Raw genomic sequence first — 115343 nt, 5'->3', positions numbered from 1 at the left:
ATTGGGGATGCTCAGGTCGGCATTGGTGAAACCGCTGACCGCCTCGCTGAACGTAATGGTCACCGCCGAGGTTTCGCCGGCGCTCAAGCTCGCGTCGGAGACCACGATGGTTGCCGTCGGGCGCTGGGTGTCGATGGCGTAGTTGCTCGAATCCGTGGTGCCGCTGCCAGCGTTGCCCGCCAGGTCATTGACGCCGGTGTTGTCCAGGCTGATCACGTTGCTGGTGTCGGTGATGCTGGCGAGCGGGGTCAAGGTCGCGGTCCAGGTGATACCGCCGTCGCTGCTGCTCACCGAGCTCAAGGTGCCATTGGCAATGCTCAGGTCGGCGTTGGTAAACCCGGTGACCGCCTCGCTGAAGGTGATGGTCACCAGCGAAGTTTGACCGATGTTCAGCGTCGTTTCCGAGACCACGATGGTGGCCGTCGGACGCGCGGTATCCATCGCGTAATTATTCGAGTCGGTGGTGCCGCTGCCGGCGTTGCCGGAGGCGTTGGCGACACCGGTATTGTCCAGGGTGATCAGGTTGGTGGCGTCGGTGATGTTGGTGGTCGGCGTGAAGGTCGCGGTCCAGGTGATGCCGCCATCGAAGCTGGCCACGTTGCTCAAGGTGCCGTTGGCGATGGTCAGGTCGGCGTTGGTAAAGCCGGTGACCGCTTCGCTGAAGGTGATGGTGACCAGCGAGGTATCGCCGATTTTCAGGCTGCTGTCGGCCACGACGATCGTTGCGGTTGGGCGCACGGTGTCGATGGTGAAGTTACCCGAGTTGGTGGTGCCCGTGCCGGCGTTGCCGGCCAGGTCGCTCACGCCCGTATTGTTCAGGCTGATCAGGTTGGTGGTGTCGTGGACACCTGCGGTCGGTGTAAAGGTGGCGGTCCAGGTGATACCGCCGTCGCTGCTGCTCACGGCGCTCAGGGTGCCATTGGGCACGCTCAAGTCAGCATTGGTGAAACCGGTAACCGCCTCGCTGAAGGTGATGGTCACCAGCGAGGTTTCACCCGCGCTCAGGGCCGAATCGGCGACCACGATGATCGCGGTCGGGCGCTGGCTGTCGACCGCATAGGCGTTCGAGGTGGTGGTGCCGGAACCGGCGTTGCCGGCGGTGTCGACCACGCCGGTGTTGTCGACGACCACATGGTTGTTGCCCTGGGTGATGCCTGCCACCGCCGTCAGCGTCGCGGTCCAGGTGATGTTGTCGCTGGTCGACAGATTCGACAGCGCGCCGTTGTCGACCGTCATGTCAGCCAAACTGAAGCCAGTGACGGCCTCGCTGAACGTGATCGTGACCAACGACGTGCCGCCAATCCCCAGCGCGTTGTCGTTGACCACCACCGTGGCGGTGGGCCGCTGGGTATCGACGGCGTAGTTGTTGGAATCCGAACTGCCGCTGCCGACGTTCCCCGAAGTCGCCGCCTGCACCCCCGTGTTGTCCAGGGTGATCAGGTTGGTGGCGTCCGTCACATTGCTCGAAGGGGTGAACGTCGCGGTCCAGGTAATGCCGCCGTCGACGCTGTTCACGGCGCTCAGGGTGCCGTTGGCGACGGTCAGGTCGGCGTTGGTAAACCCGGTGACCGCTTCACTGAAGGTGATGGTCACCAGTGAGCTGGCGCCAACGTTCAAGGCCGGATTCGCCACGACGATGGTCGCCGTAGGCGCCACGGTGTCGATGCTGTAGTTGGCCGAGTTGGTGACGCCCGAGCCCGAGTTACCGGCCAGATCGCTCACCCCCGTATTGTTCAGGCTGATCAGGTTGGTGGCGTCGTTGATACCCGCGGTCGGGGTGAAGGTGGCGGTCCAGGTGATACCGCCATCGCTGCTGCTCACCGCGCTCAAGGTGCCATTGGCAATGCTCAGGTCGGCGTTGTTAAACCCGGTGACCGCTTCGCTGAAGGTGATGGTCACCAGCGAGGTTTCACCGGCGTTCAGCACCGGGTCGGCCATGACGATGGTCGCGGTCGGGCGCTGGGTGTCGATGGCGTAATTGTTGGAGTCGGTGGTGCCGCTGCCAGCGTTGCCCGCCAGGTCGGCAATGCCGGTGTTATCCAGGGTGATCAGGTTGGTGGTGTCGGTGATGCTCGCGCTGGGTGTGAAGGTCGCGATCCAGGTGATACCGCCGTCGCTGCTGCTGACCGCGCTCAGGGTGCCGTTGGCGATGGTCAGGTCGGCGTTGGTGAAACCGGTGACGGCCTCGCTGAACGTGATGGTCACCTGCGAGGTTTCACCGATTTTCAACGCGCTGTCGGCCACCACCACCGTCGCCGTTGGCCGCACGGTATCAATGGCGTAGTTATTGGAATCAGTGGTGCCGCTGCCGGCGTTGCCGGCCTGGTCGGCAATGCCGGTGTTGTCCTGGGTGATCAGGTTGGTGGCGTCGGTGATGCTGCTGGTCGGCGTGAACGTCGCAGTCCAGGTGATGCCGCCATCAAGGCTGTTCACAGCGGTCAGGGTGCCGTTGGCGATCGTCAGGTCGGCGTTGCTGAAGCCGGTCACCGCTTCGCTGAAGGTGATGGTCACCAGTGAGGATTCGCCGATTTTCAGGCTGCTGTCCGCCACGACGATCGTCGCGGTTGGGCGCTGGGTGTCAATGACGTAGTTATTGGAATCAGTGGTGCCGCTGCCCGTGTTGCCTGCCAAGTCGCTGATGCCGGTGTTGTTCAAGGTGATCAGGTTGGTGGTGTCATTGACACCCGCGGTCGGCGTGAACGTCGCGGTCCAGGTGATGCCGCCATCGCTGCTGCTCACCGCGCTCAAGGTGCCATTGGCAATGCTCAGGTCGGCGTTGGTAAACCCGGTGACCGCCTCGCTGAAGGTGATGGTCACCGAGCTGGTTTGACCGATGCTCAGGGCAGTGTTCGCGACCACGATGGAAGCGGTCGGCCGCACCGTGTCGATGGCGTAGTTGTTGGAATCCGTGGTGCCACTGCCGGCGTTGCCCGCCAGGTCGGCGATGCCAGTGTTATCCAGGGTGATCAGGTTGGTGGTGTCGGTGATGCTCGCGCTGGGTGTGAAGTTCGCGAACCAGGTGACACCGCCGTCGCTGCTGCTGACCGCGCTCAGGGTGCCGTTGGCGATGGTCAGGTCGGCGTTGGTGAAACCGGTGACCGCCTCGCTGAACGTGATGGTGACCTGCGAGGTTTCACCGATTTTCAACGCGGTGTCGGCGACCACAATGGTTGCGGTTGGCCGCACGGTGTCGATCGTGTAATTGGCCGAGTTGGTGGTGCCCGCGCCAGCCAAGCCGTCGTTGATCGCGACCACCCCTGTGTTGTCGAGGGTGATCAGGTTGGTCGCATCGGTGATGTTGGTGGTCGGCGTGAACGTCGCGGTCCAGGTGATGCCGCCATCGAGGCTGTTCACAGCGGTCAAGGTGCCGTTGGCGATCGTCAGGTCGGCGTTGGTGAGACCGCTCACCGCACGGCTGAACGTGATGGTGACCAGCGAGGTATCGCCGATTTTCAACGCGGTATCCGCCATCACGATGGTCGCGGTTGGCCCCGGGGAATAAGCCGTGTTTACCGTGCCGCCGTCATTGAAGATGTTGTTCACGGCCGCTACGGAGGCGCCCGTGGAACCGCCGCCCGACGCAGGGCCACCGGAGCCGCTGCCACCGACGTTACCGCTCATGGCCGCAAAGTTGGCAGCCGTCATCAACAGCGTGCCTTTGTTCCAGATCGCGCCGACGCCTTTGCCGGCCGCGCCGCCCGAATCGGCGGAGCCACCCAGGCCACCACCGCCACCACCGCCGCCACCGGCAGCGATGTTGTTGGTAATCACCGACGTGCCGACAACGGTCAGTGTGCCGGTGCTGCCGTTGTAGATACCGCCGCTGGCCGAGGCGCCCGCCCGGCCAGGTTTGTCCCAACCGGAGCCGCCGCCACCGCCGCCAATGGAAATCGTGCCATTGTTTGCCGTACCACCGGCGCCGCCACTGCTGTAGTTGGCCGTGCCCACGCCGCCCGCGCCGCCGGTGCTGCTGCCGCCCCTGCCGCCCATGTAGTTGGGGTCATAGCCGCCGCCGTTGCCGCCGGTGTTGGCACTGCCGGAAGTGCCGGAATACACGCCTGTACCAAAGCCGGAAGTACCACCGTGACCACCGGCTTGCCCGCCGAGCGCGCCGCCACCGCCACCGCCGCCACCGACCGCGCCACCGACATAAGGCGCAGTAACCCCGCCACCGCCACCGCCGCCCGAGGCTGCGTTGCTGGTCACCGTGACATTGGTCAAGGTCAGGTTACCGTAGTTGACAATGCCGCCGCCCATGGCCGCCGTTCCGTCGGTCCCCGCCGCAGCGCCGTTGCCGGCGGCCAGGCCCTTGGTGATGATCAGCCCATCCAGGGTCGCGGTGACGCCGGAGTTGACCCTCAACACCTGGGTTTTGTACTCCCCGCTGATGGTCACGTCTGCCACGCCATCATTGTTGCGATCGCCGTCGATGGTGAGGTTCTTGGAGATGATCAGCTGGCTGTTGAGGTTGACCGTCATGTTGGCACCGAAGGCCACGGTATCCCCCGATACCGCGTCGCTCAGGGCCTGACGCAAGCTGCCGACACCACTGTCGCCGTTATTGAGCACCGTGATCGTCGCCAGGCTGTACTGATACCCCGACATGCTGCCGTAGGACAGCGCGGTGTGGCTCTCGATGGAGCCGGTGGCGATTTCCAGGGTCCAGTCGCTGCCCGCGCCGGTGCGGTTGGTGGACGCGGCAATATCGCGCCCGGTCAGCTGCGCCAGGGAGTCGACAAAGTTGATGCCCTTGTCGCCCGCCGCCGTGTTGCAGGCGTAGATCAGGATGTCGCCGCCAACGTTCATGTCCTGGCCGATCTGCGCCAGCACGTCGCTGCGGGCCGCGACGTTGTCTGCCGACAAATAGGTGTTGCCCAGCCACAGGTCCCCCGCGTTGCCGTGGGCGATGATCTGCACCGAGCTGACGCCCTGGTGGCTGCCCAGGTAATCGGCGATCTGTTGCAGGCCGTCCTTGCTCGCGTCCAGTTGCACCACCTGGGTGCCGGGGGCGACGCCTTTGAGCAGCTCGGCAGAGTCCTTGACCCGCGCGTCGACGAACACCACGGTTTCACCCGGTACGGCGACCGGGGCCGGGGTCACGGGCGCATCGGTTTGCGCATGGGTTTCGCTGCCGGTACCGGCGTGCTCGGTGGTCGGCGCCTTGGCGGCCGCGTCGGCAGCCGTGGCGTGACTGTCAGCCTGCGCCACGTCAGCCACTGTGGCGGCGACCGCGCCGTCGAACAGCATGCGTGGTTCCAGGGACATGATCATCGGCGTCGCCTGAGTAAGGGCGCCTGTTGTCGTTTGCCGTGCCTTAGCTTTGCTCCACCACATGCTGCTCACCCGCTTGTCGAATGCTGATACCCGCAAATAAAAAAGCCGTGATCAACTGATCGCGGCGTCGGCTTTGGTGCGAATCACATTGGCGGCGCTCAGGCTGCCGTCACGCCAGAAATCCATATGGGCGAACTGCTCGAACAGATCCGGCGGCAACAGGCTGCGGCGCGCTTGCAGCGCCACCCGTGGCTTGACCCGATGCAGGCCGGCTACGCCCAGGTCCTGGTCGAAATCCGGGGCGTCGTAGCTGAGGTTGTCGAAGTCGTGCTCGAACCAGGGCTCGCCGATAAATTCATAGACCAGCCGCATGACCCGCTCGGGGGCCTGGGCCAGCAGGTCGTAGTCGACGATCAGCATCGAGTCGGCGTGTTCGCCGTAGTACGCCTCTTTGAGCGCCGACCACGCATACCCGACCATGCGGTTGCGCTGGGCCAGGGTCTCGACGCGGCTGTACACGGTATTGCGCTCGACATCGTCGTTGAACAGCTTGGTGTTTTCGAAGGGATTGGCGCGGTACAGGCGCTCCAGGCTGTCCATGATCCACGCGACATTGCGCACGCAGGCGATGACTTTGGCTTGGGGAAACAGGTCATGCAGCGCCGGCATGCGCGCGCACCACTGGCGATTGGTGTCGAACACCACCGGCGTGGAGGTTTTGTCGGCGTAATAGGAATCAAACAGGCCGCGCAGCAAGCGGCGGCGGGTGTCGGCGTCGATCACCGAGCCAAACTCGCTGCCGGCGCTGCACTGCCCCAGCACACCCTTGAACAGGGTGCCTACCGGGCTGCTCATGCCCGCATGAAAGCGCGGGTTCTGCAGCAGGATGGCAGAGAGTAGGGTCGAGCCGGAGCGCGGCAATCCGGAAATAAAGTGATACGGCAATCCATTCACCACTTTTTGTCAGACAATTCCTTTTGTCACCGCAGAGTAGCTCAGGATTGATACAACCACTAGTGGGTAAATGCCACTATTTGCAGCCGATTTAATACCGATTCGAAATTAACGACATGCCTCAGGCTGCAAAGAAACAGGCCCCGTACACAGCACAAATAGCCGCGCCCTCGCCCCGCCGCCATCTTGCTGCAATACCTGGCGCCAACCGTCGGGGATCGGCGCGAAATCGTCGGGCATTTCATTGCTGCTGATCAGCCAGACGCGGCGGGTTTCGGCGGGCAAAGCAGACAGACGGTCGAGGTAAATGCGGCCACCGTCCTGATCCACCAGCGTCCCGAAACCATAGGCATTCGGCCGGGTCGGGGTGCCGTCGGGCTTGGGCGGGGTGTAGAGCTGCAACTGGGCGTCGGTCTGGTCGTAATACACGTAACTCAAGTACCACATCATGTCGCTGAGTACGATGCGGTCGTCGTCCTGGTAATTGCGATTGACGAACTCCACCGGCACGTTGAACTGGTCATGCACATCCACCGTGGCGTTGTTCTTCAACCCCAGCAGTTCAACGCCGACAAACACCACGAACAACGCCGCCCCCAGCCACGACAGACGGCTCGGCAGACGATCGATGGCCAAAGCCATGAGCAGCGGCAAGCCGATGGCATACACCGTCAGGTAACGTTCGATAAACACAGGCGATACAAACGACACGCCATACACCAACAGCACCGGCAGCAGCAGAAACAGCGCCAGCAGGCGCGCCGGCCGCAGGTTTTCGCGGTCTTTCCAGGCAGTCACCGCAACCACCGCCATCAGCGCTAGCGGGAACAGCCAGAACAGCGGCGCCCAGAAGTCGAGGCCTTCATCCTGCAGTACGAACTGCCAGATCATCGAGGGCACGGAGATCAGCGTAACCGGGTCTTCCCAGCCAATATCGCCGCCGACCTTGAGCTGCTCGACATGCTGGACCAGATCCAGCAGGTTCGGCAGCCAAGGCAGGTACAACGCGACAATCGCCACATTGGCCCACCACCATGCCGGACGCGCGAGCAAGCGCTGGCCCGGCGCCTGGGAACGGTACAACAGGCCCAGCCAGGCCCAGTGCACCAGCACACACAACGCCGTGAAGTAATGGGTATAAAAAGCGGCCGCCATCAGCAGCACATAGGCCACCAGGCAGCGCGCGCGCGCGGGCTGGCGCACCCAGTACACCAGCGCCAGCGTGGCCCCCAGCAGCCACACCGCCAACAGCGAATACATGCGCACTTCCTGGCTATAGCGCACGGCGCTGGGGAACAGCGCCAGCAGCACGCCCGCCAGCAAGGCAGCGCGACGCGTGGACAGCAGCCGCATCAGCCACATTCCCAGGCCCACGGCGAGTACGCCGGGGATCGCACTCATGCCGCGAATCGACCAGATGCCGTCGCCAAACACCTCGATCCAGCCACGCAGCATGAAAAAGTACAGCGGCGGGTGCACATCATGGGCCGCGTGAAACCACAGGTCGTCAACGGCGTATTCGCTGAGCAGCAGGCTTGAGCCTTCGTCGCCCCAGATCGCCGCCGCCGTCAGACCATAGAACCGCACGGCCATGGCCAGCGCCAGGATCGGCACCCACCATAGCCGGCTCAGCCAGCCGCTGCCTTCCCAGGCCTGCGCCACGGCAAATGTACCCACTTTTTCGTCTTGCTCGACCACAGACCGTCGCACCTCAAATCCCCTGACACTGCCGGTTTCCCCGGCAAAAATTGCGCATGCGCCAACAGGCGCAACTCTAGGGCATAAGCCTGGGTTTCGCTCGCGGTTTCGCATTGGCCAGGCGCCGCGCAAAAGTGCGTCTACGCTCTGCGATGACGCCGGATCGATTGGCGCCACTCCATACCTAAGAGCTCACACAAGGATTCGCGACTCATGGAAGTATTTATCGGCACCATCCAGTCTTTTGCCTTTAACTACGCCCCCAATGGCTGGGCGTTATGCAACGGCCAGGTCTTGGCTGTGCAACAGAACGCCGCACTGTTTGCGTTGATCGGCACCTTCTACGGCGGCAACGGCCAGTCCACCTTCCAACTGCCGAACCTGCAAAGCCGCTTGCCGATGGGCATGGGCCAAGGCACAGGCTTGTCGGCGCGGGTTATCGGCGATTTTGCGGGCACCGAGTCCGTCACGCTGCTGGCCGGCAACCTGCCCGCCCACACCCATGGCGCGGGCACGCTCGCCGGCAGCACTACGGTGCAGCTGACCAGCGTCGTCAGCAACTCGGTGACGGTACCTACGCCGACCAATGCCTATATCGGTGCTTCCGGCCCAGGCCCTGGCAGCGCGACGATCTATTCCGATCAACAAGGCGCCAACCCGGTGCCGCTCAAGGGCGTCAGCACCACGGTGGTCGGCGACACGGCGGTTGCCGGCCAGAGCCAGGCCTTTGCCACCCTGAACCCTTACCTGGCGATCAACTTCAGCATTGCCCTGGTCGGGCTCTACCCTTCACGCTCTTGACCCGCCCCCAATCAACCCCGCATCGGTAGTGAGCGGGCTCGCCCCGCGCTGGGCGGCGAAGCCGCCCCAAAACCAGGCGCCTCGGTTCTTCTGAAACACCGCGGCGGACCGATTTGGGGCGGCTTCGCCACCCAGCGCGGGCAAGCCCGCTCACTACGAGGAGCCAAAGCATGTTGAATCTAGTCACTCTGGAACATTTTCGTCCTCTGCTGGCTCAGCCCAGTGTGCTGTACCTGCCAGATGGCTCGGCGTTGCAAATCCAGGTGCAGGGGCTGCGCCCGGCGCCGGAGGCCAGATTGCCGGGCACTGCACGGGAGGGCTTCAGTGTGTCGCTCAATAGCCTCGGGCCGACGGATTTCGTCGACGGCTTGTGCCGCCTGCCCTTGCCGGATGTATGCCTGGAACACGTGTTCGTGTCCCGCGAGCCGGCCATGGGGCGCGACGGCGAGCGCGGTTACTTCTGCATCGTGTTCAACTGAGACGGGTACCACACCAGCCGTTGCGCGGCCGGTGTCTGTTCTTCCACGCGAAACCCCAGCGCCAGGTAATGCTGGCGCGCATGGGGGTTGCTCGCCCACACCACCGTCGCCACCGGGCAACACACTTGGGTGGCGGCCTGCTGCACGCTGTGCAGCACCGCCCGGCCGAAACCCTGGCCACGTGCGGCAGGGATGAACGCCAGGTACAGCACGCGGATTTCATTGGCGCCGAAGTCGGCACTCAAGGCACCGATAGGCGTGCCGAGCTTTTCCACCACGTAATGCAGGGCGCCTGGAAACTGCTGATCCATGCCCCGCTCCTGCACCTGGAACTGCTGGGCGATGACCTCTTCAACGACCTCTTGCTCGCCGTCGATCCACTGCAAATCCGCCCGCGCCGAATGGTAGAGCTTGTGCAAAAACGGCCCATCGCTGGCCCGTGACGGGCGCATCGCCAAGCCCTGCGCCAATCCGCCATTGTTGTTCATCATCGCCTGCCACTCCTTGTCAGAACCCGCTTTCCCTAACCCCCAACGCCGCCGCCCGCCGCCAGGCCGTGCCCAGCACCGACTCACTGCGCCCTTGCAACAGCACCACGCCGCGCAACGGTTGCCGGGGTGTCTCGATCGCCTCCAGGCTTTTGAGGCGCGCACCATATTGCGCCTGCACCGGCGCCGGGCGCTGGTTTTCGTCGCGGCGCACGGCAATCGGCCCGTGATGGTCGGAGGTCAGCGCCTCCTGATCCAGATATGCCACGCCGTTGGCGTCGATGTCGGTCAGTTGCACCGGGATCGCGGCGTGCATCGGGTCATCGGCGATAAACCGCCCGGTCGCCCCAGGCCCGACTCGCCAAAGCTCCGCTTCGGCCAGGTAGCCGCGCAGGCGTGCGCCCTCTTCCACCACCCGCACCAGCGCATCCTTGGGCGACAGCCAGCGACCCACGCTCAATTGCGGCAGCACATCGCGTACCGTGCCCCCATGGGGCGCACGCAACAGCAGGCGTTCGCGCTGGGCAGCGAGGCCACGGTATTCGGCCAGGGCCTGGGACAGGCGCTGATCGTTGATCCCGGCGTCGGCCGCCGTTTCGCTGCGCCCGGCCTGGCGGCGCATCTGCAACTGCAGGATCTCGACTTCGCGGCGCACGATGCTTTGGCGCGCGTCGAGGTCCGGCGACTCCAGTTCGATCAGCACCTGGCCCTGGGTCACCGCCTGCCCGTCCACCACCCGCAGCGCCTTGACCCGCGCCGCTACCGGCGCATGAGATGCGCTGACGCGACCGGCCTCAAGCATGCTCGGCAGCTCCACCGCGCTGCGCCACGGCACCACCAGCGCCAGCACGATCAACCCCAGTCCGAGGCTGCTGAGCAACACCCGAGGTGTATGGGCCTGGCTGCGGCGGCTCCACCACTCACGCCACTCCTTGTAGATCGGCAGGCAGATAAACCACGCCAATTCCACCAGCATCAGGAAGATCCCGAGCAGCTTGAAAAACAGGTGATACACCGCCAACGCGATCCCGAGGAACAGCGCCGCGCGCCACAGCCACGCCAGGTAGCCCCACCACAACAGGCGGCGCCGCATCGTCGGCGACCACGGTTCCGGCGCCGGTTCGCCATAGCCGAACAGCAGCTCCCGCAGACGCCAGCGGCACAGTGCGAAAGCGCGGCCTTGCAGGTTGTCGACGCCCCATAAATCGCTGATCAGAAAGTAACCATCGAAGCGCATGAACGGGTTGAGGTTGATCGCCAGGGTGGTCAGCCAGGTGGCGCTGGCCAGCATGAACGCCGCCGTGCGCGCCGGTCCGTCCGGCAGCAGCGACCAGGCCAGCAAGGCGATGCACGCCAGCAGCAGCTCGGCCATCACCCCGCCGGCGCCGATCATCAGGCGCGCGCGGCGATCATTGACGCGCCAGGCGTCGCTGACATCGGTGTAGAACATCGGCAACAGCACCATGAAGGCCACGCCCATGCTCTGCACCCGACAGCCGGCGCGCTTGGCCATGAACGCATGGCCGAATTCATGGCACAGCTTGGCGAAGAACAGCGCCACGCCAAACGCCAGGGCGCCGCCGAGGCTGAACAGGTGCGGGAAGGTCGCCAGGAAGCGCTGCCAATCGCGCGCCACCAAAAAGACCCCGAGGCCGAGGATCATCGGCAAACCGTAACGCAACAGGCCCGGGCCAAAGCGTGCCAGCCACGGCCAGGCGCGGTTGAGAAACGCGTCCGGGCGCCACAGCGGGATGCGGAAAAACAGGTATTGATGCAGCAGCACCTGCCACAGGCCCTGCTTTTGGGCGGCGGCTTTATACAGGTAGCTGGCGCGTTGCTCCGGGTCGAGGGCAGCGATCAGGTCGTGGGCGCGCAGAAAGCTCAGCAGCTCGCTGACCTCGCTGTCCCCCAAGGGCAAGCCCGGCTCGCGGTTGGCCGCTTGCAGGACTTTTTCCGCATCGCCCAGGGACCAATGCCGCAGCAGGCGGATAGCCGTGGCGCCCAACTTGAAATAGCGCCCACGCACCGGGTCGGCGAGGGTCCAGCGCGGCGAACCGTCCAATGCTGCGCCGGCGCTGGACAGTTGCAGGTCGTCACGCAGCTTGGGCAGGCTCATCACAGGCCCACGCTTTGACGCAGGCCCGCCAGCGGTCGACGCAGCAAGTACAGCGCCAGCGGCGCGCGGTCGCCATACAGCTTCGCGGTGCCACGCAGGCCGATGCGCGGCGGCGCGTCGTCGAACTGCGCATCCAGGCGATAGGCCAATTGCCCGCCCGGCGTAGGCTGCGCCTCGTACGCGGCACGTTGCAGGGTGGCGAGGTGGCGTTGCAGCGGGTCACTGTCGAGGAACAGCGCGACCTGCGCGTTGGGCGCCAGGGCAATCGCATCGCCCACCGCCAGTTCGATGCGCAACTCGGCCTGGCCGGGGTCGGCGATCTGCAACAGGCGCTCGCCGGTTTGCACGGGTTTGCCGGTCCAGCGCTCGGCGTCGGCGAACACCGCGATGCCGTCGCGCTCGGCACGCACCTCGCTGCGCTTGAGCAGCTCGCGGGCGTAATCGCGTTCGGCGCGTTTTTGCTCGACGCGCGCGGCCAGCAGGTCGATGCGCGAGCTGGATTCGGCATCGGCAAAGGCACGTTGGGAATTGGCCTTCAACTCCGCTTCCGCCACGCCCAGGGCCCGCGCCGCCACGTCCGCCTGGGCGGTCAGGGTGGTGCTTTCGAAGCGCAGCAGCAGGTCGCCGGTTTTCACGCTTTGGTTGGGTTTGACCAGGAACTCGGCAATCACCCCGTCCAAGGGCGCCGCGACGACTTGCCCGGCCAATGGCACCACTTCGGCAGGCGCCAGCACCGATTGGCGCACCGGGATCAGCAGCATCAGCAACAACCCGAGCACCACCGCCACCTGACGTTTGCGGGTCAGGCGCAGGCGCCACGGCTGGCGCGGTTGCAACGCATGCCAGGCATGGCTGTAGGTGTCGCCCAACTGCGCCAGCAAGACTTGCTCGGCCGGGTTCCACGGCGTATCCCGCGCCAGCCACAGGCCACCAAACACCTGGCCTTGGGGGTTGATCAGCGGCAACCAGAACACATGTTCGGCCGACAGGCTCTGCCAGTCGGCGCGTACCGCGTCGCTCAATGGCTCGGCGGGCACCACGCGCGCGGTCTGGTCGAGATCCAGCTTGTGCAACTGCGCCACCGCCTGCTCGACAAACGCCACGAACGGCGCGTTCGGGTCGACGCTGCTCACCGCTGTGACCGCCTGCACCTTGCCCGCGATCAACAGCGCAGCGTGGCGATAGCCGAACAGCGCTTGCCCATCGTTGACCAGGCTGTAGGCCAACTGCTCGGTGGTGCGGGCGGCGCGGGTCTGGCGTTCGAGGTCGAGAAACTGCGCGAACACCCGCTCGGTGTTCCCCGCCATCGGTGCGTTCATTGCAGTTGCGCGAAGTGGGCGGTACCGCTCATACCCGCCATCAAACCGGCGGCATTGGGCAGGGTAGCGACCAGCAGCAGCGTCTGGCTGCCCTCATCGATGCGCGCGCCGAGGCGTTTGACCGTGGCACTGAACGCCTGGCCGGTTTCGTCGGGGGTGAAATTGAAGGTCTGCCCGGGCTTGAGTTTGCCCATCCAGCGCGACGGCACCAGCAGGTGGATTTCCAGGCTGCGGTTGTCGACGATTTCCAGCAATGGCGCGCCCGCCGACACGCTTTCATAACGCTGGACCTTGCGCTGCACCACCTGGCCGTCATACGGCGCCAGCACGCTGCAACGCTTGATCTGCACCTGATAGACCTGGGACTGGGCCTGGGTCTCGGTGAGCTTGGCCTCGGCCCGCGCCACTTCGAAACGCCCGACGGAATTGAGCGAGGCCAGTTGTTTGTTGTGCGCCAGTTCTTCACCGGCGCCACGGCTGGCGGCCTGGGCGGCGTTCAGTTGGGCCTGGTAGGCCGAACAATCGAAGCGCGCCAGGGTGTCACCCTTCTTGAACGACTCGCCTTCGCTGAACGGCAGTTCGACGATGCGCCCCGACAACTCACTGGCCAGCATCGCCTGGTCGCGGGCCCGCAGCACACCGCGCGCTTCGCTGGTGGCACTGGCGGCAGTCGCCGGCGGCTGATCCAGCAAGGGATCTTCAGCCATGGCCAGCGGCGCGGCGCCCAACAGGCAGGTAAAACCCAACATCAGTGCATTCAATTGCTTCATACGGTCAACTCCCTGACATACAGCGCAGTCTATGTCAGAGAAATTAAATTGCCACTACCCTCAATCGGACAAATCTACGATTTGTGTAGGGCTTCACCGAAGCGATTGTCGGATCAAGCTATGATTGCCGCCCTCCAAGGACTCAGGATCAAGGACACGTCATGCGCATCGGTTTTCTGTCACCCCTGGCACTGGCTCTGCTGGCCAGTGTTTCCCTGCCCGCAGCGGCCAGTTCCGACAACTTTTGCTTCCCTGACTGGCGCGTCGCCCGCAGCAGCCTCGACCGCTGCAACAACCTGCCGTTCCTGAGCCCGGGCAATGACAGCCGGGCCAACCTGCGCCTGATGCTTGCCGACAAAAAAGGCGCGCCGCTGACGCCGAATGCCTTGGACGAAGATGACCTGGCCCAAGGTTTCGGCGCGGTGCCGTTTCCACAGTACCGCCTGGCCCTGGCCTCCAACGGCGAGACCGAACCTGACTCCGACGATTCCCCTACCGCCGAACTCGACACCCTGCTCGAACCCCTGGGCATCAAGCGCGAAGACTACAAAACCGCCGGTGAAGGCTTCGTCAGTGGCGAAGGCAGCCGCTGCCGCAGCAACGACGACAGCAGCGCCACTGCGTTTATCCGCCAGGTCGCCAAGGCCGACATGCCCCAGGCCGAGCGCGAACTGCTGGCCAAGGCGCGCCTGCAACTGCTCACCACCTGCGACTGGGACGGCCCGGTGGTCGCGGACCCGCAGCAGATCCAGTCCACCGACGGCCAACTGTTTCGCACCTACCTGCAAGCCGCCGCCGACTTCTACAGCGGCCGCTTCGCCGAGGCCGAGCGCGGCTTCAGCGCGGCTGGCAGCGCCACTTCGCCCTGGCTGAAAGAAACCGCGCGCTACATGGTTGCGCGCAACGCGCTCAACCAGGCCCAGGCCAACACCTATGACGAATACGGTGTGCCCGACCTCGAACGTGTGGATAAAACTGCGCTGGCCACTGCCGAGCAAGGCTTCGACGGCTACCTGAAGACTTATCCACAGGGCGAATACAGCGTTTCTGCACGCGGCCTGCTGCGTCGCGTGTACTGGCTGGGCTTTGACAGCGAGAAGCTGGCCGCCGCGTTTACCTGGGCGCTGACTGAAGCCAGCGACGCGCAGCGCAACGTATCGGTGGATGAACTGGTGGAAGAGGCCGACCTCAAGCTGCTGATGTCCAGCGGCGAAACCGTCAACACGCCGATGATCCAACTGGTCAGCGACCTGATGGTGATGCGTGGCGGCGAGCAACCGGCGCTGACCCGCGCCGACCTGGAAAAACAAAAGTCGGCCTTTGCCAGCGACCCGGCGCTCTACGACTACTTGCTGGCCGTGTGCGCGCTGTTCGTCGAGCAGCAACCGGACGCCGCCTTGAAGCAATTGCCGCAAAGTGTGCCAGCAAGCCTCAACTACTTCGCCTTCAGCCAACAGACCCTGCGCGCCCTGGCCATGGAAGCCAAACAGGACTGGAAAGGCGCCGAAGCGCTGTGGCTGCAACTGCTGCCGCTGGCGAAACTGCCACTGCAACGCGACCAGTTGGAGTTGGCCCTGGCCATGAATTACGAGCGCAGCGGCCAGCTGGCCAAGGTGTTTGCCGCCGACTCGCCGATCAGCGCCAACCAGGTGCGCTACATCCTGCTGCGCAACGTCGCCGGGCCTGAACTGCTGCGCCAGCAGATCGCCCAGGCCCGCGACCCGCTGGAACGCGAAACCGCGCAATTCGTGCTGCTCTACAAAAACCTGCTGCGCGGCCAGTTCGAAAGCTTCGCCGACGACCTCAAGCAACTGCCTGTGCCTGCGTCCGAAGACAAACTCGGCACCAGCCTGGGTTATGTCTACGGCGGCAACCAGACCCTGCGGCTGTTCCAGTGGAACGGCGACAAGGCCGAATCCGGCTACGTCTGCCCGAGCATCGCGCAAACCGCCGAGACCTTGCAGGCCGACGCCAAGAATCCACAGGGCCTGAACTGCATCGGTGAATTCATCCTGCGCAACAGCCTCGACAGCATGCCGCTCGAACAAGCCCGCGCCGCCGGTAGCCTGGGCAGCACCGCATCGGACTTCAAGGGTGAAACCTTCTCGCGCCTCGACGGCTACCGGCAGGTGATCGGCGACGCCAAGGCGCCAAAGAATGACAAGGCCTACGCCTTGTTCCGCGCCATCAACTGCTACGCACCGGCCGGCTACAACAGCTGCGGCGGCAAGGATGTTGAGCCGGCGGTGCGCAAAGCCTGGTTCCGCCAGCTCAAAAGCGGCTTTGCCGACACCCAGTGGGGCAAATCGGCGCAGTACTACTGGTGAAGCCGCTGTGGCTCGCCTGGCTGCTGCTGGCAAGCCCGGCGTTCGGCGCCGTCGACGCCCGCGACTACGACGCCTTCTGGCTGTGGAGCGGCGTCGCACCGCAGCCGGTGCTTAAACAGGCCAACACCCTGTACATCCTCCAGGGCCAGATCAACGCCAACCGCCGCGCCCCCGAACGCGGCGCGCAACTGATCGCCCAAGGCATCGGTGTGCCGCGCCTGACCCGTGGCGACATCTGGGTGGTGTACCGCGCCCACACCCTGCGCTGGCCGGAGGCGGTCTACAGCCAACTGCTCGGCCAAGTGCAACGCTGGCGCGACGCGGGCAACCCGGTGGTCGGCATCCAGATCGACTTCGACGCCCGCACCCAATACCTGCACGAGTACGCCAGCTTCCTGCGCGACCTGCGCCAACGCCTGCCGGCCGAGCTGAAACTGAGCATCACCGGCCTGCTGGACTGGAGCAGCAACGCCGACCCGGCTGCCATCGCCCAGCTCAAGGGCGTGGTGGATGAGGTGGTGGTGCAGACATACCAGGGGCGACACAGCATCCCGGATTACGCGGCGTATCTGCCACGGATGAATCGCATGGGGCTGCCGTTCAAGGTCGGCTTGATTCAGGGTGGAGCGTGGGAGGAACCGGGGTATTTGAAGGGGAGCGAGTGGTTTCGGGGGTATGTGGTGTTTTTGCAGAATCGTTGACATCGATGTCAACTCTGTGCAAGAAAGCGTCCACAGTCCATGGACAGTGGACACCTTGGTTCTATAGAAAATGAAAAGTCAAGACATTGTAATACTGTTCAAATTGATCAGCCTGGACCTGCTTGCAAGAGGCGAGCGGGTAAAAAAGCGCGAGTTCCGCGTCATGCGTGACTTTGACGACACCATGCTCCTGGCGCTAAGTGGGTCCTCAATCTCGATGGAGAGCTTTCTCGATCATTCCCCTGAAGACAACTTCGAGAAGATTCAGCTCTCTTCTGCTCAAGAATGGGAAGGATGGGAGGACATCGAGGACAAAGAGCTCACGCCCAACATCGAAAGCTATTCCGTCCGAGCCCTTTCGGCCGCCCTCGCATTGAGCAAAAGCGAGGTATCCAATTCGATCAATCGCTGCCGGGAAATTGGCCTCATCTACACCGACTTGCTGAGCGGGAAACCCAACGTAAGACGCGAGGCTTTGCTGGACTTCGTAAAGTATGCAATTCGATACGTATTCCCAGCCAAGCCCGGCCCGATTGTGCGGGGCATTCCAACAGCCTTTGCCGCACCGATAATGGCAGGCAAGGTCATGAGCGGCGGGGATTTAATTCCCGTCTGGCCCGACGCCTACGGAAAAAGCAAAGGTCAGGAAATCACACCTTTATACAAAACTGTGCCTGGCGCGGTGAAAAAGGATGAGCTTCTCTATCACTTCCTGGCCCTCGTCGACGCCATCCGTATCGGCGGGCCACGCGAAGCCAAAGTCGCCGACGCGATGCTGAGGGAGTGGATCTTGTGACGTCCAACAGAACCATGATGTTGCACATGCTTGAGGAGGTTGCCGATGCGCTGGGTGAAGCGTTGCGCGCGCAAGTAGCCTTTGTCGGCGGATGCACCACGGTTTTGCTGATCACTGACGAATACACCCTGGAGTCGGTTCGCGGTACGGATGATGTGGATCTGGTTATTCATCTGGCGGGGACTGCTGACTGGTATCGCCTGGAAGAGCACCTGAAACCCCGAGGTTTCAAAAATACCGGTCAGGATTCTGTCACCTGTCGTCTGCGACTGGGCGCTCTGAAAGTCGACTTCATGCCCACTGATGAAAAGGTACTCGGCTTTTCCAACACCTGGTTCGTCGGTGGTCTGCAAAACGCGGTCGACTACACGCTGCCCCACGGAACCTCTATCAAAGTATTCGCCGCACCGTGGTTTCTCGCCGCAAAGCTTCAGGCCTATCAAGGCCGAGGCCATGGCGACGTGCTGATGTCCAACGACATCGAAGACATCATCGCGTTGCTGGACGGTCGCGAAGAACTCATCGAGGAAATGAAGCAGGCGCCCATCGAACTGCGGCGCTTTGCCAGTGAACAATTGGCTGCATTGTTGAAGCTGTCGGTGTTTCAGGACGTCATCCAAAGCACCGCCCAGGACTCTGATCGTGAAGCACTGATCCACGAGCGTTTGAGAGCACTGATTGGCTTCGGTGCGCCTGCTTGATCGTGCACTTGAGTCTCAGCCGGCAAGGAACCGACAGAACAGAAAACCGCGATGTCAGCGGCTCGGCGCACAACGCAGGCGCGTGTCTCTATGTGATCGCCGACGGAACCTCAAAACCGGGCAGTGGCGAATTGGCGCAAGCCCTGACCAGTCATTTGCTTGATTGCTTTTCCAGTGCGGCGCCGTCTGCTGTGTCCTGCCTGGATAACGCCCTGGAACTGACACTTGCCGCACTCAAACACGCGCATTCAAACCTTTGCCCCGACCTCCCCTTGGCCTCCACCAGCTACCTCGCCCTGCTGATGCATGACCAAAGCGTCGTCGCGATTCACGCCGGTGACTGCTGCCTGGGATACGTCGGTAGCGATCAGCGTGTGGTGTGGCTAAGTCCGCCCCACTGCGGGCCCAACTGGAAGGGCGACCTGAGCCACTCATTCATCGCCAGTAGCCCGGCCCGCAAGCGGCTGCTCAACTGCATGAGCTACCGACGACCTCATGAGCCCGCCCTGCAATTCATCAACAGCGTTCCAGACACAACCTGGGTTATGGCAACGGACGGGTTTTGGGCCGGTCTTTCCGCTGAAGAGCAGCGAGAGGCCATTGCAGGACAAACCCTGGACACTTGCTCAACGGAAGATGACGCCACCTTCATGCTATTGCGAACGAGGGAGCTGTCCTGCGAGAAATAACCTACCCGTCGTAGGTCACGCTCGACACCGCCGTACTCCATGCAACAACCGGCGTCCACGGTTCATTTGAACCGTGGACACTGGGTTCTACAGAAAAGGGAAATACAGCGCTTCGATTACTGCAAACGCCCAGAAAATCATGCCGATGAGAATCCAGATGCCATTGGCCCACGTCAAACGGCTGTTGGCCTGGCCCTGGGGATCATTTTCCAGATGGTTCACCGCCTGCTGAATTTGCACGGACAATGCAGCCTGCACGATGAGCAGGCAGAGGCTGATCTTCAATCCGTTGAAGGGCGAAACATACCAGAGGAAGGTTAAAGGCAAGAACGTGCAGGTGATCCAACCTAAGGCAAAACACCGCGGCCACCATCGATAAGGTCGCTCTTTCAAATCAAGCACACGCTTGATGTTCATCGCCAACGCGTAAATGAAAAAAACCGAGAAAAAAGCCCGCACCAACGGCAGCACTCGAGCCCCCGTTGCGGCGCGATAAAGGCTCCAATGTTTGTAGGACCAGTAAAAGCTATAGAAACCCTGGGACAACAACACCATCAGTAATAGTTTGCGCGGCGCTACCACGAAAAACGTAGGTTGCAGCGCGGCAGGCGGGCTTAGATTGGCTTGCGGAGGGGCATAGGGGTTATCGAATGGCATGGACTCTTTTCCTTGATAAGTCGGCGCCAGAGGCTAATGCGTAACCCCGCCCAATCCGTCAGCGTGAGCAAAATCAGGAGCGCTCCTACACGCCACTTCCTGTGGCGCCAGACTCGTCCTACGCACCAGCCCGCATCCGCAGAGCCTGCCTACCAGTCGTAGGTCACGCTCGACACCGCCGTACGCCCTTCCCCGTAATAACAATCCAGGTCACTGGTGCACTGCGACAGGTAGGTCTTGTTGGTGAGGTTCTGCACGTTCAGCGCCAGTTTCACGCCCTTGAGTTTCAGCGGCGAGCGGCTCAGGTCGTAGCTCAGGCTGGCGTCGTAGACGCTGTAGGACGGCACGCTGAAGGCACCTTCGTAGTAGTCGCCCAGGCTTTGGCGGGCGTAACGCACGCCCAGGCCTGCGCCGAGGCCGGCCAGTGGGGTGTCGCCGAGCACGTTGTAGTTGACCCACATCGAGGCGGTAAGCGGTGAGATGCCGGCCGGGTGGCGGCCCTGGCGGCCTTCTTCGTCCTTGGTGTATTTGATGTCGTTGCGTGCAGCCGAGGCGATGATGTCCCAGGCATCGTTGAGCACGGCCTTGGCTTCCAGTTCCACACCGCGTGAGCGCATGGCGCCGCTCTGGGTGCTGAACGTGTCATTGGGGTTGGTGGTGATGACGTTTTCCTGGTCGAGTTGGTAGACCGAGGCCTGCACAAAACTCTTCTGGCCAGGTGGTTGGTATTTCACGCCGACTTCGTATTGCTTGCCGGTAGACGGATCGAACGGCTTGCGGTCGACGTTGGTGCCGGTCAGCGGCAGGAAGGATTCGGAGTAGCTGATAAACGGCGCCAAGCCGTTATCGAACAGGTACACCAGGCCCGCACGGCCGGTGAAGGCTTCGTCCTTGCTGGCGAAGCGCGTGTTTTGCATCGGTTCTTTGTTGACCACGCTGGCCCAGTCGTAACGGCCACCGAGCACCAGCGCCCATTTGTCCCATTTGATCTGGTCCTGCACGTACAGGCCGGTCTGGCTCAGGGTGCGGTCCCAGCGGTACGGCTGGCGGTAGTCGATGTGCTGGCCGTAGACCGGCTTGAACAGGTCGATCGCCGCGGCGGTACGGTCGTAGAGGCCGTGGAACAGCGAGCCGGAGTGGTAGTAATCGAGGCCAAAAATCATCGTATGGGACAGCGCGCCGGTGTCGAATTCGGCCTGGGCGATGCTGTCGACGCCAAACACTTTGTTGTTCTGCGCCCAGTCCACTGCGTAACGTTGAAGGTAGCGTTGGTCCTGCACCCCGGTGGCGGGGTTGGCGACGAAGGCGTAGCCGTGCAATGGCGCGGTGTAGCGGTCGTCGACCTCGGCGTAGCGGGCGTTTTGCTTGAGGGTCCAGGTGTCGTTGAGGCGATGGGCAATCTCGTAGCCCAGCACATACTGCTCGCGGTTGTACTGGTTGACGCCCGGCTCGCCGAGAAACAGGTCGCGCTTGATCTTGCCGTTGGGGTTGGCCCACAGGGTGCCGGACGCCGGCAGGCCTTGGGCTTCGGGCACGCCTTTGTCTTTCTGGTACTGGGCGAACAGGGTCACGCTGGTGTCGTCGTTGGGCCGCCAGGTGAGGCTGGGGGCGATGAACTGGCGTTTGTTTTCGACGTAGTTGATTTCGTCCTGGCCATCGCTGAACAGGCCGGTCAGGCGATAGAGAAACTGCCCTTGTTCATCCAGCGGGCCGCCGAGGTCGATGGCCGCGCTTTTGTGCTCGTAGGTACCGGCCTCCAGCACCACTTGGTGCACCGGGGTTTCGCTGGGGCGCTTGCTGACCATGTTGACGATGCCGCCCGGTTGGTTCTGACCGTACAACACCGAGGCCGGGCCCTTGAGCACTTCGATGCGTTCCAGGGAGTACGGTTCGATCTGCAACGCGCCGCCGGTGCTGCCGCCGCCGTAGGGCAGGTGCAGGCCGTCGAGGTACAGCGGGGTCGGCGAGAAGCCGCGCGAGGTCGGCTCATCGAACAATTTGACCCGGTCCGCAAAGCCGCCCGCCGCCATGCCCGGCGTGTAGAGCAACGCCTGGGTCACGCTCTGGGCACCGCGCGCCTTGATCTCGGCGGCGCTGATCACGTTGATGGTCTGGGGGATTTCCACCAGCGCCGAGTCGGTCTTGCTGCCCGAGGCGCTGCGCGTGGCGACGATGCCGTCCACCGGGCCCCAGGCGCTTTCCCGGGCTTGCTCGCCGCTGATCTGGGTGGCGCCCAGTTGCAACGGACCGCCGCCGGAAATCGCCTGCAACGACCAACCGCCTTGGGACTGCATCGCCACCAAGCCGCTGCCCGCCAGTAACTGCTCCAAACCGGCGCCCACCGCGTAACGCCCTTGCAGGCCGGCGCTGCGCTTGCCTTCGGTGAGTGAGGCGTCCACCGAGAGCAAAATCCCCGAGGCGCTGGCGAAGCGGTTCAATGCCTGGTCGAGGCTGCCCGCCGGAATGTTGTAGGCGCGCTGTGTTTCGGCGCTTTCAGCGGCTTGAACCAGGCTCGGCAGCAGGGGCACGGCGGCCAGCAGGCCGACAAACACGCCACGGCGCAGGGCGCGGGCCAGGGGTTGGATCTGGTGATGCGGCATTGCAGGACTCCCCGTGAGATCGCTTCTTGATTGGCTTTCAAGAGGTATCCCGAGCGGGATGCAAAAACCGACAAGTGCTTGGCAAACTTTTTTCAGACCCGTGCCTTGATCGTCACCCAGTAGCGCGTCACTGCCTGCACCTGTACCGGCAACGAGCGCTCCAGCGCGGCGAGGATCGCGTCGGTGTCGTCCAGCGGAAACACCCCGGTCAGCAACAGGCCGGACACCGCCTGATCACAGCGCAACAGCCCCGGACGATAGCGGCTCAACTGCGCGACAAACGCGCCCAGGGGCTGGCGTTCGGCGATCAGGCGGTGCTCGGTCCAACTGCTGGCATTGGCGTCCACCGCCGCCAACGCCGTGCTCTGCCGAGGGTTGAACCACAGGCTGTCGCCAGCCTTCATCTGCACCGCCGCGCCGTGCAGCGGGGTCACGCGCAGGCGGCCTTCGTAGAGGTCGACGCGGCTGCCATCGGACAGTTCGCGCACGCCAAAACGGGTGCCCAGGGCTTGCACATCACCGGCCGGGGTTTCGACGATCAACGGGCGCAGCGGGTCGTGGCCGCTGGTCAGTAGCACCTCGCCACGGATCAAGCGAATGCGGCGTTCGCTGGCGCTGAAACGCAGGTCCACCGCGCTGTCGCTGTTGAGGTCCAGGCGTGTGCCGTCGCTGAGGGTGACGTGGCGGATCTCGCCGGTGGCGGTGCGGTGTTCGGCGAACGCGGCCTGCCAGGGTTCGCTGCGCTGCACCAGGTAGCCGCTGCCGCCGGCCACCAGCAACAGGCCGAGCAGCTTGAGGGCGGCGCGGCGTTGGGTGTCCGGGGTGTCACGCAACACGGCGCGGGCGCTGTCGACGGGCACGCCACCGAGGGTTTGCTGCAAGTGCTGCAAACGTTGCCAGGCGCGGCGGTGTTCCGGGTCGGCGGCCTGCCACTGGGCGAAGGCCTGGCGTTGTTCGCCGTGCAGGTCGCCACCCCATTGCAGCATCAGCCATTCGCTGGCTTGCTCGACAATGGCCGGGGCGATGGGCGCGTCGTGTCTCATTCGGCGTAGGCCACTTGGTAGCAGGCGACGATGGCGCGGGTCATGTACTTCTGCACCGAGCTGAGGCTGACGCCCAGGCGCTCGGCGATCTGTGCGTAGCTCAGGCCTTCGAACTGCGACAGCAGGAAGGCACGGCGCACGTTGTCGGGCATGCGGTCGAGCATCGCGTCGATCTGCATCAGGGTTTCGAGGATCAGCGCGCGGGTCTCCAGGCTCGGCGACTCGGGCTCCGGCAGGTGCGCGATGCTGTCCAGGTAAGCGCGCTCGATGCGCAGGCGCCGCCACTGGTCGATCACCAGGTTGCGGGCGATCTGTGCCAGGTAGCTGCGGCTTTCCTTGTCGCCGGGAAAGCGCCCGGACACCAGCAGGCGCAGGAAAGTGTCCTGGGCCACGTCGGCGGCATGCTCGCGGTCGCCCAGGCGTTTACGCAACCAGCCTTGCAACCAGCCGTGATGGTCGCGGTACAGGAGGTGAAGCTGTTGCTGGCCGTCAGTCGCGGTGTCCATGAAAAAGCTCAGATACACTATTGAGAGCAATTATCATTACAGTTTATTTCGCGACTGACAAAAACTCTTTGTCCTCACCCCCCGGCGGTGTGCAGCGGATACACCGATTCCCAACCGCCGCCCAACGCTTTGTACAGCCCGACCATGGCCAGGGAGACGCTGGTCGAACTCTCCACCCACTGCTCCTGCGTGGCCAGCAATGCGCCTTGCACGGTGAGCACGTTGACGAAATCCACCACGCCTTCGACGTACTGGTGTTGCGCCGTTGCCAGGGCAATCTGGTTCTGGCGCACCGCTTCGGCGAGGCTGTCGCGGCGCAGTTGGCTGGCGTTGTAGCGGGTCAATTGATCGTCGATCTCATGCCAGGCGCGCAGCACGGTTTGCTGGTACGCCAGCGCCGCTTCCTGTTGCTGGGCTTCGCGCAGGTTCAACATGCCTTCGAGGCGCCCACCATTGAACAGCGGCAGGCTGAACTGCGGGCCGAAGGCAAAGGCGCGTGAACCCCACGAGCCGAAATCCGACAGTTGCATGGCCTGGGAACCGAGGTTGCCGGACAGGGTGATGCGTGGGTAGAAATCGCCCTTGGCCACGCCGATGTTGGCGGTGGCGGCGTGCAATCGGGCTTCGGCCTGGCGGATGTCGGGGCGACGTTCGGCAAGTTCCGAGGGCAGGCCAATGGCGGCCTGGCGCTGGGTCTGCGGCACGGCGGCATCGGCTGACAATTGCGCATGCAGCGCTTGCGGCGCCTCGCCCATCAGCAGGCTCAGGGCGTTGATCAACTGGTCCTGGCGCTGTTGCAGATCCGGCAGGCGCGCTTCGATGGTCGCGACCTGGGCGGCGGCTTCGGCCACGTCCAGGTCGGTGGCCACGCCGTCGGCCAGGCGCAGTTGCGAGAGCTTGAGACTGTGGCGTGCCACGTCGAGGTTTTGCTCAGTGACGGCGCGGGTATTTTGCACGCCGCGCAGCTGGATATAGTCCTGGGCGGTTTCAGCGAGCACCGCGAGCAGCACGGCGCGACGGTCGTTTTCGGCGACTTGCAGGGTGGCGTCGGCGGCTTCGGTATCGCGTCTGACGCGGCCCCAGAGATCCAGCTCCCAGGACGCCGAGAACCCCGCATCCCACTGGCTGAACGCGGCGCGGCCGTTCTCGCCGGACGGGTCGTTCAAGCCTTTGCCACTGTTGCGTTTGCGCTGGTAGGCGCCGCTGGCATCGACGTTGGGGTAACGCTCGGCGGTGGTGACCTGGCGCACGGCGCGGCTTTGTTGCAGGCGGCTGCTGGCGAGTTTCAGGTCGAGGTTGTCGCTGAGCGCGCGGCGGGTCAGGGCCGAAAGTTGCGCGTCGTGGAACACATCCCACCAACGCTCCTGCAACGGATCGCTGACCGCACGGCTGGCGGCTTGACGGCCTTGGGGCTCGCTCCATTGCGTGACTTGAGGGGCCTGGGGCCGTTGGAAGTCCGGGCCGACGCTGCAGGCACTCAGGCTGATAAGGCTCAGGGCGAGCCAGGCAACACGCTTCATTGCTGGGCCACCTCATGCTGCTTCGCGACCGGCTGCGTATCGACGATGGCTTCCACCGACATGCCCACACGCAGGCGTGCGGTCAGGGCCTGGCCCGGCTCCAGTACGATCTTCACCGGGATACGCTGTACCACCTTGGTGAAGTTGCCGGTGGCGTTGTCCGGCTTGACCGCCGCGAACGTCACCCCCGTGGCGGGCGCGAGGCTTTCCAGATGGCCGTTGAGAGCCTCGCCGTCGAGGCTGTCGACGCGCACCTGCACGGCTTGGCCGGCGTGCATGTGGGAGAGTTGGGTCTCCTGGAAGTTGGCGACCACGTAGGCTTCGGCCAACGGCACCACGGCGAGGATCTTGCTGCCTGGCGTCACATAGGCGCCCACCCGCACCGCACGCTCGCCGACCACGCCATCCACCGGCGCGACGATACGCGTGTACGACAGTTGATAACTGGCCATTTCCAACGCGGCCTGGGCGCGCTTGAGCCCGCCTTCGGCGGCGTCGCGCTGGGCGCTGAGGATTTCCACCTGCTTGCGTTCGGCCGCCAGCACCGCCGTGGCATTGGCCAGGCGCGCGGTGGCCTGGTCGATACGGGTCTTGGCCTGCTGGGCGTTCTGCACGGTGCCGGCGCCAACCCCGGCGAGGTGGTTGTAGCGGTTCAGTTCGTGTTCGGCGAAGGCCATTTCGGCGCGGTCTGCCGCGACGGTGGCCTGGGCCTGGGCGATCACCGAGCTTTGGCGCTCCAGGGTCGCGCTGGCGTTTTTCAGTTGGGCCTGGGCGACCAGGGTGTCGGCGTCGGCAGCCTGGGCGGCGGCGCGAAAATCGCGGTCGTCGATCAGCGCCAGCAGTTGCCCGGTCTTGACCCGCTGGTTGTCTTCCACCAGCACTTCCTTGATGAAGCCGGCCACACGGGGCGCGACCAGGGTGAAGTCGGCGGCGACGAAGGCGTCGTTGGTGCTCTGGCGCTTGCTGCCGAGCACACCCGGCGCAACCAGGTAGACCAGCACGCCCACGGCAAACACGGCGATAACGGCGACGGCAATTTTGTCTTTGCGTTTCATGAACAGTCCTTTAATCAAGTCGGTGCACGGGGCGGGAAGATCCGCGTGGGCATCCAGAAAATCAGCAGAATCAACGCCACCGCGACCGCGGCCATGACGACATACAGATCCGAAGAGGTCAGCACCACGGCCTGCTCGTGCAGGCGGTGCGCCAGGCCCGGTGCGTCGCCGTCGACCAGGGGCGAGTTGCCCAGGCGGTCGACCAGCATGGTCGAGTGCAAGTGCAGGCGCTGGGTGGTCAGCGTGTCGAGCACACCCATGGCAATCACGGCGGCCAGGCCTTTGACCGTGTTGAACCAGGCCGAGGCGAACGGCCCGTCCATCGGCTGGATACTGCCGGTGGACAGCATCAGCAGCGGCAGCACGGCCATCGGTTGCCCGAAGATTTGCAGCAGGTACAGCCCGTAGAAATCATCGCGAATCCATTGCGAAGTCAGCTGCGAACTGCCCAGGCAACACAGCACCAGCATGCCCAGGCCGATGCCCAGTACCCAGCGGCAATCAACCCAGCGCAGGTTGCACAACGCCGCCACCAGCGGCAGCGCGATCAGTTGCGGCAGCGCCATCAGCAGCATCACCGGCGCGGTCTGCAGCGGGCGATAACCCTGGACCTGGGCGAGGAAACTCGACGGGATGATGATCACCGAGGTCAGCACCATCAGCACGCCGGCCAACACGATCAGGGCAAACGCCAGGTTGCGCAGGCCGAGCATCTGCAGCTTGAAGAACGGCATCGGGTGCGACCATTCATTGAGCATGAACAGCACCAGCAAGAGTGTGCCGCCGCTCAGCAGGAAGGTGATCAGGCCTGACTCGAACCAGTTCAGGCGATTGCCCTGGAGAATGCCGATCACCAGCATGCAGATCGCCGGAAAACCCAGCAGCAGGCCGCGCCAGTTGAATTGCTTGAAGCGCTCCAGGCGCAGCGGGTCCTGCGGCAAACCGTAGGCCACGGCGGCCATTGCCAGCAGACACGGCGCGACGATCTGCCAGAACGCCCATTGCCAGCCGACGTATTCGGTCCACAACGCCGCCAACGGCGTGCCCAGGCTTGGGCCGAAAGTGGCGGTAAGCGCGTAGCCGGCCAGGCCGTAGAGCTTGACGTTGGCCGGCAGGAAGCGCAGCGCGACGGTCATCAGCATGGGCGGCAATGCTCCACCGGCCAGGCCTTGCACGGTGCGCAGCACCAACAGGCTTTCGTAGTTCGGCGCGAACGGGCACAGGATGCCCAGCACGGTGAACAGGCCGATGGCGCACAGAGTGAAACGGCGCAGGGAAAACGTCACCGAACACCAGGGTGCGAAGGCCATGGCCGCGACTGACGTGGCGGTGTAGGCGGCAACCAGCCAGGTGCCTTCGTCAAAGCCGATGTACAGCGCACCGCGGATGTCGGCGAGGGCGACCTTGGTGACCATCTCGTTGAGACCGGACACCAGCACGGCCAGCAACACGCCGACCAGGCCGAGGATGATGCGCGGGCCGAACACGGGCGGGCTGATGCTGGCGGGTTTGGCTGCAGCCGCGAGGGTGGGGGCAGCGAGGGAAGTCATGAACAGAAAACTCGGAATGATCAATACCCGAGCAGTTTAATCAGGCACACACATGACAAAAAGTTACATGTCGGCAGCTTATAAGTGCACCAGACGCAACTCTAAATCCCAACACGAATTCCTGTGGGAGCTGGCTTGTGTGGGAGCGGGCTTGCTCGCGAAGGCGGCGTGTCAGTCAGCACATATATGACTGATCCACCGCCTTCGCGAGCAAGCCCGCTCCCACATTTTGAACCGAGTTCACTTTAGGTGGGTTGGGCTTCGAGCCATGTGGCGTGACAGCTTTCGCGCAGGGTCTCGCGCAGCCATTTGTGCGCCGGGTCCTTGTCGAAGCGAGGGTGCCAGGATTGCGCTAACACCAGGGTCGGCAGAGAGATCGGCAACGCAAACGCGCGCAGCGGCAACTTCAGGCGATTGGCGCTGTAGAGGGCTTCCTTGGGCACCGGCAGGATCAGGTCGGAGTCGGGCAGCATGAACATCGCACCGTGAAAACCCGGCGCGATCATCGCCACGCGGCGCTCCAGGCCCTGGGCGTTCAGCGCGGTATCAATCGGCCCACGGGCGATGCCGCGTCGCGAAATGCTGATGTGGGAGTAGCTGGCAAAACGCGCGGCGGTGATTTCTTCATCGAACAGCGGGTGGTCTTGTCGTGCCAGGCCGACGAAGGTGGTGGAGAACAGGTTCTGCACCTTCACTTCGGGGCTGGAGGGCATGGTGTTGCTGACGCGCAGGTCCAGGCGCCCTTCGCGCAGCGCTTCGTCGTCGGTGTCGCCCTCGGGCACGAAGCACAGCTCGCACAGCGGCGCCACGCGTTCCATGGTGTCGAACAGGCGACCGCCATACACGCCGATAAAAAAGTCGTTGGCCCGCACACTGAAGCGGCGGCGCAAGGTACTCAAGTCGACCTGGTCCGCCGAACGAAACAGCAGCGCCGCCTGTTCCACCACGTTGCGCACCTGGGCTTGCAACTGCAACGCCTTGGGCGTCGGCACCAGGCCGCGCCCGGCGCGCACCAGCACCGGATCGCCGACCGCTTCGCGAATGCGCGTAAGGGTGCGGCTCATGGCCGCCGGGCTGAGGTTCATGCGGCGCGCGGCGCCGACCACGCTGCCCTCGTCGAGCAAGGCGTCGAGGGCGACCAGCAGGTTCATGTCCGGTAGTTGCATGCCAAGCACTCGTGATGACTAAGGCGTGAATGGGCTGCAATCGTAACAGGTGATCAGCGTTGCATGCCCCAACGCTTCACGGTGAGCCGCTCGAAGGTGTCGAACACCAGGTTCTCCACAAGCAGGCCGATCAGGATCACCACCGCCAGCCCGGCAAACACCTTGTCGGTGTAGAGCTCGTTGCGGTTCTGGAAGATGTACCAGCCCAACCCGCCCTTGCCGCTGGTTGCACCGAACACCAGCTCGGCAGCGATCAGCGTGCGCCAGGCAAATGCCCAGCCGATCTTGAGGCCGGCGAGGATCGACGGCAGCGCCGCCGGAATCAGGATGAACAATACGAAGCGCATGCCCTTGAGGCCGTAGTTGCGCCCCGCCATGCGCAGGGTTTCGGACACGCCGAGAAACCCCGAATAGGTGTTCAGCGCCAACGCCCACAACACCGAATGCACCAGCACAAAGATCAGGCTGTTCTGCCCCAGGCCGAACCACAGCAGCGCCAGCGGCAACAGGGCAATCGCCGGCAACGGGTTGAACATCGAGGTCAGGGTGCTGAGCAAGTCGCGGCCCAGTTGGGTCGAGACCGCCAATGTGGTCAGGGCAAATGCCAGCACGATGCCGATCAGGTAGCCCTTGATCAGCACCACCAGCGAGATGCTCACCTTGCTCAACAATTCGCCGCTGAGCAGGCCGTCGTAGAGCGCGTGGAAGGTCTGCAGGAAGCTCGGCAGCAGCAGGTCGTTGTTCTGGTAGCGTGCGACGCCTTCCCAGAGGATCGCCAGCACGATCAGGATCAGGCCCTTGCGCAACCAGCCTTGTTGCCACAGGCGTTGGCGCAGAGGCAGCTCGCGCTCCACCGGGACGCTGAGCAAGGGTTCGAGGTGTATTTCGTATTCCTGGCGCATGAGAAATGCCCCCTTAGTAGGCGATGCGGATGTCAGCAAAACCCAGCTCGGGCTCGGCCTCGGTGGCTTCATCGAACAACAGGCGATGAATCCGCCGCGCCGAGTGCTGGAATTCCACGCCGCCAAGGCTGTGCAGGTCGTATTGATGGCTGTGGATTTCGGCACGCACGCGCCCCGGATGCGGCGACAGCAACAGGATGCGATTGCCCACCACCAGCGCTTCTTCGATGGAGTGGGTGACGAACAGCAGGGTGAAGCGCACCTCTTCCCAGAGCAGCAGCAATTCTTCCTGCATCTTGCGCCGGGTCAGGGCGTCGAGGGCGGCGAAGGGCTCGTCCATCAACAGGATTTTCGGCTGCATGGCCAGCGCACGGGCGATGGCCACGCGGGCTTTCATGCCGCCGGACAGGGTGTGGGGATACGCGTCGGCAAAGGCGGTGAGGCCGACTTTATCGAGGTAGTGCAGCGCACGGTCTTCGGCTTCGGCGCGCTTCAAGGTCTTGGACGCCAGCAGCGGGAACATTACGTTCTGCTTGACGGTTTTCCACGGCGGCAACTGGTCGAACTCCTGGAACACCACGATGCGGTCCGGGCCCGGTTGTTCGACCTTTTGCCCGAGCAGGCGGATCTCGCCTTCGCAGGGTTTGATAAACCCGCCAATGGACTTGAGCAATGTGGACTTGCCGCAACCCGACGGGCCGAGCAGCACATAGCGGTCGGCCGGATCGATCTCGAAACTGACCTGGTGAGTGGCGCGCACCACGCGCTCGGGCGTGCGGTATTCCAGGCTGACGTTATCCACCGCCAGCAACGGCAAGGGGGTGTGCAGGTTGCTGGCCGTGTGGCCTTGCAAGAGCGCGTTCATCTCAACTTCCTTGCAACGGCTTGGCGTCCTGGAAGAAGTAGTCCTTCCACGATTCAGGCTTGTTCTTGATGGCGCCGACGCGGTAGAGGAACTCCGCCAGCGGGTAGGTGTTTTTCGGCGTGATGCTGAATTCGAACTGTGGGTTGTCGATGATTTTCAGCAACTCGGCGCGGTCGATCTTGGCCTTGGTCACGCGGATGTAGGTGTCGGCCGCTGCGCCTTTGTCGTTCTGGGCGAACTGCGCGGCTTCGGTCAGTGCGTCGATAAAGGCCTTGTAGGTTTTCGGGTTGTCGTTGCGGAATTTCTCGGTGGCGAACAGCACGGTCGGCGAGTTCGGGCCGAGCAGGTCGTAGGTGTTCAGCACCACGTGTACGTTGGGGTTGGTCAGGGCCTGGTCCTGGAACGGCGGGTTGGAAAAGTGCCCGGTCAGTTCGGTGCCGCCGGCGATCAATGCGGCGGTGGCGTCAGGGTGCGGAACGGCGACGGTGTATTTGTCGAGGCGGTTGAATTCCTTGTCGCCCCACTGCTTGGCGGCGGCGTATTGCAGGAAGCGTGATTGCACGGAAACGCCTACCGCCGGAACGGCGATGCGGTCTTTGTCGGTGAAGTCGGCGATGGTCTTGACCTTGGGATTGTTGCTCACCAGGTAGTAGGGGAAGTTGCCAAGGGAGGCGACAGCCTTGACGTTCTGCTTGCCGCGGGTGCGGTCCCAGATGGTCAGCAGCGGGCCGGTGCCGGCACCGGCAATATCGATGGAGCCGGACAGCAACGCGTCGTTGACCGCCGCGCCACCGGACAGTTGGGTCCAGTCGACCTTGATGTCGATGCCTTCCTACTTGCCGTATTTCTCGATCAGGTTCTGGTCGCGCACCACGTTGAGCAACAGGTAGACGATGCCGAACTGCTCGGCGATGCGGATCTCGCCTTCAGCCTGCGCTGCCGCCGGTGCAACGAGGCTGCCGGCCAACAGGCTGACACCCAGGCCGACGGTCGCGGCCAGGCGTGCAAATGGAATTTTCCTGGACATGGTCATACTCCGGATCAGAAAGGCGCGTCGCCCTGGATGGTGGTGCGAAAGAGTTTGCGGCGCAGGTGGCTCGGGCAACCGGCGGCCAGGTGGATCAGCGAGCGGTTGTCCCAGAACACCAGGTCGTGGGGCTGCCATTGATGCCGATAGATGTTCTGCGCCAGCACGCTGTGGGCGTAGAGCTGGGCCAGCAGGTCGCGGCTTTCGTCTTCCGGCAGGCCGACAATGCGGGTGGTGAAGCCTTCACTGACGAACAGCGCCTTGCGGCCGTTTTCCGGGTGGGTGCGCACGATCGGGTGGACCACTTCGGCAACCTGAGCGAGTTGCTCGGGGGTCAGGGTGGGACGCCAGTTGCCTTCGAATTTGCTCTCGCTGTAACGCGCCGTGTAGGAGTGCGCGGCACTGCGGCCTTCGACGGCTTGGCGCAGGTGCGCGGGCAGTTGGTCCCAGGCTTTGTGCATGTCGGCGAACAGCGTGTCGCCGCCTTCGGCGGGCAGTTCCTGGGCGTGCAGCATCGAGCCCAGGCTCGGCAGTTCTTTATAGGAAAGATCCGAATGCCAGAACTTGCCCGCGTCCCCCAGGCCGATGGATTGGCCGTTTTCGATGATGTTGGAGACGATCAGGATTTCCGGGTGGTTGGCCAGCAGGAACTGTTTGAGCACGTGGATCTGCAACACGCCGAAGCGGCGGCTGAAGGCGATCTGTTGTTCGGGGGTGATGCGTTGGTCACGGAACACCACGACGTGGTGGTCCAGGTGCGCGCGGTGGATGCGGGCGAAATCTTCGGCGCTGACAGGTCGGGCCAGGTCCAGGCCGATGATCTCGGCGCCGACGCTACCGGGCAGTGGGCGAATCTCGAAAGCTTGGGCGGTGGAGGTCGCTGTTGGAACAGTAGAGGTGGCGGACATGAGGTCACTCCCGGTCAGACAGGGAAATGACTTTATAGATATAAGAACTGCATTTTAAATACCGTTAGCGAATATGCATATGCGCAATCCAGCGGGACAACTCCTTGCCGTATGGCGGTCAAGGCATAAACGAGGGCGACGCCGCGTTCAGTTCATAGCACTATGACGCGGGCGTGTAAGACGCTGCAAATCCTTGATGTGGGCGCCTGGAACCGCATGTTTAGCCACTTACAAGCCGCAAATCTTGCCTGTTTGACAAGCCATTGGGCAGTCTCTAGTGTTCTTTGGATCCAATTGTTTCAACCCATTCTAATAAGGAGGACAGCGTAGTCGTGACGCAGAAGCCGAACCCTTTGAGCAGTATCAAAGTCAGCGGACCCATTCCCGCCCATCTTGCCCGCTCCGTGATAGAAGAAACCTTGCGTAATGCGATCCTTGATGGCCGATTGCCTTGTGGTACTGCCATGCGCCAGCAAGAGCTGGCCAGCCTGTTCGGGGTCAGCCGCATGCCGGTGCGCGAGGCCTTGCGTCAGCTCGAAGCCCAATCATTGCTGCATGTGGTGACGCACAAGGGTGCCGTGGTGGCGCCATTGATCGAAGACAATTCGGCGGAGACCTACGCCCTGCGCATGCTGCTGGAGTCTGAAGCGCTGCGCTTGTCGATCCCGTTGCTCACCGAGGCTGACATCGCCGAGGCAGACGCCTGCATCAGTGCCCTGGAGCGGGAAAAAGACTATTGCGAGATGGGCCGCCTCAATCGCCTGTTCCACATGGCGCTGTATGGCAAGGCCCCCAATCAGCGCCTGCTTACGTTGGTGGAACACGGTTTGAACGAGGAAGAGCGCTTCCTGCGTTTCAACCTTGAGGCGATGGGGCTGGGCGAGACGTCCCAGGAAGATCACCGTGAACTGCTGAGCCTGGTGACGCAGAAGAAAGTCGACGAAAGCGTGCTGACGCTGCGCAATCACCTGACCCGAGGCATGGAAGTGATCACCACTTACCTGGCCGGTCTTGATGCCGCCAGCAAGAAAGACCCACGCTAGTTGGGTCAACGCCGTGCGGGGCAACTTCCCAATTAAGGATGCCCCGCAACTAAACCCATAAACTTAATTAAGCCCGCAACCAACCAGGAAGTTTCCCACATTTAACCCTGCAAGTTACCCACGCCAAGTAATTTCCCGAAAAAACATCTCATACATTCATAAGCTCATCCAAGTGTTTAATCGGCTTATTATCTTTCGAATAAACCAAACACTCCAGCCGGCCGTGCCAGCGTGCGCATGAGCCGGTGCCGTATACGGTTTGTTTACGCGTTATCAACGCCACTCTCGTCTGTAAAAGAATAGCCACCACTGCTGTCACTGCAGTTGCAACAACTCATAGGCATCAACCATGCATCAAGTTTCGCTGGAACAAAAAAGGTTACGGCTGTGCAGTCATCCGTTATTTATCGAAATCAATTCACTCAGCAAGTTACAACTTTTCATGCAAAGCCATGTATTCGCGGTCTGGGACTTCATGACCCTCACCAAGCGCCTGCAACGGGACCTGACGTGCACCCGGCTACCCTGGCTCCCACCGACCGACCCCGAAGCGGCACGACTGATCAATGAGATCGTGTTGAGCGAGGAGTCGGACCAGCACCCCGAGCGCGGTCATTGCAGCCATTTTGAGCTGTACCGGGACGCCATGGTCGAAGTCGGCGCCAGCACCGTCGCGATCGATACCTTCATTACCCTGCAACGCCAGGGCGTGGACGCCGGTACCGCGCTGCAGCGGATCAACGTCCTGCCGGGGGTGGCGCGCTTTGTTGCAGCTACCTTGCACATCGCGCTGAACGCGCCGACCCATTGTGTGGCCGCGGCGTTCCTGCATGGCCGGGAGAGTGTCATCCCGGCCATGTTCGAACGCTTGCTGCGGGGCAGTGAAATCATCAGCCGCCAGGCGCCCACCCTGAGCCAGTATCTGCGCCGTCATATCGAGCTGGACTCCCAGGACCACGAACCGGGAGCCCTGCGTTTGCTGCAACGCCTGACCGGCGCAGACCCCCAGCGCCAGCAGCAAACCGAGGATACCGCCCTGGATGTGGTCAACAGCCGCATTGCGCTGTGGGACGACATACATGCTTCATTGCAGGAGGCACATCCATGAACTTCAGCGACTACCACAGCGCTGCCGAAGACTGGGAACGCCAAGCCACCATCCGCACCCGCCCGCGCCGCATGCTGGAAGACGACGACAAACTGATCTACCCGCTGGCGCGCCAGCCACTGGCGCTCAGTGCAACCTTTACCGAACAGTGCCCGCAGTGGCGCGATTTCGTGCTGACCCAGAGCTTCTACAAATACATCAACGACGTGGTGATTTTCGAGACCGAGATCGTCGACAAGACCGCACGCAGCATTGCCAAGAACCGCTTCTCGCTGCCCTTCCCGCCCGCCTGCCGCTACGACGCGATGACGGTGGTGGTGGATGAGGACTATCACGCCCTGGTCGCACTGGATTTCCTCCAGCAGGCCGTGACAATGACCGGCCTCCAGCCGCTCGAGCTGCCGTCACAGATCGAACTGAGCCGCGCCCTGCCCCTGGCGCAGGCCTTGGCCCCGGCTCACTTGCGCGATGCCGTGGAACTGATCGGCGTAGCCATCGCCGAAAATACCATCACCCATGATGTGGCGGCGTTCGCCAAGGACCACAGCATCAAGGCCTCCGTCCGTGGCTTGATGGCCGATCATCTGTGCGACGAAGGCCGCCACGCGCAGTTCTGGACACGCCTGGTGCGCCTCTACTGGCAGGCGGCAAGCGCAGCCGACCGTGACGCCATCGCCCACATCCTGCCCACGTTCCTGGCGCACTACCTGACCAACGACCTGCAGCAGCGCTTTGACCTGCAACTGATCGAACACCTGGACGTTGACGCGAGCGTGCGCCACGCCCTGCGCGATGAAATAAACGCGCTGGTGTTCCCGATTACCCGCCAACACCCGCTGGTCGGCAACATCATGGGGTTCCTGCACCGCAGTGGTTTGCTGCAGACGCCCAGCGTGGCCCAGGCGCTGGGCGACTACCTGCCGTGCGCCAGGAGCCCGCGATGAGACGCCTGATGATTGGCTGGGTCGGTGTGAGCAAAGCGCTGGAGGCCGTGAGGCAATGGGTCGAGCAGTACGGTCATGGGCCTGGGCATGAGTTGGCCGATCTGTTGATCGAAGACGGCAGCCAACCGCTGCCGACACACCTGGCGCACGCGCCGCGGCTAAGCCTGCGCGTGGGCGTTGGCCCGCTGAACGAATCCGGCCTGCCCGCCCTGCAACTGCGCAGCTATGACCGTGAACAGCGGTTGCTGGCGACCCAGGAAGTGCCCGAAGAGCCCAGTGGTAACGGCCAGCGCTTGCATCGACAGGCGACGGACACGCTGGCGCAATGGGTTGCCCTGCACGTCAGCGGTCTTGCCCGCGACCCTGGGTACCTTGCCCAGCCAACCTGCGCCAACCGTTGGCCGGAACAGGGCTTGCAAGGCCTGGACGCGCTGGCATTCATGCACAGGTTCAATCGCACCGCTGACCCAACGCTGCGCCAAGCCGCCCAGGTGCCGATGATCGAACGGTTGCAGGCCAGCCTGCGGACCTTCGCCGGGCGGCCGGCCCTGAATATCGCGGGCGAGGTGCTGACTTATCGGCAATTGCACCGTCAGGCATTGGCGATCCAGCAGCAGTTGAGGCCACTGCTGGCCGATCTCGAAGTACCGGCAGTGGTCGGCGTGTGCCTGGAGAAATCCGCAGCGCTCTATGGGAGCCTGCTTGCGCTGCTGGGCTGTGGCGCGGTGTACCTGCCGCTGGCACCGGAGCATCCGCCACAGCGCCAGCAGGCCCTGCTGGAAAGCGCTGGGGCCAGGGTGTTGCTCGACGACGGCCGGCACCCGCTGCGCGGGCAGTTGATTGCGCTGGATGTGAGCCGCGCCGGCGACGCGGGCATCGACACCACGCAATCGTTGCTGCTGCAGCGCCCCAATCTGGATGCGCCCTGCATGGTGCTGTTCACCTCAGGCACCAGCGGCCGCCCCAAGGGCGTATTGCTCAGCCAAGGCAACCTCGCACATTTCACAACATGGTTCACCACTCGCATGGCGCTGAGTGAAGAGAGTCGCGTGCTGCAGTTCGCCTCACTGGGGTTCGACGCTTCGCTGATGGATATTTTCCCCAGCCTGATCGCCGGCGCGCAGTTGATCGTGCCCAACGAGGCGCAACGGCTGGACCCCCATCAGTTGGTCGCACTGATCCGCGAGCAACGCGTCAGCCATGGGTTCCTACCGCCGGCGGTGCTCAGCCTCCTGCCGCCCGATCTGCCCCTGGGCCTGCAACACCTGCTGACCGGCGGTGAAGTCTGCGAGCCCCACGTGATCGAGCGGTTGGCTGGCCAGTGCCAATTGCACAACCTCTACGGCCCCACCGAAGCCACGGTGCTGGTCACCCATCGGCGGCTGCAAGCGGGGGACAGCAATTGCAACGTGGGCTGTCCCATTGCCAACAGCCAGGTACTGATCCTCGACGACGACCTGCAACCTGTGGACGAACAGGTGATGGGCGAGTTGTACATCGTCGGTCCTGGGGTAAGCCTGGGGTATGTGGATGCCGCGCAATCGAGCGATAACCCTTTCGTGACCCTGGCGCTGCCCGACGGCCAGGCTGTGCGGGCGTATCGCAGTGGAGACCTGGCGCAGTGGACCGCTGACGGTATCGTCCTCGGTGGCCGACGCGACGGGCAGGTGAAGATCCGCGGCTTCCGGGTCGAACCGCAGGAGGTGGAGCAATGCCTGCGCGACAGCCGGTTGTACCGCCAGGTGGCGGTGGTGGTGGATGCCGAACAGAGAATCCGTGGCGTTGTCGCCCGGCCGGAACCCGGTGCCACACTGTGCGCACTCAAACAGCACGCACGGCAGTGGCTGCCGGGTTATCTGCAACCGGACGTGTGGACGCAGTTGCCAAGCCTGCCGTACGCCAGCAACGGTAAGGTCGACCGCCAGGCGTTACTGGGCTTGCCGGTTCAAGCCACGTCGATCGGCTCGGACCAACCCGCGCAAACACCTCTACAAACGCAGCTGGCAGATCTGTGGAGCGAACTGTTGCAAGTGCCCGTGGCGCAGTTGTCGATCGACGACAGCTTCTTCAACCTCGGCGGCCATTCGATTCTGCTCTCGACGTTGTTGCTGCGCATCCGCGAGCGGTTTGGGCGCAGCCTGGCATTGAACCGTTTCTTCGAAGTGCCGACGATTCGCACGCTCGCGTTGCTGATGGCAGATGACGTGTTGCCCTGCGCACCATCCGGCCAGGCCGTGCGCGATGCGCAACGGAGCGTGTCGGTGCGGATGCTGGCCGAGGACCGTGCGGGCGACTGCCGCAAGATCATCGTTACCGGCGCCAACAGTTTTATCGGCGTGCATATCGTCGAAGCGTTGCTGGCCGGTGGTGCCACGCAGGTGGCGTGCCTGGTGCGCGAACTGCCGGGGCATTCGGCCCTGCAACGCTTCAACCAGGCCCTTAGCGAATACCGCTTGGAACACCTCGACCTGAGCCGGGTGCGGGTATACCCCGCCGACATCAGCCAGCCGCGATTAGGCCTGGACGACGTGGTGTACAACGAGCTCGCCAGGGGCTTTGGTGCACTGGTACACAACGCCGCGCAGGTCAACCATGTGCTGGACTACGGCGCACTGGCCGGGGATAACGTCGAACCCGTGCTGGAATGCCTGCGCCTGTGTGAAACCGGGAGCAAGAAGGTGTGCAATTTCATCTCGACGCTTTCGGCATGCAGCGCTATGGACGCCGCAGGACACATCCTCGAAGCGCCCGCCGCGAGCAGCCTGCCGCTGTACATCAAGAACGGTTACAACCTGTCCAAATGGGTTGCCGAGCGCCTGATCGGCCGCGCGGTGGCGCAAGGCGCCTGGGTGAATATTCATCGCCCGGGAAACATCAGTTTCAACAGTCGCAACGGGGTGTGCCAACCCCAGAAGAACCGCCTGATGTTGATGCTCAAGGGCTCGCTGCAATTGGGTTTGCTGCCGCGCCTGGCGGTGAACTATGACTTGATGCCGGTGGATTTTTTCGCGCGTTTTCTCGCGTTCCACTGCGGCCGATTTGAGTGCGGGCGAAACGTGTTCAACCTGCATAACCCGCAGCCCCTGAGCTGGGACCACTATCTCGATGCCTTCAGCCTCGCCGGCTTCCGGTTCGAGCGTGTCAGCGTGGCCTGCTGGCAGCACGCGCTGCACACCGTGAGCGCCGACAACGCGTTGTTCGGTGTGCTGGGTTTTTACCTGGAAGGCCTGGGGGAAGACATCGGCGACACCTCGATGATCCATCACGACAACGCGCGCCGGGGGGTGCAGGCCATGCACGCGCAGTACCCCGAAAAAAGCCCGGCGTTGTTGCGCAAGGGTTGCGACTACCTCAAGGCCACCGGCTTTCTCTGAACCCTACCAGGACATCCCCCATGAAACCGCTGCAACCCGATACATTGATCCGCAACCCCGACAGCACACCGCTGGTGGCCTCGGTGGTAGTCGCCTGCCAAGCCACCCGGCTGTGGGGCGTGGTAGGTCAGTTCGCAGGCTTCGATAAGTTCATTCCTGCCCTCTCGCACATTACGATGACCGGCGAGGGCATCGGCGCATTGCGTACGAAATTTTTCCGCGATGGGCACTGCGTCGTCGAGCAACTCAACAGCCGTGACGACGACGCCATGTACATGACCTGGACCGCCCTCTACAACACGTTGGGAATCGCCAGGCTGTGGGCGTCAATGCGTGTGGAAACACTGGGCGAGCGATGTGCCAGGGCGACCTGGACCATTGTTGCCGAGCCGGTAGATGCGGCGCAGGCGGGGTTTGAGCAGTTTGTGCAGACGTTTGCCGACAGCGCCCTGGAGAACGTACGGCGGATGCTCGACTGAGCGGCAGGAGCGAGAACACTCGCTCCTGCGCACATCGTCAGATCTTGAAGCTATCGACCAGTTGCTTCAAGCGACTGGCCTGCTGGGACAACGCGTCGCAATCCTTCAACGTTTCGTTGAGATTGCTCACGCCTTGCTGGTTCAGCAGGTTGATCTGGTTGATGTCGACGTTGAGGGTTTCCACTACGGCGGTCTGCTCTTCGGTGGCAGCTGCGACCGATTGGTTCATGCCGTCGATCTCGACAATCCGCTGCGTCACGCTGACCAGGCGCTCACCGGCCTGGTTGGCCACTTCGACGCTTTCTTCGCTGGAAATCTGGCTGGCGTTCATGGTGGTCACCGCTTCACGCGAGCCCACTTGCAGCGAGGTGATCATCTTGTGGATCTCTTCGGCCGACTCCTGGGTACGGTGCGCGAGGTTACGCACCTCGTCGGCAACCACGGCAAACCCACGCCCGGCTTCACCGGCACGGGCGGCTTCGATTGCGGCGTTGAGCGCGAGCAGGTTGGTCTGCTGGGAGATGCCTTTGATCACATCAAGAATGTGGCCGATGTTGTCGGTGCTCGCATTCAGGGTTTCGATCTGCGTGCAGGACAGGCTGATCTTTTGCGAGAGTTCCGACATCGCCAGGATGGTTTGCTCCACCACTTTGCGTCCATCGTCGGCCTGTTCACTGGCACCGCTGGCATGCTGCGAAGCATCGGCGGCGTTGCGCGCGATTTCCTGGGTGGCGGCCCCCAGTTCGTTGATCGCCGCCGCCACGCTGTTGGTGCGGGCGCTTTGCTCGTCGGAACCGATGATCGACGCGTTGGACGAGGCCATCACGCGCTGGGACAAGTCATGTACCTGGCGCGTCGCCGATGACACTTCGGAGATGGACGCGTGGATACGCTCGACGAACTGGTTGAACGCACTGCCGACCTCGCCAAACTCGTCTTTGCTGGTCACGGCCAGGCGGCGGGTCAGGTCGCCCTCGCCCTGCGCGATGTCCTGCATGGCAACGCCCATGGTGGTCAGAGGTCGCAGCAACACTTGGATCAACAGGCTCAAGAGCACGGCAATCGCCACTACGGCAATCAGCATCGCAATCAACGCGGAGGTGCGGAATTTGCCCAAAGGTGCGTAGGCCTTGTCTTTGTCGATCGACAGACCGATGTACCAGTCAGCACCAGGCAAGCCGCTGATCGGGGTGAACGACAGGATGCGATCCTGACCGTTGAGCACCACGTCCTGGTTGAGCTTCTCGATGCGCAGTTGGGCGCCCGGGTAGATGTCCTTGAGGTTTTTCATCACCTGGTCCTGGTCCGGGCTGACGATCACCTGACCGTCACCGCTGACCAGGAATGCGTGGCCGATGCCGCCGAAATCCACCGAGTTGATGATCTTCACCAGGGTTTGCAGGCTCAAGTCGCCGCCAACCACACCGAGCAATTCACCGTTCTTTTTCACCGGCATGGCGATGGTCACGATCTGCCCACCCACGGCGGCCATATATGGCGGCGTGAGCATGGGTTTACCGGCGGCTACAGCCTGCTTGTACCAAGGGCGCTGACGCGGGTCGTAGTCGTCGGGCATCTTGGCATCAGGGCGCTGGGTGAATACGCCGTTGGTTTGGCCGACGTAGGTGAACTGGAAGTTCGAGGTGAAGGCCGGTTGATCGACCAGGCCCGGAAGGTCAGCCCCCGCGCCTTGGTGTGCGATGTTTTGCGTAAGGTTTTCGAGCACCAGAATTCGCCCGCTGAGCCAGTTTTGCACGCTGCTGGCCGTGAGTTCACCGGATTGCTGGATAGACGACTCCAGGTTTTGCTTGATGGTGCTGCGCTGCAGGTAGTCGTTGTAGAGCGTGAATAACGCGAACGCTAAAACCACGACGCCTGACGCGGCCAACAGAATTTTATGACTGAACTTGAGATTCATTTCATCGACTTCTTTTTGCCAAAGGGGGGTTAGCGTGCCGAGTGGAGCATTCCATGTTGCGGCATAGATCGTCTTTGTAGCCGCTCTATTTCGGTGCACGCATGGCTCATCAGGCTTTCGGCCAAATCAGGGTAAAACTTAGGCCGCTGTAAGGTGTTTCCTCATTTTATGTAGGAAACCGACAGACGGTTGCCGTACAGGGATCAGAGTTGCAAATTTTTTCAGCCTCCCAAACAATGCGACTAATTATCATTTGTAACGTTTGGCCGAGCCCGTGTGAATGGCATCCTCCGAGTACATCCCGTGTGAAAGTGTCGTGCAGACGCTTTACCGCACCCACCACAACTGGCTGAACTCCTGGCTGCGCGGGTGTTTGGGCAATGCCGCGGATGCTGCCGACCTGGCGCAGGACACCTTTGTGCGTCTGCTGCAGAAGACCGAGCGTTTTGAACTCAAGACGCCGCGTGCGTTTTTACGCACCATCGCCCGCGGCCTGGTGATTGATCACTGGCGCCGCGAAGAAATCGAACGGGCTTACCTTGAGTCCATCGCCCATCTGCCCGAGGGATTGGCGCCCAGCGCTGAAGCCCGTGCGCTGGTGCTGGAGTTGTTGGAAGAAGTTGCTCGACTGCTTGAAGGACTGAAGCCAAAGGTACGCAAGGCATTTCTGCTGGCGCAGTGCGATGGGCTGACTTACAAACAGATCGCGCAGCAGATGGGCGTATCGCTGCGGTCCGTCGAGCGTTACGTTGCGCAGGCGCTGTACCACTGCTATGTGCTGCGGTATGAAACGTGCCGCCGATAAACAACGCGGTGCGCCCAAGCCCCAGTCCCGAGGCGGTCAAGCAAGCCATCCACTGGTCGCTGCGCTTGCGCAACAACCGCGCCAATCCAAAGCTGCGCGCGCAATGTGCAGACTGGCGTGAGGCCCACGGCGACCACGAGTTGGCCTGGCAGCGGGTGCAGGCGTTGCAGCAGGAATTGAGTGGCCAACTGGCGGCGATTCCAGGGGCGCATGCGGCGCTGGAAAACAGCGCACAGGGCTTGGGCCGACGACAGGCGCTGAAGGTGTTGTCTGGCGTGCTGCTGGTGGGTACGGCGGCGTGGGTAAGCCGGGATCTGACGGGTTGGCAACGCTGGACCTGCGACCTCGCGACTGCCACCGGCGAACGCCGTAGCATGCAATTGCCCGACGGAACTCGCTTGCAACTCAATACCGACAGCGCCGTGGACCTGCATTTCAACCCGCAGCAGCGATTGATCACGCTGGTACGTGGGGAGGCCCTGGTGACGTGCGGCGCAGTTCGGTCGACGCCTTTGCTGGTGCAAACGCGGCATGGCTTGTTCGAAGGCATCGACGGCCGCTTCGCCGTTCGACAGGACAGTGCCTGCACGCGGTTGAGCGTGGTCAGCGGCAATGTGGCCATTCATTCACCACATGGGGCAAAAGGGCTGTCGACCCAGGTGCACGCAGGAGAAAGCTACCTCGTGCGTCAGACCGAAGCTATCCCCGCCGCGCCTTTGGACATGGATATTGGCGCCTGGGCCGATGGACTGATCGTGACACGCGGCATGCGCCTCGACGCTTTCCTGGCAGAAGTCGGGCGTTATCGTCATGGCTACCTGGGTTGCTCGGCAGACATCGCCGATTTGCGGCTATCGGGCGTTTTCCGTTTAGAGGACACCGATAAATTGTTGGCGATCCTGCCGCAAACGCTGCCGGTTCAATTGCGCTACCGCACCCGCTGGTGGGTGAGCCTGGATCGATCAGCCTGAACTTCAAAGTTATTTTGGCGGCTTTTTTCCGTGAGTCCGGCTTAGACAGTAAGCCTTTCAATCTGCCCTCACCGGCCTCTACGGACCTTGACCATGACTGTGCGTTTTCCCTGTAATTCTTCCTATTCATTGCTGAGTAAAGCCGTACGTGTGGCGCTGCTATCGACAGCGATGGGCCTACACGTATTGCCCTTCACTGCCATGGCCGCAGACGCGAGTGCCGAACGCCCCCATCAACGCTATGAGATCTCCGCAGGCCCGCTGACCGAGGTGCTGAATCAGTTTGCCCGACAGGCCGGCATCATGCTTTCCAGCACACCTGCGCACACCCAGGGCCTGCATTCGGCAGGACTGCGCGGCGACTATTCGGCCAGAGACGGCCTGAATCTTTTGCTCCGTGGTTCTGGGTTGCAGGCGGTTTCCGAGGATGACGTCAGCTTCACAGTGCAAGTGACGCCGGAAGATAGCGCACTTACCCTGCCAACCACCGACATCAAGGGCTTTGCGCTGGGTAATGCCCTGGGCAGCATGGAAGGCTACAACGCGACTCACAGCCAGATTGCGACCAAAACCAGCGCCGCTTTGCTCGAGACCTCGCAAACCGTCTCGGTGGTCACGCGCGAGCAGATGGACGACCAGGGCTCCCAGACGGTAGCCCAGGCCATGCGTTACACACCGGGCGTATTGACCAACCCCTATGGGGCGACCCACCGGTACGACTACGTGGCAATGCGCGGCTTCAACGACGGCTCGGTAGACAACATTTACCTGGACGGGCTCAAGTCCATGGGCGACAGCGGCACCTACAGCACGATGCAGGTTGATCCGTATTTCCTCGAGCGAGTGGATATTCTCAAAGGCCCGTCTTCGGTGCTGTACGGGCGCAGTTCGCCGGGCGGGCTGGTGGCACTGACCAGTAAGAAGCCGTTGTTCGAGCCCTATCATCAAGTACAAGCGACTGTAGGAAGCAACGGGCAACGAGGCATGGGGTTTGACTTCAGTGGGCCTGTGGATGACGACAAGCGCATTGCCTACCGACTGACAGGTTTGACGGATAAGTCCGACACCCAGTTTGACCACGCCAAAGAAAAGCGCTTTGCACTGGCACCGACCGTGAGTATCGACTTCACCGATGATACGTCGCTTGTACTCCAAGCGTACCTACAGCACGACCCTGATGGGGGCTATCACGGGGGCATGCCGGCAGATGGTGCGTTGCATCAGCGTAACGGCCAGCGAATCTCCAGCCATTTCTTCGAAGGTGAACCTGGGCTCGACGGCTACAAGCGTGATCAGCAGTCGTTTGGGTATCAATTTGAACATCGCTTCAATGATGTCTTCACTGCGCGGCAGAACTTTCGCTATCTGGACTCCAAGGTGCGGCTGGATCAGGTGTACGCCTATGGTTGGAGCACGCCGACCGGCAACGAGCTGAACCGCTACTACTCCGGAGGGGACGAGAAGCTGCATGCGTTCATCATCGACAACATGCTACAGGCGGAGTTTTTTACCGGTGCAATCAAGCAGACCGTATTGATGGGGGCGGATTATCAGCGACGTAAAACCGTAGTGGACTGGACTAGCGGATCGCTGCAACCGATCGATGCGTTCAGCCCTGTTTATGGTAATTCGGCGATCAGCTATTACAGCCCGACCAGCTACCTACGACGGCTGGAGCAGACCGGTGTCTATCTGCAAGACTTGGTCGAAATGGATAAATGGCGGTTTTCCCTCGGGCTGCGCCAGGACTGGGTAGAGACTTCCGACGAGAACCGAGTCGCTGAGACCGGGCGGCCGGCAGGCACGCAAATCAGTGATAAACGGACCAAGCTGACTGGGCGTGCAGGTGCGTTGTATCTGTTTGATAACGGCCTGGCGCCCTACGTCAGCTATTCCGAATCCTTCAATCCCAACTCCTATTCCGATAGCGCAGGTAACCCGCTTGCGCCTACTGACGGGACGCAGTGGGAGGTGGGGCTCAAGTATCAGCCGCCGGGTACAGACAACCTGTTTACCGCGTCGTGGTTTCGCATCGATCAGGAGAATCTGGCGACCAAACTACCGCAGGAGAACTTCTATCGTGCTGTAGGTGCTGTTCGCTCCCAGGGGCTTGAGCTGGAAGCACACATGCAAGTGAGCGAAAACCTGAAGCTGTTGGGCAGTTATACCTTCACTGACATCAAATACACGAAGTCGATGGTGAGTACTTCGAGTACGGCTGACAATCTGATCGAGAACGAGGGTAACTCTCCGACCCAGGCACCTCGCCACATGGCATCGGTGTGGGCTGACTACGCATTCAATAGTGGAGCCCTGGACGGATTGCGACTCGGGGGCGGCGTGCGGTATGTGGGCTATAGCTGGGCGGATGCGGAAAACACGATGAAAGTCCCGTCCTATACCTTGCTTGATGCTTCGGTGGGGTATGACCTGGGCAAGATCGGATTGAAGGGCGTGGATGTACGGATCAATGCCAACAATCTGACCAATGAGACGTACGTGGCGTCGTGTGCCAGCCTGAACTTCTGTTACCTGGGGGAAGAGCGCAATGTGAGCGCGACAGTCAGCTATCAGTTCTGATCCGTTACGGTTCAAGGCCCTTAAACGACAAAACCCCTGTCTGCGTTAGCAGACAGGGGTTTCGGAATTCAATCTTGACGATGACCTACTCTCACATGGGGAAACCCCACACTACCATCGGCGATGCATCGTTTCACTGCTGAGTTCGGGATGGGATCAGGTGGTTCCAATGCTCTATGGTCGTCAAGAAATTCTGTGTACCGGACCGTTGCGTTAGCAACGTGCCAGTGAAATTCATGGACTTCTACATAAACAAAACCCCTGTTTGCGTTAGCAAACAGGGGCTTTGGAATTTAATCTTGACGATGACCTACTCTCACATGGGGAAACCCCACACTACCATCGGCGATGCATCGTTTCACTGCTGAGTTCGGGATGGGATCAGGTGGTTCCAATGCTCTATGGTCGTCAAGAAATTCGGGTACTGAGTCGTGGCTTGTGCCTCGCTTCAGCAAATTGGGTATGTGATAGCTTTCGGTGTTTTGTGAACGTCGAACTTTCGGTTCATTTCGTCTTCACACACCGCAATCTGGCCTTTCGACGCAAATTGCTTGGGTGTTATATGGTCAAGCCTCACGGGCAATTAGTATTGGTTAGCTCAACGCCTCACAGCGCTTACACACCCAACCTATCAACGTCGTAGTCTTCGACGGCCCTTCAGGGAACTCAAGGTTCCAGTGAGATCTCATCTTGAGGCTAGTTTCCCGCTTAGATGCTTTCAGCGGTTATCTATTCCGAACATAGCTACCCGGCAATGCCACTGGCGTGACAACCGGAACACCAGAGGTTCGTCCACTCCGGTCCTCTCGTACTAGGAGCAGCCCCTCTCAAATCTCAAACGTCCACGGCAGATAGGGACCGAACTGTCTCACGACGTTCTAAACCCAGCTCGCGTACCACTTTAAATGGCGAACAGCCATACCCTTGGGACCGGCTTCAGCCCCAGGATGTGATGAGCCGACATCGAGGTGCCAAACACCGCCGTCGATATGAACTCTTGGGCGGTATCAGCCTGTTATCCCCGGAGTACCTTTTATCCGTTGAGCGATGGCCCTTCCATACAGAACCACCGGATCACTAAGACCTACTTTCGTACCTGCTCGACGTGTCTGTCTCGCAGTCAAGCGCGCTTTTGCCTTTATACTCTACGACCGATTTCCGACCGGTCTGAGCGCACCTTCGTACTCCTCCGTTACTCTTTAGGAGGAGACCGCCCCAGTCAAACTACCCACCATACACTGTCCTCGATCCGGATAACGGACCTGAGTTAGAACCTCAAAGTTGCCAGGGTGGTATTTCAAGGATGGCTCCACGCGAACTGGCGTCCACGCTTCAAAGCCTCCCACCTATCCTACACAAGCAAATTCAAAGTCCAGTGCAAAGCTATAGTAAAGGTTCACGGGGTCTTTCCGTCTAGCCGCGGATACACTGCATCTTCACAGCGATTTCAATTTCACTGAGTCTCGGGTGGAGACAGCGCCGCCATCGTTACGCCATTCGTGCAGGTCGGAACTTACCCGACAAGGAATTTCGCTACCTTAGGACCGTTATAGTTACGGCCGCCGTTTACCGGGGCTTCGATCAAGAGCTTCGCGTTAGCTAACCCCATCAATTAACCTTCCGGCACCGGGCAGGCGTCACACCCTATACGTCCACTTTCGTGTTTGCAGAGTGCTGTGTTTTTAATAAACAGTCGCAGCGGCCTGGTATCTTCGACCGGCATGAGCTTACGGAGCAAGTCCTTCACCCTCACCGGCGCACCTTCTCCCGAAGTTACGGTGCCATTTTGCCTAGTTCCTTCACCCGAGTTCTCTCAAGCGCCTTGGTATTCTCTACCCAACCACCTGTGTCGGTTTGGGGTACGGTTCCTGGTTACCTGAAGCTTAGAAGCTTTTCTTGGAAGCATGGCATCAACCACTTCGTTAACTAAAAGTTAACTCGTCATCAGCTCTCGGCCTTAAGATCCCGGATTTACCTAAGATCTCAGCCTACCACCTTAAACTTGGACAACCAACGCCAAGCTGGCCTAGCCTTCTCCGTCCCTCCATCGCAATAACCAGAAGTACAGGAATATTAACCTGTTTTCCATCGACTACGCTTTTCAGCCTCGCCTTAGGGACCGACTAACCCTGCGTCGATTAACGTTGCGCAGGAAACCTTGGTCTTTCGGCGTGGGTGTTTTTCACACCCATTGTCGTTACTCATGTCAGCATTCGCACTTCTGATACCTCCAGCAAGCTTCTCAACTCACCTTCACAGGCTTACAGAACGCTCCTCTACCGCATCACTTACGTGATACCCGTAGCTTCGGTGTATGGTTTGAGCCCCGTTACATCTTCCGCGCAGGCCGACTCGACTAGTGAGCTATTACGCTTTCTTTAAAGGGTGGCTGCTTCTAAGCCAACCTCCTAGCTGTCTAAGCCTTCCCACATCGTTTCCCACTTAACCATAACTTTGGGACCTTAGCTGACGGTCTGGGTTGTTTCCCTTTTCACGACGGACGTTAGCACCCGCCGTGTGTCTCCCATGCTCGGCACTTGTAGGTATTCGGAGTTTGCATCGGTTTGGTAAGTCGGGATGACCCCCTAGCCGAAACAGTGCTCTACCCCCTACAGTGATACATGAGGCGCTACCTAAATAGCTTTCGAGGAGAACCAGCTATCTCCGAGCTTGATTAGCCTTTCACTCCGATCCACAGGTCATCCGCTAACTTTTCAACGGTAGTCGGTTCGGTCCTCCAGTTAGTGTTACCCAACCTTCAACCTGCCCATGGATAGATCGCCCGGTTTCGGGTCTATTCCCAGCGACTAGACGCCCTATTAAGACTCGCTTTCGCTACGCCTCCCCTATTCGGTTAAGCTCGCCACTGAAAATAAGTCGCTGACCCATTATACAAAAGGTACGCAGTCACAGAACAAAGTCTGCTCCCACTGCTTGTACGCATACGGTTTCAGGATCTATTTCACTCCCCTCTCCGGGGTTCTTTTCGCCTTTCCCTCACGGTACTAGTTCACTATCGGTCAGTCAGTAGTATTTAGCCTTGGAGGATGGTCCCCCCATATTCAGACAAAGTTTCTCGTGCTCCGTCCTACTCGATTTCATGACTAAGAGATTTTCGCGTACAGGGCTATCACCCACTATGGCCGCACTTTCCAGAGCGTTCCGCTAATCTCAAAGCCACTTAAGGGCTAGTCCCCGTTCGCTCGCCACTACTAAGGGAATCTCGGTTGATTTCTTTTCCTCAGGGTACTTAGATGTTTCAGTTCCCCTGGTTCGCTTCTTGCACCTATGTATTCAGTACAAGATAACCATCTTATGATGGCTGGGTTCCCCCATTCAGACATCTCCGGATCAAAGTCTGTTTGCCGACTCCCCGAAGCTTTTCGCAGGCTACCACGTCTTTCATCGCCTCTGACTGCCAAGGCATCCACCGTATGCGCTTCTTCACTTGACCATATAACCCCAAGCAATCTGGTTATACTGTGAAGACAACATTCGCCGAAAATTCGAATTTCTCAACTAAGAGAACTCACAAATTTTACCTTAGCCTGATCCGTTACCAGTGAAAGTAACGTTCAGTCTATCTTTCTATCACATACCCAAATTTTTAAAGAACGATCTAATCAAAGACTAGAAATCAACATTCACCATCGTCACGATGGAATGCTCATTTCTAAGCTTTCAACAAACAGAAGCAGTAGTGGTGGAGCCAAACGGGATCGAACCGTTGACCTCCTGCGTGCAAGGCAGGCGCTCTCCCAGCTGAGCTATGGCCCCGTATTTCTACAGGCGTTTCCCACACAAAATTGGTGGGTCTGGGCAGATTCGAACTGCCGACCTCACCCTTATCAGGGGTGCGCTCTAACCAACTGAGCTACAGACCCAATTTCGGGCTGCTTCTTTATCGTCTTCTTCAATGAATCAAGCAATTCGTGTGGGAACTTATGGAGCAGCTGATGTCGTCGATTAAGGAGGTGATCCAGCCGCAGGTTCCCCTACGGCTACCTTGTTACGACTTCACCCCAGTCATGAATCACACCGTGGTAACCGTCCTCCCGAAGGTTAGACTAGCTACTTCTGGTGCAACCCACTCCCATGGTGTGACGGGCGGTGTGTACAAGGCCCGGGAACGTATTCACCGCGACATTCTGATTCGCGATTACTAGCGATTCCGACTTCACGCAGTCGAGTTGCAGACTGCGATCCGGACTACGATCGGTTTTATGGGATTAGCTCCACCTCGCGGCTTGGCAACCCTCTGTACCGACCATTGTAGCACGTGTGTAGCCCAGGCCGTAAGGGCCATGATGACTTGACGTCATCCCCACCTTCCTCCGGTTTGTCACCGGCAGTCTCCTTAGAGTGCCCACCATTACGTGCTGGTAACTAAGGACAAGGGTTGCGCTCGTTACGGGACTTAACCCAACATCTCACGACACGAGCTGACGACAGCCATGCAGCACCTGTCTCAATGTTCCCGAAGGCACCAATCCATCTCTGGAAAGTTCATTGGATGTCAAGGCCTGGTAAGGTTCTTCGCGTTGCTTCGAATTAAACCACATGCTCCACCGCTTGTGCGGGCCCCCGTCAATTCATTTGAGTTTTAACCTTGCGGCCGTACTCCCCAGGCGGTCAACTTAATGCGTTAGCTGCGCCACTAAAAGCTCAAGGCTTCCAACGGCTAGTTGACATCGTTTACGGCGTGGACTACCAGGGTATCTAATCCTGTTTGCTCCCCACGCTTTCGCACCTCAGTGTCAGTATTAGTCCAGGTGGTCGCCTTCGCCACTGGTGTTCCTTCCTATATCTACGCATTTCACCGCTACACAGGAAATTCCACCACCCTCTACCATACTCTAGTCAGTCAGTTTTGAATGCAGTTCCCAGGTTGAGCCCGGGGATTTCACATCCAACTTAACAAACCACCTACGCGCGCTTTACGCCCAGTAATTCCGATTAACGCTTGCACCCTCTGTATTACCGCGGCTGCTGGCACAGAGTTAGCCGGTGCTTATTCTGTCGGTAACGTCAAAACAGATACGTATTAGGTAACTGCCCTTCCTCCCAACTTAAAGTGCTTTACAATCCGAAGACCTTCTTCACACACGCGGCATGGCTGGATCAGGCTTTCGCCCATTGTCCAATATTCCCCACTGCTGCCTCCCGTAGGAGTCTGGACCGTGTCTCAGTTCCAGTGTGACTGATCATCCTCTCAGACCAGTTACGGATCGTCGCCTTGGTGAGCCATTACCCCACCAACTAGCTAATCCGACCTAGGCTCATCTGATAGCGCAAGGCCCGAAGGTCCCCTGCTTTCTCCCGTAGGACGTATGCGGTATTAGCGTCCGTTTCCGAACGTTATCCCCCACTACCAGGCAGATTCCTAGGCATTACTCACCCGTCCGCCGCTCTCAAGAGAAGCAAGCTTCTCTCTACCGCTCGACTTGCATGTGTTAGGCCTGCCGCCAGCGTTCAATCTGAGCCATGATCAAACTCTTCAGTTCAAACATCTTTGGGTTTTTAAGAAACCCTAAACTTGGCTCAGCAATCGTTGGTTACATCTTTGATTTCTCGCGGAGTAACTTGTGATGCTGATAATCTTGTTGACTATCAGTCTGACTCCACAAGCACCCACACGAATTGCTTGATTCAGTTGTTAAAGAGCGGTTGGTTAAGATCTTTCGTCTCAACCGAGGCGCGCATTCTACAGCAGCCTCATTTGCTGTCAAGTGATTATTTTCAGAAGCTTTCGAAGATTTCTTCAACAACTTCAACCACTTGCGCTTACGATCTCTCGTTAGCGGGAGGCGAATTCTACAGCGTTACACGCTGCTGTCAACACCTCTTTTTCAACTTCCTCAGCGCTTCGATGAACTGAAGCAATCTGCTGTCGAAAACTGCGTAACTCATTGTTTACCAAGGAGTTTTCCGTTTCGACTGCGCCGGAAGTGGGGCGAATTATAGACATCCAGAATCTGCCGTCAACCAATAATTTGGTTTTTCTATCAATTAACCGAAACTGATTAAAAAACCACCAAGACAGCCTCCTGATCCCTTCTATATAGAAGAAGCGACCTAGATAACCCCTGCAGCCCTCAGAGCAGCCACATTGGCGTCCTCCAATCCAAGCACCTCACGCAATACCTGAACCGTATGCTCGCCAAGCAGAGGAGGCGCGCTGCGATACTCCACGGGAGTCTTTGACAATCGGATAGGGCTAGCCACCTGAGGCACCATTCCCGCCAGTGCATGGGGCAACGCCATCGCCAACCCACGCGCCTTGACCTGGGGATCGGCAAACACCTGCGCCAGGTCATTGATCGGCCCACACGGCACGCCAACCTGCTCCAACAGCGCCACCCATTCAGCTGTCGTCTTAAACACCGTCGCCTGCCGAATCAACGGAATCAACTGTGCACGGTTGGCCACCCGCATCTTGTTGGAAGAGAAGCGCGGATCATCCGCCCACTGCGGCTGCCCAGCGGCTTCAGCAAACTTTCGAAACTGCCCGTCATTACCCACTGTCAGGATAAAGTCGCCATCGGCAGTAGGAAAATCCTGATACGGCACGATATTCGGATGCGCATTGCCCAAACGCTTCGGCGACACCCCCGTCGTCAGGTAATTCATCGCCTGATTCGCCAGGCATGCCACCTGCACATCCAGCAGCGCCATATCGATATGCTGCCCGCCACCGTCATGATCCCGATGGGCCAACGCCGCCAGGATCGCCACGGTGGAGTAGAGCCCCGTGAGAATGTCAGTCAACGCCACGCCAACCTTGACAGGCCCGGCCCCGTCATCCCCCTCTGGCCGCCCGGTCAGACTCATGAGCCCGCCCAACCCCTGGATCATGAAGTCATAGCCCGCACGCGCCGCATAAGGCCCCGTCTGGCCAAAACCGGTGATCGAGCAATAGATCAACTCCGGATTGATCTCCTTGAGCGCCTCATAGTCCAATCCATACGCAGCCAGACCACCCACCTTGAAGTTCTCGATCAGAATGTCGGACTTGGCTGCGAGGTCACGCACCAGCTTCTGCCCCTCCGGTCGCGTGAAGTCGATCGTCACAGACTCCTTGTTACGATTGGCCGACAGGTAATACGCCGCTTCACTGGTGTTTTCGCCATAGGCATCCTTAAGGAAGGGCGGCCCCCACGCGCGAGTGTCATCCCCACTGCCTGGCCTTTCGACCTTGATGACCTCAGCCCCAAGGTCCGCAAGAATTTGCCCGGACCACGGCCCCGCCAGCACTCGCGACAGATCCAGTACCCGCAGATGCGAAAGCGCGCCCATACCGAACTCCTATTAATAGAACGCTTGAAGACCGGTTTGCGCACGCCCCAGGATCAACGCGTGCACGTCATGGGTGCCTTCATAGGTGTTGACCACCTCCAGGTTGACCAGATGACGCGCCACCCCGAACTCGTCGGAGATACCGTTACCGCCCAACATGTCCCGCGCCATGCGCGCGATGTCCAGGGACTTGCCACACGAATTGCGCTTCATGATCGACGTGATCTCCACCGCCGCCGTCCCTTCATCCTTCATCCGACCCAACCGCAGGCAGCCTTGCAGCGCCAGGGTGATCTCGGTCTGCATGTCGGCCAGCTTTTTCTGGATCAACTGGGTTGCCGCCAACGGTCGTCCAAACTGCTGACGATCCAGCGTGTATTGGCGTGCGGTGTGCCAGCAAAACTCGGCTGCACCCAACGCCCCCCAGGAGATGCCATAACGCGCCGAGTTAAGGCAGGTGAAAGGCCCCTTCAAACCCCGCACGTCCGGAAAGATGTTCTCTTCCGGCACAAACACGTTGTCCATGACAATTTCGCCAGTGATCGAGGCTCGCAGACCCACCTTGCCGTGAATCGCCGGAGCGCTCAGGCCTTTCCAGCCCTTCTCCAATACAAACCCACGAATGTCGCCTGCATCGTCCTTGCCCCACACCACAAACACATCCGCAATAGGGCTGTTGGTGATCCACATCTTCGCGCCCGTCAGGCTGTAGCCGCCTTCCACTTTGCGCGCACGAGTAATCATCGCGCCGGGGTCGGAACCATGATTCGGCTCGGTCAGACCGAAGCAACCAATCCACTCACCAGAAGCCAGCTTAGGCAAATACTTCTGCTTCTGTGCTTCGGTACCGAACTCATTGATAGGCACCATCACCAGGGACGACTGAACGCTCATCATCGACCGATAGCCGGAGTCGACACGCTCCACCTCACGGGCGATCAATCCATAGCTGACGTAGTTCAAGCCACTGCCACCGTACTGCTCGGGAATCATCGCCCCCAGCAGGCCGGTTTCGCCCATCTCGCGAAAAATGGCCGGGTCGGTCTTCTCATGGCGAAAGGCTTCGAGCACACGCGGCGCCAGCTTGTCCTGGGCGAATTGCTCAGCGCTGTCACGCACCATGCGCTCTTCTTCGGTGAGCTGTTGATCCAGCAGCAGTGGATCGATCCAGTTGAAGCTTGCCTTGCCAGCCATGAATAAGTCCTCGCGAAGATAAATCAGAAGTCGTGGATGGAGCCTAGGCCGGACAAGCGAGGAGGGCAAACGAGGTTTCTGCATAGGCTTGTGCTAATTTCTCACTTCGAAACACTAAATAGCGCCGCCTATGCGTTTTATATGTGAGGACAAGGTACATGCGCAGAAAAATTCCCAGCACCACCGCCCTGGTCAGCTTTGAAGCGGCGGCCCGCCACGAGAGCTTTACCAAGGCTGCGCAAGAGCTCTCCATCACCCAGGGCGCCATCTGCCGACAAATCGCCAGCCTTGAGGAGTTTTTAAGTGTCGAGCTGTTTCGGCGCTCGCGTCGCGGGGTCAAGTTGACGGAAGCGGGCCTGTCCTACAGCCGTCGCGTTGCCACCCAACTGGACGCGGTGGAGCGCGATACCTTGTCAGTCATGGGCCAGCAGGGTGCCAACGTGATCGAACTGGCCGTCGTCCCTACGTTCGGCACTCAGTGGCTGATACCTCGACTCAAGGACTTTCAGCGCCAACACCCGGAAGTCACGGTCAACCTCACCAACCGCACGCGTCCGTTCCTGTTTGCCGATACCGACTTCGATGCAGCGATCTACTTCGGTGATGCCGATTGGTCCGGTACAGAATCCCACCGATTGATGGGAGAAAACCCTGTCCCCGTGTGCAGCCCACGGCTGCTGGCCAGCCGTACACAATTTGCCCCGCAGGAGATCGCGGAACTGCCCCTGCTGCAGCAGACCACCCGGCCTTACGCCTGGCGCCAATGGTTCAACGCCCAGCAACTGAACGTACCCCGCGACATGACAGGCCCCCGATACGAGCTATTCTCAATGCTGTCCCAGGCAGCCATGCATGACATGGGGGTCGCGCTGATCCCGCCGTTCCTTATCCAGCGGGAGTTGGATGAACACCAACTCGTAATTGCAAGTCCCGAGGCGCTGACCAGTTCAAAGGCCTATTACTTGATGATTCCCGACAGAAAAGTCGAATCGGCCTCGCTGCACGCTTTCAGAGACTGGCTGATTGATCAATCACACCGTTATAGCCCCAGTATTTAAAGGACACGAGGCAATTACTGACTTTGTAGTCAGCAAAAATCAAATCCTACAGATGTACGTATATGTCGCATTTCAGCAGACTGTACCTGCTGACCAAAGATAAGGCCCAAAGCCATGATTTTCATGGCCTTCAGCGACTCTCACAAGCCAATGCCCGACTATTCACATCAGCGATGGCAAAAGACCCGATAAATGCCTGCAGCCCTTTAAGCCCCTGTATTTGAAGAGGTTATTTCAAAGCATTGCGACAATCAGTCACAGGGTGACTTGTAGTTAATTTTTCGTCACCCGTCATAATCCCTTGAAGGCCGTAAAGTTCGCCTGCAAAATGCCGCGCCCCGCTGTCATTTCAGCGGGATCGTGCTGATCGGCCGCCCCAGATGCGCCACTCACGGTGCACTGGCCTTTTTACAAAAAGATCAAAAGCAAAAAGATCATGCAGGAGATTTGACGTGCACATTGGTGTTCCTCTCGAAACCCAGACCGGTGAAACGCGGGTGGCTGCCACCCCGGAAACCATCAAGAAGCTGATCGGCCAGGGCCATAAGGTCACTGTACAAAGCGGTGCCGGCATTAAAGCCAGCATCACTGACAGTGCCTATGAAACGGCAGGCGCAACCATTGGCAGCGCCAACGATGCGTTTGGCGCCGAGCTGATTCTCAAGGTGGTGGCCCCCAGCGACAGCGAACTTGCGCTGATCAAAAGCGGCACCGTGTTGGTGGGCATGCTCAACCCGTTCAGCAACGAAACCATCGCCAAGCTCGCCGAGCGGGGCATCACTGCCTTTGCCCTCGAAGCTGCGCCGCGCACCTCGCGCGCCCAGAGTCTCGACGTGCTGTCCTCCCAGGCCAACATCGCCGGTTACAAAGCCGTGCTGCTCGCCGCTCATCACTATCCGCGCTTCATGCCGATGCTGATGACCGCTGCGGGCACCGTCAAAGCCGCTCGCGTGCTGATCCTCGGCGCCGGCGTGGCGGGCTTGCAGGCCATCGCCACGGCGAAACGCCTGGGTGCGGTGATCGAAGCGTCTGACGTACGCCCGGCCGTAAAAGAGCAGATCGAGTCCCTCGGCGCCAAGTTCGTCGATGTGCCCTACGAAACCGATGAAGAGCGCGAATGCGCCGTCGGCGTCGGCGGTTACGCGCGCCCAATGCCAACCAGCTGGATGCAGCGCCAGGCCCTGGCCGTGCACGAACGCGCCAAGCAGGCCGACATCGTCATCACCACCGCACTGATCCCCGGCCGCAAGGCACCAACCCTACTCAGCGCCGACACCGTCGCGCAGATGAAACCTGGCTCGGTGGTCATCGACCTCGCGGCCGCCCAGGGTGGCAACTGCCCGCTGACCGTCGCCGACCAAGTGGTAGTGGAGAACGGCGTGATCATCTGCGGCCCGACCAACCTCGCCGGCGCTGTCGCCGCCGATGCGTCAGCCTTGTATGCGCGCAACCTGCTGGACTTCCTGAAGCTGGTCTTCACCAAGGAAGGGCAGTTTGAAATCAACCTCGAAGACGACATCGTCGCCGCGTGCCTGATGTGCCGCGACGGCCAAGTCATCCGCAAAAACGCCTAAGCAGGGATTCAGACGATGGAAGAGCTTATCTCCCCCGGTATCTACAACCTGATCATCTTTGTGCTGGCGATTTATGTCGGTTACCACGTGGTCTGGAACGTCACCCCCGCGCTGCACACACCGTTGATGGCGGTGACCAACGCGATTTCCGCGATCGTGATCGTCGGCGCCATGCTGGCCGCCGCCCTCACCGTGACCCCGCTGGGCAAGACCATGGGCACCCTGGCCGTGGCCCTGGCAGCGGTCAACGTGTTCGGCGGCTTCCTGGTAACCCGCAGGATGCTTGAGATGTTCAAGAAGAAAGCCCCGAAAGTAAAAGAAGAGGCGCCTAAGTAATGAGCATGAATCTGGTAACGACGCTCTACTTGATCGCGTCGATCTGCTTCATCCAGGCCCTCAAAGGCCTGTCGCATCCGACCACGTCGCGTCGCGGCAACCTGTTCGGCATGCTCGGCATGGCGCTGGCGGTGCTTACTACCGTAGGCCTCATCTATAAGCTGGGCGCTGAACTCGCAACAGCCGGTATCGGTTACGTCATTGTTGGCCTGCTGATCGGCGGCACCGCCGGCTCGATCATGGCCAAGCGCGTAGAAATGACCAAGATGCCGGAGCTGGTGGCGTTCATGCACAGCATGATCGGCCTGGCAGCGGTATTCATCGCGATTGCTGCGGTGGTCGAGCCGCAGTCCCTGGGTATCGTCAAACACCTGGGCGACGCCATCCCTGCGGGCAACCGCCTGGAGCTGTTCCTCGGTGCAGCCATCGGTGCGATTACCTTCTCCGGTTCGGTGATCGCGTTCGGCAAGCTGTCGGGCAAGTACAAGTTCCGCCTGTTCCAGGGCGCACCTGTACAGTTCGGCGGTCAGCACAAGATCAACCTGGTGCTTGGCCTCGCCACCCTGGGCCTGGGCCTGGCGTTCATGTTCACCGGCAACCTCACTGCCTTTGCACTGATGCTGGCCCTGGCGTTCGTGCTGGGTGTGCTGATCATCATCCCGATTGGCGGCGCCGACATGCCGGTGGTGGTGTCGATGCTCAACAGCTACTCCGGCTGGGCAGCAGCAGGTATCGGCTTCTCGCTGAACAACTCGATGCTGATCATCGCCGGCTCCCTGGTGGGCTCCAGCGGTGCGATCCTGTCGTACATCATGTGCAAGGCGATGAACCGTTCCTTCTTTAATGTACTGCTCGGCGGTTTCGGCAATGCGCCGGATGCGGGTGCCGCAGCCGGCTCCAAAGAAGCACGCCCGGTCAAATCCGGCTCGGCCGACGATGCGACCTTCCTGCTGACCAACGCCGACACCGTGATCATCGTTCCAGGCTACGGCCTGGCAGTGGCACGGGCGCAACACGCGCTCAAGGAACTGACCGAGAAACTGACCCACCGCGGCGTGACCGTGAAGTATGCGATCCACCCGGTGGCGGGGCGCATGCCCGGCCATATGAACGTGCTGCTGGCCGAGGCCGAAGTGCCTTACGACCAGGTGTTCGAGATGGAGGACATCAACTCCGAGTTCGGCCAGGCCGACGTGGTGCTGGTGCTGGGCGCGAACGACGTGGTCAACCCGGCCGCCAAGAACGACCCGAACTCGCCGATTGCCGGCATGCCGATCCTGGAAGCGTTCAAGGCCAAGACCATCATCGTCAACAAGCGCTCGATGGCCAGCGGCTATGCCGGCCTGGATAACGAGCTGTTCTATCTGGACAAGACCATGATGGTCTTCGGTGATGCCAAGAAGGTCATCGAAGATATGGTCAAAGCCGTCGAGTAACACTGCTACAGCGCAATACTCAAAACCCCGGCCTCTTGTAGGCTGGGGTTTTTTATTACTGCATGAAACCCGACCAAAGGCTCTAAAACGCTGCCCGGCATTCGACCATGGTAGCGGGCCGAATTTTTTTGAAATCACTAAACTGCGCACCTTGCTTCCGTAGCCTGAGATAAGAATCCATGTACCGTGATCGCATCCGCTTGCCTTCGTTGTTAGACAAGGTCATGAGCGCGGCCGACGCCGCCGCACTGATCGAAGACGGCATGACCGTCGGCATGAGCGGCTTCACCCGCGCCGGTGAAGCCAAGGCCGTGCCCCACGCCCTGGCCGAACGCGCCAAGTCGTCGCCGCTGAAAATCACCCTGATGACCGGCGCCAGCCTGGGCAATGACCTGGACAAGCAACTGACCGAAGCCGGTGTGCTGTCCCGCCGCATGCCATTCCAGGTCGACAGTACGCTGCGCAAGGCGATCAACGCGGGGGAGGTGATGTTCATCGACCAGCACCTGTCGGAAACCGTTGAACAACTGCGCAACAACCAGCTCAAGCTGCCGGACATCGCGGTAATCGAAGCCGTCGCGATCACCGAGCAAGGCCACATCGTGCCGACCACCTCCGTGGGCAACTCCGCCAGCTTCGCGATTTTCGCCAAGCAGGTGATCGTCGAGATCAACCTGGCGCACAACCCCAACCTGGAAGGGCTGCACGACATCTATATCCCAACGTATCGGCCGACCCGCACGCCGATCCCGTTGGTGAAAGTCGACGACCGCATCGGCAGCACCGCAATCCCGATTCCGCCGGAGAAAATCGTCGGCATCGTGATCACCAATCAGGCCGACTCCGCCTCCACCGTAACGCCGCCTGACAGCGACACACAGGGCATCGCCAACCACCTGATCAACTTCCTCAAGCAGGAAGTGGACGCCGGGCGCATGACCAACAAACTCGGCCCGCTGCAGGCCGGGATCGGCAACATCGCCAACGCGGTGATGTGCGGCTTGATCGACTCGCCGTTCGAAGACCTGACCATGTATTCGGAAGTGTTGCAGGACTCCACGTTCGACCTGATCGACGCCGGCAAGCTGAGCTTCGCCTCGGGCAGCTCGATCACCTTGTCCGAGCGGCGCAATGCCGATGTGTTCGGCAACCTGGAACACTACAAGGACAAGCTGGTATTGCGCCCGCAGGAGATTTCCAACCACCCTGAAGTGGTGCGGCGCCTGGGCATCATCGGCATCAATACCGCACTGGAGTTCGACATCTACGGCAACGTCAACTCCACCCACGTCTGCGGCACGCGGATGATGAACGGCATTGGTGGCTCCGGCGATTTTGCGCGCAATGCGCACCTGGCGATCTTCGTCACCAAGTCGATTGCCAAGGGCGGTGCGATCTCCAGCGTGGTGCCGATGGTCAGCCATGTGGACCATACCGAACATGACGTCGACATCCTGGTGACCGAAGTGGGCCTGGCAGACTTGCGCGGCCTGGCGCCACGCGAGCGTGCGCGGGTGATCATCGACAACTGCGTGCACCCGGCGTACCGCGACGCGCTGAACACTTACTTCGATGCCGCCTGCGCCATCGGCGGGCATACCCCGCACATCCTGCGTGAAGCACTGAGCTGGCACATCAACCTGGAAGAAACCGGGCACATGCTCAAGGCGTGATTGATACAGATGCGGGCTGATGCAAACACAGTTTCATCAGCCCGACTCAATCACCCGCACTTCTGCAAAAAACTGTACTGCTGTACTGGTCATTTCCTACCGAAAAATCTCACATCCCTCGTTGAAAATGCCTATTTCGCACTGTTTCAGTGCAGACAGGTACAGTTGCCCCATTTCCGTACGGTACAGCACCCATAAACAGTTAACTGGCCCCTCACAATACAGGTGAACTGTATCTAGAGAGTCTTGCGCCGGAGGAGGATCATTGGCATCAGTTAAACCACTACCTAATCCCGCCACAAGCGGAAGGATGTCATCATGGAACGTACACTCAGTTCCGATCTGTTCTTCGAAGAAAAAGCTGTAAACACCCAGGCTTCCCTGCCTTTGCGCGTTCTCGCCAACCTGATGTTGTGGCAGCGCCGCATCTCCAGCCGCCACCAACTGGCTCGTCTGGATTCGCGTCTGCTGGCTGACGCCGGTATCAGCGAAGCTCAACGCTACGAAGAGCTGAGCAAGCCGTTCTGGCGCTGATTTAGCGCTCGCTGGCCCTGACCTGCCGGGTCCACTGCCAGCAACCTGATTTGTCAAAACAAAGCCCGCCCCGGGAGACCGGAGGCGGGCTTTGTTGTTTCTGGGATTGGGCTTTCTGGCGGCAAAAACAGTAGCCATACACACCAACAGGTACAGTTGAAAAAATCTAACAGTTAAGCAGTACAATTTGACATCGGTGTATCTGTATCGGTCAAGGCGACTCGCCCAACATGGTGTTCCAGGACCTCATGAAAGAAAGGCGCCCACCATGGATACCCAACCCCCCATCTACAAACGCTTGCTCTGCACCCTTGCCAAGTGGGCGCGCCAGGCCCACGAACGGCGCCAGTTGGCGCAACTCGATCCTCGTGAACTGTCGGATCTCGGCATCAGCCCCGCTGATCGAATGACCGAACTGTCCAAGCCGTTCTGGCGTGACTAGCCGGTCAAGATGCTTTCCGAACGGATAAGCGGCGGCTTAATATCCAACCACCGCGTGGCGAACTGTATAGAACAGGCGTCTGATCCCCAATGGCCGCCCTGCGCCACGTTATCCGTTCATCTAAAGGAGTCACCCCATGTCCCGTCTTCGCCTGCTGAGTGCTGCCGCCCTGTTGGCCGTAGCTGCCAACGCCAACGCGACCAGCCTGATCGTGACCACTGACTCGATCGTTGGCGCGCTCAAAGCCACCTCCGACGCCACTTCCGATGCCACCTCGTCCCTGCGTGACAACAAAGTCGTGCGCGCCGCCCGTGACGACGCCGCCAGTTTTGTCGCCAGCGAAGGCGCCATCCGTGGCGTGAAGCTGGAAAGCGCCCTGGCCCAGATCCGCCAACAAGCGCCGCAACTGAACACCGCGACTGACGCCCAACTGGCCCAAGCCATCCTGGCCATCTGACGACACGCCGCACGCCTCGGCGCTGGCTCTCGCCGGGGCATTACGCTAGCCTTGACGCTCGTTTTCAGTTGTCGAGTCCCATGGCTTTTTCATACCGCCTTTTAATTGTCCCTGTATTGTTTTCCTCCTGCTGGTCGCCCACGGCTTCGGCCTTTGACGTGACCACCCAGGGCACCGTCGCGAGCGCGTACGCCACCAGCAAGGTGACTTCCGCGCCCTTCGACCGCAAAATCGTGGCCGCCAGGGATGACGCTGCCGCGTTCATCGCCACTGACGGCCAATGGCGGGGAGCACGCCTGGAATCCGCACTGGATTACCTGCGCCGCACCCACCCAAAACTAAACGCCAGCGATCGTGAACTGGCGCAAGCAATTCTCGTCCAATAAACATCTTTGTATTTCGGAGTCACTCCATGCGTAGCCCGCTGATCGCCGCCACCCTAGGCCTACTGTTGTTGGCCGACGTTGCCCAGGCGCATACCTTGGTGGCCACCAGTAACATCATTGTGCGTGCCTCCGGTCGCACCATTGATTTCACCTCGGACACCACCACCTCCATCCGCGACTCCAAAATCGTGCGCGAAGCCCACGACGATGCAGCCAGTTTCGTCGCCAGCAACGGCGAGATTCGCGGCGCACAATTGGAAGCCGCCTTCGATACCCTGCGCACCCGCGTGCCAGAAGCCCGCGACGCCAGCGACCAGACCCTCGCCGAAGCTATCCTCGCGCTGTGAGGCGCCTCGCTGCCTGGCTCCTGGCCGGGACTGTGCTGCTCTGTGCCAGCGCAGCCCAGGCCAGCCTGCAACTGCGGCTCAAGACCGATGGCTTGAGCCCCGCGCAACAGCAGGCCAGCCAGGCATTGCTCGATGAAGCGCTGCGTTCACTGCCGCCGCGCTTCGTCGAACAGTTGGACCGGCAAATCGATGTCGGCTGGACCGACAAGATGCCCGAAAACGCCTACGGCCAGGCGTCGCTGGTGTCCGAACTGGACCTCAACAGCAACCTGCTCGACAGCCTGACCGACGGCAGCGCCGCCACCCAGAAGACCAATCGCCCCCACGGCACCGTGCGCCGGGAAATGCTCGCCACCGTGCTGCATGAACTGACCCACATCTATGACCGTGCACGCCTGTGGTCCAACGACGACCGCGCACTGATCAACCGCTGCAGCCGCCAGAACAAGCTCACCGGCCTGATCGGCCTGCCCGACCAATGCCGTGGCCAGAATGACCGCCGCTTCACCCTCAGCGACGACCCGCGCCTGCTGGACCTCGCCGGCTGGCCGCAATACGTCGGCCGTCGTGGCGAGCGCGAACAGCACAACCGCCAGGTCGCCCGCAGCCCGGACATCTACGAAACCACCAGCCCGCTGGAGTTCGTCGCGGTCAACATGGAGTACTTCCTGCTCGACCCGAGCTACGCCTGCCGTCGCCCCGCGCTGTTCCGTTATTACAAGGAGCACTTCGGCTGGGCGCCGCCGACACAGGACGCCTGCGCGAAGACCTACGCGTTTCTCAACGCCGGCAACGACTTCGCCAAGACCCCGCTGGGCCAGATCGACCCGGAACGCGTCTACGAGATCGACTACCTGCTCGCCGAAGCCAACCAGAACCTGGTCAGCCGCTGGGGCCACAGCATGTTGCGATTGGTGATCTGTGCGCCTGGCCGCCCGCGCGGTCCGGATTGTCGGCTGGATCTGGATCAGCATCTGGTTTTGTCCTACCGCGCTTTCGTCGGTGACGTACAGCTGTCGAGTTGGGACGGCCTGGTCGGCAAATACCCGTCGCGGCTGTTCGTGCTGCCCCTGGCCCAGGTGATCGACGAGTACACCAAGACCGAACTGCGTGGCCTGGCGTCGGTGCCACTGAAACTCACACGCCAGGAAATCAACGACACCGTCGAGCATGCCGCCGAAATGCACTGGAGCTACGACGGCAGCTACTTCTTCATCTCCAACAACTGTGCGGTCGAAAGCCTGAAACTGTTACGCAGTGGCAGCGCCAACCCCCAACTGACCGGCCTGGACAACATCACCCCCAACGGTTTGCTCGAGGTGTTGAGCGCCCGCGGCCTGGCCGACACCAGCGTGCTCGACGACAAACGCAACGCCTTGCGCCTGGGCTACCACTTCGACTCGTTCCGCGAGCGCTACCAGGCAATGTTCGACGTGCTGCGCAAACACCTGCCGATCAAGCAGACCCAGGTCGAAGACTGGCTATCCCTCAGCGCCGCCGAACGCCGCCCGTGGTTCGACAGCGCCGACCTGCGCACCAGCGCCGCGCTCTTGCTGCTGGAACAAGCGAGCTATCGCAAGCAACTGATGCTCGCCCAGGACGAAGTCAAACAACGCTACCTGGGTGCCCGCGAGCTGAAAAACGGCGGCATGGAAAAAGCCAACAACACCCTGCAACAGATCCTCGCCAACAGCGGCTTCCTCAGCCGCCCGGCGGAGCTGCTGGGCAGCACTGGCTACGGCCTGCCGCAACCGTCGGAAGCCAAGCGCCTGGAATCGGAAAGCGCCGAGCGCCAGAAACAGCTGCAATCCCTGACCGGCGACCTGGATAAAGAGGTGAGGGCACTGCTCGATCCGGCCCGGGCCGATGAGATTGCTGCGTGTGAGGCCAACCTCAAGCAGGTGGGTGAGCATCTAAGAGCCTTGCACAAAGCCGCTGGCGGCCTCGAACTCCCCTAAGAACTCCAGCCACATTTGGATCTGCATAAATCCCAAGATTGTGCCTCTTCCCTTCATCACCTGTTTTCCCGGCGAAAGCTGGCTGAAAGCTTTCCCGTCTAGGATCGCCCCCACTGCCGGCAACAGACCGGCTGTTAACAACAACAATGGTGATTCCCGATGTCCGCCCGTACCCGCCTGTTCGCCCCGACTCCACCCGTACGCCTCGTGCCTTTCGTTCTGCGCTGAGCCCCACCCGGTTCGCCATTCCCTAGCCGCGCTACGCCTGGAGTATTCCTATGCTGACTTTCCTTGGCTTTGCCATGGTCATCACGTTCATGTTCCTGATCATGACCAAGCGCCTGTCCGCGCTGATCGCCCTGATCATCGTGCCGATCCTGTTCGCCCTGTTCGGCGGTTTCGCACCCGAGATCGGCCCGATGATGCTTGCGGGCATCACCAAGCTGGCGCCGACCGGCGTGATGCTGATGTTCGCGATTCTCTACTTTGCCCTGATGATCGACTCCGGCCTGTTCGACCCGGCGGTGCGCAAGATCCTCAAAATGGTCAAGGGCGACCCACTCAAAGTCTCGGTCGGCACCGCCGTACTGGCCCTGGTCGTGTCCCTCGACGGTGACGGCGCCACCACCTACATGATCTGCGTGGCCGCCATGCTGCCGCTGTACCAGCGCATCGGCATGAGCCCGCGGATCATGGCCGGCCTGATCATCCTCGCCGGTGGCGTGATGAACATGACGCCTTGGGGCGGCCCGACCGCCCGTGCCGCCAGTGCACTGCATGTAGACCCGTCGGATATTTTCGTTCCCATGATCCCGGCGATGGCCGCCGGCGTGGTCGCGATCCTGGTGATTGCCTACATGTACGGCAAGCGCGAACGTGCCCGCCTGGGTGAACTGCACCTGCAAGGCGACGAAATCGACCACAGCGAGATCAGCGTGTCGCAATACCCGGACGCCCGCCGTCCGAAACTGATCTGGTTCAACGGCGCGCTGACCTTCGCCCTGATGTGCACCCTGATCGCGGGCCTGTTGCCGCTGCCGGTGCTGTTCATGGTGGCGTTCAGTATCGCGATGATCGTCAACTATCCGTGCCTGCAGCAGCAGAAAGACCGCGTCGCCGCTCATGCCGGTAGCGTTCTGGCAGTGGTCGGGCTGATCTTCGCAGCAGGCATCTTCACTGGCATCCTGTCGGGCACCGGCATGGTCGATGCCATGTCCAAGAGCTTGCTGGCAGTCATCCCTGACGCGCTGGGCCCTTACCTGGCGGTGATCACCGCGCTGGTGAGCATGCCGTTCACCTTCTTCATGTCCAACGATGCGTTCTACTACGGCGTACTGCCAGTGCTCGCCGAAGCCGCCAGCCACTACGGCATCACTGCCGTGGAAATGGCCCGCGCCTCGATCGTTGGCCAGCCGGTGCACTTGCTCAGCCCGTTGGTGCCATCGACTTACCTGCTGGTGGCCCTGGCCGGTATCGAGTTCGGCGATCACCAACGCTTCACCCTCAAGTGGGCAGTGCTGGTATGCCTGTGCATAATGTTCGCCGCATTGCTGATGGGGATTTTTCCGCTGTTCAGCACTCTATAATCGTTCAACCCAACTGCGCCGGCCCTAAGCCGGCGCGGTCTAACACACGCGCAAAGGAATACACATGGAATGGCTGACCAATCCGGAAATCTGGATTGCCTTCTTCACCCTGACGGCTCTCGAGATCGTCCTGGGCATCGATAACATCATCATGATTTCGATCCTGGTCAGCCGCATGCCCAAGCACATGCAGGCGCGCACCCGGATTTTCGGCCTGGCCCTGGCCATGGTCACCCGGATCCTGTTGCTGCTGTCGATCACCTGGGTCATGCGACTGACCGCCGATCTGTTTGTGGTCTTCGGCCAAGGCATTTCCGGTCGCGACCTGATCCTGTTCTTCGGTGGCCTGTTCCTGCTGTGGAAAAGCTCCCAGGAGATGTACCACGCGCTGGAAGGCGAAGACGAAACCCACGACGAGCCCAAGGGCGCCGGTGGCAAGTTCATCTACACCATCATCCAGATCGCCATCATCGACATCGTGTTCTCCCTGGACTCGGTGATCACTGCGGTCGGCATGGTCTCCCATGTACCGGTCATGGTCGCTGCGATCGTCGTTGCGGTACTGGTGATGATGCTGGCTGCCGGCACCATCAGCGACTTCATCGACAAGCATCCGTCGCTGAAAATGCTCGCACTGTCGTTCCTGCTGGTAGTGGGTACGGTACTGATCGCCGAAGCCTTCGATGTGCATGTGCCAAAAGGCTACGTCTACTTCGCCATGGCGTTCTCGCTGGCGGTGGAAGCGGTGAACATCAAGATGCGCACCGCCATCGCGAAAAAGAAGAAACAGCAGGACCCAGTGAAACTGCGCAAAGACATTCCGGGTCAATAAACCCGAGCCAGTCAAAAAAGGGGCTTTACGAGCCCCTTTTTTTTGTCTGCAAAAAGCTGATTTCATGACAGTTTTGTTTCAATCACCATTTCAGCTATGCGATGCTGGCGCGCACGCCATTCGCCAACTACAGCTTAACTACAAGACGTAGAGCGGCACGCGGCAACTTTCCTGCGCTTCTCTTGAAGCGAACCTACACGGGGGGCCGAGCATGCTGACCTTGCTCAATCTGCTTTCCGCCGTGACCCTGCTGATCTGGGGCACGCATATCGTCCGAACCGGCATCCTGCGGGTCTACGGTTCCAATCTGCGCCAAGTCATCGGGCAGAACATGTCCAAGCGCTGGCTGGCGTTTGTCGCCGGTATCCTGGTGACCGCCATGGTGCAGAGCAGCAACGCCACGGCAATGCTGGTGACCTCATTCGTCGGCCAAGGGTTGATGGGGCTGATGCCCGCCCTGGCCACCATGCTTGGCGCCGATGTCGGCACGGCGCTGATGGCGCGGGTGCTGACCTTTGACTTGTCCTGGCTCTCGCCGCTGCTGATTTTTCTCGGCGTGATTTTCTTCCTGTCGCGCAAACAGACGCGGGCAGGGCAGTTGGGTCGCGTTGGCATCGGCCTGGGCCTGATCGTGCTGGCGCTGCAATTGATCGTCGAAGCCGCCGGTCCGATTACCCACGCCCAGGGCGTCAAAGTCATCTTCGCCTCGCTGACCGGCGACATCCTGCTGGATGCCTTGGTCGGCGCCTTGTTCGCGATGATTTCCTACTCCAGCCTGGCCGCCGTCCTACTCACCGCGACCCTGGCCGGCGCCGGCGTGATCAGCCTGCACGTGGCCATCGGCCTGGTGATCGGCGCCAACATCGGCAGCGGCGTACTGGCCTTCCTCGGTACCAGCATGCAAAACGCCGCCGGGCGCCAGGTGGCGCTGGGCAGCCTGCTGTACAAATTGATCGGCCTGCTGCTGATCATCCCGGTACTCGACCCTCTCGTACGCTGGATGGATGGCCTGGACTACGGCGTCCAAGGCATGGTCATCACCTTCCACCTGCTCTACAACGTCAGCCGCTGCCTGATCCTGCTGCCAACCATCGGCCCGATGGCACGCCTGTGCGCCTGGTTGCTGCCCGAACGGGAAGAGCTCAACGGCAAGGCCAAGCCGCGCCACCTCGACCTTGCCGCCCTGGCCACGCCAAGCCTGGCCCTGGCCAACGCCGCCCGCGAGACCCTGCGCCTGGGCGACCTGATCGACAACATGCTGACCTCAATGCAGGAAGTACTGCGCGGCAAACAAACCGCCATCACCCAGGAGATGCGCAGCCTCAGCGATGACGTCGAAGCGCTGTACAGCGCGATCAAACTCTACCTGGCGCAAATGCCCCGCGAAGACCTCAGCGAGCAGGACAGCCGGCGCTGGGCCGAGATCATCGAGTTGTCGATCAACCTCAAGCTGGCGGGCGACCTGATCGAACGCATGCTGCGCAAAGTCCAGCAGCAGAAGACCTCCCAGCGTCGCCAGTTCTCCGAAGTCGGCCTGGAAGAACTGTCCGACCTGCACAGCCAACTGATCGCCAACCTGCGCCTGGGCCTGTCGGTGTTCCTCAGTGCCGATCCGGAAAGTGCTCGCCAATTGCTGCGCGAGAAACGCCGCTTTCGCGCCCAGGAACGGCGCCTGGCCCACGCCCATGTCAGCCGTTTGCAGCGCAAGATCGTACAGAGCCTGGAGACCAGTTCCCTGCACCTGGAGCTGATTGCCGACATGAAACGCCTCAACTCGTTGTTTTGCAGCAGCGCCTATGTCGTGTTGGAAACGTCCGAGACCGGCGCGCTCTCTGCCGAAGATATTGCCGACATCACACATTCGCCCTGAACGTACGATGGCCCGCGAAGTCAGTTAAAACTGACCTCACTCGCCAGGAAGCTTGTTATGCGTCGCCTGTTATTTATCTGCCTGCTCATGGGCTCTGCCCACGCCTACGCCTTTGACCGCCTGCAAGTGGAGGGCTACACCTTGCCCAACGGCCTGCAGTTGCTGCTCAAGCCGGGCACCGAGCGTGGGCATGTGGCGATCCGCCTGGTGGTCGGTGTAGGCCTGGATGACTTCCCCTGCGAGGAAAAGGAACTGCCGCACCTGCTCGAACACTTGCTGTTCAGCGGCATCGACGGCGGCGGCGAAGGCGACCTGGAAGACCGCATGCAAGCCCTCGGCGGCGAGTGGAACGCCTACACCAGCAACGCCGATACCACCTTCGTGATCGAAGCCCCGGCGCAAAACCAGCGCAAGGTCCTCGACCTGCTGCTGGCGATCATCACCCGCACCGAACTGACCGAGGCCAATATCAATGCGGCCAAGCAAGTGGTGGAGCGCGAAGACGGCGGCCATTACTCGCACCTGCAACGTCTGCTCGACCGCCAGGACCTCGGCCATACCGCCAGCAACCAACTGGCCGTCGAACTGGGGCTCAAATGCGCGGAACGCGCCGAAGTCGGCCAACTGACCCGCGATCAGTTGGAAACACTGCGTAAACACTGGTACGCACCCAACAACATGACCCTGATCATCGTCGGCGACCTCGACAAACTCCTACCCGCCTACCTGGAACGCACCTACGGCCAACTCGACCCGGTCGACCCCACCGAACACCCCGAGCTGCCGCAGATCCAGCACGCCGCCGCCAACCACCGCGAACTGATCCACGGCTGGATCGGCAACAGCGCCAAGCTGCACTGGCTGTTCCCCGAGCCGGTACTGGACGAGCAGCACGACGAGACCTACGACCTGCTCAAGGACTATCTCGACTGGGCGCTGTACCGCCAACTGCGCCTCAAACACACCTTGTCCTACGGCCCCTGGAGCGAACGCGAAGTGCTCGGCGGCGTCGGTTTCCTCAGCCTGAATGCCGACCTGGAGCGGGAAAACCTCCCCCAAGCCGAACAGGTGCTGAAAAACCTGCAGGCACAACTGCTAAAGGATGGCCTCGACCCCGCCGTATTCGCCCGCGTACAACACGCCGCCATTGCCCGACAGGCCTGGGCCGTGCAGGGCAACAGCGCCCTGGCCGATTACTACTGGAGCGCGGCGGGCGACTATAACAACGGCCACTTCAGCGACCCGGTCAAACGCATCAAGGCCGTGAGCCTGGACCAGGCCAACGGCGCCATGCGCCAAGTGTTCAAACAGCCGGGCTATTGGCGCATCGAAAAACCGCTGCTGAGCTACAACATGCTGAACTGGATCGGCGCCGGGTTGCTCGGGCTGATTGCCGTTGTATTGATCAGCGTGCGGGCTTATCGCAAACGGATCGCGTAATCGGGCACCGGACCCAGGACTAAGACGTTATTCTGTCTGGGATTTTTCCTACAAAGACTGCGAACCGCCGAATGCAAAACCTGACCCGCTTGATCACCCGCATCCTCGAACTGATGAAGCGCTACCCAGGGGTGATTGCACTCGGCGGCTTTATCTCGGGTGTGTGCAGCTTCATTCTGGTGGATCGCCAGCAGGGCATGGCCAGTTGGATCGCGGTGATCATGCTGGTGAGTTGGTTGTGGCTGATGCTGGAGAACAGCTTTACCCAGCTGTTCACCAAGGTCTTCAAACGGGAAATCCCCGAGCCGCTGCTGCGCTACGCGACCCAGATGATCCACCAGGAAAGTCTGTTCTTCGTATTGCCATTCTTTTTCGTCACCACTGCCTGGAACAGCGGCCAATCGGTGTTCACCGGCCTGCTCGGCGCGGCAGCACTGGTGTCGATCGTCGACCCGCTGTACTACAAGTGGCTGGCACCCAAGCGCTCGTTGTTCCTCGCGCTGCACACCCTGACCCTGTTTGCCGCGCTGCTCACCGCGTTGCCGATCATCCTGCACCTGACCACCGCCGAAAGTTACAAGCTCGCCCTGGGCGTCGCCATGGCGTTGTCGATCCCAAGCCTGGCGGTGAGCCTGCCGCTGCGCAGCCTCAAGGGCTGGGTGATGCTGCTGGGGGTCACTGCCACGATTGGTTGCGCGGGCTGGTTCCTACGCAGTTGGGTACCGCCGGCCACCCTGTGGATGACAGAAGTGGCCATCAGCACCCAACTGCAAGACCGCACGCCCGGCGATGACCTCAAGCAAGTCAGCCTCGCCCAACTGCGCAGCGACGGGCTCTACGCCTACACCGCGATCAACGCCCCGCGTGGCCTGGACGAGCGGATCTACCACGTGTGGAAATTCAATGGCAAAGAGGTCGACCGCATCGCCCTGGACATCCACGGCGGCCGCAAGGAAGGCTATCGCGCCTGGACCCACAAGCAGAATTTCCCCGGCGATGCCGTCGGCCGCTGGCAGGTGCAAGTGCTGACCGAAGACGGCCAAGTGATCGGCGTACTGCGCTTCAAAGTCGTCGACGCAGCACAAACGGACAACCCAAAGTAGGTAGGTTCGTGCTATTACGTAGGAATTGTGGATAGCCAAACAAGCTCGGAGCTTATGACCAGTAGTACCACGGCCGGCGCAGCCCATCTCGATACGTCCTCCACTCCGCCGTTACTCAAAATTACGGGGGACTGGACGCTTGCCCACTACGCAAACCTGAAAAAGCTGTCGGACAAGCTCGACGGCCAATACGACGCCGGCGCACGCATCGACCTTAACGGCCTCGGCGCCCTGGACACCGCCGGTGCGTCGTTGCTGGTGGAACTGCTGGGCCCCACCCGTATCGAGCAATCCGCCGAACAGACCGATTGCAGCCTGTCTGCCGCCGACCGCGCACTGCTCAAGACCGTCTACCGCTCCCTCAATGACTTCTGCGTACCCGATAAAGCCCCGGAAGAAGCCACCGGCATCCAGGTGCTGGCACGCATCGGCCGGGCGGTGGACAAGGTCTGGATCGACAGCAAGCAATTGCTCGGCTTTATCGGCCTGATCCTGGAGACCTTGGCCCGCGGCATTTTCCGGCCCAAGCGCTGGCGCATCACGCCGATGGTCGCGCATATCGAACAGACCGGCCTGGATGCCGCGCCCATCGTCGCCTTGCTCACCTTCCTGGTCGGCGCCGTGGTGGCGTTCCTCGGTGCGACGGTGCTCAAGAGCTTTGGCGCGACGATATTCACCGTGGACCTGGTGGCGTTTTCTTTCCTACGGGAATTCGGCGTATTGCTGACTGCAATCCTGATCGCCGGCCGCACCGCCAGTGCCTTTACCGCACAAATCGGCTCGATGAAGGCCAACGAAGAAATCGACGCGATCCGCACCCTCGGCCTGGACCCCATGGAGTTGCTGGTGCTGCCACGCGTGCTGGCACTGCTGGTGTCGCTGCCGATGCTGACGTTTCTGGCGATGCTGTCAGGAATAGTCGGCGGCGGCGTGGTGTGTGCCGTGGCGCTGGATATTTCCCCGGCGATGTTTCTCTCGCTGCTCAAATCCGACATTGGCGTACAGCATTTCCTGGTGGGCATGGTGAAAGCGCCGATCTTCGCGTTCCTGATCGCCGCCATCGGCTGCCTGGAAGGCTTCAAGGTCAGCGGCAGTGCCGAGTCGGTCGGCGCCCACACCACCTCCAGCGTGGTGCAATCGATCTTTGTGGTGATTGTGCTGGATGCGGTCGCCGCGCTGTTCTTCATGGAGATGAGCTGGTGAGTCGCCTGCACCGAGCGCCCAGTGAGGCGGTGATTGAAGTGCGCGGGCTGTGCAATCGCTTTGGCAGCCAGAGCGTGCACGAGAACCTCGACCTGGATTTGTACAAGGGCGAGATCCTCGCGGTGGTCGGCGGTTCCGGCAGCGGCAAGTCGGTGCTGTTGCGCAGCATCGTCGGCTTGCGGCGGCCCAGTGCAGGCGAAGTGCGGGTGTTCGGCAAGAACCTGCCGAGCCTGGCGGAGCATGAACGTTCGTTGGTGGAACGGCGCTTCGGCGTGCTGTTCCAGAAGGGCGCGCTGTTTTCCTCGTTGACCGTCACCGAGAACGTCGCCCTGCCGTTGATCGAACACGCCGGCCTCAGCCGCCGTGACGCCGAGCACTTGGCAGCGGTCAAGCTCGCGCTGGCCGGGCTGCCCCTGTCAGCGGCCGACAAATACCCGGCGTCGCTGTCCGGCGGCATGATCAAGCGCGCCGCCCTGGCCCGTGCGTTGGCCCTGGACCCGGACATCCTGTTCCTTGACGAACCCACCGCCGGCCTCGACCCGATTGGCGCGGCACAATTCGACCAACTGATCCTGACCCTGCGCGATGCGCTGGGCCTGAGCGTGTTCCTGGTCACCCACGACCTGGACACGCTGTACACCATCACCGACCGCGTGGCGGTGTTGGCGCAAAAGAAAGTGCTGGTGGCGGATGCCATCGATGTCGTCTCGGAAACCGATGACGCCTGGATTCACGAATATTTCCACGGCCCCCGGGGCCGTGCGGCATTGGATGCCGCTCAACCGCTCAACGAGGTATGACATGGAAACCCGCGCCCATCATGTGATGATCGGTCTGTTCAGCGTGATCGTAGTGGTCGGCGCGATGCTGTTTGGCCTGTGGCTGGCCAAGTCCAGCATCGACAGCGCCTTCCAGGATTACGAAGTGGTGTTCAACGAGGCCGTCAGCGGCCTGTCCCAGGGCAGTTCGGTGCAGTACAGCGGGATCAAGGTCGGCGACGTGATCAGCCTGCGCCTGGACCCCAAGGACCCACGCCGCGTCCTCGCGCGCATCCGCCTGGCCGGGCAGACGCCGATCAAGGAAGACACCCAGGCCAAACTGGCACTGACCGGCATCACCGGCACCTCGATCATCCAGCTCAGCGGCGGCACGCCACAAAGCCCGGTGCTCAAGGGCAAGAACGGCAACCTGCCGGAGATCATCGCCTCGCCATCGCCGATCGCGCGCTTGCTCAACAACAGCAACGACCTGATGAGCAGCATCAACCTGCTGCTGCATAACGCCAATGCGCTGTTCTCCCGGGAGAACGTCGAGCGCCTGACCACTACCCTGGACAACTTGCAGCAAACCACCGGCGCCATCGCCGACCAGCGCGGCGACATCAAAGTGGTGATGCAGCAACTGATGCAGGTGAGCAAGCAAGCCAGCGGCGCCCTGGAACAAACCACGGTGTTGATGCGCAACGCCAACGGCCTGCTCAATGATCAAGGCAAGCAGGCGTTCAGCAGTGCCGAGCAGGCGATGAAATCCCTGGAAAAAAGCACCGCCACCATCAACACCTTGCTGACCGACAACAAGGACTCGGTGAACAGCGGCATGCAGGGCCTCAACGAACTGGCGCCGGCCGTGCGCGAACTGCGTGAAACCCTCGGCTCGCTGCGCGCCATCTCCCGCCGCCTGGAAGCCAACCCCAGCGGCTACCTGCTGGGCAGCGACAAGAACAAGGAGTTCACGCCATGAAGCGTGCTTATCAACTGATCGCCCCTGTAGCCCTGGCCCTGGTGAGCGCGTGCTCGATCCTGCCCAAGCCTGACCCATCGGACGTGTATCGCTTGGCGGCAGCCCCAGCGGCGACACAAGGCACGCCAGTGGCCTGGTCATTGCGCGTGACCAAGCCCCAGACCAGCGAATTTCTCGACAGCCCACGTATTGCCGTGGTGCCCAATGGCGACCTGATCAGCAGCTATGCCAATTCGCGCTGGAGCGACCCGTCGCCGGTGCTGCTGCGCAATCGTCTGCTGGACGGGTTCCAGCGCGATGGGCGGGTAACGTTGCTGAGTACCGACGAGACCAATCTGCAAGCCGACTACGAGCTGGGCGGGCAACTGCAGGCGTTCCAGAGTGAATACCGCGGCAATGCCGTGGAGGTGGTGATCCGCCTCGACGCACGATTGGTGCGCGGCAGTGATCAGCGGATTATTGCCAGCCGGCGGTTTGAAGTAAGGCAGCCGGTGAATGACACCAAAGTGCCGGCGGTGGTGGCCGGGTTTGGGCTGGCGGGGGATCAGTTGAACAAGCAGGTGGTGGAGTGGGTGGTGCAGCAGGGCAATACAGCGCCGAAACGCTGAGGGCCTCTTCGCGGGCAAGCCCGCTCCCACATTTTTGATTTGTGAATACAGTCAAATGTGGGAGCTGGCTTGCCCGCAATAGCGATCTCAGCCTCAGCCAAAGAACCAGTAGCACACCGCGATAGCCGCGACGACACCCGCAAACTCCGCCAGCAACGCACAGCCCACGGCATGCCGCGCCCGCTGAATCCCCACCGAGCCAAAGTACACCGCCAACACGTAGAAGGTGGTCTCGGTACTGCCCTGGATCGTCGCCGCGACCAGCGCCGGGAAACTGTCCACGCCCTGGGTCTGCATGGTCTCGATCAGCATCGCCCGTGCAGCACTGCCGGAGAACGGCTTGACCATCGCGGTCGGCAAGGCATCCACGAAGCGCGTGTCCATGCCGGTCCAGGCCACCAGGTGGCGAATCCCTTCCAGGCCGAACTCCAGCGCCCCCGAGGCGCGCAACACACCGACCGCACACAACATCGCCACCAGGTACGGCAGCAGGTTCTTGGCCACGTCGAAGCCTTCTTTGGCGCCTTCGACAAACGCTTCGTACACCTTGACCTTACGCAGCGCACCGATGATCAGGAACAGCATGATCAAGCCAAACAAGGTGAGGTTGCCAAGGATCGACGACAGGCTCGCCAGCGCAGTGGCGGACAGGGTGGCCAGCAACGCCATGAAGCCACCCAGCACCAACGCGCCGGGAATCAGGTAGGCCAGCACCACAGGGTCCCACAGGCGCAGGCGCTGCATGATCGCCACCGACAGCAGGCCGACCAGGGTCGAGGCGCTGGTGGCCAGCAGGATCGGCAGGAACACCAGCGTCGGATCAGCGGCGCCTTGCTGGGCGCGGTACATGAAGATGGTCACCGGCAACAGCGTCAGCGAGGACGCATTGAGCACCAGGAACAGGATCTGCGCGTTGCTTGCAGTGCTGGGAATGGGGTTGAGCTCTTGCAGCGCCTTCATGGCCTTGAGGCCGATGGGCGTGGCGGCGTTGTCCAGGCCCAGGCCGTTGGCGGCGAAGTTGAGGGTGATCAAGCCGATGGCGGGGTGGCCGGCGGGCACTTCCGGCATCAAGCGACGGAACAGCGGGCCAAGGGCCTTGGCCAGCCAATCGACGATCCCGGCTTTTTCCGCGATACGCAGGAAGCCCAGCCACAAGGTCAGGGTGCCGAACAGCAGCACCATGACTTCCACCGACAGTTTGGCCATGGCGAAAATGCTTTCGACCATCGCCGAAAAAATCCCGGCGTTGCCGCCCACCAGCCACTGCACCAGCGCTGACACCATTGCCACGACAAAGAAGCCAAGCCATAGGCCATTGAGCATCAGTTAAATCCCCCAGAAGATGGGCCGAATGATAACGGGGCTGGCAGAAACGACAAACCCCGGATTTCCCGGGGTTTGTCTTGAAGCGCTTGCGCTATCAGCTGCGGGTCGCTTGTGCGGCCGGAGCGGCTTCCTTGCTGCGCCAGTGCGGCAGGGAATTCCAGTAGCGTTCGCCCTTGGCGTCGTCGTACATGCCTTCCCAACGGGCGATGACCAACACGGCCAAGGCGTTGCCGATCACGTTCAGGGCGGTACGTGCCATGTCCATGATGCGGTCGACACCGGCGATGAATGCCAGGCCTTCCAGCGGAATGCCGACGCTGCCCAGGGTGGCCAGCAGCACCACGAAGGACACGCCCGGTACACCGGCGATGCCTTTGGAGGTGACCATCAGGGTCAGTACCAGCATCAGTTGCTGGCCGACCGACAGGTCGATGCCATACAGCTGGGCGATAAAGATCGCCGCGATGCTCTGGTACAGGGTCGAACCGTCGAGGTTGAAGGAGTAGCCGGTCGGCACCACGAAGCTGCAGATCGCTTTTGGCGCGCCGTAGGCTTCCATCTTCTCGATCACACGCGGCAGCACGGTCTCGGAGCTGGCGGTGGAGTAGGCCAGCACCAGCTCATCCTTGAAGATGCGCATCAGCTTGATCACCGAGAAGCCGAACAGGCGGGCGATCAGGCCGAGGATTACAAAGGCGAAGAACAGGATGGCGACGTAAACCAGGATCACCAGCTTGGCCAGCGGCAGCAGCGAGGCGAAGCCGAAGTTGGCGACAGTCACCGCGATCAGTGCGAATACGCCGATAGGCGCGTACTTCATGATCATGTGGGTGACTTTGAACATGCTCTCGGACACGCCCTGGAACATGGTCACCAGCGGCTCGCGCAGTTCAGGCTTGAGGCTCGACAGGCCCAGGCCGAACAGCACCGAGAAGAAAATGATCGGCAGCATTTCGCCACGGGCGACGGCGGCGAAGATGTTCGACGGGATCAGGTTGAGGATGGTCTGGATGAACGCATGCTCGTGCTGCACTTCGGCAGCCGTGGCCTGGTATTTGGAAATATCGACCGTACCCAGGGTACTCATGTCGATGCCGGCACCCGGATGGAACACGTTGGCCAGCAGCAGCCCGACCACGATGGCGATGGTCGTGACAATTTCGAAGTAAAGGATGGTTTTGACGCCGATACGCCCGAGTTTCTTCGCGTCACCGACACCGGCAATGCCGACGATCAGCGAGGAAATCACAATCGGGATCACGATCATCTTGATCAGGCGAATAAAGATATCGCCCGCTGGCTGCAACACATTGCTGATCCACCAGGCCTTTTCAGCACTGAAATGGTTGAGCACTGCACCGATCGCGATCCCCAATACCAAACCGATGAGGATCTGCCAGGCGAGGCTTAGCTTTGCCTTCTTCATGTCATTACCCTTACTTCAAGTGAACTCAAGGCAAATGCGCCAGCCGCAACGCTCGAAAGCGAAAAAGTGTGAGCATCTGCCTCCATGAAAGGTCACCGCAGCGTGGCCGAAATGGCTTACTGGCAGGCGAAAAAAGGCGCAACTATTCCGATGCAAGGGAGCGGCGTCTAATGCCGTAAACGCCTACCCTATGCCGAATCGGCATGGCTTTTTTTCATAATAACTGTCCGAACGGTCAGTTCAAATGCGACAAATTGCCCGTTGAATATGCCGTGAACCTGCCAAACTCGGCTCGCTCAGAGATTCAGGACAACTTGGAAGGGATGGCAGAAATACCTGGGATTACGCGGGGGCCATGTCAGAAATGGCCTATGGCACCGAACAAATTTTATCGATAGATGGTCACGCCGACACACCAAGTAATGGTTGGAGCCGGGCGAAAAGGAAATTTGCGACTACGAGCGGCATGAGAGGCAGGGGATGAATGTCACAAGCCGGTCGCAAGTTCAGCAAGCGGGGAGCTTGTGAACCTGCGTCGACGCTTTGCAACCTGACTCGGCTCGCCAGACAGGGTCTAGTACCAATTCGGATCTTTCTTCAACTGCTCCATCAACAGCTTCTGCATGCCTTCATCCGGCTTACCGATAAAACGGTAGTCAGCGTGCCGCGTTGGCGACTTGTCCGCCGGCAAACCGGCCGGGACTTCCACCAACAGGGCGTAGGCATCTTCCTTGTCGAGGCTGAAGGCAACGATCAGACGCTTCTTCAGGCAAGTGTCGGCCGTTTCGCAGAGCGGCCCGACCAGGTATTTGTCCCCATCTTCCTGCACGGCATTCATTTGCTCGGCCGTGCCCGACAGGTTCAGTACCCACTCCGGCAGACGCTCTTCTTTCTTCACCACGCCTTGCCAGGTTTCGCGGTATTGCGGGTCCGCCGCGAGCAATTCGTTGGCGCGGGATTGGCCGTCATTGGCGGCCATCACCAAGCCGCTACCGCCCAAGAGCAGGGCGGCAGCCAGGGTTTTAAAGGACAAAGTGGTCATTTTCAGCCTCGGCCGCGACGACCAAAGAAGAACGAAGCGATGAACATCACCAGGAAGACAACAAACAGGATCTTGGCGATCCCCGTGGCGGTGCCCGCGATACCACCGAAGCCCAGGACTGCAGCCACAATGGCGATGATCAGAAACGTGATTGCCCAACTCAACATGGTGATTCTCCTTACGCTTTTATAGAGGTCGTGCGGTACGGACGCTCAAGATGAGCGAGCGTATGTATTGCCTAAAACACCCAACGCTCTTGAGTAGGCAGCTCGCCAGGGGTCGAATCCTGGTCAGCCACTCTCAATTGGGGTGCGGTTACACCGGCGGAAACGCTGCTGATGGAACTGAAATGGGTCTGCGTCATGAGCGGACGCTCGAAGTGCGGGACTTGTTGCTGACTCTGCTGCCAATGCTGCATCTGCTGGCCGCCAATCAGCGTGACCATCAGGGCCAGGCTGGCAAACAGACCTTGCTGCAAGCGCAGTGGCGATACATGCAATTGGCTGAGGCTTTGGCGAGTCATGCTGATGTTCTCCCGCATTCTGATTATTCGTTGGGAGAGGTATTGCAGGGCCCATGCCAGTTTTTTTACAAAATAAAACTCAATAAAATCAATTAGTTATATATACGCCAAGGCTGGTTGGCACAGCATCCTGCACGATGCCCCCAAGGGAGCCGTGCGAATTGCACGATCACCAGCGGTCGGATCAATGGATAGAAAGCTGTCGGTGAGTTGCCGAAGTGGCAAGACGGCATGAAAACGCCATCAGGCAGGGCTTTGTAGGAAGCAGCGCAGATACCTGCACGGCACCTCCTTTTATCGATCAGAATAAACCATGCAACTTGCCCGATTATTCCGGGACTAATCACCATCATTCATAGTTAAGGAGCGCGGGACAGATGGAATCAGCCAAGGAACTTCAAGGCCGCATTCTTTTAGTGGATGACGAATCCGCGATCCTCCGCACCTTCCGTTATTGCCTGGAAGATGAAGGCTACACCGTCGCCACTGCCAACAGCGCCGCCCAGGCCGATACCCTGATGCAACGCCAGGTGTTCGATCTGTGCTTCCTCGACCTGCGCCTGGGTGAAGACAACGGCCTCGATGTGCTGGCCCAAATGCGCATCCAGGCGCCATGGATGCGCGTGGTGATCGTCACCGCGCATTCCGCCGTGGATACCGCCGTGGATGCGATCCAGGCAGGCGCGGCGGACTATCTGGTCAAACCGTGCAGCCCGGACCAATTGCGCCTGGCCACGGCCAAACAACTGGAAGTGCGCCAATTGTCCGCGCGCCTGGAAGCGCTGGAAGGCGCAGTGCGCCAGCCCAAAGACGGCCTCGATTCCCATAGCCCGGCCATGATGGTCGTGCTGGAAACCGCGCGCCAAGTCGCCGGGACCGACGCCAATATCCTGATCCTCGGCGAGTCCGGCACGGGTAAAGGTGAATTGGCCCGGGCCATCCACGGCTGGAGCAAACGCGCGAAGAAATCCTGCGTGACCATCAACTGCCCGTCGCTGACGGCGGAGCTGATGGAGAGCGAATTGTTCGGCCACAGCCGCGGCGCGTTCACTGGCGCGAGTGAAAGCACATTGGGGCGGGTCAACCAGGCCGACGGCGGCACGCTGTTTCTCGACGAGATCGGCGATTTTCCGCTCACGTTGCAACCAAAATTGTTGCGATTCATCCAGGACAAGGAATACGAGCGCGTCGGCGACCCGGTCACCCGCCGCGCCGATGTGCGCATCCTCGCCGCCACCAACCTGAACCTGGAAGACATGGTGCGCGACGGCCGCTTCCGTGAGGACCTGCTGTACCGCCTCAACGTCATCACCTTGCACCTGCCGCCATTGCGCGAACGCAGCGAAGACATCCTGACCCTGGCCGACCGCTTCCTGGCGCGCTTCGTCAAGGAGTACGCGCGTCCGGCACGCGGCTTCAGCGACGAAGCACGCGAGGCGCTGCTCAACTATCGCTGGCCGGGCAACATCCGCGAGCTGCGCAACGTGGTAGAGCGCGCGAGCATCATCTGCCCACAGGAGAAGGTCGAGATCAGCCACCTCGGCATGGCTGAGCAACCGACCAACAATGCCCCGCGCATCGGCGCGGCGCTGAGCCTGGATGAGCTGGAGAAGGCCCACATCGGCGCGGTACTGGCCACCAGCGACACCCTGGACCAAGCGGCCCGCACCCTCGGCATCGACGCATCGACCCTGTACCGCAAACGCAAACAGTACAACCTGTGAGCTGCACCTTATGAAGTTAGCGATGAAGCTGCGTACTCGTTTGTTCCTGAGTATCTCAGCGCTGATCACCGTCGCCCTGCTGGGCTTGATCCTCGGCCTGGTCAGCGTCATGCAAATGGCCAAGACCCAGGAGTCGCTGATCCGCAGCAACTTCATCACCCTGGACCTGGGCCTCAAGCTGCGCCAGAGCCTTGGCGACCAACTGATCATGATGCTGGAGCAGCGTCCCGACCCCGTGGCCCTGCAAGCGTCGAAGCAGCACTACTTCGAGCTGCTGGACCAAGGCATCGCCCACGAACAGCGCAACGGACAAGGCACGGGCTTCGTCCAGGCCCGGAGCGATTACCAGAACCTGCTGGACGCGTTTGACCAGTTCCAGCAAGCCTCGCCACCGCCGGGCAGCAAGGAAAAACTCACCGAAACCTTCAATGTGCTGCGCAACGGCCTGATCGTCGAACACAAGCAGGCCCTTGAAAACATCAGCACCAGCGAACACAAATCCCGCGAGCGCGCCTTGCTCATCGCCGGCCTGCTGGGGCTGGTGGGGCTGGCGGTGCTGATCATCGGTTTTGTCACCGCCCACGGTATCGCCCGGCGATTTGGCGGACCGATTGAAGCGCTGGCCAAGGCGGCGGACAAGATCGGCCAGGGTGATTTCGAGGTGACACTGCCGATTTCCTCAGCAGCCGAGATGAACCAGCTGACACGGCGTTTCGGCATCATGGCCGAGGCGTTGCGCCAGCACCAGGCAACCAATGTCGACGAACTGCTCGCCGGCCAGCAGCGTCTGCAGGCGGTACTCGACAGCATTGACGACGGCCTGCTGATGATCGACCGCCAAGGCCGTCTGGAGCACCTCAACCCGGTGGCACAGCGCCAACTGGGTTGGGATGAGGAACGCCTCGGCCAGGGGCTGGGTGAAGCCTTGATGCGCCCCGAGCTGGATGAACAACTGCAATTGGTGCTGCGCGGCGGCAACCTGGAGCGCGCACCGGATGACCTGGAAGTGGAAGTCGAGGGTGAACTGCGCCTGCTGACCTATAGCCTCACGCCGGTGAGCCATACCCAAGGGCACATCCTTGGCGCGGTCATGGTGCTGCATGACGTCACCGAACAGCGCGCCTTCGAACGCGTGCGCAGCGAGTTTGTGTTGCGTGCCTCACACGAACTGCGCACTCCGGTGACCGGCATGCACATGGCTTTCGGGCTATTTCGCGAGCGCGCGAAATTTCCAGCGGAGTCCCGCGAAGCGGACCTGCTGGATACGGTCAACGAAGAAATGCAGCGCCTGATGCAGTTGATCAACGACCTGCTCAACTTCTCGCGCTACCAGAACGGCCTGCAAAAACTCACCCTGGGGCCGTGCGACGTGACCGATCTGCTGGAACACGCCCGTGGACGGTTCATCGAACCGGCCAATGCTCAAAACATCGAACTGCTGGTAGAAGCCCAACCCAACCTGCCCCGCCTGTACGCCGACCAGCCGCAACTGGAGCGCGTACTCGACAACCTACTGGCCAACGCCCTGCGCCATACCGCCGAAGGTGGGCAGATTCGCCTGCAGGCGCGACGCCATGGGGAGCGGGTGATTATCAGCGTCGAGGATAACGGCGAGGGGATCGCCTATGGCCAGCAAGGGCGCATTTTCGAGCCGTTCGTACAGGTCGGCCGCAAGAAAGGCGGTGCCGGCCTGGGGCTGGCGCTGTGCAAGGAGATCGTGCAACTGCACGGTGGCCGCATGGGCGTGTATTCGCGGCCGGGGCAGGGGACGCAGTTCTACATGGCGCTGCCGCTGTAGCCTGTGGCGAGAGGGTTGGCCACAGCAAGCTCCCTCGCCACAAAAAGCTGCGTTGCCGCAGCAAACCCGCTCGCCACGGATTAGCGGCGGTTCAGCGCCCGCAGGATCGCGGCACTCTCGGCATCGGGAGTGCCATCAAACAATGCCGGACGGAAGTGCATCTGGAACGCTGCGATCACATGGCGCGTGGCCACGTCCAGCTCGCCGGTCTGCGGTGTCTGGTAGCCCAGACGTGCCAGCTCCTGCTGGAACCAGATGATGCTTGGCAGCTCAGCGGCATATTGCACCTGGAACCGCGCTACCGCCTGGGCGTCCGGCCATACCCCCAGGCCTTGCTCGGCCAGGCGCTTCCACGGGAACAGCGGGCCCGGGTCCAGTTTGCGCAGCGGGGCAATGTCGCTGTGACCGATGATGTTCTTCGGGTCGATGCCGTTGCGCTTGCTGATGTCCTTGAGCAACACCACCAGCGACTGCACCTGCGCTTCGGAATACGGATACCACACGCGCCCCGTCGGCGTGTCGCGATAGCCTGGGTTGACGATTTCGATGCCGATGGAGCTGGAGTTGAGCCAGGTGCGCCCCATCCACTCGCTTTCCCCGGCGTGCCAGGCGCGCTGGCTCTCATCCACCAGCTTGTAGATCCTGCCTGAGGCGTCATCGCCGATCAGATAATGGCTGCTGACCTGGCCGTGGGTCAGCAGCGCCAGGGAGCGCTCAAGGTCGGTGGAGGTGTAGTGGACGATCACGAACTGCACGCGATTGTCGTGGTTCGACGAGGGATGGCTGGTGTCCAGGCGCGGGCCACTGGCGCAGCCGGCGATGAGGAGAAACACAAAGGCGATGGATAAGAATTTCATGGCAGAAGGCAGTACGCTGAAGACGATAATGCAACAGTGTAACGTACCGACTGCAACCAGACGGTCAAATCACAAAATGGAACATCTTTTACGCCGCCTGCACTTGGTTGCGTCCCGCCGCCTTGGCCCGGTACAACGCTGCATCGGCGCGCTTGAGTGCCAGGTCGCTGCGCTCACCTGGCAGGAACTGCGCCACGCCCATGGATACCGTGATCGTCACCGGCTCGCCTTTGAAGTGGAACGGGCACGCCTCGATGGCCGCGCGCAACACCTCGCCAGCCGCCAGCGCATCCGTCAGCGATGAGTTGGGCATCAGCAACACAAACTCTTCACCGCCAAACCGCGCGATAAAATCGCTCGAGCGCAGACGCTTGCGCAGCACATTGGCGATGATTTTCAGCACTTTGTCGCCGGCCAAATGGCCGTAACCGTCGTTGATCCGCTTGAAGTGATCCAGGTCGAGCATGGCCAGCGACAGGCTGTTGCCCTGCTGGTGCCAGGCATTGACCTCATGGTCGAGGCGTTCACTCCAGGCCGCACGGTTGGGCAGCCCGGTGAGCGGGTCGATCAGGGCTTTCTGGCGTTGCACCTCCAGGTGCTCGCGATAGCCCTGGGCTTCCTGTTCCATGTTCGCAACACGCTCGGCGAGGCCTTTCAAACGCGCCGCGACCTCCTGCTCACGCTGGTCGCGCTGCTGCTGGTGTTGGTCCATGGTGCCGAGCAAGCCTTCAAGATGGCTTTCCAGCACGTGCTTGAGACTGTCGAGGTCGGCCGCGTCCTGGACGCTGCTTTGCAGGCCATCGACTTGTTCGCGGATCTGCGTATCCAGCTCGCGGGCAGCGTCGCGGCTGTCTGCATGACCATCGCTGGCCACTTGCAGATGCCCCTGGAACGCCTCGAGGCGTTCGTTGAGCTGCTTGAGATAAGCCTCGAACTCGTGCTGGCCGCTGTCGGTGATCGCCAGCATCAACACCGCCAGGTCATCGAGGATTGGCAGCAGTTCGTACCAGTTCAAGCCATGGGCAAGGCGCTCACGCATGGCTTCGGCCTGGGGCCGATGGCGTTCGGGCAGCGACAGGTCCTCGAGCAGGCCGAGCAGGGTGTCTTCGATATGTTTGGCCACGGAGCTGTAGGACGGCTCGGGCGAATCGGGCAGGGCGTAGATACCGTCCGATTGCAGCTCGTCGGGGTCGGCACGCTCGAGTACCGGCGGCAGCGACAGGCTGCCGATGACGGTGAGCGCCGGGGTATCGACGGGCACCGATGGCGCTTCGACAAAGGTGGCGAGTGCGCTCTGCGGGGCAGCCTCTTCGGGCGCAGGCGTCTTGGGCTCTGGCACCGCGGCAGCGGGTAGCGGTGCTGCGGCTGCAATCGCTGGGCTGGCGACTGCCTGCACAGGGGCGGGCGGCAATGGCGCGGGCTCGGGTGCAGCCGGCGCAAGTGGCGCAAGTGGCGCAAAAGCCAGCAGTGCCTCGGCCAACTCATCAGACGGCGCGGGCTGCTCGGGCACGGGCTTGGCGGCGGCAGGCTGCGGCTGCGGCTGCGGCGCGGCAACCGGCACAGGCTCACTCACCTGCGCCTCACTGGCAACCTCCTTGCCACCAAACAAACGTTGCAACAGTCCCGGCCCCGGGCGTGGGGTTTCGCCATCCGGCTCCAGGTTTTCCAGCGCCTGCCCTTGCAGGCTGCTCAACTCGCTGAGCAGCAACGGGATCTCGCGGGCCTGGCTCACACGGCCGTCCAATTGCTTGGCGAAGGTCTTCAGCGGGCGCGCGACCTCACGGGGCAGTGGCAGTTTCTGCAACTGCGCGACCAGGGAGGCCAACGCGGTACTCATCTGGTCGACACGGGTTTCGCGGCGCTGCTCGGAATCCAGCACGGCCTTTTCCAGGCGCGGCAACAGGGCGGCGAGGGCGGCGTCCATGTCGTCGGTGCGCACCACATCGCGCATTTCCTTCATGCATTGGTCGACCGCACGGTCGGTCCCTTCAGCCGCCAGCGTGCTGCGCACCAGCCCTCGACGCAACAAGTCGAGGCGAGCGGCCCAACGGCGCTCGAGCTTTTCTTGTTGTTCGATGCTTAGCAGGTATTTTTCTTTCCAGCGCTGGGCGTCGTCGCTCATGCAAGGGGTCCGCGGGGGCCAGGGCTCAACGCGGGCAATGCATCAGCCGTGAGCGAACCCGGCAGACGAATCTCTACCGCGACCGGCAGGTGATCGGAGATGGGCTGCGCCAGTACCTGCACGCTTTCGAGCGTGAGGGTCGGGCTGAGCAGGATATGGTCCAGACAACGTTGCGGGCGCCAGCTGGGAAACGTGGCTTCGACTTGCGGCGCCAGTAGCCCGAGGTCCCGCAGCGGGGAATTGTTCAACAAGTCGCTGGCGTGGGTGTTCATGTCCCCCATCAGCACTTGGTGTTTGTAATTGCCGATCAGCTCGCGGATGTAGGCCAGTTGCATCGTGCGGGTGCGTGCACCCAGCGCCAGATGCATCATCACCACTACCAGGGCTTCAGGGCCTTCACCGAAGCGCACGAGGATCGCGCCACGGCCCTTGGGCCCGGGCAGCGGGTGATCTTCGATCGCCCACGGCCTCAAGCGGCTGAGCACGCCATTGCTGTGCTGCGCCAGGCGCCCGAGGTTGCGATTGAGTTGTTGATACCAGTACGGAAACGCCCCGAGCTGGGCCAGGTGTTCAACCTGGTTGATGTAGCCGGAGCGCAGGCTGCCGCCGTCAGCTTCCTGCAAGGCGACCAAGTCGAAGTCGCTCAGCAGGTTGCCGATTTTCTGCAGGTTGCCGGCGCGCCCATTATGGGGCAGCAGGTGCTGCCAGCCACGGGTGAGGTAGTGCCGGTACTTCTCGGTACTGATACCTACCTGGATATTGAAGCTGAGCAGGCGCAGCCGGCTGTCTGCCGGCAGGCCCGTGGATTCCAGGTGATGCTCGTTGACCTGCGGATCATGCAGGCCAACAACCCGTTCAGTACCCCAGCGGCGCATGGCGAGCCCCTTACTTGGCTGCGCGCTCTTTGGCGATCAGCTGGTCGGCGACATTGAGGACAGCTTCAGGACCACCGGCAGTACCCAGGTCAAAGCGGTATTTGCCGTTGACGATCAGGGTCGGTACACCTTGCACGCCATACTTCTGCGCCAGTTCTTTGGCCTGTTTGATCTGGCCCTGGATGGCGAAGGAGTTGAAGGTAGCCAGGAACTTGTCCTTGTCGACACCTTGGGTGGCGACGAAGTCAGCCATTTCGTCTGGTTTGGTCAGGCGCTTGCCTTGTTTCTGGATGGCATCGAATACCGCGTTGTGGACCTTGTGCTCCACGCCCATGGCTTCCAGGGTCAGGAACAACTGGCCGTGGGCATCCCATGGGCCGCCGAACATGGCCGGAATGCGTTTGAAATTTACGTCTGAAGGCAGTTTTTCGGCCCATGGATTGATGGTCGGCTCAAAAGCGTAGCAATGCGGGCAGCCGTACCAGAACAGCTCCACCACTTCGATCTTGCCAGGTACCGAAACCGGTACGGGATTGGTCAATTCAACATAGGTTTTACCGGCTTCAAGCGGCACATCGGCAGCTTGCGCGGTCATGCCGAAGAGGCTGGCAGTGATGAGAGCGGCGCTGAGGATCAGATTACGCATGCTTTACTCCTGGACAAATAAAGTCGCCTCACGCGACCTTTGTTGTGACAGGTCTACGCGGACATGAGTTCGTTAGTGTAACGGCACCGGCCACAAAAAAGGGCGGCCTGGGCCACCCTTTTTATGCTTGCATCGACGGATTAATCGAGCGTTAACGTAGCGCCTGGATCAGTGCAGACCCTGGATGTACTGCGACACCGCTTCGATGTCCTTGTTGCTCAACTTGCCGGCGATGCTTTGCATGATTTTGGTGTCGCCATCGTTGACGCGATTACCTTCACGGAAGTCCGTCAGCTGTTTGGCAACGTACTGTGCATGCTGCCCACTCAAGTGCGGGAAGCCTGCAGCGGCGAGGCCTGCGCCGTTGGGCGAGTGGCAACCGATGCACGAAGGCATGCCTTTTTCCAGGTTGCCGCCGCGGAACAGTTCTTCGCCACGGGCGACCTGCTTCGGATCGGCCGCTCCCACGCTGCCTTTCTGGCTGGCAAAATATGCCGCAATGTCTGCCAGGTCCTGATCGCTGAGGTTGGTCAGCAAGCCTGTCATTTCCAGCACCGTGCGCTTGCCATCCTTGATGTCGTGCATCTGCTTGGTCAGGTAGCGTTCACCCTGGCCGGCCAGTTTAGGGAAGTTCGGCGCCGGGCTGTTGCCATCCGGTCCGTGGCAAGCACCACACACGGCGGCTTTCGCCTGGCCCGCTGTAGCGTCGCCTGCAGCATGGGCAACACCAGTGATGCCCAGGGTCAACAGCAGACTCACGATCAGTTTGTTCATCAGCTAATCCAACTACGGCTAAGGGGTTTAAGAGTTATCTACCGGGTTTACTCACCATCAAATCAATGACGGCCTGGTAATCCTCAGTACTGCAGTCCATGCACAAACCACGCGGCGGCATTGCCTTGAAACCCTGGGTCACGTGCTGCACCAGCGTGTCCATGCCCTGCGCCAGTCTTGGCGCCCAGGCTGCCTGATCACCCCGTTTGGGGGCGTTGGGCAGTTGGCCGGCATGGCAAGCCACGCAAACTCGGTTGTACACCGCCTCCGGATCCTGTGTAGCCTGAGCGCCGTAAAGCGGAACCAGGACACCAAAAGCGAGCAACCATCTGGTCATACGTCGACCATTTCAGGGCTTGAGAGCGTTTTGCGTTCTAATGCGCAATAAAGGTCTATCGCTCCCGTGAACTTCATCCTTCGCTGGGACAAAGCACACACAAAATCTGCGGCATTATATACTGGCGCTACTGAAACGGAAACGACACCGCTTGCCGCACCCTTTCTCGGCATCGCCCACATCGGAAACCTCATGCAACTCAAGAATCCCATCCTCGGTCTGTGCCAACAGTCCACGTTCATGCTCAGCGCCGCCAAAGTTGACCAATGCCCCGATGACGAAGGCTTTGAAGTTGCCTTTGCCGGCCGTTCCAACGCCGGTAAATCCAGCGCGCTGAACACACTGACCCACGCCAGCCTGGCACGTACGTCGAAAACCCCGGGGCGCACGCAACTTCTCAATTTCTTCAAGCTAGACGATGATCGGCGTCTGGTCGACCTGCCGGGCTACGGTTACGCGAAAGTACCTATCCCGTTGAAGCTGCACTGGCAGCGTCACCTGGAGGCGTACCTGGGTGGCCGCGAGAGTTTGAAGGGTCTGATCCTGATGATGGACATCCGTCATCCAATGACCGACTTCGACCTGTTGATGCTCGACTGGGCCGTGGCCAGCGGCATGCCGATGCATATCCTGCTGACCAAGGCCGACAAGCTGACCTATGGCGCAGCCAAGAACACCCTGCTCAAAGTGCAGGCGGAAATCCGCAAGGGTTGGGGTGACGCGATCACTATCCAGCTGTTCTCGGCGCCGAAACGCATGGGCCTGGAAGAGGCCTACACCGTGCTGGCCGGTTGGATGGAATTGGCCGACAAAGGCGCGGAAATCGCCGAGTAACTTTCCTGCGGGCAAAAAAAACCCCGGACTTCGTATGGGGAGGGGAAGTTCGGGGTTCAAGTTCCGGACCGCTAGGGCGGGGTCCAGATATCTGCCAACACTTAACACAACATAGGAGCATTGAAGGGCTTCACCACCCATTCAGTAACTCTGAGTGGCACTTCACGGGTTAAGTTCCGGGCGGTGCGAAAAACTATTGGAAATAACTAACGGCAATATCTGATCTAAAGCACTCTGCCACCACGGCTTGTGGCGGCAAGGCCCTGTAAATCAGTGCGCTTCGTCCCAGTTATTGCCCACGCCCACCTCCACCAGCAGCGGCACATCCAACTGCGCCGCAGCACTCATGTGCTGGCGAATTTTCTCGCTGACTTCGGCGACCAGATCCTCACGCACCTCCAGTACCAATTCATCGTGCACCTGCAGGATTACCTTGGCATCCAGGCCCGAGTCGGCCAGCCAGTTGTCCACCAGCACCATGGCTTTCTTGATGATGTCAGCGGCCGTGCCCTGCATCGGCGCGTTGATCGCCGTGCGTTCCGCCGCGGCACGCTCCTGGGGTTTGTTGGAGTTGATGTCCGGCAAATACAGGCGGCGGCCGAAGAAGGTCTCGACATAGCCTTGGTCGGCAGCCTGGGCGCGGGTGCGCTCCATGTACTCGCGAACCCCGGGGTAGCGGGCGAAGTACACGTCGATGTAAGCCTTGGCGGTCTTGGTATCCACGCCAATGTCCTTGCCGAGCTTCTGCGCCCCCATCCCATAGATCAGGCCGAAGTTGATCGCCTTGGCGCTGCGGCGCTGGTCGGACGTGACCTCACCCAGCTCAACCTTGAACACTTCGGCCGCGGTGGCCGTGTGCACGTCCAGGTTATCGCGGAAGGCATTCATCAAGCCTTCGTCCTTGGACAGGTGCGCCATGATCCGCAGTTCGATCTGCGAGTAGTCCGCCGCCAGCAGCTTGTAGCCTTTTGGCGCGACAAACGCCTGACGAATCCGACGCCCTTCAGCAGTACGCACCGGGATGTTCTGCAGGTTCGGATCGCTGGACGACAACCGCCCGGTCGCCGCCACCGCCTGGTGGTAGGACGTGTGGATACGCCCGGTACGCGGGTTGATCTGCTCTGGCAGGCGATCGGTGTAAGTGCTTTTCAGCTTGCTCATGCTGCGGTACTGCATCAGCACCTTGGGCAGCGGGTAGTCATCTTCGGCCAGCTTGGCCAGCACTTCCTCGGCGGTAGACGCCTGACCCTTGCCGGTCTTTTTCAGCACAGGCAAACCGAGCTTTTCGTACAGAATAGCCCCGAGCTGCTTGGGCGAACCGAGGTTGAACTCCTCGCCAGCGATCTCGAACGCCTGGCGCTCCAGCTCAACCATCTTGTTACCCAGCTCAATGCTCTGGACGCCAAGCAAATCCGCATCTACCAGCGCGCCCTGGCGCTCGATACGCGCCAGTACCGGCACCAGCGGCATCTCGATGTCGGTCAGCACGCTGGCGAGGCTCGGGATGGCGGTGAGTTGGGCGTGCAGCGCCTGGTGCAGGCGCAAGGTCACGTCGGCATCTTCAGCCGCGTAGGGGCCGGCCTGCTCAAGTGCGATCTGGTCGAACGTCAGTTGCTTGGCCCCCTTGCCGGCGATGTCCTGGAAGCTGACGGTGTCGTAGTCCAGGTACTTCTTGGCCAGGCTGTCCATGTCGTGCCGGGTCGCAGTGGAGTTCAGCACGTAGGATTCGAGCATGGTGTCGAAGGCGATGCCACGCACGGTGATGCCGTGGGCCGGGTCACCGCCAATGGCGCAGTTGGCCAGGATATTCATGTCGAACTTGGCGTGCTGGCCGACCTTGAGCTTGGTCGGATCTTCCAACAGCGGCTTGAGAGCCAGCAACACGGTGTCGCGATCCAGTTGCTCAGGCACACCGATGTAGGAGTGAGTCAGCGGGATGTAGGCTGCTTCATGGGACTGAACGGCGAAGGAAACCCCGACCAGTTGCGCCTGCTGGGCGTCGATACCGGTGGTTTCGGTGTCAAAAGCGAACAACTTCGCGTCATTGAGTTTTTTCAGCCAGAGATCGAACGTGGCCTGGTCGCGGATGGTGGTGTAGGACGCTTGCAGCGGCGCAGCGGGAACCTCCTCCACCACTTCATCTTCGGCAACAGGTGCGGCCTTGAGCTCGACACGCTTGGTATCACGCTGAATATCGTCGTACCAGCTCTTGAACTCCAGCAGCGCGTACAGCTCCAGCAGCTTGTCGCGGTCCGGCTCGTTCAGGTGCAGGTCATCCAGGCCCACGTCCAGCGGCACATCGCACTTGATCGTCGCCAACTGGTGGGAAAGAAACGCCATCTCACGATGCTCTTCGAGCTTGGCCGGCAGGGTCTTGGCACCCCGGATCGGCAGGCTCGGCACGATGTCCAGCTGCTCATAAAGCTCTTTGATCCCGCCATTCACGCCCACCAGCAAGCCGGATGCGGTCTTCGGACCTATACCCGGAACGCCCGGGATGTTGTCGGACGAGTCGCCCATCAACGCCAGATAATCGATGATCTGCTCCGGAGCGACGCCAAATTTCTCCTTTACGCCGTCGATGTCCATCGAACTACCGGTCATGGTGTTGACCAAGGTAATGTGCCCGTCGACCAGTTGAGCCATGTCTTTGTCGCCGGTAGAAATCACCACCGGCCTGTCGGCAGCCGCACTGCTGCGGGCCAGGGTGCCGATCACGTCATCGGCCTCGACGCCTTCGACACACAGCAACGGGAAGCCCAGGGCGATCACACTCTGGTGCAGCGGCTCGATCTGCACGCGCATGTCATCGGGCATGCTCGGGCGGTTGGCCTTGTATTCGGCGTACATGTCGTCGCGAAAGGTCCCACCCTTGGCGTCGAACACCACTGCGAATGGGCTGCCCGGGTACTGCTTGCGCAGGCTTTTGAGCATGTTCAACACGCCCTTGACCGCACCGGTCGGCAGGCCTTTGGAGGTGGTCAGCGGTGGCAACGCGTGGAAGGCGCGGTACAGATATGAAGAACCGTCCACCAGGACGAGGGGGGCTTGGCTCATGAGCAGGATCAACCTTTTCGGCGGGTCAGGCGCTAGAATAGCCGGACCAATGACGACAAAGGGACAAGGTTATCATGCGTACAGCGAATCGCTTGTTGTTGACCGGCTTGATTGCACTCCTGCCGCTGGCCGCCACGGCAGCCGACAGCGCCCCCGGTGGTGACCCTGAGGTCACGATCCGCACCGAAGGCGACAAGACCATCCAGGAATACCGCCAAAATGGCTTCCTGTACGCGATCAAGGTAACGCCCAAGGGCGCGCCTCCGTATTTCCTGGTACGCGCGGACGGAACCGATGCGAACTTCATCCGCTCTGACCAGCCGGATATGCTGATCCCGTCATGGAAGATTTTCGAATGGAAATGATTTCTTAACTTAAATTGGCGCCGCGCACCGCGGCGCCCGTACTGGCAGTTTTAACCATGTCTGTGTTCACCCCCCTGGCTCGGCCCGAGCTGGAAACCTTTCTCGCCCCTTACGGGCTCGGCCGCCTGCTTGATTTCCAGGGAATTGCCGCCGGTAGCGAAAACACCAACTTCTTTATCAGCCTGGAACAGGGCGAGTTCGTCCTGACCCTGGTTGAACGTGGCCCCGTCGCCGAAATGCCGTTCTTCATCGAACTGCTCGACGTGCTCCACGACGCCGACCTGCCCGTACCTTACGCCCTGCGCACCACCGACGGCGTGGCCCTGCACGAGCTGAAAGGCAAACCGGCGCTGTTGCAACCGCGCCTGGCCGGCAAGCACATCAAGGACGCCAACGCGCAACATTGCGCCCAGGTCGGCGACCTGCTCGGCCATCTGCACCTGGCCACCCAGGGCGACAAAGTACTGGAGCGTAAAACCGATCGCGGCCTGGATTGGATGCTCAGTGAAGGTGCGCAACTTATTTCACACCTGGAAGCAGCACCGCAGCGCCTGCTGCAAGACGCACTGGACGAGATCGAAGCCCACAAGGCGCAGATCCTCGCCCTGCCGCGCGCGAACATTCATGCGGACCTGTTTCGCGATAACGCCATGTTCGAAGGCACGCATCTGACAGGCCTGATCGACTTCTACAACGCCTGCTCCGGCCCGATGCTGTACGACGTGGCGATCGCCTTGAACGACTGGTGTTCGGACGAGGACGGCGTGATTGATGGACAACGCGCCCGTGCACTGCTGGGTGCCTACGCGGGGCTGCGGCCATTCACGGCGAAGGAAGCCGAATTGTGGCCGACGATGCTGCGAGTGGCATGCGTGCGGTTCTGGCTGTCACGCCTGATCGCGGCTGAGTCGTTTGCGGGTCAGGATGTGTTGATTCATGACCCGGCGGAGTTCGAACACCGCCTGGCGCAACGCCAGCAGGTCACGATACAACTGCCGTTCGCCCTCTAAGGGCTCAACTCGGTCAAAAAAATGTGGGAGCGGGTTTGCTCGCGAAGGCGGTGTGTCAGCCAGTACATCTGGTACTGAAACACCGCCTTCGCGGGCAAGCCCGCTCCCACAGTTGATTGGTGTTGATGGATAGTGAGTGTTCGGCTGGAGATCGCCCAGGCACTGCCATCCCCTGGTGGAGATATTGCCCTCCACCATAGAATCTCCCACATGGGCCTTGTGTTGACTGTCAGAGCGACTCCAGGCAACCCGCCAGATCATTCCCCAACTTCTCCAGCACCTGCTCATACCCCTGAGCCGTAGCCGGCGTGTACCCACCCAACGCATCCAACTCCGCCAACTTCACTGGCAGGCCAGTCACCAGCGTTTCCGCCAACCGCGGACGCAACGGCGGCTCACTGAACACGCAGGTCTTGCCCACTTCCTGCAGACGCGTACGCATCGCCGCTACGTGCTGGGCGCCGGGTTGTACTTCGGCGGCAACGCTGAACACGCCGGTGTGCTTGAGCCCGTAGGCATCTTCGAAGTAATCGAAGGCCTCATGGAAAACGAAGTAAGGCTTGTCGCCAATCGACGCCAGACGCGCTTTCAAACGTGCATCCAACGCATCCAGACGCTCATTGAAGGCCTTGACGTTGCTCTGGTAACGCGCCGCATTCGCCGGGTCGGCAGCCGCCAGGTCCGACGCCATTCGTGCAGCAATCACACGCGCATTCACGGTGGACAGCCACAAGTGCGCATCCAGGCTGCCTGGACGGTGATCATGGTCGTGTTCGTCGGCTTCATCGGCGTGGGAGTGGCTATCTTCGGCGAAACGACGCAATTTCATGCCTGGAAGATCCTGCACCGCAACCGTCGGCGCTGTACGACCTTTGAGCACGCGAGGCAGGAAGCTCTCCATATCCGGTCCGATCCAATACAGCAGATCCACCGACTGCACGCGCCGTACGTCGGATGGACGCAGCGCGTAGTTATGCGGCGACGCCCCCGGCGGCAACAACACCTCCGGAACCGCCACGCCGTCCTGCACAGCGGCGGCGATCAACTGCAGCGGCTTGATGCTGGTCAGCACTTTGACCTCGGCCTGGGCGGCACCCGCGATAAACAAACTGGTGATGAATACGACAAAAACAGGAAAAAGTCGGGACACGATGACCACTCAATGGCGTAGGAACGGGTAACATAATAACGTCTCTATCAAATATCTGTCGCCGCTCATGCCTATAACACCGCTTGCCAGCCGTCCCCACGACCACTCTCACTGCGTACACACCGCGCTGTCGGAAGCCGACACCCTGTGTGCGCAGAAGGGTTTGCGCCTGACCGCCCTGCGTCGCCGCGTGCTGGAACTGGTGTGGCAGAGCCACAAGCCGCTGGGCGCCTATGACATTCTTGGCGTGCTCAGCGAGCAGGACGGCCGCCGCGCCGCGCCGCCAACCGTGTACCGCGCGCTGGATTTCCTGCTGGAAAACGGCCTGGTGCACCGCATCGCTTCGCTCAACGCGTTTGTCGGCTGCAACCACCCGGAACACGCGCACCAGGGCCAGTTCCTGATCTGCCGCGAATGCCACGCCGCCATCGAGCTTGAGCAAAAAAGCATCAGCGACGCCATCATCAAGAGCTCTGCCGACGTAGGCTTCAAAGTCGAAGGGCAAACGGTCGAAGTCGTCGGCCTGTGCTCGGGCTGCCAGGGGGCTTGATGAGCAATGCGTTAATCCGCCTGGAACAGGTCGGTGTCACGTTCGCCGGGCAAAACGTGCTGGACAACATCGCACTGAGCGTCGAACCGGGGCAGATCGTCACTCTGATCGGCCCCAACGGCGCCGGCAAGACCACCCTGGTACGCGCCGTGCTCGGCCTGCTCAAGCCCGACACGGGCAGCGTGTGGCGCAAGCCCAAGCTGCGTGTCGGCTATATGCCGCAAAAACTGCACGTCGACCCGACGCTGCCACTGTCTGTGCTGCGCTTCCTGCGCCTGGTGCCCGGTGTCGACCGCGCTCGCGCCCAGGCCGCGCTCAAGGAGGTCGGCGCCGAGCAGGTGATCGACAGCCCGGTACAAAGCATCTCCGGCGGCGAAATGCAGCGCGTGCTGCTGGCCCGCGCCCTGTTGCGCGAACCGGAACTGCTGGTGCTGGATGAACCGGTACAAGGTGTGGACGTCGCCGGCCAGGCCGAGCTGTACAGCCTGATCACCCGGCTGCGCGACCGCCATGGCTGCGGCGTGCTGATGGTTTCCCACGACCTGCACCTGGTGATGAGCACCACCGATCAGGTGGTATGCCTCAATCGCCACGTGTGCTGCTCCGGCCACCCGGAACAAGTCAGCGGCGACCCGGCGTTCGTCGAGCTGTTCGGCAAGAACGCGCAAAGCCTGGCGATCTACCATCACCATCACGACCACGCCCACGATTTACATGGCGAAGTCGTCGACGACCCCGCGACACCTCACACCCACGTTCATGGAGATAGCTGCAAGCATGGCTGATTTTCTGCTCTACGCCCTGCTGGCAGGCTTGGCTTTGGCGTTGGTGGCGGGCCCGCTGGGCTCGTTCGTCGTCTGGCGGCGCATGGCCTATTTTGGCGACACGTTGTCCCACGCCGCGCTCCTGGGCGTGGCCATGGGCTTCCTGCTGGATGTCAGCCCGACCATTGCAGTCACCGTCGGCTGCCTGCTGCTGGCGGTGCTGCTGGTGACCCTGCAACAGCGCCAGCCGCTGGCGTCCGACACCCTGCTCGGCATCCTCGCGCCCAGCACCTTGTCCTTGGGGCTGGTGGTGCTGAGTTTCATGCACGAAGTGCGCATCGACCTGATGGCCTACCTGTTCGGCGACCTGCTGGCCATCAGCACCACCGACCTGGGCTGGATCCTCGGCGGCAGCGCGGCCGTGTTGGTGTTGCTGCTGGCCCTGTGGCGGCCGCTGCTGGCGATCACCGTGCATGAAGAGTTGGCCACGGTGGAAGGTTTGCCCGTGCCGGCCCTGCGCATGACCCTGATGTTGTTGATCGCGGTGGTGATTGCTGTCGCGATGAAGATTGTCGGCGTATTGTTGATCACATCGCTGCTGATCATTCCCGCCGCCGCCGCCCAGCGCCATGCCCGTTCACCGGAGCAGATGGCGATTGGCGCCAGCTTGCTGGGGATGCTAGCGGTATGCGGGGGCCTGGCGTTGTCCTGGTTCAAGGACACGCCGGCCGGGCCGTCAATTGTGGTCACGGCCGCCGCGCTGTTTCTGCTGAGTTTTGTCCTGCCCCGTCGAGGGGTGTAGACTTGCTCGCTTTTTGCGCAAATAGAGAGTCGCAGGAATGAAGCCGTTCACCTCCCGTTATCTGCTCCTTGCCGCATTTTCCTTGCTGCTGGGCGCCTGTCAAAGCACGCCGCCCGCCGCCCCCGAGGCCCCGGACGCTCGCGCTGCGGCCATCGCGCAGCTGGAGAAAAACCTCGCCAGCAGTGAGCTGGCCACCGCCGAAGACCAGCTTGCGGCGCTGCAAGCGCAGTCGCCCAACGACCCGGCGCTGGAGCCCTACCAGCGGCAATTGGCCGAAGCCTACCTGCAGCGCAGCCAGATCGTGCTGCAAAAAGGTGACGTCAACGCCGCCGCCACTGCCCTCAGCCGCGCCCGCGCACTGATGCCCAAGGCCCCGGCGCTGACCGGCGGCGTGAACAGCGCCATCAGCCACGCCCGCAAGGCCGAGCTGGATAAAGCCGAAGCCGCGCTGAAAGCCGCCGAAGCCAAGCCCCAGGCCAAGGTCATCGACCCGGCGGCCGAGAGCACCACCGTGGCGCTGAACCTCACGGACATCCAGGCGTTGCGTCATCAGCTCGATGCCATCGCCACCGACGTGGTGAATTATCAGTGCGACGTGAGCCTCCAGGTGCCGCGCACCCAGGATTACCCTTGGCTGGCCAAGCTGCTGACCAAGCGGGTCAAACGCATGGATTCGGCGTATGACCTGAAAATCCACCGGCAGATCCTGAAGAAGATCCCGGCGCAGGTTGTGTTGATTCCGCGCAAGACGGAATAAAGCAATCGCGAGCAAGCCCGCCCCCACACTTGAATGTATCCACAAGTCAAAATGTGGGAGCGGGCTTGCCCGCGATAGCTATCCAACCAACAACAGATGACTTAGGCCGGAATCGCCTTAGCCTTCGGCTCCCGATCCCACACCCGATGCTGCGCAATCGCGGCGACAAAAGCCTTCAACGCCTTGGCATCGCCACCCACGATCAATCCCGCATCCACCTCCAGCTTCAACAACTCCAGCAACTGCTTGGCCTCACCCACCACTGCAATCGCCTTCAAGTGCTTATAAGCCTCCAACAGGTAATGCAGCGCCACGCCGTCTTCGCTCAGGGCTTTCACCGATTTGGCGCCGCCCGGCACAAACACCGCGTCAAAGGCCACCGACGGCAAGCCCTCCATGGATGCGTCCACCGCAAGGCTCTTGCCATCCGCCGTGGTCACCGGCGCCGAGGTCGGCCCGAGCAACTTGGCATGGGCACCTTCCTCCTTCAGCACTTTTTGCAGCGCCGCAATTGCCGCGCCGTCCACACCGTCCGCCGCCAGGATCGCCACTTTGCGCGTTTTGATGTCACCCGACAGCAGGTTCGCCTGGCTCAAGGCCGGCGAGCGTGACAACGAAGTCTTGCGCTCCGGCACCGTACCTGTTTTCGGCACCTGCAAGCCAAGGTTCTGCGCCACACGCTTGGCCAGTTCCAGGTCGATATTGGCGAGGATCTCATTCACCTGGCGCACACGAATGAATTCACGCTCCACCTTACCCAGCTCAAAGCTGTAGGCCGAAATGATGTGTTCCTGCTCATGCTTGCTCATGCTGCGGAAAAACAGGCGCGCCTGAGAAAAATGATCGCCAAACGACTCACTGCGCTCACGCACCTTATGGGCATCGATGCGCTCGTGATAAGACTCGAAACCACCGTCCTGCGCCGCAGGCGGGGTTTCCTTGGGCCAGCCGCCATCAATGGAGTTGGGCTCGTACGCCGCACGCCCCTTATCGATGGTGGTCCGGTGCATGGCATCACGCTGGCCGTTATGCAGCGGCGTTACCGGGCGATTGATGGGTAACTCATGAAAATTCGGGCCACCCAGACGGCTGATCTGAGTATCGGTGTAGGAAAACAGGCGCCCCTGCAGCAGCGGATCATTGGAGAAGTCGATCCCCGGCACGATATGGCCTGGGCAGAAGGCAACCTGCTCGACCTCGGCAAAGAAGTTGTCCGGGTTACGGTTCAGCACCATTTTGCCCAGCGGAGTAATCGGCACCAACTCTTCGGGGATCAGCTTGGTCGGATCGAGAATGTCGAAATCGAACGCATGCTCCTTATCCTCGGGAATCACCTGCACGCCCAGCTCCCACTCGGGATAATCGCCCATCTCAATGGCTTCCCAGAGATCGCGACGGTGGTAGTCGGTATCTTTACCGGCGAGCTTTTGCGCTTCGTCCCACACCAACGAGCAGGTGCCGGCCGTAGGCCGCCAGTGGAACTTAACGAAGTTGGACTGCCCCTGCGCGTTGATAAAGCGAAAGGTATGTACACCAAAGCCCTGCATGGCCCGCAGGCTTTTTGGGATCGCCCGGTCGGACATTGCCCAAATCACCATGTGCGCCGACTCCGGCTGCAGCGACACAAAGTCCCAGAACGTATCGTGAGCCGAACCACCTGTAGGAATCTCGTTATGGGGCTCGGGCTTCACGGCGTGGACAAAGTCGGGAAACTTGATCGCATCCTGGATGAAAAACACCGGCATGTTATTGCCCACCAAGTCGAAGTTGCCTTCCTCGGTGAAGAACTTGACGGCAAAGCCGCGCACATCGCGAACCGTGTCGCCGGAGCCGCGCGGGCCCTGCACCGTGGAAAAGCGCAGGAATACCGGGGTTTTATGGCCAGGGTCGCGTAGGAAACCGGCCTTGGTCAGTGCCGAATGGTTTTCATAGGTCTGGAAATAGCCATGGGCGCCGGTACCACGCGCATGCACGATGCGTTCGGGGATGCGCTCATGGTCAAAATGCGTGATCTTTTCCCGCATGATGAAGTCTTCGAGCAACGAAGGCCCGCGCGCGCCGACCTTCAGGCTGTTCTGGTTGTCCGAAATCTTCACGCCCTGGTTGGTACGCAGCGCTTGGCCGGTGGCGTCGGAGCGGAACGTTTCCAAAGCCTCTAGTTTGGCGTTGGTGTTCTTGCGGTCCAGGGTGTCGGTTCCGGCGAGTTCGCTCTGGGGCTTTTTCGTACTCATCAGTCAAAACTCCTTATTCAGACCCAGGCACGGCACCCGGGAAGTCGCGTTACCTAAGTAGTGACTGATGAGGTTTTGGGCCGTTCCTTTTTTATGACCTTTGATCGCGTTATTGCCAAATCACTGGTTGATTGCGAAATAAATGCTAAGAAACGCTGGACGGACAGGCTAAAATGCGCGCCCGGCTAACCGCTGATCCCTATTTCATGCGCCCCACAAGGTTCGCTACGTGATCGAGTTTCAAAACGTCCATAAAACCTACCGCGTCGCCGGTAGGGAGATCCCCGCGCTGCACCCCACCAGCCTGCGTGTCGAAAACGGCCAGGTGTTTGGCCTGATCGGCCACTCCGGTGCGGGAAAAAGTACCCTTCTGCGTCTGATCAACCGCCTGGAACAACCCAGCGGCGGTCAGATCACGGTTGATGGTGAAGAAGTCACCGCGCTGGACGCCAACGGCCTGCGCCGTTTCCGCCAGCAGGTCGGGATGATCTTCCAACACTTCAACCTGCTTGCATCCAAGACCGTCGCCGACAACGTGGCGCTGCCGCTGACCCTGGCCGGCGAATTGTCGCGCAAGGACATCGACCTGCGCGTCGCCGAACTGCTCGCCCGTGTCGGCCTGTCGGACCACGCCAAGAAGTACCCCGCGCAGTTGTCCGGCGGCCAGAAGCAGCGCGTCGGCATCGCCCGCGCCCTGGCGACCAAGCCCAAGATCCTGTTGTGCGACGAAGCCACCAGCGCCCTCGACCCGCAGACCACCGCTTCGGTCCTGCAACTGCTGGCCGAGATCAACCGCGAGCTGAAGCTGACCATCGTGCTGATCACCCATGAAATGGACGTGATCCGCCGCGTCTGCGACCAGGTGGCCGTGATGGATGCCGGCGTGATCGTCGAGCAAGGCACGGTGGCCGATGTGTTCCTGCATCCCAAGCACCCGACCACCAAACGCTTCGTGCAAGAGTCCGAGCAGGTCGACGAAAACGAGCAACGCGACGACTTCGCCCACGTCCCAGGCCGCATCGTGCGCCTGACGTTCCAGGGCGATGCGACCTACGCGCCGCTGCTGGGCACCGTCGCCCGCGAAACGGGTGTGGACTACAGCATCCTCGCCGGTCGTATCGACCGCATCAAAGACATCCCCTACGGGCAACTGACTCTGGCCATTACCGGCGGCGACATGGAAGCGGCATTCGCGCGCTTTGTTGCGGCGGATGTCCACATGGAGGTTCTGCGCTAATGGACGTATTACTGCATTATTTCGACAACGTTGACTGGGCCGACATCTGGGTCGCCACAGGCGACACCATGCTGATGCTCAGCACTTCGCTGTTCTTCACCGTAGTGGTAGGCCTGCCGCTGGGCATCCTGCTGTTCCTGTTCAGCCCCCGCCAGTTGCTGGAGCAGAAAACCACCTATGGCGTGCTGGCCTTCGTGGTCAACGCCATACGCTCGCTGCCATTTATCATCCTGCTGATTGTGATGATTCCGACGACGATCTTCATTACTGGCACCTCGCTGGGTGTAGCCGGCGCGATTCCACCGCTGGTGGTCGGCGCTTCGACATTCTTCGCAAGACTGGTGGAAACCGCTTTGCGCGAAGTCGATCGCGGCATCATCGAGGCGACCCAAGCCATGGGCGCCACCACTCGCCAGATCATCACCAAGGCGCTTCTGCCAGAGGCGAAGCCAGGCATCATTGCCGCAATCACCGTGACCGCTATCGCCCTGGTGGGCTATACCGCCATGGCTGGCGTAGTGGGCGCCGGCGGGCTCGGGGACCTGGCGATACGCTATGGTTACCAGCGCTTCCAGGACGACGTCATGGTCGTCACCGTGGTGATGTTGATTGTGCTTGTACAAATTCTGCAGACCATCGGCGACAAGCTGGTGACACATTACTCTCGAAAATAACGGCCATTGCCGACTATCAGTCGGCAGATGCCCGAACAAGGAGCTTGCTGGATGAAAAAACTACTGGTTGCTTTCGCTGCGGTCGCCGCGTTTTCCGCCCACGCCGAGACCATCAAGGTCGCCGCCTCGCCGGTGCCGCACGCGCAAATCCTCGAATTCGTGAAACCTGCCCTGGCCAAAGAAGGCGTGGACTTGCAGGTCAAGGTCTTCACCGACTACGTGCAGCCCAACGTACAGGTGGCTGAAAAGCGCCTGGACGCCAACTTCTTCCAGCACCAGCCGTACCTGGACGAATTCAACAAAACCAAGGGCACTCACCTGGTGAGCGTCGGCGCCGTGCACCTGGAACCCCTGGGCGCGTACTCCAGCAAGTACAAGACCCTGGCCGAGCTGCCTGACGGCGCCAACGTGGTAATCCCGAACGACGCCACCAACGGCGGCCGCGCGCTGTTGCTGCTGGCCAAGCACGACCTGATCACCTTGAAGGAGCCGAACAACATCCTGTCGACCATCAAGGACATCACCGCCAACCCGAAACACCTGAAGTTCCGCGAACTGGAAGCCGCCACCCTGCCGCGCGTGCTGACCCAGGTCGACCTGGCGCTGATCAACACCAACTACGCCCTGGAAGCCAAGCTGGACCCGTCCAAGGACGCACTGGTCATCGAAGGCAGCGACTCGCCTTACGTGAACATCCTGGTGACCCGCGAAGACAACAAGGATTCGGATGCAGTGAAGAAGCTGGTCGCAGCACTGCACACGCCTGAAGTGAAGAAATTCATCGAAGAGAAGTACAAAGGCGCGATCAAGCCGGCGTTCTGATCCAACCCGATCTCCCAGACACCGGAGATCAAACAAATGTGGGAGCGGGCTTGCTCGCGAATGCGGTGTAGCAGTCGATGACGATATTGACTGACCCACTGCATTCGCGAGCAAGCCCGCTCCCACATTTGCTATGTATTGCTAGCCAGATCTGCGTACGACTTAGTTGCGCTGCAACAACACCGGCAACTGCACCACCAGCTTCTGATTATTCAACGGTGCCCGGATAAACCCACGCTGCATCCCATCCGGCCCGATCAGCGCCAGGTTGCCGCTGTGATCCACCGTGTAGTTTGGCTTGCTGGTGTCCGCCGGAATGAACGGGATGCTCACCGCATTCGACACCTTCTGCACCTCCTCCACATTCGCGCCGGTCAGGCCGACAAACTGCGGGTCGAAGTAGCCCAGGTATTGCTTGAGCTGGGTCGGCGTGTCGCGGTGCGGGTCAACGCTGACCAGGATCACCTGCAACTTGTCCACCGCCTCCTTGGGCAGCTCACTCTTGATCTGGCGCAGTTGGGCCAGGGTGGTCGGGCAGATGTCCGGGCAGAAGGTGTAACCGAAGAACAGCAGGCTCCACTTGCCCTTCAACTCATTGACCGATACAGGCTGGCCGTCCTGGTTTGTCATGCTCACCGCCGGCAGTTGGCGGCTCTGGGGCAGCAGGATGATGCCAGCATCGATCAGCGCAGTAGGGTCGCCCTGGCCTTTGCCGTTGAGCACTTTATTAACGGTCAGGCCCATGATCAACGCGACGATGGCCACCAGGATAAAGACGGTTTTTTGAGTTCGGGTCATAGGTTCAACAATAGGTAGTGGTCTAGGAGCAAGGCGATAAACAGCAGCAGCAAGTACCAGATAGAGTACTTGAAGGTGTTGATCGCCGCGTGCGGCCGACCGCCACGGTACAACACCAGGGCCCAATGCAGAAAGCGCCCACCCAATACCAGCGCGCAGGCGAGGTACAGCAGGCCGCTCATATGGATGACGTAGGGCATCAGGCTCACCGCCAGCAGGGCGAAGGTGTAGAGCAGGATATGCACCTTGGTGTAGTGCTCGCCGTGAGTGACCGGCAGCATGGGAATGTCGGCCTTGGCGTACTCCTCCTTGCGATGGATAGCCAGGGCCCAGAAGTGCGGCGGGGTCCAGGCGAAGATGATCAGCACCAGCAACAACGGCTCGGCGCTGACATGCCCGGTGACAGCCACCCAGCCCAGCAACGGCGGCGCCGCCCCCGCGAGACCGCCGATCACAATGTTCTGCGGCGTCGCACGCTTGAGAAAACCGGTGTAGATCACGGCGTAGCCCAACAGCGAAGCCAGCGTCAGCCACGCGGCCAGTGGGTTGGTGAACGCCAGCAACAGCGCCAACCCGGCCACCGCCAGCAACAATGCAAAGGCCAGCGCCGCCAAGGGCGACACACGCCCCTCTGCCAGCGGCCGTTTATGGGTGCGCGCCATCACGGCATCGATACGCCGGTCCACCACATGGTTGACCGCCGCCGCACCGCCCGCACACAGGGCGATCCCCAGGTTGCCGAATACCAGCACCGTCCACGGCACCCCGGCGCGGGTCGCAAGGAACATCCCCACCAGCGAGGTGATGAGCATCAGCACCACCACTTTCGGCTTGGTCAGCTCCAGGTAGTCACGCCAGATTGCCCGCCCGCGGTGCGCGCCGATCAAGGTCGCCATGGCATCTCTCCTTTAAGGGTGATGAGGCCCGAGACATGTTTGCGCGGGATGAAACGCCAGCCGAACGGCAACTGGTTGCGCACGCGGACCAGGCTGGTGCGCGCGTGATAATTGACCAGCACCAGGCTCAGCAACAGCGCGGCACCGCCCGCGTTATGGGCCACCGCGACCGGCAGCGGCAGATGGAAATATACGTTGCTCAGGCCCAGGCAGATTTGTGCGCCCAGGGCGCTCAGCAGCAGGCCCGCCAGACGGCTCATGCCCACCGCACGCAGTTGCCAGGCCAGGCCCAGCAGCACCAGGGTGACCACGACCGCGCCGATGCGGTGAGTCAGATGAATCGCCGTGCGCGCCTCGCTATCCAACTGCCCACCCAGGTAGTTGGGCCCAATGTGCTGGGTAAGATGAAAGCCGTTGGCAAAATCCGCCGCCGGCCACCACTGGCCATGACAGGTCGGCAGATCGATACAGGCCACTGCGGCATAGTTGGAACTGACCCAGCCGCCCAGGGCAATCTGGCCGATCACCAGCACCAACCCGGCCGTCGCCCAATATTGCAGGCGCTTGGGCACGATCAGCGCGGGCAACACCCCGGACAAACGCAGCGTCAGCAGAAACAACAGGCTCAACGTGGCAAACCCACCCAACAGATGCCCCGTGACCACCTGCGGCCACAGCTTCAACGTGACCGTCCACATGCCAAACGCCGCCTGGGCGAACACCACCGCCAGCAGGAACAGCGGCAGTTTCACCGGCTGGCCCGGATCGCGCCGGTGGCTCCACGAGCGCGCCGCCAACACCACGATCAACAGCCCCAGGGTGCCGGCGAAGTAGCGATGGATCATCTCGCTCCAGCCTTTGTCCGCCTCGACCGGCGTGTCGGGAAAGTGCAACTCGGCATGGGCCAGCTGGGTTTCGCTTTGCGGCACGCTGATAAAACCGTAGCAACCCGGCCAATCCGGGCAACCGAGCCCGGCGTGGGTCAGGCGGGTATATGCGCCCAGCAGCACGACAATCAGCGCCAGCAGGGTGGCAAACAACGCGAGGCGAAATCCTGGTTTGGCCATGACGATGCCCTTATCCGATATTCGACAGTTTCAACAGGTGGCGCAGGTCGTTGAGCAAGTCCTTGCCCTTGACCGTGGCGTCGTAACGCAACACCAGGTTGCCGTGGGGATCGACAATCCATAGCTGCGCATCACCCGGCGCGGCGGCGCCTTTGGTAAAGGTCGACAGGTCCAGCGGGTAGCGTTGCAGCTGCGGGTATTCGGCTTTCAGCTTGGCTTCGTAGTCGACACTCACCGGTTGCGCACTGGCCAAGGCATGGCTGGCACGGGACGCATCACGCCCCAGGCTGATTTGCAGCTGGCGCGCCAGGTACACCAGTTGCTGGCAATCAGCAGCGCAGGCAGCGGGGGCGGTGACCAGCAGTTGCCAGCGCTGTTCATCGGCCTGCACGCCGATGTCGGCGCGAGTCTGGCCGTTGCCGATCATCTCGCCGTGATAGCTGCGACTGTCCGGCACCCAGAACTGCAGCTTGTACATGAAAGTGGCCAGCGCCATCGGGCCGATCACCATCATCAAGATCAGGATCAGTTGCCAGCGGCCTTTGCGGCGGTCCGGTGCCTCAGACATGTCTGGTGGATTCATGGCCGCTCCCATGGGACTTCTCCTTTGTGTTGTGCCAGCCGAGATAGAGGTAAAGCGCCAGCAGTGCGCACGCCATGGCGAACCACTGCACGGCGTAGCCGAGGTGTTTTTCCGGGCCCATGGCGACTACGGCCCAAGAGGTGTCGTACGTACCAGGGCCGGCTTCTGCACGCAGTTCGTAGGCAAAGCCGCTGCGACCCAACTCGGCCCACAACACGGCAGGGTGCAGGGCGGTGAGCAGACGCGGCCATTGCGCGGTCGCGGGGTCGGCATGCAGTTGGAAGGTCTCGCCAGGGGCGACATACACCCAGGCGTCAAGGTTCACCGGCTGGTCCGGGGTGGTGAAGGCGGGCGGGGTACGGCGGTCCGGCCAGGGCAGCCAGCCACGATTGAGCAACAGCCATAGACCACTGGCCCTGTCGTGGAAAGGTTGCAACAGCTCGACACCGGCCTTGCCGTCACGCATGCGGTTGTCGAGCAGCACGCTGTGCTCGGCATCGAATTGGCCGCGCAGGCGCACGCGGCGGAAAGCCGGATCAGCCATATCCACCAGCTGCGCGCTGCTGATCGGCTCAGCCGCACGCCGCTCGACGTAGCTGTCCACCAACAGCTGTTTTTCATGGCCACGGGACAGCTGCCAAAACCCCAATCCCACCATCAACGGCAGCAGCACCAGCACCACCAACGTGGGGGCGATCCCTGGATGAAAGCGTTTCCTGGCGCTGGCTATACTTGTTTTCATTGCCCGCCTCCCCCTTGAACCCCAGGAGCCCGACCATGCTCAAAGCAGCCATTGCCCTGATGCTGATCGCGACTGTCGTGAGCCTGTTCAGTGGTCTGTTCTTCCTGGTCAAGGACGAGGGCCACTCCAATCGCCTCGTCACCGCCCTGACCGTGCGTGTGGTGCTGGCCGTGATCACCCTGGCGCTGATCACCTGGGGCTTCTTCAGTGGCCAGTTGGTTTCTCACGCGCCGTGGTAATTCGCTTCACAGCACATAGACAAAGAAAAACAACCCGATCCAGACCACATCCACAAAGTGCCAATACCAACTGGCCGCCTCGAAACCGAACTGGTGCTCGGCATTGAAGTGCCCCTTGAGGATGCGCATCAGCATCACAAACAAAATGATCGTCCCGATGGTCACGTGGGCGCCATGAAAGCCTGTGAGCATGAAGAACGTTGCGCCGTACACCCCAGAGCCCAGCGTGAGGCCCAGTTCTTTGTAGGCGTGGATGTATTCCTCGGCCTGGAAGCCCAGAAACGCCCAGCCCAGCAACACGGTCAGCGCCAGCCAGATTTTCAGCGCGCCGCGATGGCCCTTGCGCAGGGCGTGGTGGGCGATGGTGATGGTCACACTGGAGCTGACCAGCAGGATGGTGTTGACCAACGGCAGCCCCCACGGACTGATCGTGCCCTCGGGCGCGGGATGCAGTTTTGGATCAGGGTTGTTGAGCAACGGCCAGGCAAACTCGAAATTCGGCCACAGCATGTGCGCAATGCCCTTTGAACCTTCGCCCGCCAACCAGGGCGCCGACATGTGCCGCACATAAAACAGCGCACCGAAGAACGCGATGAAGAACATCACTTCGGAAAAGATGAACCAGGTCATGCCCCAGCGGAACGAGCGGTCCATCTGCGGGCTGTACAAACCGGCGCGGCTTTCCTTGATCACCGCCCCGAACCAGCCGAACAGCATGTAGGCCAGCAGTAGACCGCCGACGAAAAAGATCCACGGGCCGTGGGATTCCGGGCGTGCAGCCTTGAGATCGTTGAACCACACACCCAGGCCGTACACGGTGACCAACATGCCAAACGTGGCAATTATCGGCCATTTGCTTTGTGCTGGTACGTAGTACGTATCATGAGTCGACATGTATTCGCTCTCCTGATTGAGGGGGCAAACAGTAGCTAGCCCCCGGTGTGGACAGCCACCGGCGGTTGGCGCGCAGTGATATCAAATAGCGTGTACGCCAGGGTCAAATGCTTCACATCCTTGGGCATGTCGCGATCGACGATAAAACGTACTGGCATTTCGATGCGCTGGCCGGGTTGCAGCACTTGCTGGGTGAAGCAAAAACACTCGGTCTTGTGGAAATACATCGCCGCTTCGGCCGGGGAAATGCTCGGCACCGCCTGGGCGGTCATCGCCTTGTCAGTGGGGTTGTAGGCGACAAACAGCATCTCGGTGACGGCGCCCGGGTTGACCACCACCTCATCCGCCTTGGCGTGGAACTCCCAGACCATATCGATGGCATTGGTCGACAGGAACTGCACCCGCACCTGCCGCGAGGGGTCCACTACCTGCTCACCCTCGTACTGCCCGGCGGTCTTGCCGTTGATGCCGAACGCCTTGCACATCACGTCGTAGATCGGCACCAGGGCGAAGCCGAAGGCGAACATGGCGACCACCAGGATCAACAGGCGCGTCACCAGCCGCCTGATCGGTACGGACTCAGCCATAACGACCACCCAAAGTGAACGCGATCAATGTGGGAGCGGGCTTGCCCGCGAATGCGGTGTGCCAGGCACTGCATGTGGCGACTGATACACCACTTTCGCGAGCAAGCCCGCTCCCACAGGGGATTTGCGGTGGCTGGGTGGCCGAAGTGCTCATTTGACCTCCGGCGGCGTGGTGAAGGTGTGGTACGGCGCGGGCGAGGGCACGCTCCACTCCAGGCCTTCGGCACCATCCCACGGTTTGGCCGGCGCTGGCGGGCCGCCACGGATGCACTTGATCACAATGAACAGGAAGAAGATCTGCGTGGCGCCAAACATGAACGCGCCGATCGACGAGACCATGTTGAAGTCGGCGAACTGCAGGTTGTAGTCCGGCACCCGGCGCGGCATGCCGGCCAGCCCGACGAAGTGCATCGGGAAAAACGCCATGTTCATGCCCACGAAAGACAGCCAGAAGTGCAGCTTGCCCAGGGTTTCGTCGTACATGTGGCCGGTCCATTTCGGCAGCCAGTAGTAGGCGGAAGCGAAGATGCCGAAGATCGCACCGGGTACCAGTACGTAATGGAAGTGCGCCACCACGAAGTAGGTGTCGTGGTACTGGAAGTCCGCCGGCGCGATCGCCAGCATCAGCCCGGAGAAACCGCCGATGGTGAACAGGATCACGAAGGCCACGGCAAACAGCATCGGCGTCTCGAACGTCAGCGAGCCCTGCCACATGGTGCTGACCCAGTTGAACACCTTCACCCCCGTCGGCACCGCGATCAGCAGTGTGGCGTACATGAAGAACAGTTCGCCCACCAACGGAATGCCGACCACGAACATGTGGTGAGCCCACACGATAAACGACAGGAACGCGATGCTTGCCGTGGCGTAGACCATCGAGGTGTAGCCGAATAGCGGCTTGCGCGAAAAGGTCGGGATGATCGAGCTGACGGCACCGAAGGCCGGCAGGATCATGATGTACACCTCGGGGTGGCCGAAGAACCAGAACACATGCTGGAACAGCACCGGGTCACCGCCACCGGCCGCACTGAAGAAGCTGGTGCCGAAGTGGATGTCCATCAGCATCATGGTCACGCAGCCGGCCAGCACCGGCATCACCGCAATCAGCAGGAACGCGGTGATCAGCCAGGTCCAGACGAACAGCGGCATTTTCATCAAGGTCATGCCCGGGGCACGCAGGTTGAGGATGGTGGCGACCACGTTGATCGCGCCCATGATCGAACTGATGCCCATCAGGTGGATGGCAAAGATGAAGAACGTCACGCTTTCCGGCGCATAGGTGGTGGAGAGCGGGGCGTAGAAGGTCCAGCCGAAATTCGGCCCGCCGCCGGGGGTGAACAAGGTGGACACCAGCAGCAGGAACGCCGCCGGCAGCAGCCAGAAGCTGAAGTTGTTCATGCGCGGCAGGGCCATGTCGGGCGCGCCGATCATCAGCGGGATCATCCAGTTGGCCAGGCCGACGAACGCCGGCATCACCGCGCCGAACACCATGATCAGGCCGTGCATGGTGGTCATCTGGTTGAAGAACGCCGGCTCGACGATCTGCAGGCCGGGCTGGAACAACTCGGCACGGATCACCATGGCGAACGAGCCGCCGAGCAAAAACATGGTGAAGGCGAACCACAGGTACATGGTGCCGATGTCTTTGTGGTTGGTGGTCAGCACCCAGCGCATCAGGCCCTTGGCGGGACCGTGGGCGTGGTCGGCGTGACCATGGTCATCGATCACAGTGCTCATGGCCGTTCTCCTGCAAACGAGTGGGCGGGGTGGTTCAGGGCAGATGCAATGAAGGAAGTCATTTGCTTTCCGCCTGTTTCAGAGCCAGCACATCCTTGGGCGTCACCATGTCGCCTTTGTTGTTGCCCCAGGCGTTGCGTTCGTAGGTGACCACGGCGGCGATGTCCACTTCCGAGAGCTGCTTGCCAAACGCCGCCATGGCGGTGCCGGGCTTGCCGAAATAGACGCGATGCAGGTGGTCCTCCTTGGGCCCGACGGCAATTGGCGAGCCCTTGAGCGCCGGGAACATCGGCGGCAGGCCCTGGCCTTCGGCCTGGTGACAGGCCACGCAGGTGGTGTGGTAGACCTTGTCGCCACGGGCCACCAGCTCTTGCAGGGTCCACTCTTTGGAGGTCAGCTCCTTGAGTTTGGCAGCCTCTTCCTTGCGCTCACCGAGCCAAGTGTCGTAGTCGGCCCTGGATTTGACCTCGACCACGATGGGCATGAAGCCGTGGTCCTTGCCGCACAGTTCGGCGCACTGGCCACGGTAGATGCCGGGCTTCTCGATGCGGGTCCAGGCCTCGTTGACGAACCCGGGGATGGCGTCGCGCTTGACCGCGAAGGCCGGCACCCACCAGGAATGGATCACGTCGGCGGCGGTCACCAGGAAGCGAACTTTCGCCCCCACCGGCAGCACCAGCGGCTGGTCGACTTCCAGCAGGTAATGCTCGCCCTTGGTCGCCTTGTTGTGGATCTGCTCGGCGGGAGTGGCCAGGTTGCTGAAGAACTCCACGTCCTGGCCCAGGTATTTGTAATGCCACTTCCACTGGTAGCCGGTGACCTGAATATCGATGTCCGACTCGGTGCTGTCGTAGATATTGATCAGGGTCTTGGTCGCCGGGATGGCCATCGCGATCAGGATCAGCAAGGGCACCACGGTCCAGAGGATTTCCACGGTCGTGCTCTCGTGGAACTTGGCCGCCACCTGGCCTGTAGAGCGCCGGTGCAGGATCATCGACCAGAACATCGCGCCAAACACGATGATGCCGATCACCACACAGATCCAGAAAATGGTCATGTGCAGGTCAAACACAGCGTGGCTGACTTCAGTCGCCCCTGGCGCCATATTCGTTGTCCAGGCGGCGTGCGCCTGACCGAATACCGACCACAACAGAAGGCCCATCCAAACATGTGGATGTCGCGTCATTGCGGGTTCCCCTTATCGTTCTTGTTATCCCGCCGGTTTGCACCTGCGTCGAAGGGAGCGGCTTCCATACTGCTTACAACCGCTTAGCCTCACCTGCTTATGCAGTCTGGCGTCATCAGCTAATTGCGTACAAATCCGAGTATAGACAGGGTCTGCAACCCCGCAATGTGTAGGGGCAAATCAGCAAAAACGGACAGGCGGAGCCAATAAAACCGGGAGCAGAATCGTTTATCCGACGAACGATGGCGTTTCGATATAACGCAGGTGCATAACCGTGAAATAATTATGACAAATGCGTCTGAGGTGCTCGTATAAACGAGCTACCTTGTCATCTCCCTTTTCCTACACCTGTTTCACTGGAGCCCTCATGAACACCGCCGCATTGCGCGAGCAGATTTCCCGTGCCCATCAACACGAAGCCAGCACGGGCCAGTTGGCCCAACAACTGGCAAGCCAATTGCCGCGTCTGCACTCGGCCATCGCCCTGGCCGACGGTGATCGCAACATTGTCATGACGCGCTTCGTCACAGCCTACATCGAACTCGTCCCGGACCTGCTCGAAGCCGCCAATGACGTGGCCCGCGAGGCCGGCATCGAAAGCCAGATCAAGCCGGTGCTGAAGATCGCCGAACAGTTCTTCCTGCAACCGCCGGCGATCCTGGCCGGGCACGAGGGGCTCGACGGCCTGCTGGATGAGGCCTACCTGGCGCACCGCCTGGTGGAAGAAGTCAACGATCTGTATATCAAGCATTTCGGCCAGCCGCTGATCCCGGCCGACACCACGGTGGCCAACGTGATTGCGCACCAGCTGATTGGCGAAGAATTTGCCAACAGCCTGGATGAGGCCGTGCATTTGGCGGTGGATGAGATGCTCAACGAAGAAAGCTTTGCGCTGGAGTCGGTGGAGGCTTACCGCGAAACCCTCAAGAGCCCGGACACGGAAGCTGCGTGGAAACGCTGGCCGTGCCTGTCGCGGCAGTTGGGGGTTGAGTTGGCGCTGGACCAGCCGGCCTGATTTCCTGCTACGCAAACGATCAAATGTGGGAGCGGGCTTGCCCGCGAATGCGGCGTGTCAGTTGCTGAATAATTGACTGATCCACCGTATTCGCGGGCAAGCCCTCTCCCACATTTTTGATTCGGTTTCGTCAGCCTGTTGCGGGTGCGGAGCCTATCCCCGTCGTCGTTCTGACCCGCCCCTCCAACCGCCGCTTCAACCCACGCGCCTCGATCACCAGCTTCGACCCCTTCGCCGCATTGGCCCGCCCCCACTCCTCCAGCAACTCCAGGCAGGAATGGTCGATGTAACTCAGGTTGTTCAGCGGCACATGTACGGTCGTCCCCGCCGGCACCGCCGACAGCACCTGGGTCAGCGCCGGCACTTTCAGGAACGTCGCCGCGCCACTCAAACGCAGCTCCATCTCACCGTCCTGCGGCAAGTCGATCAGGCTCACTTTCAGACGCGAGGCCTTGAGCGCCAGCTTGACCAGCGTCAGCCCGAACCCCACCAGCACACCGGTCAGCAGGTCGGTAAAGATGATCGCCAGCGCAGTCGCCGCATAGGTGAACATCGGCATCCGCCCGTAACGCCCCAGGGCCTTGAACGCCTTGATGTCCACCAGCTTGATCCCGGTGTACACCAGCACGCCCGCCAGGCTCGCCACCGGGATGCTTTGCAGCACACTCGACAGCAACAACACGAAGGCCAGCAGCCACAGGCCATGGAACATGGCCGACAAGCGCGTGGTGGCGCCGGCCTGCACGTTGGCCGAACTGCGCACGATCACGCCAGTCATCGGCAGGGCGCCAACCAGACCACACAGCATGTTGCCGACACCTTGAGCCGACAACTCCTTGTCGAAATCCGAGCGCTGGCCGCTGTGCATGCGGTCCACCGCCGCTGCGGAGAGCAGGGTTTCGGCACTGGCGATAAACGCCACGGCAAAGGCAGCGATCAACAGCTGCGGATCAGCCAGGTTCAGCAGGTCGCTGGGGCGCAGCCAATCGATGGCATCGGCGAGGTTTTCCGGGACCTCCACCCGCTTGACCTGCAACACCAGCAACAGGCTGACAAGCGTGGTCAGCCCCACACCCAACAGCGCGCCGGGCACAAACCGCAGGGATTGCGGGCGGAATTTGTCCCACAGATACATCACCAGCATCGTCGACAAGCCAAGCAAGCCGGCTTGCCAGCCCAGGCTCGGAATCGCTTGCGCCACCGCAGCCGGGAAACCTGCCAGGTTATCCAGCCCGGAGGGTTTGGGCGCGCCGTCGAGCATCACATGGATCTGCGACAGCACAATCAGCACGCCAATCCCCGCCAGCATGCCGTACACCACCGCCGGTGCCGTCACGCGGAACCAGCAGCCCAGGCGCAAACGCCCAGCCACCAGTTGCAGGAAGCCCGCCAGCAGCAGGATCGGCCCCAGCATCATCATTCCGTGTTGGCGCACCAACTCGAACACCAACACCGCCAGACCCGCCGCCGGACCGCTGACCTGTAGCGGCGAGCCCGCCAGCCAACCGACCACCAGGCCACCGATAATCCCGGTGATCAACCCCTTGGCCGGCGGCATCCCGGAAGCAATCGCGATGCCCATGCACAGGGGCAGGGCGACCAGAAACACAACCACCGAGGCGAGCAGCTCCCGTGGCAATACAGCTTTCAATTGAGCAGCACGCATGATGACTCTCCCGAGGCATTCGCCGGGCGCGGTAATGCCTGGCTGCATCCATGGCAGCCACCGCATCACCCGGCAGGGAAGTGTTTTAGAAGCGCGCTTTAGGCGTCGCGCAAGGAATCGGCCCTTCGCCGTTCAGCGGTCTGAACGTGGACTGATCGGCATCGTAGGCGCGGATTTCGCTGGTCTCGATGTTGTAGATCCAACCATGGATAAACAAATGACCATTGGCCATGCGCGAAGCCACGGAGGGGTGGGTGCGCAAATGTTGTAGCTGGGCGATGACGTTTTCTTCGGTCAGCACCTTCATGCTCTCGCCTTCGTTGGCGCAGTCGCAGTTGTCATGGACCATGGTCTTGGCGACCTCGGCATGCCGCAACCAAGCCTTCACCGTCGGCATTTTTTCCAGGCTATCGGGGTTGAGCACCGCACGCATCGCACCGCAATCGGAGTGCCCGCAGACAATGATGTGCTGGACGCCCAGGGCGAGTACGGCGTACTCGATGGCAGTGGAAACACCCCCGTTCATCTGGCCGTAGGGCGGCACCACGTTGCCGACGTTACGGGTCACGAACAGGTCGCCCGGTGAGCTCTGGGTAATCAGCTCGGGGACGATGCGCGAATCGGCGCAGGTAATAAACATCGCCCGTGGGCTCTGGGCCGTGGCGAGTTTCTTGAAGAGTTCTTCCTGCTGGGGGAAGACGTCGTGATGGAAATGCAAAAAGCCGTCAACGATATGCTTTAGCGCTGCATCGGCGGATTCCGCCACCTCAGGGGCTGAAGCCGACGCAGCCAACGGCTGTTTATCCTTATCACTCATGATTCATCCTCTTGGTTAATGCAGGGGAGTGTTCAAGCCAGTTCGACGCCAGGCCAATGCAATTTGTTGCAAATGCCACAAATCAGACTGCCGACTCATCAGTCACTCGCTGAACAAGGTAGCCGCCGAAACTTAACTCAAACTGAATGAACCGCTCTAGATCGCGGGTTTCAGTGATGTCAAAGTGAGACTATTCCTACAGAAAA

95 protein-coding genes, 2 tRNA genes, 4 rRNA genes and 1 pseudogene (1 of these 102 running past the window's edge) are annotated in these 115343 nt (G+C 61.1%); 49 read left to right on the top strand and 53 right to left on the bottom strand.

Features of this window, described 5'->3' with window-relative positions:
- From AC3ISR_RS00780 to AC3ISR_RS00770, 3 genes are all read right to left on the bottom strand, one after another.
- A protein-coding gene (locus tag AC3ISR_RS00780; protein WP_489324828.1) for an Ig-like domain-containing protein crosses the window boundary here: on the bottom strand, positions 1-5247 show its 5' portion. Its footprint begins 2541 nt before the window's first position; 5247 of the gene's 7788 nt are visible here — the first part of the coding sequence; it begins with the start codon at positions 5245-5247; its stop codon lies beyond the left edge, outside the window.
- A gap of 138 nt (positions 5248-5385) precedes the next feature.
- Positions 5386-6228: a sulfotransferase family protein gene (locus tag AC3ISR_RS00775; RefSeq protein ID WP_412547870.1), complete on the bottom strand. Its 843-nt coding sequence runs from the start codon at positions 6226-6228 to the stop codon at positions 5386-5388.
- A gap of 108 nt (positions 6229-6336) precedes the next feature.
- Positions 6337-7938 (bottom strand): glycosyltransferase family 39 protein, encoded by a 1602-nt coding sequence (locus AC3ISR_RS00770; protein WP_192298559.1) that lies wholly within the window; start codon positions 7936-7938, stop codon positions 6337-6339.
- A 201-nt stretch (positions 7939-8139) separates the two neighbouring features.
- On the opposite strand from AC3ISR_RS00770, the gene AC3ISR_RS00765 reads away from it, so the two are divergent.
- Both AC3ISR_RS00765 and AC3ISR_RS00760 read left to right on the top strand, forming a co-directional pair.
- Positions 8140-8727 carry a phage tail protein gene (locus tag AC3ISR_RS00765; RefSeq protein ID WP_192298560.1) on the top strand — a complete coding sequence of 196 codons (588 nt, stop codon included), beginning with the start codon at positions 8140-8142 and terminating at the stop codon, positions 8725-8727.
- A gap of 170 nt (positions 8728-8897) precedes the next feature.
- Complete coding sequence (locus AC3ISR_RS00760) at positions 8898-9206, top strand: hypothetical protein (RefSeq protein WP_192298561.1); 309 nt, start codon at positions 8898-8900, stop codon at positions 9204-9206.
- Here AC3ISR_RS00760 and AC3ISR_RS00755 read toward each other — a convergent pair.
- Genes AC3ISR_RS00755 through AC3ISR_RS00740 form a run of 4 tightly spaced genes read right to left on the bottom strand, consistent with a single transcriptional unit; the run spans position 9182 to position 13878 of the window.
- The gene (locus tag AC3ISR_RS00755) at positions 9182-9697 is read right to left on the bottom strand and encodes a GNAT family N-acetyltransferase (protein WP_192298562.1); all 516 of its coding nucleotides are present in this window, start codon (positions 9695-9697) and stop codon (positions 9182-9184) included. The genes AC3ISR_RS00760 and AC3ISR_RS00755 overlap by 25 nt on opposite strands.
- Positions 9698-9713: 16 nt before the next feature.
- Positions 9714-11810, bottom strand: a complete 2097-nt coding sequence (locus AC3ISR_RS00750) for a site-2 protease family protein (protein ID WP_192298563.1) — start codon at positions 11808-11810, stop codon at positions 9714-9716.
- Complete coding sequence (locus AC3ISR_RS00745) at positions 11810-13129, bottom strand: efflux RND transporter periplasmic adaptor subunit (RefSeq protein WP_192298564.1); 1320 nt, start codon at positions 13127-13129, stop codon at positions 11810-11812. The genes AC3ISR_RS00750 and AC3ISR_RS00745 overlap by 1 nt, the downstream gene beginning before the upstream one ends.
- Positions 13126-13878 (bottom strand): efflux RND transporter periplasmic adaptor subunit, encoded by a 753-nt coding sequence (locus AC3ISR_RS00740; protein ID WP_463984923.1) that lies wholly within the window; start codon positions 13876-13878, stop codon positions 13126-13128. Before AC3ISR_RS00740 ends, AC3ISR_RS00745 begins: the two co-directional genes overlap by 4 nt.
- 182 nt (positions 13879-14060) lie before the next feature.
- Between AC3ISR_RS00740 and AC3ISR_RS00735 the strand changes: the two genes are divergently transcribed.
- From AC3ISR_RS00735 to AC3ISR_RS00715, 5 genes are all read left to right on the top strand, one after another.
- Positions 14061-16226 carry a PA5441 family protein gene (locus tag AC3ISR_RS00735; protein WP_463984909.1) on the top strand — a complete coding sequence of 722 codons (2166 nt, stop codon included), beginning with the start codon at positions 14061-14063 and terminating at the stop codon, positions 16224-16226.
- Complete coding sequence (locus AC3ISR_RS00730; protein ID WP_226456613.1) at positions 16223-16927, top strand: DUF3142 domain-containing protein; 705 nt, start codon at positions 16223-16225, stop codon at positions 16925-16927. The genes AC3ISR_RS00735 and AC3ISR_RS00730 overlap by 4 nt, the downstream gene beginning before the upstream one ends.
- 70 nt (positions 16928-16997) lie before the next feature.
- Complete coding sequence (locus tag AC3ISR_RS00725; RefSeq protein ID WP_192298568.1) at positions 16998-17723, top strand: hypothetical protein; 726 nt, start codon at positions 16998-17000, stop codon at positions 17721-17723.
- A 17-nt stretch (positions 17724-17740) separates the two neighbouring features.
- The gene (locus AC3ISR_RS00720) at positions 17741-18424 is read left to right on the top strand and encodes a hypothetical protein (protein ID WP_489324548.1); all 684 of its coding nucleotides are present in this window, start codon (positions 17741-17743) and stop codon (positions 18422-18424) included.
- A gap of 2 nt (positions 18425-18426) precedes the next feature.
- Entirely contained in the window at positions 18427-19113 is a 687-nt protein-coding gene (locus AC3ISR_RS00715) for a protein phosphatase 2C domain-containing protein (protein WP_463984924.1), read from the top strand.
- 87 nt (positions 19114-19200) lie between these two features.
- On the opposite strand, the gene AC3ISR_RS00710 is transcribed toward AC3ISR_RS00715, so the two are convergent.
- The 12 genes and pseudogenes from AC3ISR_RS00710 to AC3ISR_RS00655 form a co-directional block, all read right to left on the bottom strand.
- Positions 19201-19770 (bottom strand): hypothetical protein, encoded by a 570-nt coding sequence (locus tag AC3ISR_RS00710; protein WP_192298570.1) that lies wholly within the window; start codon positions 19768-19770, stop codon positions 19201-19203.
- Positions 19771-19919: 149 nt separating this feature from the next.
- Positions 19920-22370 carry a TonB-dependent siderophore receptor gene (locus AC3ISR_RS00705; protein WP_463984911.1) on the bottom strand — a complete coding sequence of 817 codons (2451 nt, stop codon included), beginning with the start codon at positions 22368-22370 and terminating at the stop codon, positions 19920-19922.
- 92 nt (positions 22371-22462) lie between these two features.
- The gene (locus tag AC3ISR_RS00700) at positions 22463-23413 is read right to left on the bottom strand and encodes a FecR domain-containing protein (RefSeq protein WP_463984912.1); all 951 of its coding nucleotides are present in this window, start codon (positions 23411-23413) and stop codon (positions 22463-22465) included.
- Positions 23410-23919, bottom strand: coding sequence for a sigma-70 family RNA polymerase sigma factor (locus AC3ISR_RS00695; RefSeq protein WP_226456610.1), 510 nt, complete (start codon positions 23917-23919; stop codon positions 23410-23412). Before AC3ISR_RS00695 ends, AC3ISR_RS00700 begins: the two co-directional genes overlap by 4 nt.
- A gap of 74 nt (positions 23920-23993) precedes the next feature.
- Positions 23994-25439, bottom strand: coding sequence for an efflux transporter outer membrane subunit (locus AC3ISR_RS00690; RefSeq protein WP_463984913.1), 1446 nt, complete (start codon positions 25437-25439; stop codon positions 23994-23996).
- Complete coding sequence (locus AC3ISR_RS00685) at positions 25436-26494, bottom strand: HlyD family secretion protein (RefSeq protein WP_463984914.1); 1059 nt, start codon at positions 26492-26494, stop codon at positions 25436-25438. Before AC3ISR_RS00685 ends, AC3ISR_RS00690 begins: the two co-directional genes overlap by 4 nt.
- A 14-nt stretch (positions 26495-26508) precedes the next feature.
- Complete coding sequence (locus tag AC3ISR_RS00680) at positions 26509-28044, bottom strand: MFS transporter (RefSeq protein WP_463984915.1); 1536 nt, start codon at positions 28042-28044, stop codon at positions 26509-26511.
- Positions 28045-28289: 245 nt separating this feature from the next.
- Positions 28290-29210: a LysR family transcriptional regulator gene (locus AC3ISR_RS00675; protein ID WP_192298577.1), complete on the bottom strand. Its 921-nt coding sequence runs from the start codon at positions 29208-29210 to the stop codon at positions 28290-28292.
- Positions 29211-29263: 53 nt separating this feature from the next.
- Positions 29264-30112, bottom strand: a complete 849-nt coding sequence (locus AC3ISR_RS00670; protein WP_192298578.1) for an ABC transporter permease — start codon at positions 30110-30112, stop codon at positions 29264-29266.
- Between the two features lie 13 nt (positions 30113-30125).
- Entirely contained in the window at positions 30126-30977 is an 852-nt protein-coding gene (locus AC3ISR_RS00665; protein ID WP_192298579.1) for an ABC transporter ATP-binding protein, read from the bottom strand.
- A gap of 1 nt (position 30978) precedes the next feature.
- Positions 30979-32004, bottom strand: a pseudogene (locus tag AC3ISR_RS00660) (ABC transporter substrate-binding protein).
- A 14-nt stretch (positions 32005-32018) separates the two neighbouring features.
- A complete protein-coding gene (locus AC3ISR_RS00655; protein ID WP_463984916.1) occupies positions 32019-32912 on the bottom strand; it encodes a TauD/TfdA dioxygenase family protein in 894 nt (297 codons plus the stop codon).
- A 332-nt stretch (positions 32913-33244) separates the two neighbouring features.
- Here AC3ISR_RS00655 and AC3ISR_RS00650 point away from each other — a divergent pair, with 332 nt between their 5' ends.
- The 5 genes from AC3ISR_RS00650 to AC3ISR_RS00630 all read left to right on the top strand — a co-directional run bounded on the left by AC3ISR_RS00650 (position 33245) and on the right by AC3ISR_RS00630 (position 39860).
- Complete coding sequence (locus AC3ISR_RS00650; RefSeq protein WP_463984917.1) at positions 33245-33955, top strand: GntR family transcriptional regulator; 711 nt, start codon at positions 33245-33247, stop codon at positions 33953-33955.
- Positions 33956-34304: 349 nt separating this feature from the next.
- On the top strand, positions 34305-35063 hold the full coding sequence (locus AC3ISR_RS00645) for a DUF3050 domain-containing protein (RefSeq protein WP_463984918.1): 759 nt from the start codon (positions 34305-34307) through the stop codon (positions 35061-35063).
- Positions 35060-36007, top strand: a complete 948-nt coding sequence (locus AC3ISR_RS00640) for a diiron oxygenase (protein ID WP_192298584.1) — start codon at positions 35060-35062, stop codon at positions 36005-36007. The genes AC3ISR_RS00645 and AC3ISR_RS00640 overlap by 4 nt, the downstream gene beginning before the upstream one ends.
- Entirely contained in the window at positions 36004-39381 is a 3378-nt protein-coding gene (locus AC3ISR_RS00635) for an amino acid adenylation domain-containing protein (RefSeq protein WP_463984919.1), read from the top strand. The genes AC3ISR_RS00640 and AC3ISR_RS00635 overlap by 4 nt, the downstream gene beginning before the upstream one ends.
- Before the next feature lie 20 nt (positions 39382-39401).
- Complete coding sequence (locus AC3ISR_RS00630) at positions 39402-39860, top strand: SRPBCC family protein (RefSeq protein WP_192298586.1); 459 nt, start codon at positions 39402-39404, stop codon at positions 39858-39860.
- Positions 39861-39897: 37 nt separating this feature from the next.
- On the opposite strand, the gene AC3ISR_RS00625 is transcribed toward AC3ISR_RS00630, so the two are convergent.
- Positions 39898-41778, bottom strand: coding sequence for a methyl-accepting chemotaxis protein (locus AC3ISR_RS00625; protein WP_192298587.1), 1881 nt, complete (start codon positions 41776-41778; stop codon positions 39898-39900).
- Between the two features lie 280 nt (positions 41779-42058).
- Here AC3ISR_RS00625 and AC3ISR_RS00620 point away from each other — a divergent pair, with 280 nt between their 5' ends.
- The 3 genes from AC3ISR_RS00620 (at position 42059) to AC3ISR_RS00610 (ending at position 46134) form a co-directional block, all read left to right on the top strand.
- Positions 42059-42583: a sigma-70 family RNA polymerase sigma factor gene (locus AC3ISR_RS00620; RefSeq protein ID WP_463984920.1), complete on the top strand. Its 525-nt coding sequence runs from the start codon at positions 42059-42061 to the stop codon at positions 42581-42583.
- Entirely contained in the window at positions 42571-43554 is a 984-nt protein-coding gene (locus tag AC3ISR_RS00615; RefSeq protein WP_463984921.1) for a FecR domain-containing protein, read from the top strand. The genes AC3ISR_RS00620 and AC3ISR_RS00615 overlap by 13 nt, the downstream gene beginning before the upstream one ends.
- Positions 43555-43647: 93 nt before the next feature.
- Positions 43648-46134, top strand: a complete 2487-nt coding sequence (locus AC3ISR_RS00610) for a TonB-dependent siderophore receptor (RefSeq protein ID WP_489324547.1) — start codon at positions 43648-43650, stop codon at positions 46132-46134.
- 72 nt (positions 46135-46206) lie between these two features.
- Here AC3ISR_RS00610 and rrf (AC3ISR_RS00605) read toward each other — a convergent pair.
- The 8 genes from rrf (AC3ISR_RS00605) to AC3ISR_RS00570 form a co-directional block, all read right to left on the bottom strand.
- Positions 46207-46322 (bottom strand): 5S ribosomal RNA (gene rrf / locus AC3ISR_RS00605).
- 109 nt (positions 46323-46431) lie between these two features.
- Positions 46432-46547: ribosomal RNA gene (rrf, locus tag AC3ISR_RS00600) — 5S ribosomal RNA — on the bottom strand.
- A 149-nt stretch (positions 46548-46696) separates the two neighbouring features.
- Positions 46697-49588 (bottom strand): 23S ribosomal RNA (locus AC3ISR_RS00595).
- A gap of 247 nt (positions 49589-49835) precedes the next feature.
- Positions 49836-49911: transfer RNA gene (locus tag AC3ISR_RS00590), tRNA-Ala, on the bottom strand.
- A 30-nt stretch (positions 49912-49941) separates the two neighbouring features.
- Positions 49942-50018, bottom strand: a tRNA-Ile gene (locus tag AC3ISR_RS00585).
- An 83-nt stretch (positions 50019-50101) separates the two neighbouring features.
- Positions 50102-51638, bottom strand: a 16S ribosomal RNA gene (locus AC3ISR_RS00580).
- The 16S, 23S and 5S rRNA genes sit together here with 2 tRNA genes alongside, the layout of an rRNA operon.
- Before the next feature lie 571 nt (positions 51639-52209).
- On the bottom strand, positions 52210-53430 hold the full coding sequence (locus tag AC3ISR_RS00575; protein ID WP_463984050.1) for a CaiB/BaiF CoA transferase family protein: 1221 nt from the start codon (positions 53428-53430) through the stop codon (positions 52210-52212).
- Positions 53431-53442: 12 nt separating this feature from the next.
- Entirely contained in the window at positions 53443-54624 is a 1182-nt protein-coding gene (locus AC3ISR_RS00570; RefSeq protein WP_010207882.1) for an acyl-CoA dehydrogenase, read from the bottom strand.
- Positions 54625-54782: 158 nt separating this feature from the next.
- Here AC3ISR_RS00570 and AC3ISR_RS00565 point away from each other — a divergent pair, with 158 nt between their 5' ends.
- The 20 genes from AC3ISR_RS00565 (at position 54783) to AC3ISR_RS00470 (ending at position 75207) form a co-directional block, all read left to right on the top strand.
- Positions 54783-55682 (top strand): LysR family transcriptional regulator, encoded by a 900-nt coding sequence (locus AC3ISR_RS00565; protein WP_192298232.1) that lies wholly within the window; start codon positions 54783-54785, stop codon positions 55680-55682.
- A 452-nt stretch (positions 55683-56134) separates the two neighbouring features.
- Entirely contained in the window at positions 56135-57256 is a 1122-nt protein-coding gene (locus AC3ISR_RS00560) for a Re/Si-specific NAD(P)(+) transhydrogenase subunit alpha (protein ID WP_192298231.1), read from the top strand.
- A gap of 15 nt (positions 57257-57271) precedes the next feature.
- Complete coding sequence (locus tag AC3ISR_RS00555) at positions 57272-57592, top strand: NAD(P) transhydrogenase subunit alpha part 2 (RefSeq protein ID WP_003187417.1); 321 nt, start codon at positions 57272-57274, stop codon at positions 57590-57592.
- Positions 57592-59028: an NAD(P)(+) transhydrogenase (Re/Si-specific) subunit beta gene (locus AC3ISR_RS00550; protein ID WP_192298230.1), complete on the top strand. Its 1437-nt coding sequence runs from the start codon at positions 57592-57594 to the stop codon at positions 59026-59028. Before AC3ISR_RS00555 ends, AC3ISR_RS00550 begins: the two co-directional genes overlap by 1 nt.
- 179 nt (positions 59029-59207) lie before the next feature.
- Positions 59208-60701 (top strand): succinyl-CoA:acetate CoA-transferase ScpC, encoded by a 1494-nt coding sequence (gene scpC, locus AC3ISR_RS00545; protein WP_192298229.1) that lies wholly within the window; start codon positions 59208-59210, stop codon positions 60699-60701.
- A gap of 318 nt (positions 60702-61019) precedes the next feature.
- Positions 61020-61235: a DUF1127 domain-containing protein gene (locus AC3ISR_RS00540; protein WP_003214752.1), complete on the top strand. Its 216-nt coding sequence runs from the start codon at positions 61020-61022 to the stop codon at positions 61233-61235.
- Positions 61236-61503: 268 nt separating this feature from the next.
- A complete protein-coding gene (locus AC3ISR_RS00535) occupies positions 61504-61677 on the top strand; it encodes a DUF1127 domain-containing protein (protein ID WP_192298228.1) in 174 nt (57 codons plus the stop codon).
- Positions 61678-61813: 136 nt separating this feature from the next.
- Entirely contained in the window at positions 61814-62134 is a 321-nt protein-coding gene (locus AC3ISR_RS00530; protein ID WP_192298227.1) for a DUF2388 domain-containing protein, read from the top strand.
- Positions 62135-62214: 80 nt separating this feature from the next.
- Positions 62215-62520, top strand: coding sequence for a DUF2388 domain-containing protein (locus AC3ISR_RS00525; protein WP_192298226.1), 306 nt, complete (start codon positions 62215-62217; stop codon positions 62518-62520).
- Positions 62521-62546: 26 nt separating this feature from the next.
- Entirely contained in the window at positions 62547-62867 is a 321-nt protein-coding gene (locus AC3ISR_RS00520; RefSeq protein ID WP_192298225.1) for a DUF2388 domain-containing protein, read from the top strand.
- Positions 62864-64825, top strand: a complete 1962-nt coding sequence (locus AC3ISR_RS00515) for a DUF7844 domain-containing protein (protein WP_192298224.1) — start codon at positions 62864-62866, stop codon at positions 64823-64825. Before AC3ISR_RS00520 ends, AC3ISR_RS00515 begins: the two co-directional genes overlap by 4 nt.
- Before the next feature lie 278 nt (positions 64826-65103).
- Complete coding sequence (locus AC3ISR_RS00510; protein WP_192298223.1) at positions 65104-66411, top strand: CitMHS family transporter; 1308 nt, start codon at positions 65104-65106, stop codon at positions 66409-66411.
- Positions 66412-66475: 64 nt separating this feature from the next.
- Positions 66476-67243, top strand: a complete 768-nt coding sequence (locus tag AC3ISR_RS00505) for a TerC family protein (protein WP_192298222.1) — start codon at positions 66476-66478, stop codon at positions 67241-67243.
- A gap of 211 nt (positions 67244-67454) precedes the next feature.
- A complete protein-coding gene (locus tag AC3ISR_RS00500; RefSeq protein WP_192298221.1) occupies positions 67455-69113 on the top strand; it encodes a Na/Pi cotransporter family protein in 1659 nt (552 codons plus the stop codon).
- Positions 69114-69170: 57 nt separating this feature from the next.
- Positions 69171-70553 (top strand): M16 family metallopeptidase, encoded by a 1383-nt coding sequence (locus AC3ISR_RS00495; protein ID WP_463984049.1) that lies wholly within the window; start codon positions 69171-69173, stop codon positions 70551-70553.
- Between the two features lie 71 nt (positions 70554-70624).
- A complete protein-coding gene (locus AC3ISR_RS00490; protein ID WP_192298219.1) occupies positions 70625-71656 on the top strand; it encodes a DUF5924 family protein in 1032 nt (343 codons plus the stop codon).
- 54 nt (positions 71657-71710) lie between these two features.
- On the top strand, positions 71711-72859 hold the full coding sequence (locus tag AC3ISR_RS00485) for an ABC transporter permease (RefSeq protein WP_192298218.1): 1149 nt from the start codon (positions 71711-71713) through the stop codon (positions 72857-72859).
- A complete protein-coding gene (locus AC3ISR_RS00480; protein WP_463984048.1) occupies positions 72856-73659 on the top strand; it encodes an ABC transporter ATP-binding protein in 804 nt (267 codons plus the stop codon). Before AC3ISR_RS00485 ends, AC3ISR_RS00480 begins: the two co-directional genes overlap by 4 nt.
- Before the next feature lies 1 nt (position 73660).
- Complete coding sequence (locus AC3ISR_RS00475) at positions 73661-74599, top strand: MlaD family protein (protein WP_192298217.1); 939 nt, start codon at positions 73661-73663, stop codon at positions 74597-74599.
- A complete protein-coding gene (locus AC3ISR_RS00470) occupies positions 74596-75207 on the top strand; it encodes an ABC-type transport auxiliary lipoprotein family protein (protein ID WP_192298216.1) in 612 nt (203 codons plus the stop codon). The genes AC3ISR_RS00475 and AC3ISR_RS00470 overlap by 4 nt, the downstream gene beginning before the upstream one ends.
- Positions 75208-75300: 93 nt before the next feature.
- On the opposite strand, the gene AC3ISR_RS00465 is transcribed toward AC3ISR_RS00470, so the two are convergent.
- The 5 genes from AC3ISR_RS00465 to AC3ISR_RS00445 all read right to left on the bottom strand — a co-directional run bounded on the left by AC3ISR_RS00465 (position 75301) and on the right by AC3ISR_RS00445 (position 79524).
- Complete coding sequence (locus tag AC3ISR_RS00465) at positions 75301-76530, bottom strand: nucleoside recognition domain-containing protein (protein WP_192298215.1); 1230 nt, start codon at positions 76528-76530, stop codon at positions 75301-75303.
- A gap of 97 nt (positions 76531-76627) precedes the next feature.
- Positions 76628-77959 (bottom strand): glutamate/aspartate:proton symporter GltP, encoded by a 1332-nt coding sequence (gene gltP, locus AC3ISR_RS00460; RefSeq protein WP_192298214.1) that lies wholly within the window; start codon positions 77957-77959, stop codon positions 76628-76630.
- Between the two features lie 574 nt (positions 77960-78533).
- Positions 78534-79001 (bottom strand): inhibitor of vertebrate lysozyme family protein, encoded by a 468-nt coding sequence (locus tag AC3ISR_RS00455; protein WP_192298213.1) that lies wholly within the window; start codon positions 78999-79001, stop codon positions 78534-78536.
- 2 nt (positions 79002-79003) lie between these two features.
- Complete coding sequence (locus AC3ISR_RS00450; protein WP_003170804.1) at positions 79004-79168, bottom strand: DUF1328 domain-containing protein; 165 nt, start codon at positions 79166-79168, stop codon at positions 79004-79006.
- A 71-nt stretch (positions 79169-79239) separates the two neighbouring features.
- Entirely contained in the window at positions 79240-79524 is a 285-nt protein-coding gene (locus AC3ISR_RS00445; RefSeq protein WP_192298212.1) for a hypothetical protein, read from the bottom strand.
- Between the two features lie 377 nt (positions 79525-79901).
- Here AC3ISR_RS00445 and algB point away from each other — a divergent pair, with 377 nt between their 5' ends.
- Together algB and AC3ISR_RS00435 are read left to right on the top strand one after the other, a co-directional pair.
- Positions 79902-81248, top strand: a complete 1347-nt coding sequence (gene algB / locus AC3ISR_RS00440) for a sigma-54-dependent response regulator transcription factor AlgB (protein ID WP_192298211.1) — start codon at positions 79902-79904, stop codon at positions 81246-81248.
- A 10-nt stretch (positions 81249-81258) separates the two neighbouring features.
- Positions 81259-83046 (top strand): ATP-binding protein, encoded by a 1788-nt coding sequence (locus AC3ISR_RS00435; protein ID WP_489324546.1) that lies wholly within the window; start codon positions 81259-81261, stop codon positions 83044-83046.
- Between the two features lie 80 nt (positions 83047-83126).
- Here the strand turns inward: AC3ISR_RS00435 and AC3ISR_RS00430 are convergent, their stop codons facing one another.
- From AC3ISR_RS00430 to AC3ISR_RS00405, 6 genes are all read right to left on the bottom strand, one after another.
- Positions 83127-83903: an N-acetylmuramoyl-L-alanine amidase gene (locus AC3ISR_RS00430; protein ID WP_489324545.1), complete on the bottom strand. Its 777-nt coding sequence runs from the start codon at positions 83901-83903 to the stop codon at positions 83127-83129.
- Between the two features lie 88 nt (positions 83904-83991).
- Positions 83992-86025: a GGDEF domain-containing protein gene (locus AC3ISR_RS00425; RefSeq protein WP_463984046.1), complete on the bottom strand. Its 2034-nt coding sequence runs from the start codon at positions 86023-86025 to the stop codon at positions 83992-83994.
- Positions 86022-86900 carry an endonuclease/exonuclease/phosphatase family protein gene (locus AC3ISR_RS00420; RefSeq protein ID WP_192298207.1) on the bottom strand — a complete coding sequence of 293 codons (879 nt, stop codon included), beginning with the start codon at positions 86898-86900 and terminating at the stop codon, positions 86022-86024. Before AC3ISR_RS00420 ends, AC3ISR_RS00425 begins: the two co-directional genes overlap by 4 nt.
- 10 nt (positions 86901-86910) lie before the next feature.
- Positions 86911-87546, bottom strand: coding sequence for a thiol:disulfide interchange protein DsbA (gene dsbA, locus AC3ISR_RS00415; RefSeq protein ID WP_192298206.1), 636 nt, complete (start codon positions 87544-87546; stop codon positions 86911-86913).
- Between the two features lie 168 nt (positions 87547-87714).
- Entirely contained in the window at positions 87715-88320 is a 606-nt protein-coding gene (locus AC3ISR_RS00410) for a c-type cytochrome (RefSeq protein ID WP_226454802.1), read from the bottom strand.
- Positions 88321-88354: 34 nt separating this feature from the next.
- A complete protein-coding gene (locus AC3ISR_RS00405; protein WP_463984045.1) occupies positions 88355-88657 on the bottom strand; it encodes a c-type cytochrome in 303 nt (100 codons plus the stop codon).
- 192 nt (positions 88658-88849) lie between these two features.
- Here AC3ISR_RS00405 and yihA point away from each other — a divergent pair, with 192 nt between their 5' ends.
- Positions 88850-89491 (top strand): ribosome biogenesis GTP-binding protein YihA/YsxC, encoded by a 642-nt coding sequence (yihA, locus tag AC3ISR_RS00400; RefSeq protein WP_192298203.1) that lies wholly within the window; start codon positions 88850-88852, stop codon positions 89489-89491.
- 270 nt (positions 89492-89761) lie between these two features.
- Here the strand turns inward: yihA and polA are convergent, their stop codons facing one another.
- On the bottom strand, positions 89762-92548 hold the full coding sequence (polA, locus tag AC3ISR_RS00395) for a DNA polymerase I (RefSeq protein ID WP_192298202.1): 2787 nt from the start codon (positions 92546-92548) through the stop codon (positions 89762-89764).
- 74 nt (positions 92549-92622) lie between these two features.
- Here polA and AC3ISR_RS00390 point away from each other — a divergent pair, with 74 nt between their 5' ends.
- Together AC3ISR_RS00390 and AC3ISR_RS00385 are read left to right on the top strand one after the other, a co-directional pair.
- Complete coding sequence (locus AC3ISR_RS00390; RefSeq protein WP_017734691.1) at positions 92623-92913, top strand: DUF2782 domain-containing protein; 291 nt, start codon at positions 92623-92625, stop codon at positions 92911-92913.
- Positions 92914-92969: 56 nt separating this feature from the next.
- Positions 92970-93923 carry a homoserine kinase gene (locus tag AC3ISR_RS00385; RefSeq protein ID WP_192298201.1) on the top strand — a complete coding sequence of 318 codons (954 nt, stop codon included), beginning with the start codon at positions 92970-92972 and terminating at the stop codon, positions 93921-93923.
- Between the two features lie 229 nt (positions 93924-94152).
- On the opposite strand, the gene AC3ISR_RS00380 is transcribed toward AC3ISR_RS00385, so the two are convergent.
- Positions 94153-95082, bottom strand: a complete 930-nt coding sequence (locus AC3ISR_RS00380; RefSeq protein WP_192298200.1) for a zinc ABC transporter substrate-binding protein — start codon at positions 95080-95082, stop codon at positions 94153-94155.
- 58 nt (positions 95083-95140) lie between these two features.
- Between AC3ISR_RS00380 and AC3ISR_RS00375 the strand changes: the two genes are divergently transcribed.
- The 4 genes from AC3ISR_RS00375 to AC3ISR_RS00360 are packed head-to-tail and all read left to right on the top strand — an operon-like array spanning position 95141 to position 97946.
- Positions 95141-95623, top strand: coding sequence for a Fur family transcriptional regulator (locus tag AC3ISR_RS00375; RefSeq protein WP_192298199.1), 483 nt, complete (start codon positions 95141-95143; stop codon positions 95621-95623).
- Positions 95623-96408, top strand: coding sequence for a zinc ABC transporter ATP-binding protein ZnuC (gene znuC, locus AC3ISR_RS00370; RefSeq protein WP_192298198.1), 786 nt, complete (start codon positions 95623-95625; stop codon positions 96406-96408). The genes AC3ISR_RS00375 and znuC overlap by 1 nt, the downstream gene beginning before the upstream one ends.
- Positions 96401-97189 carry a zinc ABC transporter permease subunit ZnuB gene (gene znuB / locus AC3ISR_RS00365; RefSeq protein ID WP_192298197.1) on the top strand — a complete coding sequence of 263 codons (789 nt, stop codon included), beginning with the start codon at positions 96401-96403 and terminating at the stop codon, positions 97187-97189. Before znuC ends, znuB begins: the two co-directional genes overlap by 8 nt.
- A gap of 37 nt (positions 97190-97226) precedes the next feature.
- On the top strand, positions 97227-97946 hold the full coding sequence (locus AC3ISR_RS00360) for a PA5502 family lipoprotein (protein ID WP_463984042.1): 720 nt from the start codon (positions 97227-97229) through the stop codon (positions 97944-97946).
- Positions 97947-98047: 101 nt separating this feature from the next.
- Here the strand turns inward: AC3ISR_RS00360 and katE are convergent, their stop codons facing one another.
- Entirely contained in the window at positions 98048-100177 is a 2130-nt protein-coding gene (katE, locus tag AC3ISR_RS00355) for a catalase HPII (protein ID WP_463984041.1), read from the bottom strand.
- 229 nt (positions 100178-100406) lie between these two features.
- Between katE and AC3ISR_RS00350 the strand changes: the two genes are divergently transcribed.
- From AC3ISR_RS00350 to AC3ISR_RS00340, 3 genes are read left to right on the top strand one after another with little or no spacing between them, the layout of a single operon-like run.
- Positions 100407-101414, top strand: a complete 1008-nt coding sequence (locus tag AC3ISR_RS00350) for a methionine ABC transporter ATP-binding protein (RefSeq protein ID WP_192298194.1) — start codon at positions 100407-100409, stop codon at positions 101412-101414.
- Positions 101414-102088: a methionine ABC transporter permease gene (locus AC3ISR_RS00345; RefSeq protein WP_192298193.1), complete on the top strand. Its 675-nt coding sequence runs from the start codon at positions 101414-101416 to the stop codon at positions 102086-102088. The genes AC3ISR_RS00350 and AC3ISR_RS00345 overlap by 1 nt, the downstream gene beginning before the upstream one ends.
- A 51-nt stretch (positions 102089-102139) precedes the next feature.
- Positions 102140-102910: a MetQ/NlpA family ABC transporter substrate-binding protein gene (locus tag AC3ISR_RS00340; protein ID WP_192298192.1), complete on the top strand. Its 771-nt coding sequence runs from the start codon at positions 102140-102142 to the stop codon at positions 102908-102910.
- Between the two features lie 162 nt (positions 102911-103072).
- On the opposite strand, the gene AC3ISR_RS00335 is transcribed toward AC3ISR_RS00340, so the two are convergent.
- Genes AC3ISR_RS00335 through AC3ISR_RS00315 form a run of 5 tightly spaced genes read right to left on the bottom strand, consistent with a single transcriptional unit; the run spans position 103073 to position 106996 of the window.
- A complete protein-coding gene (locus AC3ISR_RS00335; RefSeq protein WP_192298191.1) occupies positions 103073-103708 on the bottom strand; it encodes an SCO family protein in 636 nt (211 codons plus the stop codon).
- On the bottom strand, positions 103705-104604 hold the full coding sequence (gene cyoE, locus AC3ISR_RS00330) for a heme o synthase (protein ID WP_192298190.1): 900 nt from the start codon (positions 104602-104604) through the stop codon (positions 103705-103707). The genes AC3ISR_RS00335 and cyoE overlap by 4 nt, the downstream gene beginning before the upstream one ends.
- The gene (locus AC3ISR_RS00325) at positions 104592-105671 is read right to left on the bottom strand and encodes a COX15/CtaA family protein (RefSeq protein WP_192298189.1); all 1080 of its coding nucleotides are present in this window, start codon (positions 105669-105671) and stop codon (positions 104592-104594) included. The genes cyoE and AC3ISR_RS00325 overlap by 13 nt, the downstream gene beginning before the upstream one ends.
- Before the next feature lie 10 nt (positions 105672-105681).
- Entirely contained in the window at positions 105682-106266 is a 585-nt protein-coding gene (locus AC3ISR_RS00320) for a hypothetical protein (protein ID WP_192298188.1), read from the bottom strand.
- A complete protein-coding gene (locus tag AC3ISR_RS00315) occupies positions 106232-106996 on the bottom strand; it encodes an SURF1 family protein (protein WP_192298187.1) in 765 nt (254 codons plus the stop codon). Before AC3ISR_RS00315 ends, AC3ISR_RS00320 begins: the two co-directional genes overlap by 35 nt.
- 35 nt (positions 106997-107031) lie before the next feature.
- Here AC3ISR_RS00315 and AC3ISR_RS00310 point away from each other — a divergent pair, with 35 nt between their 5' ends.
- A complete protein-coding gene (locus AC3ISR_RS00310; protein WP_017528731.1) occupies positions 107032-107235 on the top strand; it encodes a twin transmembrane helix small protein in 204 nt (67 codons plus the stop codon).
- A gap of 6 nt (positions 107236-107241) precedes the next feature.
- Here the strand turns inward: AC3ISR_RS00310 and AC3ISR_RS00305 are convergent, their stop codons facing one another.
- From AC3ISR_RS00305 to coxB, 4 genes are all read right to left on the bottom strand, one after another.
- Positions 107242-108129: a cytochrome c oxidase subunit 3 gene (locus AC3ISR_RS00305; RefSeq protein ID WP_192298186.1), complete on the bottom strand. Its 888-nt coding sequence runs from the start codon at positions 108127-108129 to the stop codon at positions 107242-107244.
- Between the two features lie 35 nt (positions 108130-108164).
- Positions 108165-108716, bottom strand: coding sequence for a cytochrome c oxidase assembly protein (locus AC3ISR_RS00300; protein ID WP_192298185.1), 552 nt, complete (start codon positions 108714-108716; stop codon positions 108165-108167).
- A 150-nt stretch (positions 108717-108866) separates the two neighbouring features.
- A complete protein-coding gene (gene ctaD, locus AC3ISR_RS00295) occupies positions 108867-110453 on the bottom strand; it encodes a cytochrome c oxidase subunit I (protein WP_017734710.1) in 1587 nt (528 codons plus the stop codon).
- A gap of 58 nt (positions 110454-110511) precedes the next feature.
- Positions 110512-111639 carry a cytochrome c oxidase subunit II gene (gene coxB / locus AC3ISR_RS00290; RefSeq protein ID WP_192298184.1) on the bottom strand — a complete coding sequence of 376 codons (1128 nt, stop codon included), beginning with the start codon at positions 111637-111639 and terminating at the stop codon, positions 110512-110514.
- A 367-nt stretch (positions 111640-112006) separates the two neighbouring features.
- Between coxB and AC3ISR_RS00285 the strand changes: the two genes are divergently transcribed.
- Positions 112007-112654: a hypothetical protein gene (locus tag AC3ISR_RS00285; RefSeq protein ID WP_192298183.1), complete on the top strand. Its 648-nt coding sequence runs from the start codon at positions 112007-112009 to the stop codon at positions 112652-112654.
- 130 nt (positions 112655-112784) lie between these two features.
- On the opposite strand, the gene AC3ISR_RS00280 is transcribed toward AC3ISR_RS00285, so the two are convergent.
- The gene (locus tag AC3ISR_RS00280) at positions 112785-114320 is read right to left on the bottom strand and encodes a SulP family inorganic anion transporter (RefSeq protein ID WP_192298182.1); all 1536 of its coding nucleotides are present in this window, start codon (positions 114318-114320) and stop codon (positions 112785-112787) included.
- An 85-nt stretch (positions 114321-114405) separates the two neighbouring features.
- Positions 114406-115137, bottom strand: a complete 732-nt coding sequence (locus AC3ISR_RS00275; RefSeq protein WP_192298181.1) for a carbonic anhydrase — start codon at positions 115135-115137, stop codon at positions 114406-114408.
- Positions 115138-115343 lie beyond the last annotated feature (206 nt).

This window comes from Pseudomonas sp. GL_117 (assembly GCF_057835125.1).
This window is presented reverse-complemented; position numbering and strand designations above follow the sequence as displayed.

Excerpts from the sequence above, each read along its gene's own strand:
- AC3ISR_RS00705 (WP_463984911.1), bottom strand. The coding sequence starts at position 22,370 with ATGCCGCATCACCAGATCCAACCCCTGGCCCGCGCCCTGCGCCGTGGC.
- AC3ISR_RS00575 (WP_463984050.1), bottom strand. The coding sequence starts at position 53,430 with ATGGGCGCGCTTTCGCATCTGCGGGTACTGGATCTGTCGCGAGTGCTG.
- AC3ISR_RS00520 (WP_192298225.1), top strand. The coding sequence starts at position 62,547 with ATGCGTAGCCCGCTGATCGCCGCCACCCTAGGCCTACTGTTGTTGGCC.
- AC3ISR_RS00550 (WP_192298230.1), top strand. The coding sequence starts at position 57,592 with ATGAGCATGAATCTGGTAACGACGCTCTACTTGATCGCGTCGATCTGC.
- AC3ISR_RS00300 (WP_192298185.1), bottom strand. The coding sequence starts at position 108,716 with ATGGCTGAGTCCGTACCGATCAGGCGGCTGGTGACGCGCCTGTTGATC.
- AC3ISR_RS00620 (WP_463984920.1), top strand. The coding sequence starts at position 42,059 with ATGGCATCCTCCGAGTACATCCCGTGTGAAAGTGTCGTGCAGACGCTT.
- AC3ISR_RS00750 (WP_192298563.1), bottom strand. The coding sequence starts at position 11,810 with ATGAGCCTGCCCAAGCTGCGTGACGACCTGCAACTGTCCAGCGCCGGC.
- AC3ISR_RS00505 (WP_192298222.1), top strand. The coding sequence starts at position 66,476 with ATGGAATGGCTGACCAATCCGGAAATCTGGATTGCCTTCTTCACCCTG.
- AC3ISR_RS00655 (WP_463984916.1), bottom strand. The coding sequence starts at position 32,912 with ATGTCCGCCACCTCTACTGTTCCAACAGCGACCTCCACCGCCCAAGCT.
- AC3ISR_RS00420 (WP_192298207.1), bottom strand. The coding sequence starts at position 86,900 with ATGCGCCGCTGGGGTACTGAACGGGTTGTTGGCCTGCATGATCCGCAG.
- AC3ISR_RS00665 (WP_192298579.1), bottom strand. The coding sequence starts at position 30,977 with ATGAACGCGCTCTTGCAAGGCCACACGGCCAGCAACCTGCACACCCCC.
- AC3ISR_RS00390 (WP_017734691.1), top strand. The coding sequence starts at position 92,623 with ATGCGTACAGCGAATCGCTTGTTGTTGACCGGCTTGATTGCACTCCTG.
- AC3ISR_RS00345 (WP_192298193.1), top strand. The coding sequence starts at position 101,414 with ATGGACGTATTACTGCATTATTTCGACAACGTTGACTGGGCCGACATC.
- ctaD (WP_017734710.1), bottom strand. The coding sequence starts at position 110,453 with ATGAGCACTGTGATCGATGACCATGGTCACGCCGACCACGCCCACGGT.
- AC3ISR_RS00485 (WP_192298218.1), top strand. The coding sequence starts at position 71,711 with ATGACCAGTAGTACCACGGCCGGCGCAGCCCATCTCGATACGTCCTCC.
- AC3ISR_RS00430 (WP_489324545.1), bottom strand. The coding sequence starts at position 83,903 with ATGAAATTCTTATCCATCGCCTTTGTGTTTCTCCTCATCGCCGGCTGC.
- AC3ISR_RS00565 (WP_192298232.1), top strand. The coding sequence starts at position 54,783 with ATGCGCAGAAAAATTCCCAGCACCACCGCCCTGGTCAGCTTTGAAGCG.
- AC3ISR_RS00475 (WP_192298217.1), top strand. The coding sequence starts at position 73,661 with ATGGAAACCCGCGCCCATCATGTGATGATCGGTCTGTTCAGCGTGATC.
- AC3ISR_RS00700 (WP_463984912.1), bottom strand. The coding sequence starts at position 23,413 with ATGAGACACGACGCGCCCATCGCCCCGGCCATTGTCGAGCAAGCCAGC.
- AC3ISR_RS00375 (WP_192298199.1), top strand. The coding sequence starts at position 95,141 with ATGCCTATAACACCGCTTGCCAGCCGTCCCCACGACCACTCTCACTGC.
- algB (WP_192298211.1), top strand. The coding sequence starts at position 79,902 with ATGGAATCAGCCAAGGAACTTCAAGGCCGCATTCTTTTAGTGGATGAC.
- AC3ISR_RS00725 (WP_192298568.1), top strand. The coding sequence starts at position 16,998 with ATGAAAAGTCAAGACATTGTAATACTGTTCAAATTGATCAGCCTGGAC.
- AC3ISR_RS00500 (WP_192298221.1), top strand. The coding sequence starts at position 67,455 with ATGCTGACCTTGCTCAATCTGCTTTCCGCCGTGACCCTGCTGATCTGG.
- AC3ISR_RS00490 (WP_192298219.1), top strand. The coding sequence starts at position 70,625 with ATGCAAAACCTGACCCGCTTGATCACCCGCATCCTCGAACTGATGAAG.
- AC3ISR_RS00360 (WP_463984042.1), top strand. The coding sequence starts at position 97,227 with ATGAAGCCGTTCACCTCCCGTTATCTGCTCCTTGCCGCATTTTCCTTG.
- gltP (WP_192298214.1), bottom strand. The coding sequence starts at position 77,959 with ATGAAGAAGGCAAAGCTAAGCCTCGCCTGGCAGATCCTCATCGGTTTG.
- AC3ISR_RS00405 (WP_463984045.1), bottom strand. The coding sequence starts at position 88,657 with ATGACCAGATGGTTGCTCGCTTTTGGTGTCCTGGTTCCGCTTTACGGC.
- AC3ISR_RS00645 (WP_463984918.1), top strand. The coding sequence starts at position 34,305 with ATGCATCAAGTTTCGCTGGAACAAAAAAGGTTACGGCTGTGCAGTCAT.
- scpC (WP_192298229.1), top strand. The coding sequence starts at position 59,208 with ATGTACCGTGATCGCATCCGCTTGCCTTCGTTGTTAGACAAGGTCATG.
- AC3ISR_RS00495 (WP_463984049.1), top strand. The coding sequence starts at position 69,171 with ATGCGTCGCCTGTTATTTATCTGCCTGCTCATGGGCTCTGCCCACGCC.
- AC3ISR_RS00315 (WP_192298187.1), bottom strand. The coding sequence starts at position 106,996 with ATGAAAACAAGTATAGCCAGCGCCAGGAAACGCTTTCATCCAGGGATC.
- AC3ISR_RS00445 (WP_192298212.1), bottom strand. The coding sequence starts at position 79,524 with ATGACTCGCCAAAGCCTCAGCCAATTGCATGTATCGCCACTGCGCTTG.
- AC3ISR_RS00570 (WP_010207882.1), bottom strand. The coding sequence starts at position 54,624 with ATGGCTGGCAAGGCAAGCTTCAACTGGATCGATCCACTGCTGCTGGAT.
- AC3ISR_RS00340 (WP_192298192.1), top strand. The coding sequence starts at position 102,140 with ATGAAAAAACTACTGGTTGCTTTCGCTGCGGTCGCCGCGTTTTCCGCC.
- AC3ISR_RS00740 (WP_463984923.1), bottom strand. The coding sequence starts at position 13,878 with ATGTTGGGTTTTACCTGCCTGTTGGGCGCCGCGCCGCTGGCCATGGCT.
- AC3ISR_RS00720 (WP_489324548.1), top strand. The coding sequence starts at position 17,741 with ATGTTGCACATGCTTGAGGAGGTTGCCGATGCGCTGGGTGAAGCGTTG.
- AC3ISR_RS00640 (WP_192298584.1), top strand. The coding sequence starts at position 35,060 with ATGAACTTCAGCGACTACCACAGCGCTGCCGAAGACTGGGAACGCCAA.
- AC3ISR_RS00695 (WP_226456610.1), bottom strand. The coding sequence starts at position 23,919 with ATGGACACCGCGACTGACGGCCAGCAACAGCTTCACCTCCTGTACCGC.
- AC3ISR_RS00755 (WP_192298562.1), bottom strand. The coding sequence starts at position 9,697 with ATGATGAACAACAATGGCGGATTGGCGCAGGGCTTGGCGATGCGCCCG.
- znuC (WP_192298198.1), top strand. The coding sequence starts at position 95,623 with ATGAGCAATGCGTTAATCCGCCTGGAACAGGTCGGTGTCACGTTCGCC.
- AC3ISR_RS00310 (WP_017528731.1), top strand. The coding sequence starts at position 107,032 with ATGCTCAAAGCAGCCATTGCCCTGATGCTGATCGCGACTGTCGTGAGC.
- AC3ISR_RS00685 (WP_463984914.1), bottom strand. The coding sequence starts at position 26,494 with ATGAAACGCAAAGACAAAATTGCCGTCGCCGTTATCGCCGTGTTTGCC.
- cyoE (WP_192298190.1), bottom strand. The coding sequence starts at position 104,604 with ATGGCGACCTTGATCGGCGCGCACCGCGGGCGGGCAATCTGGCGTGAC.
- AC3ISR_RS00285 (WP_192298183.1), top strand. The coding sequence starts at position 112,007 with ATGAACACCGCCGCATTGCGCGAGCAGATTTCCCGTGCCCATCAACAC.
- AC3ISR_RS00425 (WP_463984046.1), bottom strand. The coding sequence starts at position 86,025 with ATGAGCGACGACGCCCAGCGCTGGAAAGAAAAATACCTGCTAAGCATC.
- AC3ISR_RS00735 (WP_463984909.1), top strand. The coding sequence starts at position 14,061 with ATGCGCATCGGTTTTCTGTCACCCCTGGCACTGGCTCTGCTGGCCAGT.
- AC3ISR_RS00510 (WP_192298223.1), top strand. The coding sequence starts at position 65,104 with ATGCTGACTTTCCTTGGCTTTGCCATGGTCATCACGTTCATGTTCCTG.
- AC3ISR_RS00470 (WP_192298216.1), top strand. The coding sequence starts at position 74,596 with ATGAAGCGTGCTTATCAACTGATCGCCCCTGTAGCCCTGGCCCTGGTG.
- AC3ISR_RS00610 (WP_489324547.1), top strand. The coding sequence starts at position 43,648 with ATGACTGTGCGTTTTCCCTGTAATTCTTCCTATTCATTGCTGAGTAAA.
- katE (WP_463984041.1), bottom strand. The coding sequence starts at position 100,177 with ATGAGTACGAAAAAGCCCCAGAGCGAACTCGCCGGAACCGACACCCTG.
- AC3ISR_RS00325 (WP_192298189.1), bottom strand. The coding sequence starts at position 105,671 with ATGGCCAAACCAGGATTTCGCCTCGCGTTGTTTGCCACCCTGCTGGCG.
- AC3ISR_RS00410 (WP_226454802.1), bottom strand. The coding sequence starts at position 88,320 with ATGAACAAACTGATCGTGAGTCTGCTGTTGACCCTGGGCATCACTGGT.
- AC3ISR_RS00305 (WP_192298186.1), bottom strand. The coding sequence starts at position 108,129 with ATGTCGACTCATGATACGTACTACGTACCAGCACAAAGCAAATGGCCG.
- znuB (WP_192298197.1), top strand. The coding sequence starts at position 96,401 with ATGGCTGATTTTCTGCTCTACGCCCTGCTGGCAGGCTTGGCTTTGGCG.
- AC3ISR_RS00525 (WP_192298226.1), top strand. The coding sequence starts at position 62,215 with ATGGCTTTTTCATACCGCCTTTTAATTGTCCCTGTATTGTTTTCCTCC.
- dsbA (WP_192298206.1), bottom strand. The coding sequence starts at position 87,546 with ATGCGTAATCTGATCCTCAGCGCCGCTCTCATCACTGCCAGCCTCTTC.
- AC3ISR_RS00710 (WP_192298570.1), bottom strand. The coding sequence starts at position 19,770 with ATGCCATTCGATAACCCCTATGCCCCTCCGCAAGCCAATCTAAGCCCG.
- AC3ISR_RS00680 (WP_463984915.1), bottom strand. The coding sequence starts at position 28,044 with ATGACTTCCCTCGCTGCCCCCACCCTCGCGGCTGCAGCCAAACCCGCC.
- AC3ISR_RS00385 (WP_192298201.1), top strand. The coding sequence starts at position 92,970 with ATGTCTGTGTTCACCCCCCTGGCTCGGCCCGAGCTGGAAACCTTTCTC.
- AC3ISR_RS00625 (WP_192298587.1), bottom strand. The coding sequence starts at position 41,778 with ATGAATCTCAAGTTCAGTCATAAAATTCTGTTGGCCGCGTCAGGCGTC.
- AC3ISR_RS00320 (WP_192298188.1), bottom strand. The coding sequence starts at position 106,266 with ATGGGAGCGGCCATGAATCCACCAGACATGTCTGAGGCACCGGACCGC.
- AC3ISR_RS00530 (WP_192298227.1), top strand. The coding sequence starts at position 61,814 with ATGTCCCGTCTTCGCCTGCTGAGTGCTGCCGCCCTGTTGGCCGTAGCT.
- AC3ISR_RS00670 (WP_192298578.1), bottom strand. The coding sequence starts at position 30,112 with ATGCGCCAGGAATACGAAATACACCTCGAACCCTTGCTCAGCGTCCCG.
- AC3ISR_RS00690 (WP_463984913.1), bottom strand. The coding sequence starts at position 25,439 with ATGAAGCGTGTTGCCTGGCTCGCCCTGAGCCTTATCAGCCTGAGTGCC.
- yihA (WP_192298203.1), top strand. The coding sequence starts at position 88,850 with ATGCAACTCAAGAATCCCATCCTCGGTCTGTGCCAACAGTCCACGTTC.
- AC3ISR_RS00280 (WP_192298182.1), bottom strand. The coding sequence starts at position 114,320 with ATGCGTGCTGCTCAATTGAAAGCTGTATTGCCACGGGAGCTGCTCGCC.
- AC3ISR_RS00275 (WP_192298181.1), bottom strand. The coding sequence starts at position 115,137 with ATGAGTGATAAGGATAAACAGCCGTTGGCTGCGTCGGCTTCAGCCCCT.
- AC3ISR_RS00435 (WP_489324546.1), top strand. The coding sequence starts at position 81,259 with ATGAAGTTAGCGATGAAGCTGCGTACTCGTTTGTTCCTGAGTATCTCA.
- coxB (WP_192298184.1), bottom strand. The coding sequence starts at position 111,639 with ATGACGCGACATCCACATGTTTGGATGGGCCTTCTGTTGTGGTCGGTA.
- AC3ISR_RS00540 (WP_003214752.1), top strand. The coding sequence starts at position 61,020 with ATGGAACGTACACTCAGTTCCGATCTGTTCTTCGAAGAAAAAGCTGTA.
- AC3ISR_RS00675 (WP_192298577.1), bottom strand. The coding sequence starts at position 29,210 with ATGCAACTACCGGACATGAACCTGCTGGTCGCCCTCGACGCCTTGCTC.
- AC3ISR_RS00455 (WP_192298213.1), bottom strand. The coding sequence starts at position 79,001 with ATGACCACTTTGTCCTTTAAAACCCTGGCTGCCGCCCTGCTCTTGGGC.
- AC3ISR_RS00465 (WP_192298215.1), bottom strand. The coding sequence starts at position 76,530 with ATGCTCAATGGCCTATGGCTTGGCTTCTTTGTCGTGGCAATGGTGTCA.
- AC3ISR_RS00765 (WP_192298560.1), top strand. The coding sequence starts at position 8,140 with ATGGAAGTATTTATCGGCACCATCCAGTCTTTTGCCTTTAACTACGCC.
- AC3ISR_RS00760 (WP_192298561.1), top strand. The coding sequence starts at position 8,898 with ATGTTGAATCTAGTCACTCTGGAACATTTTCGTCCTCTGCTGGCTCAG.
- AC3ISR_RS00450 (WP_003170804.1), bottom strand. The coding sequence starts at position 79,168 with ATGTTGAGTTGGGCAATCACGTTTCTGATCATCGCCATTGTGGCTGCA.
- polA (WP_192298202.1), bottom strand. The coding sequence starts at position 92,548 with ATGAGCCAAGCCCCCCTCGTCCTGGTGGACGGTTCTTCATATCTGTAC.
- AC3ISR_RS00630 (WP_192298586.1), top strand. The coding sequence starts at position 39,402 with ATGAAACCGCTGCAACCCGATACATTGATCCGCAACCCCGACAGCACA.
- AC3ISR_RS00745 (WP_192298564.1), bottom strand. The coding sequence starts at position 13,129 with ATGAACGCACCGATGGCGGGGAACACCGAGCGGGTGTTCGCGCAGTTT.
- AC3ISR_RS00555 (WP_003187417.1), top strand. The coding sequence starts at position 57,272 with ATGGAAGAGCTTATCTCCCCCGGTATCTACAACCTGATCATCTTTGTG.
- AC3ISR_RS00535 (WP_192298228.1), top strand. The coding sequence starts at position 61,504 with ATGGATACCCAACCCCCCATCTACAAACGCTTGCTCTGCACCCTTGCC.
- AC3ISR_RS00335 (WP_192298191.1), bottom strand. The coding sequence starts at position 103,708 with ATGACCCGAACTCAAAAAACCGTCTTTATCCTGGTGGCCATCGTCGCG.
- AC3ISR_RS00635 (WP_463984919.1), top strand. The coding sequence starts at position 36,004 with ATGAGACGCCTGATGATTGGCTGGGTCGGTGTGAGCAAAGCGCTGGAG.